The sequence below is a fragment of the Reichenbachiella sp. genome, from assembly GCF_039969095.1.
Taxonomy (GTDB): domain Bacteria; phylum Bacteroidota; class Bacteroidia; order Cytophagales; family Cyclobacteriaceae; genus Reichenbachiella.
The window spans coordinates 1-115343 of sequence record NZ_JBDVOL010000003.1 but is presented as its reverse complement, the minus strand read 5'-3'; the positions used below and the strand labels follow the sequence as shown (position 1 = coordinate 115343).

The 115343-nt window shown below is 38.7% G+C and carries 95 protein-coding genes and 1 pseudogene (1 of these 96 running past the window's edge); 50 read left to right on the top strand and 46 right to left on the bottom strand.

The window, feature by feature from the left end; genetic code table 11:
- Positions 1-804 carry the 5' portion of a 2-oxo acid dehydrogenase subunit E2 gene (locus ABJH98_RS00545; protein WP_348305669.1) on the bottom strand. Its footprint begins 822 nt before the window's first position, so the window shows 804 of its 1626 coding nt (coding positions 1-804); its start codon is at positions 802-804; its stop codon lies off the left edge, out of view.
- Positions 805-987: 183 nt separating this feature from the next.
- Between ABJH98_RS00545 and ABJH98_RS00540 the strand changes: the two genes are divergently transcribed.
- The 4 genes from ABJH98_RS00540 (at position 988) to ABJH98_RS00525 (ending at position 5121) form a co-directional block, all read left to right on the top strand.
- The gene (locus ABJH98_RS00540) at positions 988-1947 is read left to right on the top strand and encodes an alpha/beta fold hydrolase (RefSeq protein WP_348305668.1); all 960 of its coding nucleotides are present in this window, start codon (positions 988-990) and stop codon (positions 1945-1947) included.
- Between the two features lie 11 nt (positions 1948-1958).
- Positions 1959-2660: an SOS response-associated peptidase gene (locus tag ABJH98_RS00535; RefSeq protein ID WP_348305667.1), complete on the top strand. Its 702-nt coding sequence runs from the start codon at positions 1959-1961 to the stop codon at positions 2658-2660.
- 116 nt (positions 2661-2776) lie between these two features.
- On the top strand, positions 2777-3787 hold the full coding sequence (locus ABJH98_RS00530) for a beta-ketoacyl-ACP synthase III (RefSeq protein WP_348305666.1): 1011 nt from the start codon (positions 2777-2779) through the stop codon (positions 3785-3787).
- Positions 3788-3852: 65 nt separating this feature from the next.
- Positions 3853-5121, top strand: coding sequence for a toxin-antitoxin system YwqK family antitoxin (locus ABJH98_RS00525; protein WP_348305665.1), 1269 nt, complete (start codon positions 3853-3855; stop codon positions 5119-5121).
- On the opposite strand, the gene ABJH98_RS00520 is transcribed toward ABJH98_RS00525, so the two are convergent.
- Positions 5108-5479, bottom strand: coding sequence for a group III truncated hemoglobin (locus tag ABJH98_RS00520; RefSeq protein ID WP_348305664.1), 372 nt, complete (start codon positions 5477-5479; stop codon positions 5108-5110). The two genes, ABJH98_RS00525 and ABJH98_RS00520, sit on opposite strands and share 14 nt — an antisense overlap.
- Positions 5480-5537: 58 nt before the next feature.
- Positions 5538-5891 carry a MotA/TolQ/ExbB proton channel family protein gene (locus ABJH98_RS00515; protein WP_348305663.1) on the bottom strand — a complete coding sequence of 118 codons (354 nt, stop codon included), beginning with the start codon at positions 5889-5891 and terminating at the stop codon, positions 5538-5540.
- Positions 5892-6040: 149 nt separating this feature from the next.
- Here ABJH98_RS00515 and ABJH98_RS00510 point away from each other — a divergent pair, with 149 nt between their 5' ends.
- Positions 6041-6796 (top strand): LytTR family DNA-binding domain-containing protein, encoded by a 756-nt coding sequence (locus ABJH98_RS00510; protein ID WP_348305662.1) that lies wholly within the window; start codon positions 6041-6043, stop codon positions 6794-6796.
- Positions 6797-6800: 4 nt separating this feature from the next.
- Here the strand turns inward: ABJH98_RS00510 and ABJH98_RS00505 are convergent, their stop codons facing one another.
- The 3 genes from ABJH98_RS00505 to ABJH98_RS00495 form a co-directional block, all read right to left on the bottom strand.
- Complete coding sequence (locus ABJH98_RS00505) at positions 6801-8750, bottom strand: DUF3857 domain-containing protein (RefSeq protein WP_348305661.1); 1950 nt, start codon at positions 8748-8750, stop codon at positions 6801-6803.
- Positions 8747-10588: a DUF3857 domain-containing protein gene (locus tag ABJH98_RS00500; protein WP_348305660.1), complete on the bottom strand. Its 1842-nt coding sequence runs from the start codon at positions 10586-10588 to the stop codon at positions 8747-8749. The genes ABJH98_RS00505 and ABJH98_RS00500 overlap by 4 nt, the downstream gene beginning before the upstream one ends.
- Positions 10589-10680: 92 nt before the next feature.
- Positions 10681-11115: a DinB family protein gene (locus tag ABJH98_RS00495; RefSeq protein WP_348305659.1), complete on the bottom strand. Its 435-nt coding sequence runs from the start codon at positions 11113-11115 to the stop codon at positions 10681-10683.
- Between the two features lie 231 nt (positions 11116-11346).
- On the opposite strand from ABJH98_RS00495, the gene ABJH98_RS00490 reads away from it, so the two are divergent.
- On the top strand, positions 11347-11856 hold the full coding sequence (locus ABJH98_RS00490) for a hypothetical protein (protein WP_348305658.1): 510 nt from the start codon (positions 11347-11349) through the stop codon (positions 11854-11856).
- On the opposite strand, the gene ABJH98_RS00485 is transcribed toward ABJH98_RS00490, so the two are convergent.
- Both ABJH98_RS00485 and ade read right to left on the bottom strand, forming a co-directional pair.
- On the bottom strand, positions 11849-12451 hold the full coding sequence (locus tag ABJH98_RS00485) for a trimeric intracellular cation channel family protein (protein ID WP_348305657.1): 603 nt from the start codon (positions 12449-12451) through the stop codon (positions 11849-11851). The two genes, ABJH98_RS00490 and ABJH98_RS00485, sit on opposite strands and share 8 nt — an antisense overlap.
- Before the next feature lie 15 nt (positions 12452-12466).
- Positions 12467-14092, bottom strand: a complete 1626-nt coding sequence (ade, locus tag ABJH98_RS00480; protein ID WP_348305656.1) for an adenine deaminase — start codon at positions 14090-14092, stop codon at positions 12467-12469.
- A gap of 134 nt (positions 14093-14226) precedes the next feature.
- Between ade and nadC the strand changes: the two genes are divergently transcribed.
- The 4 genes from nadC to ABJH98_RS00460 all read left to right on the top strand — a co-directional run bounded on the left by nadC (position 14227) and on the right by ABJH98_RS00460 (position 17536).
- On the top strand, positions 14227-15087 hold the full coding sequence (gene nadC / locus ABJH98_RS00475; protein WP_348305655.1) for a carboxylating nicotinate-nucleotide diphosphorylase: 861 nt from the start codon (positions 14227-14229) through the stop codon (positions 15085-15087).
- A gap of 7 nt (positions 15088-15094) precedes the next feature.
- Positions 15095-15571, top strand: a complete 477-nt coding sequence (locus ABJH98_RS00470; RefSeq protein WP_348305654.1) for a YcxB family protein — start codon at positions 15095-15097, stop codon at positions 15569-15571.
- 139 nt (positions 15572-15710) lie between these two features.
- The gene (locus tag ABJH98_RS00465; protein ID WP_348305653.1) at positions 15711-16217 is read left to right on the top strand and encodes a TRAP transporter small permease subunit; all 507 of its coding nucleotides are present in this window, start codon (positions 15711-15713) and stop codon (positions 16215-16217) included.
- Positions 16214-17536, top strand: a complete 1323-nt coding sequence (locus ABJH98_RS00460) for a TRAP transporter large permease subunit (RefSeq protein WP_348305652.1) — start codon at positions 16214-16216, stop codon at positions 17534-17536. Before ABJH98_RS00465 ends, ABJH98_RS00460 begins: the two co-directional genes overlap by 4 nt.
- Here ABJH98_RS00460 and ABJH98_RS00455 read toward each other — a convergent pair.
- Positions 17533-18207, bottom strand: a complete 675-nt coding sequence (locus ABJH98_RS00455; protein WP_348305651.1) for a hypothetical protein — start codon at positions 18205-18207, stop codon at positions 17533-17535. The genes ABJH98_RS00460 and ABJH98_RS00455 overlap by 4 nt on opposite strands.
- A 100-nt stretch (positions 18208-18307) precedes the next feature.
- Between ABJH98_RS00455 and ABJH98_RS00450 the strand changes: the two genes are divergently transcribed.
- The 4 genes from ABJH98_RS00450 (at position 18308) to ABJH98_RS00435 (ending at position 21370) form a co-directional block, all read left to right on the top strand.
- Positions 18308-18541 (top strand): 4a-hydroxytetrahydrobiopterin dehydratase, encoded by a 234-nt coding sequence (locus ABJH98_RS00450; protein WP_348305769.1) that lies wholly within the window; start codon positions 18308-18310, stop codon positions 18539-18541.
- Entirely contained in the window at positions 18541-19218 is a 678-nt protein-coding gene (gene rsmI, locus ABJH98_RS00445; RefSeq protein ID WP_348305650.1) for a 16S rRNA (cytidine(1402)-2'-O)-methyltransferase, read from the top strand. The genes ABJH98_RS00450 and rsmI overlap by 1 nt, the downstream gene beginning before the upstream one ends.
- Positions 19215-20000 carry an inositol monophosphatase family protein gene (locus ABJH98_RS00440; protein ID WP_348305649.1) on the top strand — a complete coding sequence of 262 codons (786 nt, stop codon included), beginning with the start codon at positions 19215-19217 and terminating at the stop codon, positions 19998-20000. Before rsmI ends, ABJH98_RS00440 begins: the two co-directional genes overlap by 4 nt.
- A gap of 275 nt (positions 20001-20275) precedes the next feature.
- Positions 20276-21370 carry a ferredoxin--NADP reductase gene (locus tag ABJH98_RS00435; protein WP_348305648.1) on the top strand — a complete coding sequence of 365 codons (1095 nt, stop codon included), beginning with the start codon at positions 20276-20278 and terminating at the stop codon, positions 21368-21370.
- Here the strand turns inward: ABJH98_RS00435 and ABJH98_RS00430 are convergent.
- Positions 21367-22380, bottom strand: coding sequence for a tetratricopeptide repeat protein (locus ABJH98_RS00430; RefSeq protein WP_348305647.1), 1014 nt, complete (start codon positions 22378-22380; stop codon positions 21367-21369). The genes ABJH98_RS00435 and ABJH98_RS00430 overlap by 4 nt on opposite strands.
- A 521-nt stretch (positions 22381-22901) precedes the next feature.
- On the opposite strand from ABJH98_RS00430, the gene ABJH98_RS00425 reads away from it, so the two are divergent.
- Positions 22902-23717 (top strand): hypothetical protein, encoded by an 816-nt coding sequence (locus tag ABJH98_RS00425; protein ID WP_348305646.1) that lies wholly within the window; start codon positions 22902-22904, stop codon positions 23715-23717.
- Positions 23718-23792: 75 nt separating this feature from the next.
- Here ABJH98_RS00425 and rpmA read toward each other — a convergent pair whose 3' ends face one another.
- Complete coding sequence (gene rpmA / locus ABJH98_RS00420; protein WP_084373419.1) at positions 23793-24059, bottom strand: 50S ribosomal protein L27; 267 nt, start codon at positions 24057-24059, stop codon at positions 23793-23795.
- 9 nt (positions 24060-24068) lie between these two features.
- Complete coding sequence (gene rplU, locus ABJH98_RS00415) at positions 24069-24377, bottom strand: 50S ribosomal protein L21 (RefSeq protein ID WP_348305645.1); 309 nt, start codon at positions 24375-24377, stop codon at positions 24069-24071.
- Between the two features lie 466 nt (positions 24378-24843).
- Here rplU and ABJH98_RS00410 point away from each other — a divergent pair, with 466 nt between their 5' ends.
- Positions 24844-25821 (top strand): ribonucleoside-diphosphate reductase small subunit, encoded by a 978-nt coding sequence (locus tag ABJH98_RS00410; RefSeq protein WP_348305768.1) that lies wholly within the window; start codon positions 24844-24846, stop codon positions 25819-25821.
- A gap of 46 nt (positions 25822-25867) precedes the next feature.
- Complete coding sequence (locus tag ABJH98_RS00405) at positions 25868-28213, top strand: ribonucleoside-diphosphate reductase subunit alpha (RefSeq protein ID WP_348305644.1); 2346 nt, start codon at positions 25868-25870, stop codon at positions 28211-28213.
- A 55-nt stretch (positions 28214-28268) separates the two neighbouring features.
- Here the strand turns inward: ABJH98_RS00405 and ribD are convergent, their stop codons facing one another.
- The gene (gene ribD / locus ABJH98_RS00400) at positions 28269-29300 is read right to left on the bottom strand and encodes a bifunctional diaminohydroxyphosphoribosylaminopyrimidine deaminase/5-amino-6-(5-phosphoribosylamino)uracil reductase RibD (RefSeq protein WP_348305643.1); all 1032 of its coding nucleotides are present in this window, start codon (positions 29298-29300) and stop codon (positions 28269-28271) included.
- A 100-nt stretch (positions 29301-29400) separates the two neighbouring features.
- Here ribD and prmC point away from each other — a divergent pair, with 100 nt between their 5' ends.
- The gene (gene prmC / locus ABJH98_RS00395) at positions 29401-30255 is read left to right on the top strand and encodes a peptide chain release factor N(5)-glutamine methyltransferase (RefSeq protein ID WP_348305642.1); all 855 of its coding nucleotides are present in this window, start codon (positions 29401-29403) and stop codon (positions 30253-30255) included.
- Here prmC and ABJH98_RS00390 read toward each other — a convergent pair.
- Together ABJH98_RS00390 and ABJH98_RS00385 are read right to left on the bottom strand one after the other, a co-directional pair.
- The gene (locus tag ABJH98_RS00390; RefSeq protein WP_348305641.1) at positions 30247-31479 is read right to left on the bottom strand and encodes a lysophospholipid acyltransferase family protein; all 1233 of its coding nucleotides are present in this window, start codon (positions 31477-31479) and stop codon (positions 30247-30249) included. The genes prmC and ABJH98_RS00390 overlap by 9 nt on opposite strands.
- On the bottom strand, positions 31480-32499 hold the full coding sequence (locus ABJH98_RS00385; protein ID WP_348305640.1) for an RluA family pseudouridine synthase: 1020 nt from the start codon (positions 32497-32499) through the stop codon (positions 31480-31482).
- A gap of 81 nt (positions 32500-32580) precedes the next feature.
- Between ABJH98_RS00385 and ABJH98_RS00380 the strand changes: the two genes are divergently transcribed.
- From ABJH98_RS00380 to ABJH98_RS00370, 3 genes are read left to right on the top strand one after another with little or no spacing between them, the layout of a single operon-like run.
- Positions 32581-33123: a TerB family tellurite resistance protein gene (locus ABJH98_RS00380; protein WP_348305639.1), complete on the top strand. Its 543-nt coding sequence runs from the start codon at positions 32581-32583 to the stop codon at positions 33121-33123.
- Positions 33124-33147: 24 nt separating this feature from the next.
- Positions 33148-34092, top strand: a complete 945-nt coding sequence (locus ABJH98_RS00375) for a HAMP domain-containing sensor histidine kinase (RefSeq protein WP_348305638.1) — start codon at positions 33148-33150, stop codon at positions 34090-34092.
- A 6-nt stretch (positions 34093-34098) separates the two neighbouring features.
- Complete coding sequence (locus tag ABJH98_RS00370; RefSeq protein WP_348305637.1) at positions 34099-34545, top strand: response regulator; 447 nt, start codon at positions 34099-34101, stop codon at positions 34543-34545.
- 23 nt (positions 34546-34568) lie between these two features.
- On the opposite strand, the gene ABJH98_RS00365 is transcribed toward ABJH98_RS00370, so the two are convergent.
- A complete protein-coding gene (locus tag ABJH98_RS00365; protein WP_348305636.1) occupies positions 34569-35495 on the bottom strand; it encodes a TerB family tellurite resistance protein in 927 nt (308 codons plus the stop codon).
- Positions 35496-35645: 150 nt separating this feature from the next.
- Here ABJH98_RS00365 and ABJH98_RS00360 point away from each other — a divergent pair, with 150 nt between their 5' ends.
- Positions 35646-36551: a pyridoxal-phosphate dependent enzyme gene (locus ABJH98_RS00360; RefSeq protein ID WP_348305635.1), complete on the top strand. Its 906-nt coding sequence runs from the start codon at positions 35646-35648 to the stop codon at positions 36549-36551.
- Positions 36548-37651 (top strand): adenylate/guanylate cyclase domain-containing protein, encoded by a 1104-nt coding sequence (locus tag ABJH98_RS00355; RefSeq protein WP_348305634.1) that lies wholly within the window; start codon positions 36548-36550, stop codon positions 37649-37651. The genes ABJH98_RS00360 and ABJH98_RS00355 overlap by 4 nt, the downstream gene beginning before the upstream one ends.
- A gap of 47 nt (positions 37652-37698) precedes the next feature.
- On the opposite strand, the gene ABJH98_RS00350 is transcribed toward ABJH98_RS00355, so the two are convergent.
- The 6 genes from ABJH98_RS00350 to ABJH98_RS00325 all read right to left on the bottom strand — a co-directional run bounded on the left by ABJH98_RS00350 (position 37699) and on the right by ABJH98_RS00325 (position 43230).
- Positions 37699-38592 carry an anti-sigma factor gene (locus ABJH98_RS00350; RefSeq protein WP_348305633.1) on the bottom strand — a complete coding sequence of 298 codons (894 nt, stop codon included), beginning with the start codon at positions 38590-38592 and terminating at the stop codon, positions 37699-37701.
- A gap of 98 nt (positions 38593-38690) precedes the next feature.
- Positions 38691-40169 (bottom strand): ATP-binding protein, encoded by a 1479-nt coding sequence (locus ABJH98_RS00345; RefSeq protein WP_348305632.1) that lies wholly within the window; start codon positions 40167-40169, stop codon positions 38691-38693.
- Between the two features lie 3 nt (positions 40170-40172).
- Complete coding sequence (locus tag ABJH98_RS00340; protein WP_348305631.1) at positions 40173-40877, bottom strand: response regulator transcription factor; 705 nt, start codon at positions 40875-40877, stop codon at positions 40173-40175.
- 141 nt (positions 40878-41018) lie between these two features.
- Complete coding sequence (locus ABJH98_RS00335) at positions 41019-41603, bottom strand: HupE/UreJ family protein (protein WP_348305630.1); 585 nt, start codon at positions 41601-41603, stop codon at positions 41019-41021.
- 63 nt (positions 41604-41666) lie between these two features.
- Positions 41667-42212 (bottom strand): 2'-5' RNA ligase family protein, encoded by a 546-nt coding sequence (locus ABJH98_RS00330; protein WP_348305629.1) that lies wholly within the window; start codon positions 42210-42212, stop codon positions 41667-41669.
- On the bottom strand, positions 42205-43230 hold the full coding sequence (locus ABJH98_RS00325) for a radical SAM/SPASM domain-containing protein (RefSeq protein ID WP_348305628.1): 1026 nt from the start codon (positions 43228-43230) through the stop codon (positions 42205-42207). Before ABJH98_RS00325 ends, ABJH98_RS00330 begins: the two co-directional genes overlap by 8 nt.
- Positions 43231-43411: 181 nt before the next feature.
- Between ABJH98_RS00325 and ABJH98_RS00320 the strand changes: the two genes are divergently transcribed.
- Positions 43412-44611, top strand: coding sequence for a DUF4105 domain-containing protein (locus ABJH98_RS00320; RefSeq protein ID WP_348305627.1), 1200 nt, complete (start codon positions 43412-43414; stop codon positions 44609-44611).
- A gap of 12 nt (positions 44612-44623) precedes the next feature.
- Positions 44624-44995 (top strand): hypothetical protein, encoded by a 372-nt coding sequence (locus tag ABJH98_RS00315; protein ID WP_348305626.1) that lies wholly within the window; start codon positions 44624-44626, stop codon positions 44993-44995.
- Here the strand turns inward: ABJH98_RS00315 and ABJH98_RS00310 are convergent.
- The 3 genes from ABJH98_RS00310 to ABJH98_RS00300 all read right to left on the bottom strand — a co-directional run bounded on the left by ABJH98_RS00310 (position 44992) and on the right by ABJH98_RS00300 (position 48789).
- Positions 44992-45750, bottom strand: coding sequence for a DUF5995 family protein (locus ABJH98_RS00310; RefSeq protein ID WP_348305625.1), 759 nt, complete (start codon positions 45748-45750; stop codon positions 44992-44994). The genes ABJH98_RS00315 and ABJH98_RS00310 overlap by 4 nt on opposite strands.
- A gap of 67 nt (positions 45751-45817) precedes the next feature.
- Entirely contained in the window at positions 45818-48496 is a 2679-nt protein-coding gene (locus ABJH98_RS00305; RefSeq protein ID WP_348305624.1) for an ABC transporter permease, read from the bottom strand.
- Complete coding sequence (locus ABJH98_RS00300) at positions 48451-48789, bottom strand: helix-turn-helix transcriptional regulator (protein ID WP_348305623.1); 339 nt, start codon at positions 48787-48789, stop codon at positions 48451-48453. Before ABJH98_RS00300 ends, ABJH98_RS00305 begins: the two co-directional genes overlap by 46 nt.
- A 211-nt stretch (positions 48790-49000) precedes the next feature.
- Here ABJH98_RS00300 and dcm point away from each other — a divergent pair, with 211 nt between their 5' ends.
- On the top strand, positions 49001-50257 hold the full coding sequence (gene dcm / locus ABJH98_RS00295; protein WP_348305622.1) for a DNA (cytosine-5-)-methyltransferase: 1257 nt from the start codon (positions 49001-49003) through the stop codon (positions 50255-50257).
- On the opposite strand, the gene ABJH98_RS00290 is transcribed toward dcm, so the two are convergent.
- The 7 genes from ABJH98_RS00290 to ABJH98_RS00260 form a co-directional block, all read right to left on the bottom strand.
- The gene (locus ABJH98_RS00290) at positions 50248-50955 is read right to left on the bottom strand and encodes a PmeII family type II restriction endonuclease (RefSeq protein WP_348305621.1); all 708 of its coding nucleotides are present in this window, start codon (positions 50953-50955) and stop codon (positions 50248-50250) included. The genes dcm and ABJH98_RS00290 overlap by 10 nt on opposite strands.
- Before the next feature lie 120 nt (positions 50956-51075).
- Entirely contained in the window at positions 51076-51678 is a 603-nt protein-coding gene (locus tag ABJH98_RS00285; RefSeq protein WP_348305620.1) for a LysE family transporter, read from the bottom strand.
- Positions 51675-52784: a hypothetical protein gene (locus tag ABJH98_RS00280; protein WP_348305619.1), complete on the bottom strand. Its 1110-nt coding sequence runs from the start codon at positions 52782-52784 to the stop codon at positions 51675-51677. Before ABJH98_RS00280 ends, ABJH98_RS00285 begins: the two co-directional genes overlap by 4 nt.
- Positions 52785-52792: 8 nt before the next feature.
- Positions 52793-53311, bottom strand: coding sequence for a DinB family protein (locus tag ABJH98_RS00275; protein WP_348305618.1), 519 nt, complete (start codon positions 53309-53311; stop codon positions 52793-52795).
- 96 nt (positions 53312-53407) lie between these two features.
- A complete protein-coding gene (locus ABJH98_RS00270) occupies positions 53408-53890 on the bottom strand; it encodes a regulatory protein RecX (protein ID WP_348305617.1) in 483 nt (160 codons plus the stop codon).
- A gap of 15 nt (positions 53891-53905) precedes the next feature.
- Entirely contained in the window at positions 53906-55126 is a 1221-nt protein-coding gene (locus ABJH98_RS00265; RefSeq protein WP_348305616.1) for an FtsX-like permease family protein, read from the bottom strand.
- 3 nt (positions 55127-55129) lie between these two features.
- Positions 55130-55510 (bottom strand): ribosome-binding factor A, encoded by a 381-nt coding sequence (locus tag ABJH98_RS00260; RefSeq protein WP_348305615.1) that lies wholly within the window; start codon positions 55508-55510, stop codon positions 55130-55132.
- A 170-nt stretch (positions 55511-55680) separates the two neighbouring features.
- On the opposite strand from ABJH98_RS00260, the gene ABJH98_RS00255 reads away from it, so the two are divergent.
- A complete protein-coding gene (locus ABJH98_RS00255) occupies positions 55681-57096 on the top strand; it encodes a hypothetical protein (protein ID WP_348305614.1) in 1416 nt (471 codons plus the stop codon).
- A 7-nt stretch (positions 57097-57103) separates the two neighbouring features.
- Here ABJH98_RS00255 and rpiB read toward each other — a convergent pair whose 3' ends face one another.
- The 3 genes from rpiB to glyA are packed head-to-tail and all read right to left on the bottom strand — an operon-like array spanning position 57104 to position 59686.
- Positions 57104-57532: a ribose 5-phosphate isomerase B gene (gene rpiB, locus ABJH98_RS00250; protein WP_348305613.1), complete on the bottom strand. Its 429-nt coding sequence runs from the start codon at positions 57530-57532 to the stop codon at positions 57104-57106.
- Positions 57533-57555: 23 nt separating this feature from the next.
- Positions 57556-58392 (bottom strand): twin-arginine translocase subunit TatC, encoded by an 837-nt coding sequence (gene tatC, locus ABJH98_RS00245; RefSeq protein ID WP_348305612.1) that lies wholly within the window; start codon positions 58390-58392, stop codon positions 57556-57558.
- Between the two features lie 4 nt (positions 58393-58396).
- Entirely contained in the window at positions 58397-59686 is a 1290-nt protein-coding gene (glyA, locus tag ABJH98_RS00240) for a serine hydroxymethyltransferase (RefSeq protein ID WP_348305611.1), read from the bottom strand.
- Positions 59687-59966: 280 nt separating this feature from the next.
- On the opposite strand from glyA, the gene ABJH98_RS00235 reads away from it, so the two are divergent.
- The 4 genes from ABJH98_RS00235 to ABJH98_RS00220 all read left to right on the top strand — a co-directional run bounded on the left by ABJH98_RS00235 (position 59967) and on the right by ABJH98_RS00220 (position 67454).
- Positions 59967-62300 (top strand): PAS domain S-box protein, encoded by a 2334-nt coding sequence (locus ABJH98_RS00235; protein ID WP_348305610.1) that lies wholly within the window; start codon positions 59967-59969, stop codon positions 62298-62300.
- Between the two features lie 57 nt (positions 62301-62357).
- The gene (locus tag ABJH98_RS00230; protein WP_348305609.1) at positions 62358-62756 is read left to right on the top strand and encodes a response regulator; all 399 of its coding nucleotides are present in this window, start codon (positions 62358-62360) and stop codon (positions 62754-62756) included.
- 145 nt (positions 62757-62901) lie between these two features.
- On the top strand, positions 62902-63804 hold the full coding sequence (locus ABJH98_RS00225; RefSeq protein WP_348305608.1) for an ABC transporter ATP-binding protein: 903 nt from the start codon (positions 62902-62904) through the stop codon (positions 63802-63804).
- A 26-nt stretch (positions 63805-63830) separates the two neighbouring features.
- Positions 63831-67454 carry a M1 family aminopeptidase gene (locus tag ABJH98_RS00220; RefSeq protein ID WP_348305607.1) on the top strand — a complete coding sequence of 1208 codons (3624 nt, stop codon included), beginning with the start codon at positions 63831-63833 and terminating at the stop codon, positions 67452-67454.
- A gap of 31 nt (positions 67455-67485) precedes the next feature.
- Here ABJH98_RS00220 and ABJH98_RS00215 read toward each other — a convergent pair whose 3' ends face one another.
- The 4 genes from ABJH98_RS00215 to ABJH98_RS00200 all read right to left on the bottom strand — a co-directional run bounded on the left by ABJH98_RS00215 (position 67486) and on the right by ABJH98_RS00200 (position 71946).
- Positions 67486-68514, bottom strand: coding sequence for a nucleoid-associated protein (locus ABJH98_RS00215; protein ID WP_348305606.1), 1029 nt, complete (start codon positions 68512-68514; stop codon positions 67486-67488).
- Between the two features lie 71 nt (positions 68515-68585).
- Positions 68586-69614: a dTDP-glucose 4,6-dehydratase gene (gene rfbB, locus ABJH98_RS00210; protein WP_348305605.1), complete on the bottom strand. Its 1029-nt coding sequence runs from the start codon at positions 69612-69614 to the stop codon at positions 68586-68588.
- Positions 69614-70630, bottom strand: a complete 1017-nt coding sequence (gene galE / locus ABJH98_RS00205; protein ID WP_348305604.1) for a UDP-glucose 4-epimerase GalE — start codon at positions 70628-70630, stop codon at positions 69614-69616. The genes rfbB and galE overlap by 1 nt, the downstream gene beginning before the upstream one ends.
- Positions 70631-70632: 2 nt before the next feature.
- Entirely contained in the window at positions 70633-71946 is a 1314-nt protein-coding gene (locus ABJH98_RS00200; protein ID WP_348305603.1) for a UDP-glucose/GDP-mannose dehydrogenase family protein, read from the bottom strand.
- A 225-nt stretch (positions 71947-72171) separates the two neighbouring features.
- On the opposite strand from ABJH98_RS00200, the gene ABJH98_RS00195 reads away from it, so the two are divergent.
- The 6 genes from ABJH98_RS00195 to ABJH98_RS00170 all read left to right on the top strand — a co-directional run bounded on the left by ABJH98_RS00195 (position 72172) and on the right by ABJH98_RS00170 (position 78059).
- Positions 72172-73335 carry an acyl-CoA dehydrogenase gene (locus ABJH98_RS00195; protein WP_348305602.1) on the top strand — a complete coding sequence of 388 codons (1164 nt, stop codon included), beginning with the start codon at positions 72172-72174 and terminating at the stop codon, positions 73333-73335.
- 89 nt (positions 73336-73424) lie between these two features.
- Entirely contained in the window at positions 73425-73619 is a 195-nt protein-coding gene (gene rpsU / locus ABJH98_RS00190; RefSeq protein ID WP_084373465.1) for a 30S ribosomal protein S21, read from the top strand.
- Between the two features lie 63 nt (positions 73620-73682).
- Positions 73683-74558: a tyrosine-type recombinase/integrase gene (locus ABJH98_RS00185; protein ID WP_348305601.1), complete on the top strand. Its 876-nt coding sequence runs from the start codon at positions 73683-73685 to the stop codon at positions 74556-74558.
- Positions 74559-74587: 29 nt separating this feature from the next.
- A complete protein-coding gene (raiA, locus tag ABJH98_RS00180) occupies positions 74588-74887 on the top strand; it encodes a ribosome-associated translation inhibitor RaiA (RefSeq protein WP_348305600.1) in 300 nt (99 codons plus the stop codon).
- Between the two features lie 143 nt (positions 74888-75030).
- A complete protein-coding gene (locus tag ABJH98_RS00175) occupies positions 75031-75366 on the top strand; it encodes a PadR family transcriptional regulator (RefSeq protein ID WP_348305599.1) in 336 nt (111 codons plus the stop codon).
- Positions 75366-78059: an FtsX-like permease family protein gene (locus ABJH98_RS00170; RefSeq protein WP_348305598.1), complete on the top strand. Its 2694-nt coding sequence runs from the start codon at positions 75366-75368 to the stop codon at positions 78057-78059. Before ABJH98_RS00175 ends, ABJH98_RS00170 begins: the two co-directional genes overlap by 1 nt.
- 23 nt (positions 78060-78082) lie before the next feature.
- Here the strand turns inward: ABJH98_RS00170 and ABJH98_RS00165 are convergent, their stop codons facing one another.
- Positions 78083-80044, bottom strand: a complete 1962-nt coding sequence (locus ABJH98_RS00165) for a T9SS type A sorting domain-containing protein (RefSeq protein ID WP_348305597.1) — start codon at positions 80042-80044, stop codon at positions 78083-78085.
- Positions 80045-80086: 42 nt separating this feature from the next.
- Positions 80087-81742 (bottom strand): SUMF1/EgtB/PvdO family nonheme iron enzyme, encoded by a 1656-nt coding sequence (locus ABJH98_RS00160; protein ID WP_348305596.1) that lies wholly within the window; start codon positions 81740-81742, stop codon positions 80087-80089.
- A 250-nt stretch (positions 81743-81992) separates the two neighbouring features.
- On the opposite strand from ABJH98_RS00160, the gene ABJH98_RS00155 reads away from it, so the two are divergent.
- Complete coding sequence (locus ABJH98_RS00155) at positions 81993-82712, top strand: hypothetical protein (protein ID WP_348305595.1); 720 nt, start codon at positions 81993-81995, stop codon at positions 82710-82712.
- 24 nt (positions 82713-82736) lie between these two features.
- Positions 82737-82904 (top strand): annotated as a pseudogene (locus ABJH98_RS00150) (DnaJ domain-containing protein); the annotation flags it as partial.
- Between the two features lie 725 nt (positions 82905-83629).
- Here ABJH98_RS00150 and ABJH98_RS00145 read toward each other — a convergent pair.
- Positions 83630-84577, bottom strand: a complete 948-nt coding sequence (locus ABJH98_RS00145) for a c-type cytochrome (RefSeq protein ID WP_348305594.1) — start codon at positions 84575-84577, stop codon at positions 83630-83632.
- Positions 84578-84705: 128 nt separating this feature from the next.
- Between ABJH98_RS00145 and ABJH98_RS00140 the strand changes: the two genes are divergently transcribed.
- The 3 genes from ABJH98_RS00140 to ABJH98_RS00130 all read left to right on the top strand — a co-directional run bounded on the left by ABJH98_RS00140 (position 84706) and on the right by ABJH98_RS00130 (position 88788).
- Positions 84706-85038 (top strand): helix-turn-helix transcriptional regulator, encoded by a 333-nt coding sequence (locus ABJH98_RS00140; RefSeq protein ID WP_348305593.1) that lies wholly within the window; start codon positions 84706-84708, stop codon positions 85036-85038.
- A complete protein-coding gene (locus ABJH98_RS00135) occupies positions 85038-87641 on the top strand; it encodes an ABC transporter permease (protein WP_348305592.1) in 2604 nt (867 codons plus the stop codon). Before ABJH98_RS00140 ends, ABJH98_RS00135 begins: the two co-directional genes overlap by 1 nt.
- Positions 87642-87702: 61 nt before the next feature.
- Positions 87703-88788, top strand: coding sequence for a metallophosphoesterase (locus tag ABJH98_RS00130; RefSeq protein WP_348305591.1), 1086 nt, complete (start codon positions 87703-87705; stop codon positions 88786-88788).
- Between the two features lies 1 nt (position 88789).
- On the opposite strand, the gene ABJH98_RS00125 is transcribed toward ABJH98_RS00130, so the two are convergent.
- Both ABJH98_RS00125 and ABJH98_RS00120 read right to left on the bottom strand, forming a co-directional pair.
- Entirely contained in the window at positions 88790-89548 is a 759-nt protein-coding gene (locus ABJH98_RS00125) for an MBL fold metallo-hydrolase (RefSeq protein WP_348305590.1), read from the bottom strand.
- A gap of 71 nt (positions 89549-89619) precedes the next feature.
- The gene (locus tag ABJH98_RS00120) at positions 89620-90687 is read right to left on the bottom strand and encodes a PA0069 family radical SAM protein (RefSeq protein ID WP_348305589.1); all 1068 of its coding nucleotides are present in this window, start codon (positions 90685-90687) and stop codon (positions 89620-89622) included.
- Positions 90688-90860: 173 nt separating this feature from the next.
- Between ABJH98_RS00120 and ABJH98_RS00115 the strand changes: the two genes are divergently transcribed.
- Entirely contained in the window at positions 90861-91214 is a 354-nt protein-coding gene (locus ABJH98_RS00115) for a hypothetical protein (protein ID WP_348305588.1), read from the top strand.
- Between the two features lie 176 nt (positions 91215-91390).
- Complete coding sequence (locus ABJH98_RS00110; protein WP_348305587.1) at positions 91391-92041, top strand: peroxiredoxin-like family protein; 651 nt, start codon at positions 91391-91393, stop codon at positions 92039-92041.
- Positions 92042-92277: 236 nt separating this feature from the next.
- Here ABJH98_RS00110 and rmuC read toward each other — a convergent pair whose 3' ends face one another.
- Both rmuC and ABJH98_RS00100 read right to left on the bottom strand, forming a co-directional pair.
- Positions 92278-93615, bottom strand: coding sequence for a DNA recombination protein RmuC (gene rmuC, locus ABJH98_RS00105; protein WP_348305586.1), 1338 nt, complete (start codon positions 93613-93615; stop codon positions 92278-92280).
- Positions 93616-93669: 54 nt separating this feature from the next.
- Positions 93670-94626, bottom strand: a complete 957-nt coding sequence (locus ABJH98_RS00100) for a CPBP family intramembrane glutamic endopeptidase (RefSeq protein ID WP_348305585.1) — start codon at positions 94624-94626, stop codon at positions 93670-93672.
- A 222-nt stretch (positions 94627-94848) separates the two neighbouring features.
- Here ABJH98_RS00100 and ABJH98_RS00095 point away from each other — a divergent pair, with 222 nt between their 5' ends.
- From ABJH98_RS00095 to ABJH98_RS00070, 6 genes are all read left to right on the top strand, one after another.
- Positions 94849-97338 (top strand): 7TM diverse intracellular signaling domain-containing protein, encoded by a 2490-nt coding sequence (locus ABJH98_RS00095; protein WP_348305584.1) that lies wholly within the window; start codon positions 94849-94851, stop codon positions 97336-97338.
- Between the two features lie 49 nt (positions 97339-97387).
- Entirely contained in the window at positions 97388-98935 is a 1548-nt protein-coding gene (locus tag ABJH98_RS00090) for a LuxR C-terminal-related transcriptional regulator (RefSeq protein ID WP_348305583.1), read from the top strand.
- Between the two features lie 49 nt (positions 98936-98984).
- A complete protein-coding gene (locus ABJH98_RS00085; RefSeq protein ID WP_348305582.1) occupies positions 98985-100553 on the top strand; it encodes a tetratricopeptide repeat protein in 1569 nt (522 codons plus the stop codon).
- 78 nt (positions 100554-100631) lie between these two features.
- Positions 100632-102179 (top strand): tetratricopeptide repeat protein, encoded by a 1548-nt coding sequence (locus ABJH98_RS00080; protein WP_348305581.1) that lies wholly within the window; start codon positions 100632-100634, stop codon positions 102177-102179.
- A 120-nt stretch (positions 102180-102299) separates the two neighbouring features.
- On the top strand, positions 102300-107732 hold the full coding sequence (locus ABJH98_RS00075; protein ID WP_348305580.1) for a T9SS type A sorting domain-containing protein: 5433 nt from the start codon (positions 102300-102302) through the stop codon (positions 107730-107732).
- Positions 107733-108021: 289 nt separating this feature from the next.
- The coding region (locus ABJH98_RS00070; protein WP_348305579.1) for an MBG domain-containing protein at positions 108022-115343 on the top strand (7322 nt) is incomplete at its 3' end.

Here is a 115343-nt window from a genome sequence, read left to right as displayed (position 1 = left end):
TTTTGCTAAGCTCTTAGCCAATGGACTAGCGATCACTCTTCCATTTGAATTAGTAGCTGTAGCAGATGGTGCTGCAGGAGCAGGAGCCGAAGCTGCTTTTGGTGCTGCTACTGGAGCAGGAGCTGTTTCTTTCTTTTCTTCAACAGCCGGAGCTGCAGCATTGGCTTCCTCAGCTTTCAGTAAAGTTTCGAAATCTGCACCTTTTTCACCAATAATAGCGATTACGCCATCTACGGGGACGCCATTTCCGGCCTCTACCGCTCGATATAGTAAGACGCCATCATCATAGGACTCTAATTCCATGGTGGCTTTATCAGTTTCTACTTCTGCGAGGATATCGCCTGACTTTACATCGTCTCCAACATTTTTAATCCAAGAAGCGATTACACCTTCAGTCATGGTATCGCTCATTTTAGGCATTTTGATTACCTGTGCGTTGATTCCTGAAGTGTCAATTTTTTCAGCGCTTGCTGCTGGAGCAGGGGCTGCTGCTGGTGCCTCTTCTTTGGCGGCTGCTGGTGCAGCTGAGTCAGAAAGATCAGCTAATAAGTCGTCAATTTTTTCTCCTTTTTCACCAATGATGGCAATCACGCCATCTACTGGAACAGCGGATTTTTCTTCTACCCCGATGTGAAGTAATACCCCGTCATCGTAAGATTCCAATTCCATAGTGGCTTTGTCGGTTTCCACCTCTGCCAATATGTCTCCAGATTTCACTTCATCCCCTACTTTTTTTAGCCAAGATGCGATTACACCCTCTTCCATGGTGTCGCTCATCTTAGGCATCTTTATTACTTCCGCCATTGTTTTTGATTATTTATTAATCGAAAGGCTAAATTAGCTTGAAATCGGGTTTAATCAAATTTATCTATATTGAAAAATTTGATTCGTTTACGTTAACGGTGAAAAAATATAGTTTTCGAAAAGAATCGCTTAGAATATTTTAAAATTTTAAATTTGAGCAATTAAAACATGTAGTTAATTTCAATGCCGATAATCCATTCTTCCGACTACCAACGCCCTAAGCTGCTTTTTAATAGACACCTCGAAACTATCATTCCGGGAATTACTCGTAAAGTGAAAAATTTACCCTCATACGAGCGAATTAGGATAGATACGCCTGATCATGACTTTTTGGATCTGGACTGGTATAAATCGGATTCCGATAAATTACTGATTTTGTCGCATGGGCTAGAAGGTGATAGTCATAGACCATACATAGAAGGAATGGTAAGAAAATTTCACAGTGAAGGGTGGAACGTAATCGCATGGAATTATCGTGGCTGCAGTGGCGAAATGAACAACACCCCCAGATTCTATCACAGTGGTGCAACTCAGGACCTGAAAACTATGGTGGAATATGCACTGACTTTAGATATTCCTAATATCACCCTCGGAGGATTTAGTTTGGGAGGAAACCTTACGCTGAAGTATTTGGGGGAAGAAAAAAGAGACTCCAAAATCAAATCGGCATTTGCATTTTCTGTTCCGATCGATCTGAAAGGCTGTTGCCATGAAATTGATAAACCACATAATTTCCTGTACTGCAAACGGTTTTTGAAATCACTAAAAGTGAAAGGGAAGGCTAAAAATGATAAGTTACCTGGGTCGGTAGATGTAGGTCAACTGATGAAAGTAGCAAACATGTATCAGTTTGATAATGTGGTGACCGCTCCATTGCATGGGTTCGACTCAGCGGATGATTATTATGCCAAGTGCAGCGCCAGAAACTTTATTGAAGGGATCGAAGTTCCTACACTTTTGGTCAATGCATTGAATGACCCTTTTCTATCAGAATCTTGCTTTGATCAAACAAAATTCGAATCTTCGAAAAATGTTTATTTCGAGATGCCTAAATTTGGAGGTCATGTAGGTTTTTCATCTAACCAAAACAATGGCACATTTTGGTCAGAAGACCGAGCATTTAATTTCATCAATCAGCACTAGAGAATTAGTATATGTTAGATAGGTACGCGATTTATTCAGACTTTAAAGCCATCAATGCCCGCTATGGATTGAATGGCGAAGAGTTTACAGTGCCTAACTATAATGCTGCCCCAGCGCAGCAATTGCCTGTGGTGACCGACGCAGCTAAAGGACAAATTTCATTTGTGTTTTGGGGGACTAACAAAGAGTGGTCTAATAATAAGAGCATTTCTCCTAAGCTTTTGACTTGCGAAAGGGATCAGTTGATGTCAAAAACTACGCTGCGCAATGCACTAGAGAAACATCGCTGTTTGATTCCAGCCAATGGTTTTTACCTATGGAAGCAGTACAGTAAGAAAAGAAAAACGCCACATTACTTTTACAATCCTTCTGAGACCATGTTCAGTATTCCAGGCATCTGGGAAGTAAATGAAGATATGGACGGCAACGTTCATTATACTTTTAAAATCATTGAAATCCCTAACTATATTAACATGCCTGAGTTTGGATCAAGTATGCCTGGAATTATTCCAAAAGATTTGGAAAAAAAATGGTTGGATAGCTATTCTTCCTTGGATGAATTGATGGAGATTTTAAATAACACAGAGAGTCTAGGTCAAATCAGCTATCATTCTGTTTCACCATTGATCACTAACTTGTCGAACAACGGGGATCATCTCATTCAACCGCAGTCTTCTGTAGATCAGCTTGGTAATTATACTTTGTTCGATTGATAGCCTAGTCGCAATTCATACAATATCTTATTTAATATTGAAATTGACTTTGATAGTTCCGATATTGTAATTGCGGCAAAAGTTTTTGTAATTCGCAAACCCAAAAAATGATACATATGAAAAGTGCGAAAATTATAGGAATGGGACATTATGTTCCAGACAATGTAGTAACCAACCAACAGCTAGAGCCACTTATGGATACCAACGATGCTTGGATTCAAGAGCGTACAGGTATCAAAGAAAGAAGGCATATTGTACCAGGAGGAGAAGATACAACTTCTACGATGGCCACTAAGGCTTCTCGAATGGCCATAGAAAAAGCTGGTGTAGCGGTGGATGACATTGACTTCATAATATTTGCTACTTTAAGCCCTGATTATTACTTCCCTGGCCCAGGCGTAATGCTTCAACAGCAGCTAGGATTCAAGAAAGAAATTGGCGCACTGGATATCAGAAACCAATGTTCTGGTTTTGTTTATGGCATTTCAGTGGCAGATCAATTTATTAAAACTGGCATGTACAAAACGGTGCTAGTAGTCGGAAGTGAAGTGCATAGTGGTGGATTGGATTTCACCACGCGAGGTAGAGGTGTATCAGTCATTTTCGGAGATGGTGCAGGTGCCGCGATATTGCAAGCTACTGATGAAAAGGGAAAAGGGATACTCTCTACTCATTTGCATTCTGAAGGTCAACATGCAGAAGAACTTGCACTTATTGGCCCTGCTACAACTGATTGGGTGCCGAATTATATAGAAAGAAATAATCCGGAGGATATTAGATACTACCCGTATATGAATGGGAATTTTGTATTTAAGCATGCCGTAGTGAGATTTCAGCAAGTAATACAGGAAGCTCTTGAGCAAAACGGATATCAAGCTGATGATATTGATATGCTTATTCCACATCAAGCCAATTTGCGAATTAGTCAATTCATCCAGAACCAAATGAAGCTGACAGATGATAGAGTTTTCAACAATATTCAAAAATATGGTAATACCACAGCAGCCTCTATTCCACTTGCGCTTAGTGAAGCACTAGAAGAAGGAAAAATAAAAGAAGGGGATTTGATTTGCTTGGCTGCTTTCGGCAGTGGTTTTACCTGGGCGTCCGCATTAATTCGCTGGTAAAAATTATCCTAATTTTCATAGAACCTAGCACGTTAATTGTTTGCTTTGTGCCAAACGATTTTTTTATGCATTTGAAAAAATGTAACCTAATTATTTTGATGTTGGTGCTTCAGTCTTTGACTGCAGAAGCTCAAAATTTTTATAAAGAAGTGCCTTCTGATACTACCTTTAATGCAAAAGGCGAAGAGTATTTAGGTAAAAGAGTAGGTCAATGGCAATTTGAGCGTAGATGGGATGGAATGCTCGTAACAGGATATTTCAAAAATGGCGTGCCTGATAGTGTTTGGTTCAAATATTTCAACTTTGTCGTATCTGAAGCCATTTTGCTTGAAAACGGCAAAAAGCAGGGGCCTTATCACACCTATGACAAGTACGGTGAAATCATTTCTGCTTCAAATTTTGAAAATGACATACTAAACGGTGCCTATTATGAATATTATGATAATGGGCAAGTAGCACTATCAGGTTATTATGAAGAGGGCAAAAAAGACAGTGTTTGGATAGAGTTCTCACCGATCGGCAATAAAAATTTCGAACAATATTATCAGGATGATTTGCCCGTGGGCACATGGACATATTATCATGTCAATAAACGAGTCGCGCGAACTGAAGCTTATGAATCAGGCTTACTGAATGGTCTAGTTGAAGAATTTCATTACAATAAAAATAAAACCTTATCAGCTCATTATTCAAATGGCCTGCTGGACGGCAAGTATGCTGAATATTTCAAAGATGGGTCTCTTAGTGTAGAAGGGCAGTATGAGTCGAATATGAAGACGGGAACCTGGGTGAGCATGTCGCCAAATGGTATTATGTTTTCTATTGGAGAATATATAGCCAACCACAAACAAGGACTGTGGAAGTACTACTTTGAATCCGGGGCATTGTTGTCGGAAGGCAAGTACAAAAATGATTTGAAAGATGGGCAATGGATAGACTATTATGAATCAGGAAAACTGAACTCAATTGGCTCCTATAAATCGGATTTGAAGAATGGCCTTTGGGGTCATTTTTATGAAAACGAGCAGCTGATTCAGGATGAAAACTGGAAGCATGGATTGTTGTTCGATGTAAGTGATTATTTTTCAGAACAAGGCGAAATATTGCCAAAAGGGACACTTGCCAATGGAAACGGAAGTCGCAATTTATACTTTCTGGATGGCGAGTTACAAATCAAAGAATCCTATCAAAATGGATCACCACATGGAACTTGGATTTCCTATCATGACAATGGCAATATAGCATCGGAAGAAAAATACGATCAAGGTAAACCTACTGGCATCTGGAAATATTACAATCGAAAGGGCAAGCAAAAAGGGACTAGACGGCATTAATTTTTATAAACATGACCGTTGCAATCGAATGAGCTCTTTGTTTCGCCATTTCTGCTTTTGACCCTTCAAATATCTCATCAATAGTTTCACAAAATACTTTTACCCATCTGTCAAAATGGACCTTAGTCATAGGAGACTTTTCGTGCATGGCTACATGCGGGGTTATAGGATTTCCTTTATAATTGGCCTTGTGAAATAGGGTAGTTTCCCAAAAGTCAGCAATTTTAGGAAGGTGATGATCCAGATCGAGTTGAACCACCTCGGTAAAGAAGTATCCGATTTCCGAGTCACTCATAATTTTGCTATAAAATGCATGAATGAGTTGGTCAATGTCTGCCCTAGATTGAATGTCTGTCATGATTGTCCAAAGATACGGATGAACTTTGGACAATCTTATTAAAGCATTATGATCTATGTCACCGATTGGTGCCAGAGATCAACTTGAGTGCAAACCACATCAAATAGCTCAATACAAAAATGATCATGCCGTAAATACTCGTAATAGATGAAACTCGAATACCGGCTGCCAGCATAGCGGAAGGGACAGACTCTACCTGGCTGATGTGCTGTAAGGCACTATACAATCCAATAAACTGACCCAAAATGCCAAATACAAGAGCAAAGAGTCCAATAGACTTAATCAAAGCCATTTGATTTTCGTCCTGAGTTTTTTTGACTAAATGGAAAATGAATAGCCCACAACTGGCAGCCAATACGATGGTCAATATGCTCATAAATAGAATGCCTCCTTCAAATAATAAATCAATCATGATAAGTTCTTTTTTAGTTTAAAATTATTTGCTACAAAGCTAGATGGAGGTCTGTTTCGTAACTAGGTCGAATCCATGTCTAAAGCTGTAAGTCGTCGACTAATGATGCAACTGTGAATATATTTAGCGAATATTGAAAGAAAAAATCAATGACAACAAAGGGGCATATAGCATTTTGGTCGATCGTATATTTTGTATTGATTTTGATGTATGGAAATGCTTTTGATAGCTACTTGTACTCTATCTATTTTGTTACGATCCTCTATCCAGTTATTCTTGGCGTGGCCTATTTTTTCAACTTCTTTTTAGTACCAAAGTATTTACTGTATCACCGACGAACCAAATTTATTCTTTACTCCATTTATATGCTGATCGTGTCGGCACATTTGGAGATTATTTTGATTTTTCTTGCCTTTATTTATTTGGCCAATTATCAAGTTCGAGCCATGCACCCTTCTATACTAGATGTGTCTAAGTTGAGCATGACGCTTTATGCCATTGTATTTGCTCATGGCTTTTATCTGTTATATCGAAAGTTCTCAGACTCAAAATTTAAAATAGAAGCGCTTGAAGACGAAAAGAAAAAAACCGAAGAGGGGTTTGTCGTTGTTCGGTCGGAAAGGCAAAACCGAAAAATTCTTCACAAAGATATTCTCTATATAGAAAGTCTTTCAGATTATATAAAAATTCATGTTCTTGATTCTGATTCACCCATTATTTCAAAAGCTAAAATCAGTAAAATAGAACAAGAACTACCCCATGAGTTTATAAGAATCCATAGATCATTTCTGGTCAATCGGGGGCAGATCACTACTTTCAATGCTGAACAAGTCACCATTGGAAATGAGCAGTTACCAATTAGTAGGAGTTATAGAAAAGAATTCAAAATTAATTTGTTTAAATAAAGTACTAAAATTTATTTGTTTGAAGCACCAGCTGACTTTGAAGGGTATTGTGAAGAATTTCAAAGTTCTGCTTAAGAGTTTCATACTCATCTGATAAATAGGTACTTTTTTTCAGCTTATAGTTTACTTCAAAAATGACAGCATTATTTAATTTTTTAACTTGGTAGTTGAATGCTAAAAGGTCATTGTCAACCGTTACATTGTCTGGCAATGATTTAATTTCTGCCCCTTCAGGAAGGTAGACGGTAGAAACTAAGGTTCTATCTCTTTTATAGATAAAGTCTACTGGATAATCTCGTTTCCTTTGTTTCAATGGATTTTTGGAAAACTCAATATTCCGAAAAGGAGAGATATAGGTTTCAGAATCAAAAATTTCCTGATGGGCAGTTCTTGTATAATCAACTAAAAAAGATTGATTATAGTTTTCAAGATTAGTTATTTTGTGATCTTCGATCAACTGTTCAGTTTCATTGAGTTTAGATTGAATAAAATCATTCTCGCTAATTAAACAGGCTTTTCTCTGCACATAGGCATCATAACCTGTAGACTTTTCTTTTGATCTAATCTTTAAACTATCGTCGGCTAATTCAATAGTTGTTACCTGAGTTTGATGTGAATAAAAACTTGATTCCAGATCAATCCAATATGGATTTTCACTAACAACCAAACCGAAATCATTGAGACACTTCATTGGGAGTAAATAATACGGCAATTTGGGTTGAGTTACGTCTAGTAGTAAGATTTGATCACCTAGATTAACGAGAGCAACTACATAGTTGAATCTATTCGCCAATGGGTACTCCTTATAAACTTTCCCGTGCTGCCTAGTACTAAGTATTACTGGGTCGGCTTGGAGACCTGAAGCTCTCAAAAGACCAATAAAATACAAATTCAGATCAGCAGCACTTCCTAATTTTGTTTTTTCAAGCTCTTTAGTTTTTTGTGATGCATATTTTCCATAGTAGTCATTGAATCGATATTGGTTAGTCATATATCCACTTATTAATTCAAGTTTTTCTAGATCGGACTTCCCTTCTAATTTTAAAGATGGGATACTTGAAGCTGCAGATTTTTGAGCCGACTTTATATACCTACCGAACTTATCATTTTTTTTCATATCGTCGATCATTTTTTCCCATGTCGACATCACCTGAGTCTTGCCTCCGCTTGGTGAGTTAATTTGTGCTAACTGAAAATCAATTTTTTTTATGTAGTCATTTCTAGATGTGATGTACTCGTCGTCATAAAAGGCTGGAATGTCTTTCATTTCATATACATGAACCATTTCTTTGAAAGAAATACCTGCATAATGTCTTTCGAAGGATTTGTCTATATAAGAATCATAAGTAAGAGAATCTGTCCTTTGTTTTAAAACAACGTATTCGTAAAATGGCACCATTTTTACTTCGTAACGGCTTTTGAGTACTGGAATATCACTTTGAAATTCCCAATCTGGTAAGTTGAACATGAAAGGAGAAATATGCTCGTATTGATACTCGATGATTGAGCCGACCTTAACTCCTGGAATAGAAAATCGTTTAACTCTCCAGTATTCATTTACTTTTTCGTCAAATACTAGATCTTTTTCTAATTCAACTTTGGTCACTTCTTGGTCATTTGCAATATTGCTGCTTGCCTGAATTTTCTCTATGGATTCTGTTTTTCCGAATCCGTCTGCATAGTATTGAATAGCAATGTTGGCTTGATCAATGCCAGATTCCTTTAATATTTTAATTCTGATGTGTCTCTTGAATCGGATGTCTAATCCGCTCGCCCCTTTGACGAAATCTGTTTTGCCAATGTCAAAAAGTACTATGGCAGCTGCTTCAGGGTCATTGGTATATTCCTTTAGGTCAAATTCCGCCTGTGTGAATTTGCCGTAATCAGCATAGTCATTGGCCAAAACTGAAATGCATGTCAGAGTCAAAAAACTAAAATAAAATAACTTAATCATTGTCTTAGTTGTATATAAGTTTGCCTTTCTATGGCTTTAATATCTTCAATGAATTTGTAAATCTTTTTATAAGACTCTCCGGGAGTAAATGTGTTTGAATGAATTTTCAAAGACCTTATGCATTTAATAATGTTATCTTTTTTATCAAATTTGATTTTGTAATCTGCAAAGTCCGTCAGAAGCAGCTGAGTTTCTGGTAGTATTGTCTTGCTGTATCTTGCTGTATCTAACTCAAAAGTAATGGTATCAATATTGTACAAAGGAACTCTATATCGAAAATCATATTTTCTTTGACTAGGAGGTTCCAAATTTGGTAAATCAGAATCTGGAACAAATACAACTAGATTCGAACCATATTTTTTTGTTTGGTTAGAGAAGTCCAAACTTGCAGACATTTCAATGAACGGTTTATTTCGGTCTCGAGTACTGAAATCCCAACTGTACAATTCTGAAGATTTTGGTCGAAGATTTCTTTTCATCCAAGAATCTTGGTCAGATTTTTGCCAGTTTTGGTTGATATAACTAAACGTTTCAAATTTGTCTCCTCTATAGGTTGCATCTAATTTCCCTAACAAAACATCATCTTCTTGTAGCTTAAGTTCTAAAACCATGACTGATTTAACATCTTCTATTGACTGCTTAGGTAATGTGATCAGTCTGCTGGCTCCATTTTTAATTAAGAGTCCTTTTTCTCCTTGCTTATTTGTATCAATATAGTTGAAGGGTTGGGTTTGGCTTGTATTTTCTAACCAAACAGTATCACCATCAATCGGGACACAAAGGAATACGTGATTGAATTGTTGAGTATAGGCATTCTCATTAATTATCATTGGATTGCTAGACCAATAGACGTCTACAGGATAAGCTTGAATAGCGAATAGTTCTAGCAAAGACTTCATATAGTAAGTCAGGGCTTTGCAGTCGCCATATTTGTTTTGTTCGACAAAACTGGCAGGAAAAGGTTTCATTCCACCTATATCCATTGAAATATTCACATAACGCATTTCATCCTGCAAGTCATTGAACAGTATTTTTGCTATTTCTTTTTTATCATGGATACCAGCCACTTTGGCTTTTACCTTAGAAATTTGCTCTGGACTAAGATCATTATGTCCCATACTTAACGAATTGACCCAGTTGCCATAATCTTGCCAAGATGAAGAATGACCTTCAAAACCATAAAAGAAAGTCTCTGGAATGATAGAAATTGAAGGACTCAATTCTTTCCAGTTTGGCCCTTGATTTTCTTCCTCTATTCTATTGATATCACTGAAGCTCCAAATTTGTTTTATTGTTTCAGATTTTGACATTTTGGGATTTATCGAATCCGCTGCATCACTTATAATCTGGATTTGGAACTCATGAGGATATTCGATGATAAGCTCTGCTTCTTTGGTGTACAGGTTTTTATAATTAGGGTACCACTTCTCAAAAATAAATTGATCGTATTCTATGTCATAACTGTATTCTAATAAATAAGGGTACTCGTTGTGAATCAAGTCAAATTCTTTGATACGGTAGTCAGAATACGAATTATAGCCTGAGATGTAGTTCCTATCTCTTATGTTTTTATTTTTTAATGATCTAATTTTTTGCCCAGATATATTCAGGATGGATGCGCTTAGGTTTGAGATGCTGTTAGTTTCAGAATAACCAATTTGTATCTCTGCAAAAGAATTGCCCTCAGCATTATTGATTTGAGCTAATAATCGCTTGGAAACAATCATTTTGCCCTTAACAAATGATACATGTGTCTGATAATTCTTTATAAATCCATCCGGAGACTCACTTAAAAGAATAGATAACCAACTACTAATAAGCAATACAATTGAATACAATATACTGTTGTTAGAAACCTAAATGATTTACTTACCCACTATAAAATAGTAAGAGCTGCAAGTTATTATCTTAAAATATAAATACAAAGGGCTTAAAGTATCTGCTTCAAATGATGATTGAGGTGATCGATATAATCTTCCATCAAAAATTGAAGGGTTGGAGTTTCATCTTTCACAGGAATGGTTTTCTGCAGATCAACGTCATTTATTTTTTTCCATACTCGGGCAATTTGAACGTTCAAGGATTTCCAAAGTGTTTTGACTGCTTGCAAATTCTGATGTTCGTAGTCACTGGTTTTCACCCAGAAATTTTGATCGTACCAAATGTTCGTTTGGTCACCTTGTTTGATGCGGATAAAGCGGTGGATGTTGTTCATCGCGGAATCGGCCAGATGTCCTAAAATTTCTTTTTTACTCCATTTTTCAGGAGTGGGTTTATTATTCCAATCTTCTGCTGATATCGATTCAAATTGCTTTAGTGAGTGCGCTACGATTTGAGTGAGTTGTTTGGCTAATGCTTCGGTCATGATTATTTGGTTTTGTGTGTCCAAAGATGACCTAATGTGAAATTAAAAAAGTATATAGTTCATGAAAGGATCGAATATTCACTAACAATATAATTCAAGCTTTGCTTGCCTTCAAGGATGTTTTGTTTTGCCTAATAAGTATCTAATTGATAACCTTTAAATAGGATTCTTGCCAAAGCATGTTTATGATTTACCTTAAATTTCCAAAATATTATAATCGAATATTAAATTATGGAGCCACAAGAATATTTTGCCATTTTACCGCTGTTGGTTTATGGTATTGCCATAGCTGAATTAGTATCCCCCTGGAGAATATTTTTTGAAGACAAAAAACCTTTCATCCCTTTTATCTTAACGGGGATAATGATGCTTGAAGTAGCCTTCTACAACTTCTATCAGTTTTTCTCGCAGTTGGAAAATACTTATCAGTCGTATTTTATTTTTTTGACCTACCTCTTCTCTCCTCTAATATTTCTAATGGCCGCCCATGTATATACTCCTGAAAGTAAGGCGGACTTGGATATTCGAGACTACTTCAATAAAAGATTCAAGTTGCTGATGATATTACTTTCCATATTTGTAGCTTCTCATTTTGTAGTGGATTTCGAATTCGGCTTAAAATTGATAGTTCGATTAGTATTTATAGCAGTTATGCTTACTGCAGCATTTACGCGATGGGTTTGGTTGGTATATGTACTTTTGTTTTTTAGATTAACCTACACCATTATACATGCTATCTAATTCCAGGCAAACCCCAACCCCTCTTTACTGCGAGAATCCTAATACCCATCACTACTACCATAGCAATCCATAATGAGGCATTTTCCGGCAAAGAAGTAAAAGTTAATCCATAGTATAAAGTAGCACCAGCGAGACAGGCGGTGGCATAAATTTCTTTCCTGAATATAAGCGGGACACGATTGGAGAGTACATCGCGAAGTACACCACCGAAGACGGCCGAAACAGCGCCCATCATAATCGCAATGGCAGGGGAAAGGCCAAAAGAAAGTGTCTTTTGCATACCCAATACAGCAAAGAGCCCGATACCAATGGTGTCAAATAGAAACATGGTTCGTGTCAACTTCATTATCCATTTTTTGAAAAAGTAGCTAAAAGCTAACGCCGCCAAAACCGTATATAGATAATTGGGGTCTAGCAACCAACCGACGGGTTGGCTACCAATTAAAATATCACGCAAAGTTCCACCGCCCAAGGCTGTAATGAGTGCAATGACAGCCGAACCAAACGCGTCCATTTTTTTCTCCGAAGCGGTAAGTGCCCCAGATATCGCAAAAACGAATGTTCCAATAATATTGAGTGTGTATATCAGGTCCATAACGCGAATATATGTTTAGTCAGTAAATACATCGATAAACTTAAACGCCTCTCCGTCAAAAAATCCAAGGTCGCTCATCTTGGCTTTTGGGATCACGAGCAGTGCCATGAATGACAAGGTCATAAAGGGTGAATTTAGCGGAGAGCCCAAGGACTTGGCAAAAGCATCAATTTGGCTGTAGGCACGAGCTAACTCATAACCATCTTTTTCAGACATGATGCCTGCGACTGGAAGTTCAAGGAGATGTTCTTCTCCTTTGCCCACTGCGGATACACCTCCTTTAGCTGCGATGATCAAATTCACGGCCTTGGCGATAGAGTCATCGTCTACTCCCACGGCTATGATATTATGCGAATCATGACCGACTGAGGAGGCAATTGCCCCTTCCTTCAATCCAATATTCTTGATGTATCCGATGGCTGGAGGGGCTTCTTTGTAGCGATTGACTACTGTTACTTTGAGAATATCTTCATCCGTATTGGTCTGATTGGGATTGTTGATTAGAGAATTATCGAACGACAATAAATTCGTTATCAATTGGCCGTCTAAGGCTTCCATTACTTGCACTTTACTGCCTTTGATTTCTACTTTGAATTGCTCGGTAGTCTTCGGTTGACATTCAAAATTGTTGATGACTTTGTTTTCCACTTTTGGGATGTTGGATTTACCAGATTCTGCTACAAGCTCTCCATTGATCCAGGTCTGCTGGATATTGAAATCGTCAGGATTGTCGATCACAATAAAGTCCGCAGGATCATTCTCTTGCAGCAAGCCTACATTCATGTTGTAGTGCTTGACAGGATTGATGCAAGCCGCTTGCAATGTTTTATACAAATCATTGCCTTTGGCTAAAGCTCTTTTCACCAATAGATTGACATGACCTTCTACCAGATTGTCTGGATGCTTGTCATCAGAACAGAACATGATTTGCTCGTAGTTCTTGTCCAGAAGGGGAATCAACGCTTCAAAATTCTTGGCCGCACTCCCTTCACGGATCAAAATTTTCATACCGCAGTCTAGTTTGTCCTGTGCTTCTTCTATCGTAAAACATTCGTGATCCGTGCTGATGCCAGCTGCGGCGTAAGTTTTGGCTTGTTCGCCTTGCACACCAGGAGCATGCCCATCAACAGGTTTACCTAAGGCTTTGGCTTTAGCGATTTTGGCAAATACAGTTTCATCATTGAACAGCACGCCAGGCCAATTCATCATTTCCGCTAGGTAATTGATTTCTGGTTTTTTGAGTAGATATTCTACGTCATCTACTGAGATTTCTGCTCCTGCCGTTTCGAAAGTGGTGGCCGGTACGCAAGAAGGTGCACCAAAATGAAATTTGAAATTGATCTTCTTTCCATTTTCGATCATGTATTCCACCCCTTCTACACCAAGTACGTTGCCGATTTCGTGAGGGTCTGAAATGGTGCCGACTGTGCCATGCACCACCGCCAGCCGACCAAATTCCGAAGGAACCAACATAGAACTTTCTACATGCACATGGGCGTCTACAAATCCTGGTAAAATGTATTGATTTGGTGCTTGGTTGGTCTTTTCTATTTTCTGAATGACGCCATTTTCAAAATAAACAATGGCAGGGAAGATCGATCGGTTTGTGATGTCAATAAGTTGGCCGGATACCTGATTCATATAGCTTTTTGTTATTTAGGAATGAAGTTAATGACTAATTGATTGATTGGGTCAATAAACCATTAATTCATTGTTTCAATAAGTATCAGTTGTATATTTTTGCCGATCACAGCAGCCGAAAACTCAAGTCAACAATGAAAATTAAGTATCTGACCAAAAAGGCCATATTTAAGTTTATTGACTCCGCCCTCAAAGAGGACATTGGAGATGGTGATCACAGCACCTTGTCTTCCATACCAGAGGACTTGGAGCAAGAAGCACGATTGTTGATTAAAGGTGATGGTGTGATAGCTGGTATTCAGTTGGCTGAATGGATTTTTAAGCGATTTGATCCTGAACTTGAAGTCACTGTACTGAAGCAAGATGGTGATGTGGTTTCAGAAGGAGAAGTAGGCTTAACAGTAAAAGGAAAGGCAAGGTCAATTCTTTCTACAGAAAGATTAGTATTGAATTGCATGCAACGCATGAGTGGGATTGCTACGTATACACGCGAACTTACCGACATGATTAAGCATACACACGCTCAATTGCTCGATACGCGAAAAACGGCACCTAATTTCAGAATTTGTGAAAAGTGGGCAGTGAAGATCGGTGGAGGAGAGAACCACAGGTTCGGTTTGTACGATATGGTGATGTTGAAGGATAACCATGTTGATTATGCAGGAGGTATAAAAGCAGCTGTTGCCAGTACAAAAAAATATTTGGCCGACAACGACAAAGATTTAAGGATAGAAGTAGAAACCAGAAACCTTGATGAAGTTCGAGATGCCATTGAGGTGGGCGGTGTAGATGTGATAATGCTGGACAACATGTTGCCGTCTGCTATGCGAGAAGCCATCCAAATCATAGGAGGTAAATGCAAGACGGAAGCATCTGGAGGAATTACAGAAAAAAATATTAAAGAGATGGCGGAGACTGGTGTAGATTATATTTCTATTGGGGCTCTGACACACTCTTATACAAGTTTAGATATTAGTTTGAAAGCAGTAAAGTAGAACAAGAATGAATGTAAAGACTAAAAAATATCAAATGACCACAGGGACGTATGTGAAGTTGGCATTTGGCAATTTGATTAAAGACCAATGGTGGGTACTGTTGATTTATTTGGCGATTTGTGCCGGGTATTTCTGGATTCCAAACCACTGGTGGATTACTGGTGCAAGTATCGCACTGACCTTGTATATCTTGTTTTGGTTGATCCAGTTTGCCGGAATCTCACAGTTGGAGCAAGGCAAGTTTATGTTTGAAAAACTGAGCTATGAAATCAATAGTCAGCAGATTTTAATCAAACTAAACAGCAAACAAGGTATGCCCATGAAATGGGAAAACATCAAAAGAGCCGTAGCTGGCAAGGATCACTTTCTTTTGACGATCAACAAAGCACAACATGTGCACTTACCACACAGAATTTTCAATTCTAACAACGAGATCAAATTCGTAGAGACTATCTTGAAAAGAAAAGGATATATAAAAGAGTAATTTTTGAGAAAAGTTAATGTGAAAACCACTTCAAGCGATTGAAGTGGTTTTTTTGTGCCTGAACTTTGGAGTGTTTTACCCAAAATCATTAAGTACTTGCTATCATGAAAAATCTACCTATTTTGCGGACTGAATTATTATGAATAAGCTTATTCAATATATCAATCAGTTCACTGAAAAAACAGGACAATGGGTCTCTTGGATCAGTCTAGTTTTGGTGGTCTTAATTGGGATGGATGTATTATTAAGGTATGTATTCAATTGGAGCAGCTCGGCTAATCAAGAACTGGAATGGCACTTGTTTGCCACCTTGTTTTTATTGGGATCGGCCTATGCACTCAAGCATGACAAACACGTTCGTGTCGACGTCTTCTATTCTAGATTTAGCGATAATAAAAAAGCGTGGGTCAATCTAATTGGCACTTTGATTTTCCTGATTCCATTTTGTCTAGTCGTCATTCAAACATCTATTCCATTTGCCCTTGATGCTTGGGAAATTTCAGAATCGAGCCCAGAGCCCGGAGGATTGCCACATCGATTTATCATTAAATCTACTATTCCTATTGGCGCTTTTTTGTTATTCATTCAAGCTATTTCAGAAGGACTTTCTTCGCTATTAACTATACTTAATCGACCAGCCGAATGATTTCCGAATATCTGCCTCTCTTACTTTTTGCGCTGGTTTTTTTGCTGATTTTGTTTGGTTATCCTGTAGCTTTTACTCTGGGTGGACTTTCTATTTTGGCAGGTGTATTGATCTACGACATTGACTTTTTCTACCTGCTTTCACTCCGTATTTATGGAACGATGCACAATTTTGTGTTGATTGCCGTGCCATTGTTTGTCTTCATGGGTATTATGCTAGAGAAATCTGGTTTGGCTGAAAGCCTGCTTGATACGATGGCCAGCCTTTTTGGCAGAATGAAAGGGGGACTAGCGGTGTCAGTTGTAATTGTGGGTGGTATGTTAGCAGCTTCGACTGGCATTGTGGGAGCTACAGTTATCACCATGGGAATGATCAGCTTGCCTACGATGCTTAAGCGAGGTTATTCGCCAACATTAGCCACAGGTACTATTGCTTCTTCGGGAACTTTGGGTCAAATTATTCCGCCCTCTGTGGTGTTGGTTCTTTTAGGTACCGTGCTGAATGTGTCAGTAGGGGATTTGTTTACCGCTGCCATAGTGCCTGGGGTAATTTTGGTTGGATTGTATATCATTTACATTATTGCCGTATCATATCTGAAGCCTGATGCAGCTCCAAGTATTTCAAAAGAGGAGCGCGAAAATTTTTGGTCTGAAGGGGCGTGGAAGAAAATCATAGTAGCCTTTGTACTGCCTTTCCTGTTGATCTTGCTTGTGTTGGGTTCTATTTTCGCGGGAATTGCATCACCTACAGAAGCGGCTGCAGTAGGAGCTATTGGTTCAATTGCGCTCACAGTCGTTCAAAAGAAATTTAGCTTGACCATTCTCAAAGAAGTGATGCGCGACACAACATTTTTGACCTGTATGGTTTTTATGATTTTGGTTGGAGCCACTTCATTTTCATTGGTATTCAGAGCGATGGGTGGAGATCGTTTGCTATCTGATTTGATAACACAGGGAGGATTGTCGCCTCACCTCTTTCTTGCAGTTGTTTTACTTGTTGTATTAGTAGCTGGTTTTTTTATTGATTTTATCGAAATCATCTTCATCATCGTACCAGTGGCAGCACCTATCTTTTCGGCTATGGGTGTGGACTTGATTTGGATTGGCATATTGATCGCGCTCAATTTGCAGACTAGTTTCCTCACTCCACCATTTGGGTTTTCCCTATTTTATCTCAAGGGTGTGGCTCCACCAGAAATTAAGACTAGTCATCTTTACCGGGGAATTGTGCCATTTGTAATTATTCAAATAGTACTACTCATTGCAGTAATTATATTTCCAGAAATAGTGAGTTGGCTACCTGATCTACTAGCCCATTAATTAACACTGACCATAGCATGAGATGCTGATGTATTGGCCTTTGCAGCTTTAAACATTACATAAAAGCAGCCAATCATCACGACATGACTGATATCATTAAAATTGAACCATTCATTGATGGAAAATTTCAATAAGTGGATAAAGGCAGGGATAAGATTTGTAAGAATGCCTACGATAACCAATATTGATCTTTTGTCCTTATATCGGGCGAAATGTGCGATTGAAACAGGAATAACAATCCCTATAAGTCCAACAATCGAATCTATCAAAACACTAGAAAAATGCTGAAATATTAGAACTGAGGCAGACATGATCATCAGCTGAGCATAACAGAATATTCTTACAAAAGATCTGACTTTTGCATGTTCAATGAAAGGCAGTACAGCTAATTGAGCACAAAAAATACCAATACCGCTCAAGAGCCAAGCCACATGATGAAATTTATGTCCCACATATTGGATAAATCCGTGTGCGATACCCCCAGTAAATGACGCAAGCCCCATAAATAGAAAAAACAACGCCCAGAATTTTTGAGAAATGTCTGCTTGCTCGTCGTAAAAGAGCTTATGACCAAAGACTAAACAGGCGGTGGCCACCATCCAATTGGTGATCCAGGTCATTGGTTCTGTCACCTGAAGGCCGAGCAATTCTATAGAAGGTGTTTCTAACATCGCGCAATGATAATAAAGCCAGAATGACATTTGGTAACCAAATCCATGAACTTTCTTAAAGTTTATAACTTTGGTGAAGTATCTACCTATTTTTACGATTATGTGGCAAGAAGAAAACGACACCCTTTCAAAAACATTCAAATTCAAGAATTTCACAGAGGCCTTTGGGTTTATGACTAAAGTGGCCATTGAAGCTGAAAAAATGAACCATCATCCCAATTGGTCCAATGTGTATAATCAAGTGACAATTACCCTTTCCACTCATGATGCCGGTAATATCGTGACCGAAAAGGATAGAAAATTGGCTCAGGTGATAGACTCTTTGACAGACTAATGGAATTCAACGCATCCCTCTACCTAGTTCCAACTCCTATTGGCAATTTGGCTGATATTACTTTACGTGCGTTGGAAGTGCTGAAGACTGTGGATATAATACTCGCTGAAGACACGCGTACAACTGGTACGTTGCTGAAACATTATGATATCAAGAGTCAACTTAAAAGCTATCATATCTTCAATGAGCATAAACAAGTTGAGAATCTAATTGAAGAGTTCAAAGCAGGTAAAACTATGGCATTGGTTTCTGATGCAGGTACACCCGCCATCAGCGACCCTGGCTTTTTGTTGGTTCGTGAATGTTTGAAAGCTGAGGTGAAACTGGAGTGTTTGCCTGGTGCTACTGCGTTTGTTCCAGCTTTGGTAGCTTCTGGGCTTCCTAGCGATCGTTTTGTATTCGAAGGGTTTTTACCACAAAAAAAAGGTAGACAAACTCGGTTACAATCCTTAGTAGAAGAATCGAGAACTATGATATTCTATGAGTCACCACACCGTTTGGTTAAGGCACTCAAACAATTCGGCGAGACTTTAGGTTTTGACCGACAGGCGTCTGTGTCTCGAGAATTAACTAAATTATATGAAGAAACTGTGAACGGTAGCCTTCAGGAAATTGTTGACCACTTTGGAGAGCAAAAAATAAAAGGAGAAATAGTAGTGATAATTGCAGGAAAATGAATCTCAAAGACATCACACAACAAGTAGTAGACCTTTCATTATCATGTGGAGCATTCATAAAAAAGGAAGCAGAAACATTTGATTATGATGACGTAGAACTCAAAGGAAAAAATGACTTGGTTTCCTACGTAGATAAAGAAGCTGAAAAAATGATGGTGGAGCAGCTTAAAAAAATTCTTCCAGAAGCTGGATTCATCACCGAAGAGGGGACTGAGAAAGAATCCAACGCAGAGTTCAAATGGATTATAGACCCATTAGACGGCACTACTAATTTCATTCATGGATTGCCTATTTATTCTACGAGCATAGCTTTGGTCAAAGGAAAGGAAATTTTATCAGGAGTAGTCTTTGATATTGGGCGAAACGATTGCTTTCATGCTTATCAAAATGGCGGGACTTTTTGCAATGGCAAACCAATCCAAGTGTCCAAATTACCAACTTTGGGGGATAGTCTTTTGGCGACTGGATTTCCGTATTATGACTTTGAAAGAATGCCACAATATCAGCTCATTTTGAACGAACTGATGCAGAATGCTCACGGCCTTCGTCGTTTAGGTAGCGCTGCTATTGATTTGGTGTATGTAGGACTCGGTAGATACGAAGGTTACTTCGAATATAATTTGAATCCTTGGGATATTGCAGCAGGTGCTTTGATTGTGCAAGAGGCGGGTGGAACTGTCACCGATTTTTCTGGTGGAGACGACTATCTTTTTGGACGTGAAATTCTAGCTGCCAATACGATACATGCGGAAATGCTAGCGATTATCAAAAAGCACTGGTAATTTTGCTTTGAAATGATACAAGAGATATTGATTTGGATGATGTTCAGTCTGGCTACTTTGTTTGTGGCTAAAAAAATTTACTTGGAATTTACCGCAAAGGACGGTTGTCCAAAAGGATGTGGAAACTGCGAACTGTCCGAATCAAGAACAATTCAAATTGGCTCATCAATTAAGTCTATTAAATGATTTTGGCGACAGCCAATTAGCGTTTAAATTTGCACTCCTAAATTACTAGTTCGAAACATAGAGCGAAAACTTTTTTAGCATAAATCACAATGGCATTTAGTTTTTTTAAGAAAAAGAAGAAGGAAAATACTGACTCAAGGTATATCAGCTTGACAGTAAAAGAGGTGGTTAAAGAGACTAACGACGCTGTAACTCTTGTTTTTGAGCAGCCAGAAAATGGTGAGCTCAATTACCAACCAGGACAGTTTATTACGTTGATTCTGACCATCAATGGTAAAAAAGTGAGAAGAGCCTATTCATTGTGTAGCGCACCTTCTTTGGGTGAGTTGCCAGCTGTAACTGTGAAGGCAGTAGATGGAGGTATCATGTCGAATTACATCAACAATGAAGTTAAAGCTGGTGACACGATCCAAATCATGGAACCTATGGGTTCTTTTGTTTTGGATATTAATGAATCCAACAAAAAACAAGTATTTCTGTTTGGAGGAGGAAGCGGGGTGACCCCATTGATGTCAATCGCCAAGTCCTTGTTGAAAAACGAACCAGAAAGTAAAGTGTCTTTGGTTTACGCCAACAGAGATATTGATTCGATTATATTTAAAAATGTTATAGAAGGATTGCAAGAGCAGTACAATGGACGTTTGGATGTTGTGCATTTCCTAGAAACACCTCCAGCCGAATGGAATGGGCATGTTGGATACATGACCAAAGAAAAATTGATGGCTATCATTACCGAATTAAAAAGTGAAGAATATTCAGATCTCTCATTTATGACTTGTGGTCCAGAGCCGTTGATGAATATTGTTTGGGAAACACTGGAAGAACTCAAAATCCCTGAAGATAAAAAATTCAAAGAGAGTTTTGTGGCAGGTAATACATCTCCTAGCGCTATTATAGCGGATGCAAATGGGACAAAGGAAGTTACCATCATATTAGAAGGTGAGGAGTACACTTATGAGGTACCAGCTAACAAAACCATATTAGAAGCGGGGCTAGATCGTAATATCGACATGCCCTACTCTTGTCAAAGTGGGTTGTGTACGGCCTGTAGAGGCAAATGTCTAGAAGGCACCATCAAAATGGACGAAGATGATGGTCTCTCAGATGAAGAAAAAGCTGAAGGATACGTTTTGTTGTGTGTGGGTCACCCAGAAAGTGATGACGTCAAAGTGGAAATCGGTTAAGACCCACTTACATTCGCATTGCTAAGTTCTACTTCGGCTGCAATGTACCCAAAGGCTTGCCAATAAGGGCTGTCCATCATAAGGTTGAAAATTTCTAAGGCTTGTTCGGTTTTGCCATTGTAGTAATACCAATTGCCCACTCCATAACCTAAAGTCATATCGTCAATCGCGTTTTGACCTTCTTCATCTAATTTGAATAGTTGTTCAGGTTTTTTAATGCCTTTATATAAGAGTAACCTATTGTGATATCCGTAGTTCTCAATCACGTTCATTTTTGGTTTGATTGGTTCCAGCAGTAGCTCAGCGGCATCGTTATTCCCTAATTTTCTATAGGTCATATACAACCAATCAGACGCTGCCACAAGCATATCATCATTATTCGAAATAGAAAGACATTTTTTAAAAGCAGACACACTTTTATCATAGTTACCTTTCATATAGTAGGCAAGCCCAAGGTGATACCAGATGTTGTACTGAACCGAATTTCGTGGAATATTCCTTCTGTTAGGCAAACCATCCACTTCCATCTCAATGGGAGTATTTCTGGAATAGAACACTGCTTTTTCTAAATCTTGAATGGCCTTGTCAAACTGGCGAATTGTTAAATATCGATGTCCTCTGTGTCTATATAGTTTATAGGATTCAGGAAATTTGTTAAGCCCTAGAGTGTAAATTTGGATGGCATATTTGTATTGATATAGATAAGCCAATCTTCGCCCATACCATATTATATTGTTGAGGCTGTCTGGATTGTTATTGAAACTCTCTTCAGTTGTTTCAAGTTCTTTTTGCCTCTTGGCTAGAATCTTGTCTGGCAGTGGTGGAGGAAATAATTTCTTGCCAAGTAGCGAAACTGCTTCGTGCTCTGTTTCTCCCACTACCTCAGCGCCTAAATTAGAAACGTCAGACACAATGGATTTTTTGACTTGTGTGTCTGAAGTGTTTTCTATTTGAATGCAGCTGCTCAAATAAAAGATAACCAGTACAATACCAATAATTTTTTGCTTCACTGTATGCTATTGATTTTGTAATCTTTAAATAATCCAATAAAAACCATTTAAGGTTCTAATCGAATCTATTTCGAACTTTTCATTATCAAATCTAATGTATCATTATCATAATGCTAATAATTACATTGTCGATTTCTAATAAAAATAAATTTTTAGTGGTTGGTTCTTACTTATTTAACTTGTTTTAATCCTTTTTTATTGAACAATTGAAAATCTTGTTTCCATCATTCGACAAAATATTTTTTTGTCTACCTACAGGTTCAACGTTTTATTGGTGTTAAAATCATGTAATCAGAACGACTGCGATATTTTATTTTTTTTAACTTTAGCTTTTTCAGTGGGACAGATTGTTTGTAGCATCTAATATTGAAGAAAGTGAATTTCTAGAATCAACTAATACAATAATAATGAGTGAATCAACCATAAATTTTTTGACAACCTGGAACAATGCCATGATTATTCTTTCCCCTGCATTTCTGGGTCTTGGCATTTTTATATTTGTTTTTTATAAAATTAAGCTGATGAGTACCAAGGTACTCAAGGATAAATATGACCTGGTAAGTAAAAGGGAATATGGATTTTTGCTTAGTGCTCACATAGCAGTAGCAATTTCCATATTTTTTATATGTAATACTTATGAGGCGGATGGGCTAACACATTCATTTATGTGGTTTTGGATTAGACTGTTTATTGCACTTTGTATTGGCGTACTATACGGTTATGTAGCACTGTTGATGTTGAAGTTTTATTACCCGTCTCAACAAGCGAAACGTTTGAAAATTTACAGATATCAGCCACGAATCAATCCTAAAACTGGCAATACCATGAAATTGCTAAGCGAAGAGGATGAGGATGCCTATTTGGACGAAGGAATGCAGGCGGAAGAAGATGTGTTTTCTGTAGATTATGACGTCTGGATAGATGTAGATTCTGGAGATTCTCATATCGAAAAGTATGAAGGTAGGTTGCATGCAATGGAGTGTGATCGATGCGGATTCCAAACTTTAAGACTTGAAAAAGAGGAAATCACTCAAGAGGCATCCCACTATGAAGAGGGTGAACTAATCAAACATTACAAATGCTCGTATTGCAAAAGAATAAAAAGACGAACAGTAAAATTATCTATGCAGAAATCTGCTAGTGATTTCAAAATTACTGAAGCTACACGATTCGTCGAAGACCCATTGAGTGAAGGCCCTAGAGTGGTGATGGTTAAGGTGGACATACATACCACGGGTGGCCAAGTCAAAAATTTCGAATTCCAAAACCTGAATGAAGCTCAAAAATTTCTCAAAGAATTTGACTTGAGCAAACTGGAAGAAGAGGAAGCATCTTAGCAAGAAAGTGTTGAAACAAGAAAAGCCATCTCGATAGCTATCGGGATGGCTTTTTTTATGTCTTAAGTAGACTAATTAAGCTTTTGCTTCAGGTGTTACTACTGAAACGAAAGATCTGTTTTGTCTTCCTTTTTTGAACTCAACTACACCGTCAGTCAAAGCAAACAAAGTGTGGTCTTTACCCATTCCAACATTTTCTCCTGGATGATGAGTGGTTCCTCTTTGTCTTACAATGATGTTTCCAGCAATGATGTCTTGCCCACCAAATATCTTCACTCCCAATCGTTTACTATGGGATTCTCTTCCGTTTTTCGAACTACCTGCTCCTTTCTTATGTGCCATGGTATTATATTATTTAATATTTTCGATTAAAACTTTAGTTAATGACTGTCTATGGCCATTTTTCACCTTGTATCCTTTTCTTCTCTTCTTCTTAAAGACAATCACTTTGTCGTCTTTCTCCTGAGCAAGGATTTTACCTGAAACTTTGGCACCCTTCACTGTTGGGGCACCTACTTTGACTTTTCCATCGTTGTCAATCAACAACACACGGTCAAACTCTACGGAAGCGCCAGCTTCACCCTCCAAACGAGGAGTGTAAACATACTGATCTTGCGTTACTTTGAACTGCTTACCGGCTATATCAACTATTGCGTACATAATTTGTAATAAATCCAGTTTTAAAAATTGGTTTGCAAAAGTAAAATTAATATGACAGAAATCAAACCCTTTTACTAGCAATTTAGATGACATAAAAAAATAAAAAAAAAATCAACTTTTTTCTATCCCCGATTCAAGCGCAAATGAATACAAGTTATGGTTTAAAATAGGTCATTACAACTTGCTATTTTTCAAGCGTTTAAATGTTTTTTTTAGACTACTGAAAATCAAGTTTTAGACCTGATTCTACCCTTGTCTTTTCGCCTTCTTTTTTTCATATTTGTAATGCTTGTTCAAAGGACTCGACGCACTAAAGAGCAAGTACCCCAATAGAAAAATGAACACCACCGTTTTGCCTTGTGCAAAACACGAGAAAGGCGAGTAATGACTGACATCAGCATCATTAGTCACAGCTATTATTTGTCCTTTTCAAAAAGAAATGAAGTAAAGAAAAATGGCAAAAGACATTGTACAGGACGAACCTATCTTAAAGGAAAATAAGGACAGGTTTGTACTATTCCCTATTGAAAAAGATGACATCTGGCAATTTTATAAAAAAGCTGAAGCTAGCTTTTGGACAGCCGAAGAAATTGATCTTAGTCAAGATTTGAAAGACTGGGAGAACCTTAACGATGGCGAACGCCACTTTATCACCCACGTTTTAGCCTTCTTTGCTGCCAGCGATGGAATCGTAAATGAAAACCTTGCTGAAAATTTCGTATCAGAAGTTCAATACACAGAAGCTAAATTTTTCTACGGCTTCCAAATAGCTATTGAAAACATTCACTCAGAAACTTATTCTTTATTGATCGATACTTATGTAAAAGACAATAAGGAAAAAGATAAACTATTTCATGCGGTAGAAACCATTCCTTGCGTTAAAAAGAAAGCGGATTGGGCTTTGAGATGGATTGATAATGGATCTTTTGCAGAAAGACTGATTGCATTTGCTGCTGTTGAAGGCATTTTCTTTTCAGGTAGCTTCTGTTCAATCTTTTGGTTGAAGAAAAGAGGTCTGATGCCAGGCCTTACATTCTCAAATGAATTAATCTCACGAGATGAAGGGTTACACTGTGATTTTGCGTGTTTATTATACAACGATCACTTAGTAAATAAACTACCGACAGATACAGTAGAGAAGATCATTATTGATGCGGTCGAGATAGAAAAGGAATTTGTGACTGATGCCATTCCAGTGAAGTTGATTGGAATGAATGCAGAGTTGATGTGTCAGTATATTGAGTTTGTTGCAGATCGATTGTTGTTGGAACTTGGTTGCTCTAAACAGTACAACGCAACGAACCCATTTGATTTCATGGAAATGATTTCCCTGCAAGGGAAAACAAATTTCTTTGAAAAGAGAGTTGCAGAATACCAAAAAGCGGGAGTCATGAAAGATGCCAGTGACGATTCGCTTAAATTTAGTTTAGACGAAGATTTTTAAAATATTGCTTACGTATATCCCATATTACTTATAACCTGTTTGCCCTATGTTAGTACTTAAAAGAGACGGAAGGAGAGAGACCGTCAAATTCGATAAAGTCACAGCCAGAATTGAGAAACTCTGCTACGGACTGAATACAAAATTCATTGAGCCAGTAGACATCGCTAAAAAAGTGATTTCTGGTATTTATGACGGTGTGACGACTGTTGAGTTGGATAACCTTGCTGCTGAGACTGCTGCTTCACTTACGACAGTCCACCCTGACTTCGCACAATTAGCAGCTAGAATTGCTATTTCTAATTTGCACAAAACTACAAGTAAGTCCTTTTCTAACACGATGAAAAGGATGTACACATATATAGATCCAAAGACAGGTGAAAATGCCTCTTTATTGGCTACGGATGTATATGGTATCATCAAGAAAAACGCAGCATTATTAGATTCATCAATTATTTATGATAGGGATTTCAGTTACGACTACTTTGGTTTCAAAACCTTAGAACGTTCGTACTTGATGAAATTGGATGGGCAAATCGTGGAAAGACCACAGCACATGTTGATGCGTGTGGCCATTGGTATTCACAAAGAAGATATAGAAGCAGCGATAGAAACTTATAACCTACTCTCAGAAAAATGGTTTACGCATGCTACTCCAACTTTATTTAATGCAGGTACTCCAAAACCACAACTGTCTTCATGTTTCCTTCTAACCATGAAGGATGACAGTATCGACGGGATATACGATACTTTGAAACAGACAGCTAAAATCTCTCAATCAGCTGGTGGTATAGGGCTAAGCATTCACAATGTAAGAGCAACAGGATCTTACATCAAAGGAACTAATGGCGTATCAAATGGGATCGTCCCCATGTTGAGAAACTTCGACATGACCGCAAGATACGTGGATCAAGGTGGTGGAAAACGTAAGGGTAGCTTCGCTATCTACTTGGAACCTTGGCATGCTGATATTTTTGAATTCCTTGATTTGAAAAAGAATCATGGTAAAGAAGAAATGAGAGCGAGAGACTTGTTCTATGCGCTTTGGGTGCCGGATTTGTTTATGAAGCGAGTGAAAGAAAATGGGGATTGGACGCTCATGTGCCCTAACGAATGCCCAGGATTGGCTGATGCCTATGGGGACGAATTCGAGAAGCTATATGAAAGATACGAGTCTGAAGGCAAGGGTAGAAAAACCATCAAAGCACAAGACTTATGGTTTGAAGTACTAGAATCTCAAATTGAGACAGGTACACCTTATATGCTCTTCAAAGATGCGGCTAACAAGAAGTCAAATCAGAAAAACTTAGGTACAATCAAGTCAAGTAACTTGTGTACTGAGATCATGGAGTATACTTCTCCAGACGAAGTTGCGGTATGTAACTTGGCTTCGATTGCTTTACCGATGTATATCACGGAAGATGGGTTATTTGATCATCAGAAATTATACGACATCACTTATGTGATCACCAAGAACTTGAACAAAGTAATTGACGTCAATTACTACCCAGTTCCTGAAGCTAGAAATTCAAATATGAAGCACCGTCCTATTGGAATTGGTGTACAAGGATTGGCGGATACGTTCATTAAAATGAAAATGCCTTTCGATTCTAAAGAGTCAAGACAGTTGAATAGCGAAATATTCGAAACGATCTACTTCGCTTCTATGACTGCTTCTAAAGATTTAGCTAAAGTGGATGGCGCTTACGAAACCTTCAAAGGTTCGCCTGTATCAAAAGGAATATTCCAATATGATATGTGGAATGTCACTCCTTCTGAAAGATGGGATTGGACAAGCCTGAAGCAGGAAGTGAAGAAACATGGCGTGAGAAACTCACTACTATTGGCTCCAATGCCAACAGCTTCTACTTCTCAGATCCTAGGAAACAACGAATGTTTCGAGCCTTATACTTCAAATATTTATACCAGAAGAGTATTGTCTGGTGAGTTCATTGTAGTGAACAAACACTTGATGAAGGATTTGATTGCTTTGAATCTTTGGGATGATAGCATGAAAAATAGAATCATGCAGGCGAATGGATCTATCCAGAACATTCCTGAAATTCCTCAAAATATCAAGGATCTTTATAAAACTGTCTGGGAAATTTCTCAAAAGTCGATCATCGACATGTCTGCTGACAGAGGAGCTTATATTTGCCAAAGCCAGAGTTTAAATATTCACTTGCAAGAGCCTAACTTCGGTAAAATGACTTCTATGCACTTCTATGCTTGGGAAAAAGGTTTGAAGACAGGTATGTATTATTTGAGAACTAAAGCGGCTGCTGATGCGATCAAGTTTACGGTTTCAAAAGAAGAGAATAAGAATTTCATTCCTGCAAACGACAAAGAAGGCGAAGCTAATTCACAATTCGAATGTGTAGGGTGCGGAAGCTAATTTGATGAAATAAGAATTAATTAAAAACCCTTCTGATGAAAATTAGAAGGGTTTTTTATGAATTATAGAAGATATCCAATTGATCTTTTTCAACTTTCATTGATTCGGATGCTTCCGATAGCAATTTTGGTGCGGGAATGCCTTTTTCAAATTTAGTCTCACTTGAGAATACTCGAGCTTCATCCCAAAGCCCTTGGTCAATAAGTGTTTGCAGTAAATGAGCACCACCCTCGACAAAGACTGATTGTACACCTCGTTGTCTCATGTCAAGAAAAATGTCATCAAGTAATTGATTTTCTAGAACTTTGACCCATTCTAGGTTTTCTTCTTTTCCATCTTTTTTTAGATTATAACAAATAGTTGGAATCTCTTGATTGAACAAATGCAGCTCACTACTCAACGAAAGCTGTTTATCGATGACCAACCTAATTGGATGGTTTCCTTGCCAATCTCTAACATTTAGATTTGGATTGTCATATTTGGCCGTGTTGGTCCCGACCCAGATGGCATCTTCTTCTGACCGCCATTTATGAACTAATTTTCTGGACTGCTCACCACTAATCCACTTGGAATCATAATTTTCTCGCGCTATAAATCTATCAGAGGTTTGTGCCCACTTCAGAATTACGTAAGGTCTTTGTTTTTCAATACGAGTAAAGAATCTTTTATTCAGTCTTCTGGCTTCGTCCGAACATACTCCTATCTCCACTTCAATTCCAGCTTCTCTAAGCTTTTGAATTCCCACTCCGTTTACCAATGAATGACTGTCTTGATTAGCAATTACCACTCTTTTTAGTTGATATTTGATCAGTAAATCAGCACAAGGAGGGGTTTTTCCAAAGTGTGCACATGGCTCCAAAGTAACATAAGCAGTAGAATGTTTTAAAAGTGATTTGTGCTTCACATTTTTAATCGCATTCACTTCGGCATGAGCCTCACCATATTTTTCATGCCATCCTTCGCCGATGATCTTATCTTCATGTACGATCACACAACCCACCATAGGATTTGGACTAACAACTCCAAGGCCAATAGCAGCTAGTTCAAGCGCACGACGCATGTATTTTTCATCGATCGAAAGACTCATTTTTTGTTAATTTTGATGTTTGGCATGCCAATATCTAACCGCTTATTAGTTCACATTTTAGGGTAGTATCAAATTTACACTGTTTAATTATTTTTGCCCCATGGAGGAATATTTTCCTAGGAACACATTTCAAGATACTGTTGCATTACTCAATCCAGAATTAGGCCTCCAAGAAGGGCAGGCACTGGCTTATATTGTGCTTGATAAAATATTCAGAATTTCAAAAACGGATATCATTGTCAACAGACAGTTTTTCCCTGATAGTTTACAAAAGAAAAAATATGATCTTCTTGTCAGTAGATTGATAAATAATGAGCCCATTCAATACATATTCAGGGAGTCTGAATTTTATGGCTATCGTTTTTATGTAGATAAAAACGTATTGATTCCCAGACAAGAAACAGAGCTTCTCATTCAAATAATAGCCAACTATAAAAAATGGGATAAGCCAAAAATGGCTGATATTGGTACAGGATCAGGATGCATCGCCTGTTCTCTCGCATTGACTATAAGTGACTCAAAACTGGTAGGATATGATGTAAGTACCGAAGCACTGAAAGTAGCTCAGTACAATGCTGCTCGACTTGGAGCTGATGCTGTATTCTCGCCTCTTGATATATTGAAAGATGAGATTCCACATAAGGATTTAGACTTGATTGTTAGTAATCCACCATACGTCATGGATCAGGAGAAACAACAGATGCAAAAGAATGTACTTGAGTTTGAACCTGCTTTAGCACTATTTGTATCAGACCATGATCCCCTGATCTTCTACAAAACCATTATGGAAAAGGCAAAATTCGCTCTAAAAAAAGGAGGAGTTCTATTCTTTGAAATAAATGAGCAATTTGGAAAACAGACCCTATTGCTTTTTCAACATTATGGGTATAGTAAACCTAAAATCTACAAGGATTTGAATGATAAGCAGCGATTTGCTTCGGCAGTTTTAGAATAGCTCGCTTCTAATTTTTGTGATCTTTTCTTTAAAGTCGTTGTATTTTGATTGTAGGGTTTTATCTGATGATAAGACCCGAGTCATCTGGAATCTTTTCCACTTTCTGATAAATCCATTCAAGGCAATGAGCACAACGAAAGAAAAAACGACCCCAATCAGTCCCAAGTGCCACTGATTCGTATAGTTACTTATTGATATTCCTATATAGCGCCACCAAAAGATGAAACCAAGTAACGAAAACCCAAATTTCAATGAAGCCACAAACTCAGCTTCTTTTACTCTGGTTTTGATGAATATATAAACTGGAAGTAACACGGGTAGATTCAAAAGTAGACCAATGAATGCAAAAGGCGCAAGTGCGAATAATATCAAGGTATCTATTGTACTTATAGGTCGAAAAGGAAAAGATAATCCAGCTGCTTCCAATGCTGATTTTTGATCTGCAATGGCATTAATTTCAGCAGTTCTACCTTCTAATTTTTTTGCTGCTGCGTTGATTTTGTCAGGATCTATTAGTTGATGCGAGTCCTGGTTATGGAAGAAGATGGCATCTAATCCAATATATTCTTTTCGATCCAAAGAGACATGAACCTTACTCAGTGCTTCGGTAATTTCAGTTGTCAGTTTGTTGTAGTTTTCCGCTTTTTCTTCTTGCTTTTCTACTTTGATAGGCTGACCGAATACAATATGAACTGTGGATCTAAAACCTGTATGATCTGAATAATTGACTCCCACTGGGACAATAGCCACTTCTGTGGCTCCTCCTTCAAAATTCACAGCGCCAAGAGCAATCCTTGTAATTCCTTTTTTGAGAATCCTACGGTGTCGCCTCATATTGTGCTCTCCTTCTGGAAATAGCATCACTGCATATTTTTTGGCGAGTGCTTCAAAGCAGGCACGGAATATTTGTTTATTAGCTTCCAGAGGGTTTACGCCATCTTGAGCTCTATAGACCGGCATGAGATTGAGTGAATTAAAAAATGCTTTGGCCACGGGATTTTTGAAAACACCTGACCGCACCAAATAATGATCGAAGCGAGTATTACTAGTTGTAATTAAAAGTGCATCGATAAAGGCATTTTCATGGTTAGAACCAAAAATAATCGGCGTGTCTTTTGGAATGTTCTCTAAGCCACTGACTTTGACTTTACTATAATATAAGCGCAGGCCTATCCTAACGATTAACCAAAATGAATAATACCAGAGATATTTGAATACAATCATTTAATCAATGTGATTGACATAGTGCTCCCACTTCTTGATGACCTCTTGGAGGTCTTGGGGCAACTCAGAGTCGAATTGAACAAATTTATTAGTGGTTGGATGAGTAAATCCTAAAGACTTAGCATGAAGTGCTTGTCTGGGAATTATCTTAAAACAGTTTTCGACAAACTGTTTATATTTTGTGAACGTCGTGCCTTTGAGAATTTTATCACCGCCATAAGTTACATCGTTGAATAGTGGATGTCCAATATGCTTCATGTGCGCGCGGATCTGATGTGTTCTGCCTGTTTCCAGATTACATTGAATCAAAGAAACATATCGCAGCCTTTTGATCACTTTATAATGTGAAATGGCTTTTCGTCCATGGTCTCCTTCTGGGAAAGCAGCGGTAATTCTCCGATCCTTTAGACTTCTTCCTAAATTCACATCAATGGTGCCTTTATCTTCTTCAGGTTCTCCCCAGACTAAGGCATAGTAAGTTCTTTCAATACTATGATCAAAAAACTGTTTGGCCAGACTAGTCATGGCTTTTTCGCTTTTTGCAATAACTAAAAGTCCTGAAGTGTCTTTATCGATGCGATGAACAAGTCCTGGTCTACCATCATTGTTGGGCATGGTAGGCAAATTTTTAAAATGATAGGCGAGGGCATTTACCAAAGTACCAGACCAATTCTGATAAGCGGGATGAACCACCATTCCGGGCTCTTTATTCACGACAAGCAAATCATCATCTTCATAGACAATATTAAGATCGATGTTTTCAGGTACCAAGTCCGTGACTTTGGGAGGTTCTGGCAATTCTACCACAATCACATCACCTGGATGAACTTTGTAATTGGGCTTTATTTCTTGATCATTTACTTTGATGAATCCATCTTTTATTCCAGCTTGCAGCTTGTTTCGGGTGACATTGGGTAGTCGGTCCATCAGAAACTTATCTAGCCTTAAAACTTCCTGCCCAGAATCAGCTACAATTTTGTGATGTTCGTATAATTCTTCTTCCAATGATTCCTCTTGCATAGTCGGCAAAGGTAAGTATTAGTTTTAGATTTTTTGATTATCTTAAAGCTGCAAAGGCAGCAATAAACAAACGTGATTCAAATGACAAATCAATCGGATTTCGCCAAACTATTAATAAAGACAGTTTTCTCCTTCATGACTTGTGATGGACACATCGCTCCTAAGGAAGTAGAGTTTCTTAAGCAACTTGCAAAAGAGAAGGTAGACCTTTCAGGAATAGATTTAGATGCAGAACTGAAAATGCTAATAGAGCTTATAAACCTGAAAGGATTGGATTTTTTCGATGATTATTTCAAAAAATTAAACAATTCTACGCTAAACGAAGAGCAAGAAATGCTTTTGTTGGAATCGGCTATTCAGACGATTACTGCTGATGATAAGGTGAAGCGCGAAGAAATAAACTTTCTTAAAATTCTAAGGACAGCGCTCAAATCTCCTGATCAGAAGATTTTGGATAAATTTCCTAAAATTGGAAAGAACTTTATTCACAAAGATGCTTTTACAGACATCTATATCAAGGAGTTGTATAGCAATTATTTCAAAGAAAATACCTTACCTATGTTTGATTTATCTCAGGTAAAGGACATTTCAGATTCTGTCGATTTCGGATCAGAATCTGTGTAAAATGGGCTAGCAATCAGCAAGAATATGGAAAAGAAAGGCCTTACTGTACGCGCCAAATATACACTTGGTGGAATTGTATTTGGCCTGAGTTTCCCCATTTTTTCGCAGTTTATGGATTGCTGGCTAAATGGCCTTGAATTTTCTTTGGAGAGTATTGTAAGTATTCATCAAAATAATGTGATTCATTTTGTAGTGGATACCGCTCCATTAGTCCTAGGCTTGGCGGGATTTTTATTAGGTGTAACACACCAAAAAAAGAATGACATCAACCAAAGACTAAGTGGTATTAATAATTCTTTAGATACGCTCACTTACAAAATCACGCACGATCTTCGAGGTCCAGCACTTAATATCAAAAATCTTTCTGAACTATTGAACTCTTCTTCTTTGGCTGAAGCTAAAAAAGAAGAAGTAATTGTTAAAATCCATGAGTCTGTTAATACTTGGTTGCAGACCTTTGAAGACTTTATGTCTTTGCTGCAACACGAAAAATCAGGTGATCTAGAGAAAAAAGAATGCTCATTGGAAGAAACAATTGAGCACCTGAAACAGGTATTGGCCTTAGAAATTGAGAAATCAAGTGTGGAAATCAAGACTGATTTCAGCCAAATTTCATCTGTGTATGCTTCGGAAATGTACCTCAATAGTATACTTAAGAATTTGATGACCAATGCGATAAAATATGCCCATCCGGATCGAAGTCCAGAAATAACGATTTCTGCTGTCCCAATTGGCAAGCAAGTGCAATTGGTATTTTCTGATAATGGGTCTGGTATAGATTTGAAAGCTCATGGAGATAAGCTATTCACTTTGTTTGAACGATTTAGTGATAATTCCAAAATTTCGGGTTCAGGAGTTGGGCTTTATTTGGTCAAAGAACAAGTTGAAAAAAACGATGGGACCATCGAAGTCTACAGTAATCCAAATGAAGGCACTATATTTACTATCCTCTTACCTATATCATCTTAATAAATAATGATTGACATCAACGTAATATCGAATATCCTTTTAGTAGACGATGATCCTACTTCACTTTTTCTACAGCAACATTTGTTGACTGATGTTTGCAAATTTAATGGCCAGATTCATGAATGCCACAATGGTAAAATGGCTTTAGATTATATTGAAAATAAAGGCGAGTTCATTTCAAATGGTAAAACATACCCAAAGCCTGAATTAATCCTATTGGATATCAATATGCCAGTGATGAATGGATTTGAATTTTTGGATGCGTATAAGGTGTTGCCTCAGGAGTTGAGAGGGGGAATAGTCATTTCTATGTTGACTAGTTCTCTGAATAAACTGGATAAAGATAAGGCTCAGAATTATAAAGACGTTTCGGATTTTATTACAAAACCAATCACTAAAGAACAATTGCTTGATATAGTGAACAAACACTTTGGTCAACACAAAAAGTCTTAAATCAAGTAGGAGATTTAGGCTGTTTATTGCTTGTATTTTTCAGGATCAACATAATCCGTCCTTTTTTGCTCAGATAGTTTTTCAAAAGTAGGAATATCGACCTTTTCGAAATAGTCATCAAACAATTGGCCTAAATACTCATGACTAAAGATGTCACTCTCTAGAAACTGATCCGATAGGTTAGGATTTAGATCAAATATCTGTTTATCCGTCACGCTTAATAAAGAACGAAAGATTCTGAAAAATTTCACTTCATTGTAATCGACTCTTCCATCCGCATAGAGCGTTTTGATCGCCATTTCAATAAGCTTGAGCTCCTGTTCTTGCTTGAGTTGGGCATTTTTAAGCACTTTGAAATAGTCTTTGAGAAAACCCATGCCCATGGTGTTTATCACTTCTATGAGGAAGTCTAATTCTGTATCGATGTCAATATCACCGAAAGCCTTGTCTTCTTCGGCCATTTTACGAATGAGTGCTACCTCGTTGGGTGCGATGTGACCATCACAAGTCATGAAGGAAAAGGCAGTCTTCAACAAAATTTTATTGAAGTCATAAATATTGTTTTGGCTGTCCCTCAAGGACTGATTGCTTACCCAATCACCAATGCCTTTGATATTATCCTCTATTCTTTTCTGAATTTGAGGATCTGATGATAATTCTTTAGCACTGTTTAGTATTTCGAGTGAACTGGCCTCCGAAAAATCGGAGTTATCCTTCATAGCCTTAAAATAGTCAATACCACATTGAAGAATCTCTGTAGATAAAAGGTCGGCCACAGATTGGTAGCGGACGTCATCTGCACCTATCGTTTTTTTAAGCTCATCAAGATCCTTCTTCGTTTTGAACAACAGCTCAGTACCTAGTTCATAGGCGTTTAATCTATTTTTTCTTCGCTCACTTTTGGTGTGCTCGATGTGAGAAGTAATTGACCGTGTCAGATTTTCTGCCATTTTAGAATTTCAATGCGTATAAAAACTAAACTTTTCTAAGTTTTTCAAATCCAGATCGAAGTGTATGATTTGGTTCTACAAATTAATAAAAAAAATTATCCCTTGTTCATTTAGAAGAGCTCTTTCCTGATTGCATATTAGATTTGATACATGTTTGAACTGGAAAAAGTCTCACCCATGGTACAATTACCTTCTCCATTGTTTTTGGAAAGAAGCGTAGAAGTATATATGAAGCGAGATGACTTGATAGATTCGGATATTTCTGGTAATAAATGGAGGAAGTTGAAATACAATCTGATAGAGGCTAGAAAACAAGGATACGAAACCATAGTAACATTCGGAGGTGCTTATTCTAACCACATTGCTGCTACTGCTGCAGCATGTAAAAGATTTGGGTTTCAATCTATAGGCATTATTCGTGGAGAAGAGTTGAACTCAAGTTCTAACCCAACGTTGGTGAAAGCCTCTGAAGATGGAATGAAATTACAATTCATCTCCAGAATTGATTATCAAAATAGAAACGATCAAGTTTGGGTTAATGCGCTCAGTGAAAAATATCAGGCATTTGTAGTGCCCGAAGGTGGTTCTAATGCATTAGCTCTTCAGGGAGTGAAAGAATTGGTGAAAGAAATTGAGATAGACTTTGATTATATCCTTTGTCCGATTGGGACAGGTGGTACTTTGGCCGGAATTATTGAAGGATTGAATGCGAGGCAAAAAGCATTGGGAATTAGTTGTTTGAAAGGGGAGAAGTATCTTAAGGAATCCATTTCGGAATTGACTAAAAAAAGATCAAATTGGGAGTTGTCACACGATTATCATTTCGGGGGATATGCTAAGTATAACAATGATTTGATTACGTTTATTAATCAATTTCATGTAGACTATAGAATTGCACTAGACCCGATTTATACAGGGAAAATGATGTTTGGCCTTTTTGATTTATTTAAAAAAGGTAAATTCCGTAGTGGAAGTCGTGTGGTTTGCGTACATACTGGAGGACTTCAAGGCATTGCTGGATTCAATGCGCAACATAACCATTTGATCAAAACATGAACGGGAATAAGAATTTAATAAATTGGCTATTTGTTGTCTCTTCATGGATATTGGCGTGTTTGTGTATCACTGCCGTAGGGATATTTTTTCAAGACCTTCTTTTGCGATTCCTTGAAATATTTCCAACTCAGGAAAATCAAAAATTTATTGACTACTTCTCTTCTGGGGTTCAATATATTGAAGGCATATTATTCGGGTTTCTGTTTGGTACTGTTTTTTATTTTGTATTCTGGTTGACCGAAAATACTAACCTTCGAAACAAATCTTTTGGCAAGTTGATGGTCATCAAAACTTTCCTTTATCTCATAGGATTTGTCTTTGCTTTTTCTATTGTTTTTGTTGTGTTGTTAGCGCTGGATGTTTCACCGCTACGAGGGGTCAAGGACGTGATCAGCACTTTATCGAGTTGGACATTTTATGCTGCATTTGGCATTTTTCTTACTTTATTTTCTATTATCATCAATTTCGTTTTGGAAGTGAGTAAGAAGTATGGACCTGGAAATCTCTGGCACATGTTTATGGGTAAGTACCATAAACCTGTGATAGAAAATAGAATATTTATGTTTTTGGATTTGAAAGATTCTACTGCTTATGCGGAAAAACTTGGTCATATTAAATATTCAAATTTGATTCAGAAATGCTTTTTATATCTCAATGAAATTGTCTTTGACCACAAAGCGCAGATTTATCAATATGTAGGTGATGAAGTGGTACTCACTTGGGATTCAAGAGTTAAAGATGCTCCTAGACTAAGTGTAGAATTGTTTTTTGCCTTTCGGGAAAAATTGGCTTCCAAATCGACCAAATTTGAGAAGGACTTTGGGTTTATTCCTGAGTTTAAAGCAGGAATGAATGTTGGCCCTGTCACTGCCGCGGAAGTTGGTTATATCAAAAGAGACATCGCCTACCATGGAGATGTACTCAATACTGGAGCTCGCATACAATCCAAATGCAACGAACTTGGTAAAAATCTTTTGGTTTCAGAAGTATTTGCCAAAGAAGTGGAAAAGGTGATCGCATACAGACAGGAATTGATGGGTGAGATAGCATTGAAAGGCAAAGAGAAAGCGGTTAATATATACGCTTTAGAAATAGCATAAAAAAAGACCTACCGGCTGCAGGTCTTTTTCTACGTAGATTGTGTGTTTTATCTTGCAATAGTACCAGAAGGATATGTGCTGCTGGCTATGTTGTCCATGGTTTGGTATGTATGATTATCCAAGGTGGTTGGCACTTCTCCAGCAAGAGGTTTTAGCGTAAATGGAGCTGCACTATTGTCTGGTACAGGTTCAATACTGATCACTATGGTAGCCCCTTTCAGATCAGTAGGAAAGGATAATCCGCTTGGTGCATTCTGAACAAAGTCTTCTCCTGGAAAAGCTGGTCCATCTCCATCGTCACCTTTGAAAACCGTCGAAGTTGCGTTGTCATCAAAACCACTGGCCATATCGAAAGTACCTGTAGAAACTGGGGTTCCGCCTAATACGGCCCAGCCTTCATAAGTCCATCCAGTTTGACTACTTAAGTCTGGCAAATCATTTAATCCTATAGCAGGAGACCCTGAGGAGTTGTCTAAAAACCATACACCGCTAGCCTCGTCTGAATCGTCTGTTGTGGTAGGAGTGGCTAAAATATAGCCTCCAGTTACATCGCTGAAACCCATGCCAAAAGCTGCTGCATGCATGATAGTAGCTGAGGCTGACGAGCCAGAAAAATCTCCACCTAACAATTTTGTAGCGCTAGGTTCAGGGTCTGAATCTGGGTTTGGTTCTATTGTTAATACGAATGTGGTTGCAGCGTCTAGCATGGCTCCATCTAAATTGAAGCTTGACGCAGATAGATCTCCATCATCATCTACTGAGAAAGTCCCCGTGGATATAGGAGCTCCGTCTACTATGACCCAACCTTCATATAAAAAACCATCTCCAAGATTGTCTAAACCTGAGATATCTATAGTTAAGTTTCCAGTGTTATCGTCGTCGTCATCACATGAATAAAATGTGATAGAAATGGCTAATAATGCGAGTAGTATTTTTTTCATGTCTCAAAACCTTTAGTTAAAATTTATAATTCAAAGGTTGTTAGAGAGTATCACGAGAATGTCACAGCCAGATAAAAGAATTGTATCGTTTTAGCCAGTCATACCGTGTGCTGTGGTAAACTAAAGGAGAAGGTTGTTCCTTTTCCAATTTGACTTTGCAGATTGATAGAAGTATTATGAATTTCTAATATCCTTTTTACAATGGCTAGGCCAAGGCCTGTACTGTTGGTATCCAGTGAAATTCGTTTATCGCCAATGTGATAACGATCAAAGACAAAAGGCACTTGATCCTGTGGAATGCCATCGCCTGTATCAGTCACTTGGATTTCCACCTCCTGTGCTTTTTCGTTGATCTGGAGTCTTATTTCGCCATTCTCTGGAGTGAATTTAATGGCGTTGTCGATTAGATTTTGAAGTACACGTTCGATCAGACTGATATCGGCGAAGACCATAAAAGGCTTATCATGCCCGTCAGCAGATATTTTGATTTTCTTTTCCGCTACCAGGATGGTATACTTCTGCGCAATGTCATCCATGAGTTCGTTGATGAAAAAAGCTTCCTTAGTTGGTTTGATTTGTTTGGCTTCTAGCTTAGACAATTCAAATAATTCTTCGACTAATTTTTTGAGACGTTCGGTGCCGGTAAGTGCTCGTGATAAATACTTCTTTTTCTCTTCTTCAGTTAAGTGATCTTGTTTTATAATGAGTGTTTCAATAAAACCATGGATAACGGCCAAAGGTGTACGAAGGTCGTGAGAGACATTGCCAACTAATTCACGTCGAAGATTCTCCATAGATTTTAGGTTCTCAATATTACCTACAATCGTATCAGCCATTTCATTGAAGGCCTCAGCCAATCGACTGATTTCTCCACCGCTGCTGATTTTGATTCTGGCACTCATTTCGCCTTGCTGGAATCTCTTTACTGTTTGAATGGTCGCACTTAGATTTTTTGTAATGAGCCAAATGGCCAATACTCCAATGAGCATGGCCGCCAAAATGGTAACCAGTCCGTACACTGATCCTAGCTTCAATATGTAACTACCAAATAACTGCTCATTAGTGGAATCGTACTCTTCACTAGCCAAAATCACATAAATGTATCCCAGGGTCTTCCCCTCTTTTTCTACCTTCTTCGCCGAAAACACTTTTTGCCTGCCTTCTTTTCTAGGGTCATCTCCCAAAATAGCCTCATTCTGATAATTGACAATAAAATCTTCTATTGGTTCCAGGCTTACTTTGTCCAAGACCACTTTTTTATATGGAGCCACATAGTTCAATATTACTCCATCAGGGTCCAGGAGGTAAACTTCTATTGAGGGATTGACTGCCATCATGCTGTGCATAATTTCATCAGCAGCCTCCTCTTTCAATGTGCCATTTAGAAATGGTTTGAGTTCAGAGGCAATGTGTTCTGCGATGTCTGCATTTAACTTTTGATTCTTTTCTTCAAAATGTTTTTCGGCAATTTGAAAGGAAGCATAGAAATAGATGCCTGATACAGAAAGCAATAGCGCTAAAAAGATCAGAGAAAGTTTTAGAAATAGATTGCTGGAATTGAGAATAGAGTCTTTCATGTTTTAGTTGATTTCATCATTGAATCTGTAGCCTACACCCCAAGTGGTCAGAATGTAAGTGGGTTGATTGAGATCGTCTTCTATTTTGGCTCGAAGCCGATTGATATGAGAATTGACAGTATGTTCATAGCCACTAAATTCATAACCCCAAATCAATGAAAGCAGCCGCTCTCGAGTATAACTTCTTCCAGGGTTCTTGGCAAGTAAATTGAGAAGATCATACTCCTTTGGAGTCAGTTCTACACGTTCACCAGCCTTAAGCACTTTTCTTTTCTTCTGATCTATTTCAATGCTTCCAGTCGTGATCAGTTCGACAGCATTTTCATTTGGAGATTTGAGCATTTCTACTCGTCTGAATATGGCCTTTACTCTTGCTGTAAATTCTCTAACGCTGAAAGGCTTGGTAAGGTAATCATCGGCTCCTGTCTCTAGTCCCAGGATTTTGTCAATCTCTTCAGATCTCGCCGTAAGCATCAAAATAGGGGTGTTGATCTTATGTGCCCTTAAATCCCTACAAATATCTAAACCATCTTTATGGGGTAGATTGATGTCTAAGATTATCAAGTCAAATATGCCTTTCGAAGCGCTTTCATAGCCCTCTTGTCCATCTTTTTCACTTTCAATTTGGCAGTCCATATCCTTTAAGTGAATACTTAAAAGCTCTGAAATGCTTTCATCGTCTTCTATGATCAGAACGCTTTTACTCATTAAGGTTTTAGGTTTGTTTGCACCACAACACAAATCAAGTCGAAAAAGATCACAAAAAGATCACAAAAAAAGTTTACGTCTAATCGTACAACTAAACCTTTAAAACCTCAAAATATTTCTGTTCAGAGCTTTTTATCTTTTTCACCAAAAGATAGTATCAATCATAAGCGTGATAGCTACTCCAGCCACGGCTGACGAAATCGACAAAATCCAGTCTTTTCTGGATACATTGATGTATTTGTTCATCAGATAGCCTAGACCCATAAATGCTATGACTATGATGATTTGCCCAACTTCTAAGCCTAAATTGAAGGCAAATAGTTGTGTAATAATGGAAGTCTCACCGCCTAATAGTCCTTTCAAATAATTGGAAAAACCCATGCCGTGAATCAAACCAAAAAACAAAGCAAAATAATAGTTGAGGCGACTCATCTCCGAAGAAATATATTGCTCTCGTCTCCAAATGTTACTAGCCGCTGTGATGAAAATGGTAACTGGGATTAAGAACTCCACAACATCAGAATTGATGCTAAAAATATCCATAGACACTAAAGCTAAAGTGATAGAATGGCCGACGGTAAAAGCGGTAACCAATATCAATACTCTTTTCCAATCTGTAGATAGATAGACCGTAGCCAATGTGATTACAAATAGAATATGATCATAACCATTAATATCCAAAATGTGCTCTCGCCCTATAGAAAAAAACAGTTGAAATTCTGACATACTAATTGAAGTTTGTACAAATATATAAACACTTGAGAGTTGGTCTTGATTAATTATTTTCGATTATAACGACTTGAATTCCTCCCATTTTTCGCCGTTGTGTTTGAGCAAGCAAAAGCCTGAAACATCAAATGTTCGTTTATAAGATTGATTTTGGTAATGAGCTTTTACTTCTGGGAAAACTGACTTTTTCAAATCCCGAAACCCGATGGTCATGTGAGGATGAAAGCCCCGGTCTTTATAATCAGCATTGAAGAATTTCAATTCCCGTCTAACAAAATCTGAAAGTTGCTTTTGCAATTGTGTCAATAGCTCTGATTTATCTACATCCACAAACACGACTCTGGGCTCAAAGAAATCAAAACCATCAAGCGTCACCTGAAAAGGGTACTGATCAAACTCAAATCTTGAGAGCGTTTCAATGAGTTGCAATTCCCTGTCCACCCGCCATTTGAATGGCATGTGCAAAGTGATATGAGGAGGAGACCTTAAAGCGCCCTTAGAGTTGAATTTATCCTTCACTTCTTGTTTGAATGCCATCACTTCTGACCGAATAGGTTCATCGGGAATTAGTGCTAAAAAGTATAAATTTTGTTCGGGCTTAGCCATCGGTCAATGATACATTGAGCCCTTCTGAGCAGTTTTTACAAATATCTATGGAAGCCCGTGAGGTAAGGATACTTCTTCTGAATTTTTCGTAAGGCTCACTGTACCAAATGTCTTGAAAGGAGGCCTTATTCCAATCACCCATCACATACTTGGCATCTTTGTCAAAACAGCAAGGCACCACTTTACCATCCCAGGTTACCACACAGCTTTGCCACATTTTCCAGCATTGATTATGTAGTGGGTTTTTGAGTTTGAATTTGCCATCACTTCCCTTTGTATATCTGGCGTATTTCTCATTCTCGGGAATCAATTCTGATCCATTTTCGAAATCATAAATCTGAGCTGTTTTGAACTGGATTTCATCAACGCCAATTTCTTTGGCTAGCTTTTGAGCTTCTTCTATCTGATGTTCGTTTGGAGCAACTACCAAAAACTGAAAAATTAAATGTGGGGTTTTGGCCTTGAGTTGTTTTTTCCATCGTACCATATTTCGAGTACCGTCGAGCACTTTTTCGAGTTGCCCGCCGACTCGATATTGTTCGTACGTTTCTTGGCTAGTTCCATCAATTGAGATGATTAAACGATCCAAACCAGACTTGACCGTTGCCTCAGCTTTTTCATCGTCGAGATAATGGGCGTTGGTGCTGGTAGCCGTATAGATTTTGTTTTTTGTGGCGTGATGAACCATATCCAGAAAGCCCGGATGTAAATAAGGTTCCCCTTGGAAGTAGAAAGTGAGATAGGTCAAATGCGATTTGACTTCCATGATTTTCTCTTTGAAAAAATCAACATCTAACATGCCCGTAGGCCGAGTGAATGATCGCAAGCCACTGGGGCATTCCGGACAGCGTAAGTTGCAGGAGGTAGTTGGCTCGAAGGCCATACTCAAGGGCAAAGAGGGATTGACATAACGCCCCAAATGTTTGGATTGATAATAGCTGGAAAAAACCTTGCTCGCATTTAGCACCTTGGCTGGAGAGAGTTTGTTCAGTATGTTGAGGCTATCGTGAAAATGCACCTTTAGATTATTTTGATCTGATCGAATTTCGCATGGAGTCCATGAAACATTTGCACAAATTACTGCATTTATGAATCAGTAGTAATAGTTTTGGAGCAGACTATAAATCAAGCTTGACTAAATCAATTTTGAATCAAAGTAAAGACAGCCTCGCTGTACCACAAATTAAACCGTCCAATTTATGACAAGAAAATTTAGGATTGCCTTCCTACTAGCCTTGAGTCTATTATTAGTTAGTAAGGAATCAATGGCTTCTGATATTCAGCTTTCAGATGAAGCCGAAATTATTGTCCTTATTTTGGATCCTACGCAAGTGGAGCTGTATTCTGCTTTTGGGCATAGTGCTTTTAGGGTGAGTGATCCAACGAATCGAGTGGACATGATTTTCAATTATGGCATTTTCGATTTCGATCAGCCCAATTTCTACCTCAATTTCACAAAAGGGAAGCTTTATTATAAGTTAGGTACTGGTTCATACGAAGCTTACAAAAGATATTATTTTAGAGAAGATCGGTCTTGGCGTGAGCATGTTTTAAATATAGAACAAGCTGATAAGCAGGCTATTTTTGATTTTTTGATCAACAATGCCAAACCAGAAAATGCCAACTATTACTACAACTACTGCTATGACAACTGTGCCACTCGTATGCGCGATGTAGTGGATATGGTGTTTGAAGACCGCATCAAGTACAATTATACTTTTGCCAGTGACTCGATGAGTTTTCGAGACCTGATGGACAAATATTTGACTTATCAGCCTTGGGGAGATTTGGGTATTGATATCTGTTTGGGCTCGCAAATAGATGAAACAGCGAATGGTTTTCATTATCAATATATGCCGCTCTATCTGGAGGAAGCACTTCTTACGGCAGTGCTTCAAACAGATAGTACGACTGTTCCAGTAGTGGCTTCTTCCACGACCATGAATGTAAGTGCTGAACAACCCACTGAGAGTGGCTTTAGACCCATTCATTTGTTTGTCATTTTGTTTTTTATTGTTGGACTGACTATCCATCGGGGACTGAAGTACACGGTCAATTATAGATTCGTTGATGTGATTCTGTTTGGTGTCACTGGATTATTAGGTTGTTTTTTGTTATTTCTATGGTTTGGAACCGATCACATGTCCAAATACAACTACAATTTGCTGTGGGCCATGCCGTTCAATTTGGTAGGTCTAATTTTTTTGCTCAAAAAAACTAAATCTGATTGGCTACGGTACTACTTTTTGGGATTTGGTGGAATTCAGGTTCTACTCCTATTTTTTAGAGAGTTATTACCTCAGGTAATTCATTTCGCTTTGATCCCCTTGGTACTCGCTTTAGCGATGCGTTCTTTCTTTTTAGCTTATACTTTAAAAAAGGAGAGAGACAATCATTAGCTTTTGGCTTTGGTGGAAATCAGCCGAAAGACACCTGAAATCGAAGTAGGCAATAATCTAATTTTGAATGAAATGATTGTATGGTCTGGACGCGGCATCTTGACTCCGCTTATTTTATTAGTTGCCCTTTTTTTATCAATTTCACTTTCGTCGGATGCAGTCGCTGTTTATACTTTTCCATTCTCACTAATATTCGCAGGAGTGGCTAATTGGTATCTTGGTAAAAAGTGGAATAACAAGGAAGGACGCATAATGGTAGATGAAGCGACTGGTGAACGAGTAGAATTCAAGTCAAATCACACGTTATTCTGGATCAAGATGGAATATTGGGGTGTGATATTCTCCGCGATAGGAGTGATACAATTGATCACGATATTCGTCTAATCTCTGAGGTCTTCAATTTTCTTAGCAATTGATCCATGTTCACTTACTCGGATCAATTTGAATATGGTGCTGATCAAAAAACCTGGGCTGGTCACTAAACTAGCCTTTTTAGCTACTTTTTGATCACGAGTGTCAATCATTTGATCTTTCAGTTGATCAGGTGTGTTGAATAATTCTTTGGCAAACTTCCAAGCTCCATTTCGAGCCAGTTTCATACTGAAGTCGACTAGGAAATCATCTACTTTTCCCAAAACTTTTACGATGACTCTGAAGGTTGGCCAGATCTCCCCCAGATCGCGATCTACTTCATGCACCAATGAAGAGAGGATTTTATTGATTTTGTTAAAATCATTTTGCAGGTCGTCAATATCTTCTCCTTCCGAAATTTCTGCTGCAGCTATACCTAAATCCAGATTGATATGGGCATTCATCCCGATCAACAAATGCTGCAAAACAATGGGCCAATAATGGGAGGTAAGATCAAAAGCTACTTGCCAGGAATTCGTGATGGGTTCGTTGCTCTTATGGGCATGATAAGCATTAAGATATCGAGTAGCGAATACCACATCCAGGCGCTCCATTCTTGGCCCGTTATCAAAATAGTTTTGTTCAATTCCTTCTTTGACTTTGAGGGTTACTTTTCTGTACAAAGCCGCGAAGTAGCCTGCACAGTTTTCTTCCTCAATGGACGCTTGAATGATCTGATCCAGCTCGGAAATGACCTGATCTATGGTTTCAATTTGTATGGCTTTCATTAGGTTGGTCTTAATTATTCATTTAAGATACCTGAAAATTGAGATTCAAAATGAAAGCGTCCGAATTTTATTCGTATTTCAAAGTCTCACTTGGGTTTTTAATAGCCACTCGAATGGTTTGATACCCAATAGTTAATAAGGCCGAGGCGATAACGAGCAAAATGGCCACCCCAACAAAAACCCATGGGAAGTCCACGCGATAAGCGTAATTATTGAGCCAATTGTCCATGGTGTAGTACACGAGAGGAATGCCAACCACGGCAGACAATCCGATCAAGACAACAAATTCGCGGTAGAAGATCATTAGGATCTGAGAGATGGAAGCACCCAACACTTTTCTGATGCCCACTTCTTTTGCCCGGTTGAAGGCCATGAAGGCGGATAACCCAAATAATCCCAGGGAGGCGACAATAATGGCTAAAATCGAAAAGGTAGCAATCACTCTGCCAAACTGCTGGTCTTCTTGGAATAGGGTATTGAATCGTTCGTCTAAAAAGGTATAAGACAAAGGTGTGTTAGGAAAGTAACTTTCATAAGTTTCCTCCAAATAGGCAATACCATCCTGATAGTTAGTAATATCCAAACGAGCCACCATGTTACTACTGTCATCCCAATACAAACTGGCTGTGGGCTCCACTTTATTTTTCAGTGAAGTACGATTGTAGTCTTTCATGATCCCTATGAGTCTATACTTACGATCATCTTCAGCTTCGCCATACTGAATGTATTCATCGAGCATAGCTTCGTAATCATGTACACCAAGTCGTTGGAGGTAAGTCTCATTCACTATTATGGCTGCTGTATCCGTAGCCATGGTGGCATCAAAATTTCGTCCTGCCAGTAATCGAATGCCTACCGCATCAAAATATTTGTCATCACAATATTGAATATAAGTAGTGCCTTCTATGACATTAGTCTTGCCTACGATTTGAATTTCTCCTGTAGTAGAACTTATATCAGACAGACTACCTCCTGGAATGGAATTAGATGTACCTACATTTTTGATAGCATGGTGATTTAGGAGACTTTGTGTGAACTGTTTCACTTTTTCTGTCATTTCTTTCTCATTTTCTCTTGTAAATCTTGGCTTCTTAAATTCAACAACATAATTAATATCAATCCCCTTGTCGGCCGACTGCATGTAGCTCACCTGCTGGTTGACAATAAACGTGGAAGCTATCAACATCAAGGAAACGGTGAATTGAACCACAACCAAACTCTTTCGTAAAAAAGTGCCTTTAGTAGAATTTCTAAATTTCCCTTTGAGCACCGTGACCGTACGGAAATTGGAAAGGACTAAAGCTGGGTATATGCCTGAAACAATCGCCCCAACAAATGCAAACGCGAACACCTTGGCTAGGAATAACTCATTGAGCCAAATGCTGCCAATAACATCTTTACCAACCAATTGGTTGAAATTTGGATAGAGTAACTGCGCGATCAATACCGCGAATATGGCGGCCATCATATTAAGCATAAAGGACTCAAACAAAAACTGAGTAACAAGTTGTGATTTGTGTGCTCCTATCGCTTTTCGTACGCCCACTTCTCTGGCTCGGTCTATGGCCTTGGCGGTTGATAGGTTGATATAATTAACCCAAGCAATGAGAATGATGAGAATGGAAATGATATTTAAGAAAACGACAGTAGTGGCGCTACCATGAGTTTCGGGCTCGTAAGTATAGTCCGAATACAAATGAATGTTTTCTACAGCTTGTAAGTTGAATTCGAGATTAGTATCAGACTCATCTTCGCCTGATATTTCGTACATCCTTGGCATTTTAGCTCTCAACTCATTGATATCCGTATTTGGCGCAAGTTTCAAATAAGTGTAGTAATTGAAAGATCTCCAGGCGTCGTCGTCCAAACTTTCCTGAAATGTGACAATAGAGACCAATAGGTTGAATTTGTAATGTGTGTTTTCAGGTATGTCCTGTATCACCCCGGTCACCTTGAAATTCTTATGAAAACCACTTAGCACCATGATGGACTGTCCTATAGGATTGATATCACCAAAATAAGCCTTGGCTCGCGATTCCGTTAATACAATGGAGTTAGGTTCTGAAAGCATGGTTTTTGGATCGCCACTGATAATTTTATAGTCGAAAAGCTCAAAATAATTGGAGTCCGCAGCAACAATCTTCTTTGCTGTGAAGGATCGATCGTCTTTTCGCATGATCATTTCGTCAAATTTGTATGTCAGTGTTGAATTGACGATTTCAGGCATTTTATCTACTAAAGCTTGTCCCGAAGGCGCGAACGACATAGCGTCTCTGGTACCAATGACTCCGTCTAAAACCTGATCTGTGGTGAGTCTATATAGTTGGTCGGAATCAGAGAAAAACCGGTCATAACTTTCTTCAAACTGTACATATTGATTAATAAGCAAGAAGGCAGAAAGACCAATAGCGAGGCCTATAATGTTGATGGCTGAAAATACTTTTTGTTTCACTAGCTTTCTGAAGCTGATTTTGAAATAGTTTTTGAACATGCCTGTGGAGTTGAATAATGAGTTTTTAAATAAAGGTCTGATGAGCGAGGGCCTGCATAGTTTGATTACCTCTTTCAGGTATTTGAGATTGGCTGACTTGGGTGATTCATCCAGTTGATCTTGATAGAGTTCTTCCAAGTCACCCTTGATATCAGGATAATAATCTGGGTGACAATACCACCGAAATAGCCGATCTGCTACTTTCTTGATCATGCGAATTTGGCCTCTAGCACCATATCGGGAAGTGCCTTCCATAGTTCTGCACGCACATCGCGATTGTACTCTAGGGCGCTACGACCAAAGCTGGTCATTTTGAAAAATCGTTTGGGTTTGCCCCCACGCTTTTCGGTAGTCTCACCAGTTTCGGATTCCAGAAAACCTTTGGTTTCCATTCTTCGAAGTGCAGACTGCAAAGCACCCAAACTCACCTTTCGTTCGAGCCGGTTTTCAATTTCGTTTTTTATCGCCACGCCGTAGGCATTGTCGTACAAGACACCCACAGTGAGCAACACGATCTCTTCAAATTCACCTAATTGATACTTCTTCATAATAGCAATATCTAAATGTAGTATTGCAATTATAGCGAATTTTTATGAATACCTAAATGTAGTATTGGATATTTTGATCTCGATTGCAATGCTAATATTTAGTTGCAATTAAATATTTGTAAGGCTTGTTATAAAAATTAGACAGATAGTTTTTAATTACGAAACATGCACTTATATTTGTAACCATTGTATAAGGTTTGATAACTTGGTTATGAGTGAATATCTATCACTAGCAGAAACGTCTGAATTAATAGGAAAAAGCAAAGAGACACTTCGTAGATGGGATCGGGAAGGGATTTTGGAAGCAGTCAGGGAGCCTGTGTCTAATTATCGTGTATATAGAAAAAATGATGTCCAATTATTGTTGGGGAATTTATTTGAAGAGGTACAAGAGGATGAAGTTTCAAATTTTATTGAACCTGAAAATGATTATTCTGTTCTAGAGTTGTTTGCTGGAGCAGGAGGATTAGCAGTCGGTCTTGAAAAGGCTGGATTGAAATGTGTAGCATTAAACGAGATTGATAAATGGGCTTGCCAGACACTCAGAACAAATCGCCCCACATGGAATGTACTTGAGGGCGACATTAAAAATTTTAATTTTCATAAATTTAGAAATCAAGTTGATATTGTTACTGGTGGTTTTCCATGTCAAGCATTTAGTTATGCAGGAAAAAAATTAGGTTTGAAAGATGCTAGAGGAACATTGTTTTATGAATTCGCAAGAGTGGTTCAAGAGGTTAATCCTTTGATGTGTATTGGCGAAAATGTTCGTGGTTTGTTGAGCCATGAAAAAGGAAAAACGCTTGAAGGCATGTGCTCGATTTTGGATGAAATAGGATATGATGTAGTTCCAGTTCAAGTGTTGAAAGCCATCAATTATAGGGTGCCTCAAAAAAGAGAGAGGTTAATATTAGTAGGGGTTAGAAAAGATATTGATCTCGATTATTCTTATCCAAAGCCTCATAAAAAGATATATAATCTTAAGGATGCTTTAAAAAAAGGAGAACTGTTTGAACGGAATGTACCTAAATCGAAAGGAGCGACTTATCCTGAATACAAAAAAGAGGTTTTGGATATGATTCCACCAAAAGGTTACTGGAGAGATCTACCATTAGATATTCAAAAAGAATATATGGGTGGCAGTTTTTATTTGGGAGGAGGAAAAACAGGTATGGCAAGACGAATCGGTTGGGATGAACCCTCTCTAACACTAACCTGTAGTCCAGCACAGAAACAAACTGAAAGATGTCATCCTGATGAGACAAGACCGTTTACTGTTCGCGAATATGCGAGAATACAAACATTTCCAGATGATTGGAAATTTGAAGGTTCGGTAGCTCAGCAATACAAGCAAATTGGGAATGCAGTACCGGTAAATCTTGGTCAAGAAATTGGGTATTCAATAATTATGGCGTTAAATAAATACTATGAGCAAAGCGTTAAAATCTTGGCTCAAAATCAATTGTAATGTTCTGCAATTTCAATTGTTAACGTTTTAATAGTTTTATCAACAATATGACTTGCATCAACTTCTAAAGCAACTTCACCAAATGCTTCGATAAGTTCAAAATAAAAATCTTCTTTATTTGTAAGCCTATACCAAAAGTCTCTTCCTACTATTACTGGGTATGACTTTTCAATATTTTTATAATGGGAGCTTAATTCTGAGGAGTCTCCATAGACTACCCCTACGATCATATCATTTATGCCAACATTGAGATTGTTTGTTCGTGCAAGATTTCTTACACCATTAAAATGATTGATTATAGTAGTTACATCATCTTTATTAATTGTGTTTGGTCCTGCTTTTAGCTGGCAATACTTCTTCCTACCATCAACAGCATCTGTAAATTCTATATCAATACCCTGTGTCGTAGACCCAAGACCCGCGAATAATGAACTTATTAGATTTTGAATTTTCATACCAAAAGAAGTATTTATTGAAGAACCCAAAATTCTAGGTAGAACTAATGCTTTTGCGATACTTTCAGGCTTGTCATTTCCAGTTAAGAAATTTGCTAAGTATTTGAATAAAAAAGGATTGATGTTATATTCCGAAAGCTTGCTAGCTCTTTCACAGGCTCCATTAATGTGATTATGAACAATTTCACTTCTAAAGAAATTTTTAGCATTTTCAATTATTTGTTTTCTCTGGAGTTCATTCATTTTCCTGCTCTTTGTGCTAAGGTAATAAAATGACTTAAAAACGTGTAAATAACATGAGAGAACGGTATTCTTAAAAGTTGTATACTGAATAATTCATTTCAATAAATTATTCACACAAGCTCACCCAACAAAACTCCATACCCCCATCACAATAAAGATCAAACCGGGCACTTTGTAAATCAAAAAGGTATTGCCCTGAATGGATGTAAATCTGGTGCCTAAGTTGATCACAGTAGCCAGTAAACAAAAAGTACCAACTGAAATACCGGCAACATAAACCCAAAAATTTTGATGGGTGAGTGAGACCCAGCCCATACTTTGCAAGTAAGCGGTTACCATTAGCCAAAAAGGAATGGCGAGCGGATTGGTGAGACTGAGTAGTATGCCTTTTTTGAAGGCATTTCTTTTTTCTCCGATTGTTGTGAGTTTGGCTTGGCTTGGTTTCTTGAGCAAATTCAAAATGCCCAAGAGAATCAATACAGATCCCGTGATGATTTGAAAATATTGGGAGATGTTGGCATTTTCCGTCAAATAAATTTGAAAACGTACAGCAAGGGCAGCATACAGATATTCAGTTAATGCAGCTGCTATCGCAAATGCATAAGCAGCTTTGATGCGTTTTTCTAGGGCGTATTGCAAGGTGGTAATGTTGATACTACCAGGGGGAATGGAGCCTATGAAACTGAAGAAAAATCCCATACCAAAAAGAATCAATAAGCTCATGAAACTTTCTGTTGATTATATTTCCTGATTTTCATGATCTCTTTCATGCCTTTGCGAAAACTATAAAAGGGTATTCCATTTTTCTTGTTTAGGATGCTGATATCGGCAAGCACCTGGAGATGATGGATAATGTCCTTGTATGCCTGAATCAAAGAGAATCCGGGATGGTAGATGTGAGCGGGTTCGGCTCCCGCACCATTCAGTTCCAAAATTTTGAAATGCGCTCCATTGTACAAATCCTCCACTGACCTGCATCTCAAATCGTACCGTCCAAAGTAGAATCCATCTATCTGACTACTCACATCGTTAAAAACTTTAATTAATCTTTCATTGATCAGATGGTTGCCGTTGAGGAAAGTGGTGCCTCGAGAATGATTTCCTATCGAATTGATTTCTACTTTTTCGCCTTTAAATGGTATCTGATTGAGCAATTCGGCTTTTTTATTTCTGAGGGTTTCTATATGCATTTTAGATCTGGCATCGTCTTCCATCAGTGATGCTACATTCCGCTGACCGTCGCCAATCACACTGAGCATATCTTTCATCACAATGGAACTGACAGTACCATGATCACAGTTTGGGTATTGGTAATAAAAAACGCCCAATTCCACATCGTAGGATACGTATTCCTGCACTAGAAAATCTACTTGTATGTGATTTAGATAGTCGGTTAGGTCTTTTTCAGTTTTAATTAGTCCCACCATCCAGCCTCTTTCTCCAATATCCGGTTTGAGAATGAAAGGATAACTTATTTCTTCTATTTGTAGTCTTTCAAGAAAACTTTTCAGATCTACAGAGGCATCCAGTTTATAAGTTTTAGGAATGTATTGCTTCGGTATGAGTTTGAATATTTCATCCTTCGATTCGCCTAGCATGCCACCAAATGTAATAGAGGGATTGGAAGCAGTAAAAAAGAAAAACGATCGGGCTTTAAACGAAAGCCAAACCCAATAAAATAGGACAGGAAAGTAGAAGACAGAAAAAGGCCAAAATTCCCATCTGAATATTTTCGCCCAAACTACACTAGTACTTAGTTTGTAGTAAAGTGTTTTTTTCTGACTTGGCTGCTCTTGAGTTTCATGTCTCGTTTCGACCGCAATATTCATGGTTGAAATTAGGCACTAGCCTGCTGGGATTGTCGAAATTTGATTGTCGAACTGGCCACTCCGAAATCTTTTGGTAGTTCTAAATCTGATTTGATTTCTTTCAGACCTATCTTCATTAAAGCCATGTGATGAACGGCATGTTCGATGTTGTAAATCAGCTCGCGATACAAATTGCTTTCTACTTCATGTTTTTCATTAGAAGATAGATCGTAGCCTTGGCGGACAAGTATGAGTGGTTGGTTGTCTACAATTTTCTCAATGTCTCCCATTAGATTTGAAATAGTACTTAAGGCTTCAAGCGTATTGCTTTCTAGAAAAATGTCTCGTTCTCTTTCATCATAATTGACTGACCCAATTGTTTTTCCTGTCATCAGGCAAGTGAAAAACTCTAAGGTATGTCGCATGTGCTGACCGATAGAATTGTCATGCAACACCGTGAGTGGTTTGCTATACTCATCGTTCGTAAGGTTTTCTAAAAGGTGGGTCAATTGTTCTAGAATCCTTTGTGATGCTGGTTTTATATCCATTGAGTTCAGACGTCAGTAATTGGATTGTTAAGATAGTAAAATGTCCTCATTTTGAGTGGCAGGTTTTAGGTTAAACCACTATAGATGGGCAAAAGTTCATTCTACCAATCGCTTCACGGCTTCCCATACTAAATCAGATTCGAAACCCTTATAAATGGCATGAGTGGCTACTTTGTTTCTTTTTTTGAATGATTCAGACTCCTTAATTGAATTCGCTTTCTTTTGGATCAATTCCTCAAGCGTTTGGATATAGTCCTCCTCATCAATTTCTTCCAGCCCTTTTTTGATGCAATAGGGAGAGATTTTGTGTGGGGCAAGTCCCATAAGAATTTTCTTTCGTCCCCATTTTTTGACTCTAAATTTTCCTCCAATATATGCTTTGGCAAATCGCTCTTCATTGACAAAGTTGTCCATGATCAAATCAGTAAGCACGTCTTCTACTTCATCCGGATACAGCCCCAAGTCATATAGTTTGTTCCGAACTTCTTTTTGTGATCGCTCCTGATAGGCGCAAAAATTGGCGGCTTTAAGTTTAGCTTCTTTTGGTGTGTGGCGTTTGGGTTTCTTTTTATCCTCCACGGTAATGGGTTGTTTTTATGCTCGTTGTATGCCTTGGCGGGAAGCCATGATCGCTGGCTGTATGGAAGCAACAAAGGTAATAAAAATGATCGTGAAGGCTGTAAATAGGAAATCTGTGCCGATGATTTCGACTGGATAGGCTTGAGTGACAGATGATGCTACGCCCATAGATACCAATCCATACGATTGCTGGAGCCAAGAAATCGTAAATCCCAAAATGAGACCGCTGCCTGCTCCAATAAATGCGATAATGGCGCCTTCCATTAAGAATATCTTTCGGATCAGTTTTTTGGAAGCACCCATGGCAAATAGACTGCTGATATCAGGTTTTTTCTCAATGACCAGCATGGATAGGGAAAAAAAGATATTGATAGAAGCAATGCCTACAATCATTGAAAATATGATAAATACAAACAACTTTTCAATTTTCAGAACCTTATACAAATCAGCGTGTTGCTGATCGCTGTTCAGGATTTTGAAAGAGTCTCCAAGTTTTTTTGATAGTTTGGATTGGATGGATAATAAATCTAATGCTGGATCTACCATTAGCTCCAAAGAAGTTCTTTTGCCTTTATAGTCAAATAGTCTTTCAGTAAAACTGATGGGAACGAATACATAGTTGTCGTCGTATTGCTGCTCTAGTGCGAAAACACCTCCCGGCATGATGTTCGCGCGATTGTAATGTTTGTAAGGGTCTAGTGTGCCAGGTTTTGCATTTTTTGGATAGAAGAATTGCAGCGCCAAAAAGTCATTTCTCAACGAAACTCCCAGATTGAATTGAATGCCTCTGCCAATAATTGCATAGGAGGTATTTCCATCCTGAAACTTAAGTTCGCCTTGACGAATCGCATTTTCCATGCGACCTTGTTCGATAAAGTTGTCGCTCACACCTTTGATTTTTACAATCATTTGCGCATCGCTATAGCGAATTAATGCATTATCTTCAATGACTTCGGTAATGTCGAGTATGCCATCAATTGCTAAGATTTCTTCTTTAAGTTCGTCAGTATAATAAAAAGACTTGCCCTCACTTGGAAGTACTTGCAGCGGAGCATCGAAAGTGCCATATATGGAGCGTAACAGGCCTTCCATGCCATTGAATACGGACAACACAATGATCAAAGCCGCCGTGCCAATAGACACCACCAGCATAGAAATGATGGCTATGATATTAATGAAATTTTTCTTCTTCTTAGAGAAGAAATAGCGCTTCGATATAAATAATGGGAGATTCAAATGTTAGTCTTCGCTTTCGTCTTCTTCTGGTGCTGGTGGAATCTTCAGACCCGACAATAGGTCTTCCATCTTTTGGGCATTTTCTTGAGTGTTATCTATATAGAAATTGAGGTCAGGCACGACCCTGACTTGTTTCCCAATCTTCAGCCCCAAAGCCTTCCTGATTTCGCTCTTCTTGGATTTTATTAATTCAAGAAAGGCTGGCTCGTCATCTACCATCATCAAGCTTATGAATATCTTGGCAAAACTAAGATCAGGACTGACCTCTACATCCGTGATTGTAATGAAAGCTTTGCCAAACCAATGTCTGGTATCTCTTTGGAATAATTCGCTCAGGTCTTTTTGAATTAACCCTGCGTACTTCAGTTGTCTTGTGCTACTCATATCTCTCGGCAAATATCCCGATTAATTTATATTATATTTTAATAAAACCTTATTTTCGTCGCCATTGAGTCTTTCAAATTTTTATAAATGAGGTATCTGCATCTTAGACTGCTCATAAAATTTAACTTTGCGGGCTCATAGGAATTATATCAAGACAAATGCAATAAGCCTTGCTCACATTTTTCAAAACCAATGATCCTTACCGCTTAGTCGGTGTATTTCTCTTGCTCTTAGTAATTCGAGTGCCACTATTTATTTCAGGTGTACCTATGATATTACCTGAATTGAATTGGCTATTGATAGGGGAAAGACTTTCTTCTGGAGATTTTACTATGTATCAAGATGTGTGGGATTATACAGCACCTCTGTCCGTATTTGTTTACAAATGGCTATTTTTCTTATTCGGTAAAACTAGAATACCATATTTTACTCTCTCTGTTTTTCTTGTAGTCATTCAAGCAGGTATTTTCAATAATGTGATGCTTCGCAATAAGGCATATAACAGTAGCACCTATGTGCCCGCTCTGATCTATATGATCTTTATGAATGCGTTTTTTGATTTTCTGACGCTGTCTCCTGTTTTGCTCAGTATGACATTTGTACTGTTGGCTATGAACAACTTATTCAAGCGTATGGACAATCAGACCAAAGATGAGCTTTTTATATTTACAGGTGTTTATTTAGGGGTTGCAACCTTGTTTTTCCTTCCTTCTTTTTGGTTTTTTGTTGTCACCATTCTTTCCTTGGTACTCTACACGGGCTCTATCTTGAGGCGAATGATGCTTCTAATTTATGGATACGTTTTAGTCCTTGGTTTAGCAGGAATGTATTTTTTCTGGTTTGATGATTTCTCCATTTTCCTCCATCATGTGTTCAAATCGTTATGGGTTATAGAAACCATAAAATATTTGAATTGGACTGAATTGACTATTACCACCTCGATCCCTTTATTGATATTTATAGCTTCCATTTATAAAGTGCGTCAACTCGGGAAATACATTAATTTTCAAGAGAAAATTCAGCAGGTGATGTTGATGTTTTTTCTTTCAGGGTTTTTAGCCTTGATGATGGCTAGGGAGGTGTCCACCTATCAATTGATCTTTTTTGTACCTACTGTGGCATTTTTTGTTACGCACTATTTACTACTTATTAAACATTGGATTTTCGCAGAATTGAGTGTAGGAATTGTGGTGATATTGATCATGTTCAATCATTTACTTTTTTCTAATAAATGGTTTCATGTGGATCAGTTTGTGAGCTACGAAAGCATAATGATCCAGGACAGCAATTATGAAAAATTGGTGAAAAACAAAAAAATATTGGTTTTAGGGGATGAACTACATCACTATAAAAATGCATCACTAGCTACTCCATATCTCAATTGGCGATTAAGCCAGATACAATTACAACAATTGAACTATTACGACAATAGCGCTGAAGTATTTGTGAATTTCAATAAAGATTTACCTGAAGTCATCATAGACAAAGAACAATCCATGATGGAGTTGTTGAAAATCATGCCAACTATTGCCTCGCAGTATATTCACCACGAGGGCTATCCGGAAATCTATTTACTCAAAGAGTAGCGGGAGGTTAACAAGAAATCTTGTTCACTCTGTTTTGATGTCTGCCACCTTCAAAATCGGTAGTTACAAAAGCTGATGCCATTTCTTTTGCTACATCTAGAGAAACGAATCTTGCAGGAATTGCTATCACATTAGCATTGTTGTGTTGTTTAGCCAATTCGGCCAAATCTTTATTCCAACACAATGCTGCTCGAATGTCTTGGTGCTTATTGGCAGTCATAGCCACACCATTACCACTGCCGCAAATTAAAATACCAAGGTCATTTTCTGATTTTTCGATAGAGATAGCCAAAGGATGCACATGATCAGGGTAATCTACAGAATCAGTGGAGTTTGGGCCGAAATCCTGAACGGTATGTCCTTCCGATTCTAGCATGGATATAAGTTCTTTTTTGTATTCGAATCCGGCGTGATCTCCTCCTATGGCTATTTTCATGATTTTGGGTTTTGATTATAAATTTAATCTAAATCTCTTATTATTTTCTTGTAGGTCCTATTGGAAATCGCAATGCTAAATTGGTACAATCCAATCAATGGAATGGCGATCAAAATCTGACTAAAAGGATCTGGCGGAGTAAGCATAGCACCTAATAAGAAGATGGCTACGATCCCATGCTTTCTATAGCTTTTCATGATATCTGGCGTAAGCAATCCCGCTTTTGTTAAAAAGTAAACCACCATGGGAAGCTGAAAAAGCAATCCACAGGCCAATACCAGCGTGGTAACAGTGGACACGTAAGAAACGATATCAAACTCATTCAAAATCGATGGATCCAATTGGTAGTTGGCCAGAAAATTTACTGAAAGCGGAGTCAGAATAAGGTATCCAAAAAGCACTCCAATGGTAAACAACAGGCTCACATAGAATACGGCACCACGAGCCACTCGTTTTTCTTTGATGTATAGCCCAGGGCTAATGAATCTCCATATTTCCCAAAAGGCATAAGGAAATGCAGCGATGATACCTACCGCAAAAGAAGAGGTGATGTGCATAGTAAACTGACCAGTCATCTGCCTGCTTTGGATGATAAAAGGGAGTTTGTCAATGCAAAGTGCCTCTATTTGAATAAGATCGCCGATAGCGCAAAGTTGCTGATAAGTCCAAAAGTCTACTCTTGAAGGCCCAAGGATCAACGTCCCAAAGACAAATTCTTTTGAAACAAATGCTGCAATTGTAAATACACTAATAGCTATGAAAGCACGTATGATGTGCCATCTCAATTCTTCAAGATGATCCAAAAAGGACATCTCATTTTGTTCTACCAAGTGCTGTTGATCCGGGGGCAGTTGCTGCATGAATTTATACTAGAGAATCTAAATGCTTGTATAACGGAAAGTCAGCCATCCAGTTATTGACTTGTCCTCTCACTGCGGTTAGGTTCTCATCGTTTTCAGGATCCATCAAAACGGTATCGATCAAATCCACGATTTTACTCATGTCTGCTTCTTTCATGCCACGAGTGGTGACTGCCGCAGAGCCTATTCTGATGCCCGAAGTTACAAATGGAGATTTGTCATCGAATGGCACCATGTTTTTGTTCACCGTGATATCAGCTTTAACTAAAGCATTTTCAGCCAATTTACCAGTCAAGTCTTTAGACCTTAAGTCAATCAATGCACAGTGGTTGTCTGTACCACCTGAGATTACGTGATACCCTTTGCTCATGAAAGCTTCAGCCAATGCACTACCGTTTTTCTGTACTTGAACGATGTAGTTCATATAATCGTCTGATAGGGCTTCTCCAAAAGCGATAGCTTTAGCCGCAATAATATGTTCTAATGGGCCACCTTGAGTGCCTGGAAATACACCAGAGTCCAACAAAGCAGTCATTTTTCTTAATTCACCTTTTGGATTTTTTAGTCCAAACGGATTTTCAAAATCTTCTCTCATCAAGATCATACCACCTCTTGGTCCTCTTAGGGTCTTGTGAGTGGTGGTGGTAATGATGTGACAGTATTCTAATGGATCGTTTAGCAATCCTCTTGCGATCAAACCTGCTGGGTGAGAAACGTCTGCCAACAGAATAGCACCGACTTCGTCAGCCACTTCTCTGAATTTCGCGTAGTCCCAATCCCTGCTGTAAGCAGAAGCACCACAAATGATCATTTTTGGTTTCTCCTTCTTAGCCACTTCTTCGAGTTGATCGTAATCGATTAGACCTGTTTCTTTATTTACACCATAGAAATGTGGTTCATACAGTTTTCCTGAAAAGTTCACATGAGAACCATGCGTCAGGTGACCTCCATGCGAAAGGTCAAATCCTAATATTTTATCTCCAGGTTTTAAGCAAGCTAGCATTACCGCAGCATTGGCTTGTGCTCCAGAATGAGGCTGAACGTTGGCCCATGTAGCTCCAAACAGTTCTTTGGCTCTTTCGATGGCAATGTTTTCGGTCTGGTCAACCACCTCACATCCACCGTAATATCTTTTGGCTGGCAATCCTTCGGCATATTTATTGGTCAATACACTTCCAGCGGCTTCCATCACTTGAGCGGAAACGAAATTTTCCGATGCAATCAATTCTAAGCCATTTTCTTGGCGTTGTCTTTCCTTTTCGATTAAGTCAAAAACTTGTTGGTCTCTCTGCATGATTTATGAATTTCTTTGAGGCGCAAAAATACGAGAAGGCACCATTTAAACAAAGAAAACCCATACGGTGAAGAAGAAAATTATAAGATTGGGAAAATATGAATTGAAAAATGGAAATATCGTATGATTCTTATGATTTGAACAACCAAAATTGTGATATATTCCTTATATTTTCGGACTATTTGAAAGGTCTTACTTGTATTTTTCCATAAACTAGCGCGGTTTCGAATAATATAAAACTTAACCTGATCAGGCAAAATGACCTGAAGTGCACAAGTCAATGAGTGAGATAGATATTCACAAAAGCTTACTTAGCGTAGTTAAACACCCAATTTTCAGAATTGACAAACTTGGGGTGATATTGGAATGTCATATTCACAAAGATTTTGACGCATTACCATTTTCAGGAGATTTGAAAGGTAGAAACATCAACGAATTTGAATTTTTACCTAACGGTATAGATGTAGTCAAGTATTGTTTGGATAATCAAAAATCTGAAGTAACCTATTTTTCGGTTCCGGCATCTGAGGGTGATGGGAAATATTTTGAAGTAGAAATAGAACCTTCCTCAGCCAATGAAGTTTTGGCTGTAGTCAAAGAAATCACGAATAGAAAAAAGAGAGAAGCCGAACTCATCCAGTATTACAACTTGATACAAGACATTTATCAAGGTACAGCTTCTTCGACAGGCCATGCCTTTTTAGATCATCTGACACGCCAGTTTTGCAAGGCTTTTAATGGAGACTTTTCTTTCATTGCTTTGTTTGGAAAGGAAGGGTTGAGCACCGTTTCATTTTCTACCCACAGCGAGATGCTTGAACAAGAAACATTTGATGTCAAAGGGTCTCCTTTTGAGCATTTGCATCAACAAGAAATCATAAGTATCCCAGCAGATTGTCAACTGGTGTATCCAGCGTTTAAGCCCTTTAAAAAATATGATGTTCAAGGACTGATTGGGATACCATTGTATGATCCAGATCATCTGGAACGACCCGCTGGATTGATGTGTGTCTTTTTTCAAAAGTACTATCATACGTTTCAGCATTATGATAAAATATTACGAATATTCTCAACACGAGCCTCTACAGAGCTTGATAGAATAAAACGAACGAAACAACTCGAAAGCAGCGAAGAAAAATTCAAAGCATTGTATCACAATACGCCCGCCTTATTCAATTCTGTAGATGCAGAAGGAAAAATCACAGATGTAGGGGATTACTTTTTAGAAGTGACAGGTTATACGAGGGAAGAAGTGATTGGCAAAATGGCGATTGATTTTTTGACACCGGAGTCCATGAATTTTGGCATATCAAAAGTATTCCCTGAATATGTTAAAACTGGGTACTGTAAAGATGTGCCTTTTCAGTTTGTAAAGAAAAATGGGGAAATCATGGATGTGTTGTTTTCATCTGTGGTGGTAAAGAATAAAGAGGGTCATTTTGAAAAATCACTAACCAGTCTTCAGGATGTCACAGAAATAAATAAAAGGCGAAGGGATATTATTAGGAGTGAGTCTCGGGTTTCGGATGACGCTCAACGACTACAGTCATTATTTGACCATTCGCCAGTTGGTATCATCATTCATTCAAAAGGTGTTATAAAAAAAGTGAATGCTGAAGCCATCAGGCTAACTAAAGCTAAATCTGCTAATCAGATTTTGGGGAAAAGTCCGATGGATTTTATTCATCCAGATTCTCATGAAGTGGCAAGCCAACGTATTCACAACATTTACACGAAGAAAACTGCACATAAAAATGAGCAAAAGTTTATTTGTTTGGACGGGAGTGTCATTTGGATTGAAGCGATGGGAACATTGATTTCCTTTGAGGGCGAACCAGCAGTGCAAATTGCCATTTATGATATAACGGAAAGAAAACAAGCCCAGCAGAAAGTGTTAGAAAATGAAAAAAACCTTAAGCAGCTCAATGCACATCTGACCCGGCAAAATCAACAATTAGAAGAGTTTGCACACATTGCATCGCACAATCTGAGAGCTCCTATTACCAACATGATGTCACTCATTCAAATCAAGGAAGGAGATCAAGATGCAGCAACCGAAAAGTTTGTTTGGGAAAATTTAAAAAAAGGAGTAGCGAACCTTGATGAAACCATCGTTGAGCTCAATGAAGTAGTCAAAACCTCTTGGGAGTTAGATAAAAGGAAAAGAAAAATTCGATTGTCTGGAGTTCTGAATAAAATTACGGCAAGTATAAAAAATGATTTAATAGAATCAGGGGGTGTGATTGAAAGTGACTTTTCAGCATTTGATGAGATTACATACCCAAAAGTCTATATTGAAAGTATTTTGATTAACTTGATTACTAATGGATTGAAATATGCTGATCCAAAAAGGCAGCCCGTGATTCAAATTAAAACTACTTTACTGAACGGGATAAAAAGTCTTGAGGTAAAGGACAATGGTTTAGGTATTGATTTGAATAAATTTGGAGCCAAAATATTTGGCCTTAGAAAAACCTTTCATAATCATCCTGAAGCAAGAGGTGTAGGGCTCTTTATTACTAAGGCGCAAGTGGAGTCCATGGGAGGAAATATTAGAGTTGAGAGCGAAATGGGTGAAGGATCAAATTTTATTATTAATTTTGGAGAAGCTTAAACCCAAACCATACATAACCAGCTAAAAAGTAGCGCTTGATTTTAGGAATTGTTGTAAATGAGCGAGAAAAAGAAAATTGCCGTAATAGATGATGATGAAGTTTTTCAACTGATCATCAAAAAGCAAATCGAGATGAAAAATATCGAATGCGATATCCTGAACTTTTATAACGGTCAGGAGGCTATCGATTTTTTCAAAAAATTGGAGGCAGAAGGAACCAATGGCAACGCACCAGATTTGGTGATGCTAGACGTAAATATGCCTGTCAAAGATGGCTGGGGCTTCTTAGAAGACTATGCCCATATCTCCCAAGACATTAAAAGTAAGATTAGTTTGTATATGGTGACTTCTTCTGTCATTCAGTCTGATATAGATCGTGCAGGAGATAATCAGGACATCGTAGGATTTGTGAGTAAGCCACTTACCAATGAAAAGCTAGAGGAGATCTTCTCATAAGCTTAATCATACATTTTTTTCCTTTTGTAATAATTGTCATGAGACGAACACTAATGAATGTTCGGTTGAATTTCTGTGCCCAGCTCAGAGTAGTTATTTTTAGACTAACAAATCAACAATCTCTAAACGGAAACCTTTACTCTTTATGAAACTCGAAATTAAAAACCTATCAAAAACCTATTCTAATGGTGTTCAGGCGCTCAAGAATGTGAATCTTGAAATTAACACTGGAATGTTTGGTCTTTTAGGACCAAATGGAGCTGGTAAATCTAGCCTGATGAGAACATTGGCCACTTTACAAGAACCAGATACAGGTTCGATCACCTTTGGTGACATTGATGTACTCAAACAAAAGGAAGACGTTAGGAAAATTTTAGGCTACTTACCACAAGAGTTTGGGGTCTATCCAAAAATATCCGCTGAAGTACTATTGGATCACCTTGCAGTCTTAAAAGGAGTTACTAATAGAAGCGAAAGAAAAGAACTGGTCAACTCCTTATTGCATAAAACTAATTTGTACGATGCTCGAAAGAAAAATCTGGGCGGTTATTCTGGAGGAATGAAGCAGCGATTTGGCATTGCCCAAGCCTTGCTTTGTGACCCTAAGTTGATCATTGTTGATGAACCAACCGCTGGACTAGATCCTGCAGAACGTAATAGGTTTCATAATCTCCTGAGCGAACTAGGAGAAAATACAGTTGTGATTCTGTCCACACACATAGTGGATGATGTGAAGGAACTGTGCACTGATATGGCGATTATCAATAAAGGAGAAGTGCTCTTGAAAGGCAATCCAATAGCGTCAATAGATACTATAAAAGGTAAAATCTGGAGAAAGGTGATTGAAAAAGTCGAGCTAGAAGATTACAAAGCAAACTACAAGGTTGTATCAGAAAAACTAATTTCAGGAAAACCAATCATTCATGTGTTTGCAGATAGCATACCTGATGCCTCTTTTGAAAACGTAGCTGCTGATTTAGAAGATGTGTACTTCGCTCAGATCTTTGGCAACGAACAAGAAGTGGTTCAAGAAGTAGCTGCGGTTTAATTATTTCGGGTTTAAACTTTAAAGAGATGTTTTTTGAAATATTCAAATTCGAATTAAAGTACCGGTCGAAGCGACCAGCTACTTATATCTATTTCGGTATCCTATTTCTGATGGGCTTTTTAGCCATGACCACTGACATTGTTCAAGCAGGAGGAGCCAATGCTATGGTAAAAGAAAATGCGCCAGCAGTTCTAGCTACCATGACGATGAATATGTTTCTAATCGTCATGTTCATGGCTTCTGCTGTGATGGGCGTAGCTGTATTGAGAGATTTTGAGCACAAAACAGAATCGCTCATGTTTAGTAATCCCATAAAGAAACGCGATTATCTATTTGGAAGATTTGCTGGATCATTTGTAGTAATGATTTTTATAGCCAGTGGCTTATCCATTGGGTTTATGTTGGGCGAATTTTGGCCTGGAATAGGCACTTGGTGGCCAGGTCGTGAAGTTGATAAACTTTTACCCTTTGATGCTTGGTACTACTGGCAGCCATTTTTTGTGGTGATTGTTCCAAATATATTTTTTACAGGAGTACTATTTTTTGCGAGTGGAACGCTGTCAAGAAATATGCTTGCGGTTTATACACAAGGTATTGGCTTCTTTGTACTCTACAGAATCGCTCGAAACTTTACTGGTGATTTGGATAATAAACTAACAGCTGCCATAGTAGATCCAATGGCGTCGAGTACCGTTCGGTACATGACACAGTATTGGACGGTTTCTGAACAAAATTCATTATTACTCCCACTTGAAGGTGCATTTTTATGGAATCGAATCCTATGGATTTCATTGGGTATCATTGGGTTGATAGTGACTTATTATGGCTTTAATTTCAATGTGGTTAGAACGCCATGGTTTAGCCGAAAGAAAAAAGAAAGTGTCCAAAGAGAGGAGAAAGCAGTACAAGTAGAGATTCCCAAAGTATCTCGTCAATTTGGGTTTGGTGCAGTTTTAAAACAGCTCTTCAAGCAAACCATATTCTATTTCAAGGTGGTAACTAAAGAAGTTACTTTTTTAGGGATTGTTCTTAGTGGGTTAGCCTTAATATTTATCAGTTCGACAAACATGAATCGGATGTACGGGGCTAATACGTATGCGAGCACCTACGCAGTATTAGAATTGATCAGCGGGTCGTTTAATATCTTTTTCGTGATCATCGTAGTTTTCTTTTCTGGAGAACTGATTTGGAAGGAGCGAGCAGTCAAGATGGACTTGATTTATGACTCTATGCCTGTTACTGATGCCACGAATTTACTTAGTAAGTTTTTTGCTATGCTAATGGTGTACGCTGTACTGATCGTGACTCTGATATTTTCTGGACTCGTCGTTCAGACCGCCAAAGGGTATTATGATTATGAGATAGGGTTGTATTTTACTGATCTATTTTCGTCCACATTTACATTTTTAGCAATATTTACTATGCTTTCCTTTTTTATTCACGTCATGGTGAATAATAAATTCTTAGGACACGCGGTCATTATTTTATTCTTTATCACAATAGGCATTTTATCTTCTATAGGACTAGAGCACAGCTTATTTCAGTTTGGTTCTGCTGATCTAGGGACTTATTCTGACATGAATGGATATGGTCATTATGTGACATCATTTTCATGGATGGACTTGTATTGGTTTGGTTTTTCGTGTTTGCTGATGGCTATGGCTATGTTTTTTGCGGTTAGAGGTTCGGAATCTCTTTTGAGTACAAGATTCAAAATCGGTAAGCTGAGACTTACAAAACCAGTAGTGACATTCATTATTAGTTCTTTGATGATTTTTGGTTTGTCTGGCTGCTATATTTATTATAACACCAATGTGTTGAATGAATATCAGAATAGTGATGAGCAAGAAGAGCAGCAGGCGGCATATGAAAAAACTTTGAAGCAGTATGTCACTCTGACTCAACCGAAGATTGTGGATATCAATTTGAACGTTGATATCTATCCTGAATCAAGGGATTTTATTGCCAAAGGCTATTATATCATCACCAATAAGTCTAAGGAAGTGATATCAGATGTACATATTCAAGCTGGTGCTGATCAAAGTCTAAAAATAGCTGCCTTAGATTTTGAAGGAGGAGCAGAGGTTAAGGAGTCGTTTGACGATTTTAAGTACACTATATATTCATTGAATAACCCCATGAATCCAGGAGATTCCATAAAGATGGATTGGACAGTAGAATTCAAGACTGTAGGTTTTGTGGAGAGTGGTTCCAATACCAATGTGGTCTACAATGGTACCTTTTTCAACAATACCATGCTTCCGTCTTTTGGATACAACGAGCGATATGAGTTGACGGATATTGACAAGAGAAAAGAACAGGATTTGCCAGAGAAGGAGAAAATGCTTGAAAGAGACGATCCGAGAGGACTGGCTATGTCATTGCTTACGGACGATGCTGATCGCGTCAATTTTGAAATTATAATGAGTACGACTCCTGATCAAATCGCTATTGCTCCTGGTTATCTGCAAGACCAATGGACTAAAGATGGAAGAAGGTATTTCCATTATAAAATGGATAAGCCTATTCTACCTTTCTTTTCCATGATCTCGGCGCGCTACGAGGTGATGAGAGATATTTGGGTGAGCGCAGAAGGTGACTCGGTTGATTTAGAAATCTACTATCACAAAGGCCACGAATACAATTTGGATCGAATGATGAGATCGATGAAAAAATCGTTTGATTACTTCAGTACTCATTATAGCCCGTACCAATACGACCAAATGCGGATTATGGAGTTTCCGAGATATTCTTCGTTTGCTCAATCTTTTGCTAATACGGTTCCATTTTCTGAAGGAATTGGATTTAATCTGAAAATAGAGGAGGATGATGTGGACATGGCATACTACGTTACGGCACACGAATTGGCACACCAGTGGTGGGCGCATCAGGTCACTGAGGCCAGAGTACAGGGCAATGCCATGCTTTCCGAGACGATGTCGCAGTATTCTGCCCTGATGGTGATGAAGCAGGAGTATTCTCCAGAGATGATGCAAAAGTTTCTAAAGCATGAATTGGATAGATATTTAAGAGGAAGAAGATCAGAAACCTTGCAAGAACGACCATTGGATTTGGTAGAAGGACAGGGATACATTCATTATCGAAAGGGTTCTGTGATTATGTATGCTTTTCAAGACTATATTTCTGAGGACAGTGTGAACGCTGCGTTGAAGAGATTCATTGCAGATTATGCCTATCAGGAGAATCCTTATGTGACTTCAAATATGCTAGTCAACTATTTCAGAGAAGTAACACCTGACAGCCTTCAGTACATCATTGATGATATGTTTGAAAACATCACGTTGTTCGAAAACAAAGCCAAAACAGTGAATTTCAAAAAAGTTAGTGATGACAAATTCGAATTGAATCTAACTTATGAGGCTAAAAAGCTCAGAGCAGACAGCTTAGGCAATACGTCCGAGATCGAGATGCAAGACTGGGTGGATATTGGTGTTTTTGGGAAACCAACGGATGGCGAAAAAGACCGATTGATTTACTTGCAAAAACACAAAATAACAGCAGGAGAAACGACGATTCAAATTCTGTTGGATGAAGAACCTGTGAAAGCAGGAATAGACCCAATCAATAAATTGATTGACCGAAACCCAGACGATAATGTGAAATCAGCCAACGAAATGGTTGATAGTTAGAAAAGATTAAAGGAGCTGAAAGGCTCCTTTTTTATTCCTCCCTTTCAAAGTATAAAGTATAGAAATTCTGCTTTCGGTTTTCATCAAAGCCTCGCTCAATATTATTCCGATTGCCATGCACATAGACATGAAAACTCTTGTCAAGTTTGATCACAGAACGGATAAAACGCTTCGTGTTTTTGATGGCGGGTTTAGAGATGTCGAAATGCTCTAGATTGAGTTCTGGTTGTTCGACTTGTTTCTTTTCTTGGAAGTTTTCAAAATGCTCTATTAATTCAGGCGCTTGCAGCACGGTTTCTTGATAGTCAGATTGGTCAAATTGATCATTGGCTTTTATATAGTCGATGGACTCATTGACAAAGGCTATTTTTTCCGTTTTAGTCTGACCTGCAAAGGCTTCCTGAGCAAACTCTTGCATATTGTTGATGATATTTTGCGTATGGAAATATTCATCATTAAACGGCTCAACACCTAAAAAGTCCTTTTGCCAATATTGAGCATTGCCTGACTTATTAGTTTTGTCCACCATCATGGTTTGATAGCCATTCTCTTCATCTGTATTGAAAATGATAAGCCCTTTGTCCAGTTTATTGATACTAATACCTTCCTCACTACTAATATCAAATACACCGCCATGACCCATGATTTTGATATAAGTGTCTTTATTTTCTACTTTGAAAATGCCAACGGCATCTGTCACTTCATCTCCCAGCACACAGTCCTCAAAATATGTGACCATGACATCACCGTCTTTGATGTTTTGATTTCTGGAATGCGCATAAAGGTGTTTGGCTATTTCAATGGACTTTTCATGCAGGTGATTGGGCGAATCAAATATGGCCTTCACAAAGCTATAAACTTCATTGTATTCAAGTGAAGTCTCATGCGCAAATCGAAATCGTTCTTCAGCTTTGAATGACTTGAAAAAATACTTGACCAAAAGTTGATTGAGATCTTTATCTGGAATATTTAGTGATTGGGTGGAACTGATCAAACCATCATCTTCTGTGATTTTATGAATCGCCAATGACTTGAGTACAACTTCTGAAGAAATGTCCATAGAATTATTAAAATTAAAAGCAAACTCAAAATACTACGTATTCAAGTTTAATTCCAAATTGGAAATTGGGATTACTTTAAATAGGCGCCTGACTTGATATCTGCCAACCATTGTCGATTCTCCAAATACCAGTCTACCGTTTTTTCTAAACCTTCTTCGAATTGCAGGGATGGTTTCCAGTGAAGTTCTTTGGATATTTTGGTGGAATCGATGGCGTACCTGTGGTCATGACCTGCACGATCTGTAACGAAAGTTATGAGTGATTCACAGCTTCCAGATTTACGATCCAGTTTCTTGTCCATGATTTGACAAAGTAACCGTACAAGGTCTATGTTTTTCCATTCATTAAACCCGCCAATGTTGTACGTCTCTCCAGCAATACCTTTATGAAAAACGACATCTATGGCAGTTACATGATCATGTACAAACAGCCAGTCTCGAATATTTTCACCTTTCCCATAAACTGGCAAAGGTTTTTTGTCGATTATATTTTGGATACAAAGAGGAATCAGCTTTTCAGGAAATTGATTCGGACCATAGTTGTTCGAGCAATTAGAAATTACAATGGGCAATTTATAAGTATTGCTGTAGGCTCTTACAAAATGATCGGAACTGGCTTTGGATGCAGAATAAGGTGATTGGGGATCGTATGCTGTGGTCTCATAGAAAAAGGCTCCGTCATCAAGCGAACCATATACCTCATCTGTTGAGATATGATAGAAGAGCCTGTTAGAAAAATCATCAGCCCAATATTCACGACATACATTAAGAAGATTAACAGTTCCTATAATATTTGTGTGGACAAATGCCAAAGGGTCTTCGATCGATCGATCGACATGCGATTCGGCAGCCAGATGAATGACACTGTCAAATTGGTGTTTTTTGAAGAGTTTTTGAATTAAATCTTGACTACAAATATCTCCTTTGACAAAGCTGTAATTTTTGGCGCCTTTAATCTCAGAAAGATTGTTGGGGTTGCCAGCATAAGTGAGTTTGTCCAGATTGACAATCTCATAATTTGGGTATTGGCGAACAAAATATTTTACCACATGTGAACCTATGAATCCAGCACCGCCAGTGATTAATATTTTTCTCTTCATCAATTAACTTCTAATGATTGTTGCCAGTTCCAGGCATCTAAAAGTGCCTGTTCTAAGCTTATAACTGCCTCCCAGCCGAGCAATTCTTTTGATTTGGAGGCATCAGCATATACTGCCTCTACATCTCCACTTCTTCGATCTCCAATTGAATAGTTAAGTTTTTTACCGCTCACCTTTTCGAATGCATTAATTAGTTCTAATACAGTGTTGCCATTTCCAGTTCCAATGTTTACGGTTTCACAGATGCCTTCGTTTTTATTCAACAAAAACTCTAATGCTTTGATATGGGCTTTAGCCAAATCTGTTACGTGAATGAAGTCTCTTACACAACTACCATCTTTGGTATTGTAATCATCACCAAATACAGTTAGACTATTTCTGTGACCTGCTGCGGTTTGTGTGATAAATGGAACCAAATTACTTGGTACTCCCAAAGGAAGTTCTCCAATCAACGATGTCTCATGTGCTCCAATAGGGTTGAAATATCTAAGTAATATGGATTTGAATGTAGAATCAGCTATTGATAAATCTTGTATGATTCTTTCACAAACAATTTTTGTAGTACCATATGGAGATTCAGCCGTCTTTATTTTAGCAGATTCATCAACAGGCAATGAATCAGGCGTGCCATATACTGTACAGGAAGATGAAAAAACGAGATTCAAGCAATTGTGTTTTTTCGACGCCTCTAGAATTGAGGTTAATCCACCTAGGTTGTTGTTGTAATATTTTAGAGGTTCTAAAACTGACTCTCCAACAGCTTTGCTTGCTGCGAAATGAATAATCCCATGAATTGATTCATTCGAAAATATAGTATCTAGAAGCTGTTCATCACGGCAATCTCCATTGTAGAAGGATACAGTTTGATTAGCAATTTTCTCTATTCTATCTTTTATCCAAATTTCTGAATTACTAAGATTGTCAAGTATCACAGGATTGAAACCTGAATTCATTAATTCCACACATGTATGTGAACCAATAAATCCAAGCCCTCCTGTTACAAGAATATTTTTCATTATTAACTTTTGATTGTAGCTCGTCCTATGCTGTGATAGGTGTAACCTAATTCTTTCATGGTTTCTGTGTTGTATAGATTTCTACCATCAAAAATAAGTTTACTCTTAAGCGTATTGTCCAATTTGCTAAAGTCAGGCGTTCGAAATACTGGCCACTCTGTCATAATAAGTAATGCATCGGCACCATTGGCTGCGTCGTATTCGTCGTCACAAAACTCAATTTGATCCCCGAAGACCTCTTTTACATTTTCCATAGCTTCTGGGTCATAAGTTTTAATCTTAGCTCCAGCAGCTAACAATTCTTTGATGTTCAACAAAGAAGGAGCCTCTCTTATGTCATCCGTATATGGTTTGAATGCTAATCCCCAAACAGCAAAAGTTTTTCCAGATAAATCTCCATTGTAATGAGTTTTGATCCTTTCGATCAATTTCATTTTCTGAGATTCATTTTTATTCATGACTGCTGTAAGAATTTCGAAGTCATAATTCACTTCTTTGGCAGATTTAGCAAGAGCTTGTACATCTTTAGGGAAGCAACTTCCACCATAACCGATTCCAGCAAACAAGAATCGCTTGCCAATTCGAGAATCAGTTCCTACTCCTTTTCTCACTGCATCTACATCCGCGCCAACTAATTCGCACATGTTGGCGATTTCATTCATGAATGTAATTTTGGTGGCTAGAAATGAATTTGCAGCGTATTTGGTTAATTCAGCTGACTTCTCATCCATAACAATGATTGGATTTCCTTGTCTTACTAATGGAGCGTACAAATCATCCATGATTTTTTTGGCTCTATCAGAAGAGGTACCTATGACCACTCGGTCGGGCTTCATGAAATCATCCAATGCAACACCTTCCCTTAAAAATTCTGGGTTAGATACTACATCGAAATCCACTTTGGCGCCTTTTTGGATGTTGGCGGCTACTTTTTCAGCAGTACCTACAGGTACAGTACTTTTATCGACGATTACTGCATAATCCTTTAGTAAAGGCCCAAGATCTTTAGCAACACCTAAAATGTATTTTAAATCTGCTGATCCATCTTCACCAGGAGGTGTTGGAAGTGCTAAGAAAATGATCTTAGCTCCTTCAATTCCTTCGGCTAGGTTTGTAGTAAATTCTAGTCTTCCTTGTTTGATATTTCTTTCGAAAAGTAAATCAAGACCTGGTTCATAAATAGGCATGATTTTATTCTTAAGTTTTTCAACTTTTTTCTCATCAATATCTATACAAGTGACATGATTTCCTGTTTCTGCGAAACATGTTCCTGTTACCAAACCAACATAACCAGTTCCAACTACAGCAATCTTCATATTCTAAGTAATTTTTTTAAAGGCGCAAATCTAAAGTGAATGAGATTAAAATCCAGAGCCATTTTGATAATTATATGTAAAAGAAAAGCTAATTATTCTTTCACCTAGATATATAATCTTAGAGATGAAAATAAAATTTCGCACAACTTTATTCCTTCCTGGAAGTATAAATAGCGAAAAAATATTTTAATATTGCCTTTAATTATTGATAACCAACGAGATAAGATGAAAAATATTAGCGAAAATACGCCAGAACTAGTAGCTGAAAACTGCCAAATGATCAAGGATATGGTAAATGATTTCTGTGAAAAGGAAATTAAGCCAAATATTATGAAGTGGGATGAAAGTCAGGAGTTTCCAGTTCCTCTTTTCAAGAAACTAGGTGAACTTGGATTGATGGGAGTGCTAGTCCCTCAAGAGTACGGTGGATCAGGGTTTGGTTATCATGAATACGTTACGGTTGTTTCTGAGATAGCCAAAGTATGTGGGTCAATTGGATTGTCAGTAGCTGCACACAATTCATTATGTACCGGTCATATTATGCAATTCGGAAATGAAGAGCAAAAACAAAGATGGTTACCAAAATTGGCTACTGGTGAATGGATTGGGGCTTGGGGATTGACCGAACCAAATACAGGATCTGATGCAGGCAACATGAAAACTACAGCAATAAAAGATGGAGATCATTGGGTGATTAATGGAACGAAGAATTTCATAACTCATGGAATCTCAGGAGATGTAGCTGTGGTAATGACTAGAACTGGAGAGCCAGGCGATTCTCACGGCATGACAGCTTTTGTAGTAGAAAGAGGAACCCCTGGATTTACTGGCGGCAAGAAAGAAGATAAATTAGGGATGCGTGCATCTGAAACTGCTGAAATGATATTTGATGATTGTAGAGTGCCAGCGGAAAATTTGTTGGGTAAAGTGGGAGAAGGGTTTGTTCAGGCATTGAAAATATTGGATGGTGGAAGAATTTCAATCGCAGCTCTTGGATTAGGAATTGCTCAAGGAGCTTTAGATGCTGCAGTGGCTTATTCGCAAGAAAGACAGCAATTCAATCAATCAATATCGAAATTTCAAGGCATCTCATTTAAGATAGCTGACATGGCCACTCAAGTAATGGCCTCTAGGTTATTAATTAAAGAAGCTGCCGAATTGAAAAATCAAGGTAAAAGTGTGAATAGAGAATCTGCTATGGCTAAGTTGCATTCGTCAGAAACGGCTGTCAGTGTGTCTAACGACGCAGTTCAAGTATTCGGTGGATATGGGTATGTAAAAGACTTTCCAGTAGAGAAATTTTATCGGGATTCTAAGCTTTGCACGATTGGAGAAGGTACTTCTGAAATACAAAAACTGGTGATCGCAAGAACCTTGTTTGATAAGTAGAATAAATAATTTAAGATAATTATAGAATGGGGTTGTGAATTAAAGACAAGTGTCATAAATTTGCAGCCCGTTTAAAAAAATAGAAGATAATGTTAATTATTAACGTAAAGGAAAACGAGTCGGTTGATAGAGCACTTAAAAGGTTCAAAAAGAAGTTTGAAAAAACTGGTGTTTTGAAGCAATTGAGATCAAGAACAGCCTTCAAAAAACCTTCTGTAGCCAGAAGAGAAGAGTTGATCAAAGCGGCTTACAAGCAAAAAATGTACGCTAAAGAAAACTACTAATATCAGTAGTTTTTGTGCTTGGTTTTTTATAAGTTAGTATAGCCTTATACCAAGGTTATACTAATGATAAAACCATTTCTAAAATACCTCCTGCAAGAAAAAAGATACAGTTCTCACACTGTAAAGGCCTATGAAACTGATCTTCTTCAGTTTCAAGATTACTTGGAATGTATTGATTTAGAACTTACTCCTCAAGAAGCAAATCACAAAATGCTCCGTGCTTGGGTAGTTTCATTAATTGAGGCAGACGTTAACCCCCGATCTGTCAATAGAAAGATTGCGTCCCTTCGATCTTATTTCAAATTTCTACTCAAGCGAGAAGTAATAGCTGAAAATCCAGCAACCAAACTTCGTCCATTGAAAACAGCTAAGGCCTTGCCAGAGTTTGTGCTCAAAGACGAAATGGACAACCTATTAGATCGAGTGGAATTCACAAACGATTTTGAAGGTACACGAGATAAATTGATCATAGAATTACTCTATGGCACAGGCATTCGGTTGTCAGAATTGATCCATCTTAAAGACCAAGACGTCGATCATTTTAATCAAAGCATTAAAGTATTAGGTAAAAGAAATAAAGAAAGAATTATTCCTTTGACTTTAGACAACATACAGCTCATTGAAGCGTATGGAAAAATAAAGGATCAGGTGGGATCAAGCGAGGACTGGTTGCTCACTACTGACAAAGGAAAAAAGTGCTACCCAATGATGGTGTATAGAATCGTACAGAAATATTTGGGATACATTTCTAAAGTGTATAAGAAGAGTCCTCATGTGCTTAGGCATACCTATGCCACACATTTATTGAACAATGGTGCAGATCTCAATGCGGTTAAAGATTTACTGGGTCATTCCAGTTTGGCTGCCACTCAGGTTTATACGCACAATTCTTTGGATAAGCTGAAGTCAGTTTTTGATCAGGCGCACCCAAAGGCTTAAATTATTTTTTAACATTAAATATTAATCTTATGAAGTTACAGTTTCATTCCCTTCATTTTGACGTAGATCAAAAATTAGTTGATTTCATTCAGAAGAAAGTTGACAAATTAGAGACGTTTTATGATAGGATCATTGACGGAGAGGTAATCTTGAAAGTTGAAAAGGACGATTCAAGAGATAATAAGATCGTAGAGATTAAATTGAATATACCTGGTGGTCAGGTGTTTTCTAAGGAGCAGGCAAAGTCATTTGAAGCTGGAACTGATGAGGCAGTAGAGTCCCTCAGAAGACAACTCAAAAAGAGAAAAGAAAAATTGATGGCTCATTAGTGGAGCTCATTAAATTCATTAAAACCCGATTCATCGAATCGGGTTTTTTTATGCCCAAAATAAAACCCTTTTATATTGTTTACGTTTAGGAATTTTATTATTTAATTTACATTTAGTAATTAAATACAAATTATATTCAAAAAATGAAAAAGTATCAACTGGGAGAGTTTGAAGAAATCGTTTTGTTGACAGTAGCGGTTTTGTTTGATGACGCTTATGGTGTGTCTATTCGGAAAGAAATAGAACAAAAAATGAATAGAAAAGTGAGTGTGAGTGCATTGCAAACTGCCTTAAGACGCATGGAATCAAAAGGATTTTTAAATTCAAGATTTGGTGAGGCCACAGCTGTACGAGGAGGAAAAAGAAAGCGGCTATTCTTGGTGACACCTTTTGGCAAGGAAGCTTTGGAGCATGCAAAAGATACTAGAATAAAACTTTGGGAGTCAATTCCTTCTATTGCATTTGACTTTGGTAAATAATGGCTGGAGCACGCAATGACACTCCCCCAATTCGTGCGACGAAATTCTTAAGATGGTTTTGTAAACATGAATATTACGAAGACATTCAAGGTGACTTGGAAGAAGAATTTCATTATTTGGCAGCGGACTCGACGATTGCAAGAGCCAAAAAGTGGTATCGATGGCAGATAATAAAATTATTCAAACCATCGATGATGAAAAAAGTAAAAGGTCAACAAGAATTAGAAACTCAAAATACTATGTTTAAAAATCATCTAAAAATTGGGGTTAGAAATTTGTGGAAATACAAATCTGGCACCATCATCAACACACTCGGATTGGCGCTTGGCCTAGCCGCATTTTTTCTCATAGCGTTATTTGTGAAAGATGAGTTGAGTTATGATAAACACCATGAATTTGCTAATCAGATCCATCGAGTAACCGTAGAAAACTTTAGCATGGATGGTGAACTCAGTAGGCATTGGGCATTTGCTTCTGCTGGTCATGCTGAGCGCCTGAAAGAGGATTATTCAGCCATTTCTCATGCGGTAAGGTTCTTTCTCTGGGCTTTTCCGGATATAGATTATCAAGAAAAGAAACTACCTAGCCAGCAAGTAGTTTTTGCGGATGACGACGTATTCGATGTATTTAGCTTTCCTTTTATCCAAGGAAACAAAGAAGAGGCATTTCGAGAAGTATTTTCGCTGGTATTGACAGAATCTACGGCCGTAAGAATTTTTGGTGAGGACTGGGAAAAACAAAATATCATCGGAGAGACTGTAAAACTTACAGCGGAAGGAAATGAAGCACCATTTAAAGTGAGTGGAGTGATTGAAGATATGCCACAGCAGCAACATTTCCAATTTGAATACCTGGCTCCAATGCGTTTTTTGGAAGGTTTTTTCGATGAAGATGCGATGAATAATGTAGGGGGAAATTATAACTGGCTCACTTACGTGCGATTAGAACCTGGGACAGATGTTCAAGCCCTTGAGTTTCAATCAAAAGAGTTTTTCAATAAGTATATGGGAGAAATAAGAGGTCGAGATGCCAGTGAATTTTATGGATTCAAATTTCAACCGCTATTGAGCATTCATCTAAATTCTAACCTAGAGGGAGAAATACAACCAAACGGAAGTTTACAGCAAGTCTACATTTTTAGCATTGTAGGACTGCTGCTGCTATTGGTTGCGTGTGTGAACTATATGAATTTAGCTACTTCACATTTCTCAAGAAGAATGAAAGAAGTTGGGGTACGCAAAGTGATCGGTGCTGGGCAGTCTTCTTTATTGGCACAATTCCTTACTGAATCTACTTTGATTACAGTTTTATCAATTCCTCTGGCAATTGGTTGTGTATATATGGGACTTCCATATATCAACTCCTTTATGAACAAAGAACTGATTTTTTCTCTCACGAGTAATTTTGAGTTGATTCTATCAGTTTGCGGACTGGCCATAGGAGTAGGTTTGATTTCTGGATTGTATCCCGCTCTATTTCTCTCACGAGTAAAGTTGTTAAAAGCGCTAAAGGGTGAATCTACTATCAAATCATCCCGTTGGAATTTCAGAAATTGGCTAGTTACTTTCCAATATGTCGTAACCATTTCGTTGATTTTTGCACTACTTGTCATTGATGGTCAAATGAAATTTATTCAATCATCTGACCCTGGATATACCCGTAGCCAAGTGTTGGATCTGGGTCTATCAAGAAAGGTGAGTAATCTTGATAGATTAAAAAGAGAACTGCTTGAACATCCTAACATTGAGAGAGGCTCATATTCTTCGAGGATACCAACAGGACGATTAGCGGACAATTGGGGCTCTCAATTTTATAAAGCAGATTCTTTGGTGCCAACCGATTTTAGAATGCCCTGTATTATGGTTGATGAAGATTTTATCCCTACCTATGACATCACTCTAATAGCTGGAAAAAATTTCGAAGAAGGAATGGACATGCAAAAAGATTCAACAGGCTACTACATTATCAATCGAAGCGCAGCTGCAGCTATGGGTTATCCTGATCCCGTTGAAATTATAGGAGAAAAGCTGGCATATGGCCCATATAATGGTAAAAATTTGGGCATGGGAAGAATTCTTGGAGTGGTGGAAGACTTTCATTTTGAATCGTTGCATAGCGAAATTGTGCCGATGGTTATGCTCAAAACCAACGATAATCTTAGAGAGTTGTCTTTGAAGATTAAAGCAGAAGACATACAAACTACCTTGGAGTTTATTGAAGGTGTATGGACCCAGCATGATGCTGAAAACCCAGCTCGATATCAATTTGTAGATGAGTTGTTTGATCAGCAGTATCAACAAGAGGAAAGGTTGGCAACTATGATCAAAGTATTTGCTGTGATTGCCATTTTTATAGGTTGTCTTGGGCTCATCGGAATGGTCGGTTTTATTATCGAAACAAAAACGAAAGAAATTGGAATCAGAAAAGCATTAGGGGCATCAATAACTAATATTTTATACATCATCAGCAATCAATTTTTCATCCTTATTGGGCTGGCATTTTTGTTAGCACTCCCAGTATCATATTGGCTAATGAATGATTGGCTCTTGGGTTTTGAATATCGAATGACAATTTCAATTGTACTGATTTTGATGCCATTGTTCCTGACGTGCTTGTTTACCATGATCACATTGGGTATGCAAACCATGAAAGCCGCCATGTCGAATCCAGTCGATAGTCTGAAGGATGAATGATAGCTATGTAACGAAAATTGGACCTATTGAATTATTTCTACTTTCCTGATTTCTGAATTACTCGGATTTTGAATATGCAAAAAGTAGATGCCTGAATTCAATTTTGACACATCTATGGTTATATATTGTGCCGTTGTTTCCTCGGTTTGTAATACAACTGTGCCAGACAAACTGGTCAAAGAAAACACGGTGGGTTGGCTAGTTTTAAGATGTATAAAGATCTCGTTTTGTGCCGGGTTTGGATATACATTTAAGCTTTGACCATATCTATTTATTGAAATCCTATCCGAATAAGTGTCACTTCCGTCAAAATCGATTTGTTTGAGGCGGTAATAAGAAAAACCTAAATAGGGAGATTTGTCATGTGTCTCATATTCTAAATAATTTCTACTATTACCTGCTCCCTGAATTCTACTTATACTTTCCCATATACTAAGATCTTTAGATCGTTGGACTTCGTAATAATCATTATTTATCTCACTCGCAGTAGCCCAATTCAATTTGACAAATCTATTATCCAACGATGCTTGAAAATAAATTAACTCCACAGGAAGAGGGATAGACATCGCTGATGTACCTAAAACAAACCCATCTCCAATGCCTCCAAAATATTCCTGACATGTGCTATTAGAAACGACTAAATTGGCTGAAGCGGTGGCGCAAGCATTGCTCACTTCAACGGTCACGTTGCCTGGGGTATTACCAAAAAAAAGATTGGCGTATCCGTCGATCTGTTGCGAAGCAATAGTAGTTCCTGTGGGTCCAGTCCACAAGAAATTGTCAGCACTTCCTGCCGTAATGTTGATAGAATATGTCTCGCTACTATTGACACAAAAAGTAGAAGGCCCTGAAATAGATCCGATCGTGAGTCCAGTCCCCACACCATCTAAAGTGGTACTGCAAGAAGCGTCATGATCATGCCCATCATTGTTTCCACCAAAAAATTGCTGACAGGTACTGTTTGAGACAGGCAAGTTAGTAGATGTAGTGGCACAAGCATTACTCACCTCTACTGTTACATTGCCTGAAGTATTTCCAAAAAGTAGATTGGCGTATCCATCAATTTGTTGAGAAGCAATAGTTGTTCCTGTGGGGCCAGTCCATAAAAAATTGTCTGCACTTCCTGCCGTAATGTTGATAGAATATGTCTCGCTACTATTGTCACAAAAAGTAGAAGGCCCTGAAATAGATCCGATCGTGAGTCCAGTCCCCACACCATCTAAAGTAGTGCTGCAAGAAGCATCGTGATCATGTCCATCATTGTTTCCGCCAAAAAATTGCTGACAAGCACTGTTTGAGACGGCCAAGTTAGTAGATGTAGTGGCACAAGCATTGCTCACTTCTACTGTTACATTGCCTGAAGTATTTCCAAAAAGTAGATTGGCGTATCCATCAATTTGTTGAGAAGCAATAGTTGTTCCTGTGGGGCCAGTCCATAAAAAATTGTCGGCGCTGCCAGCCGTAATGTTGATGGAATATGTCTCGCTACTATTGTCACAAAAAGTAGAAGATCCTGAAATAGATCCAATCGTTAGTCCTGTCCCCACACCATCTAAAGTAGTGCTGCAAGAAGCATCGTGATCATGTCCATCATTGTTTCCACCAAAAAATTGCTGACAAGCACTGTTTGAGACGGCCAAGTTAGTAGATGTAGTGGCACAAGCATTACTCACTTCTACTGTTATATTGCCTGAAGTGTTTCCAAAAAGTATACTAGCGTAGCCTTCAATTTGTTGAGCGCTAATAATCGATCCAGAAGGCCCCGTCCAGTGATAACTGTCTGCTGTGCCAGAGCTGACGGAAACGCTATAAGTTTCAGAACCATTGTCACAAAACTGAGTTGAACCACTTATACTGCCAATAGTAAGACTAGTCGATGTGCCATTAAGATCTGTGGTGCAGGCTGCATCTACATTAAATCCATCACCCGTTCCTCCAGCATATTGTGCAAAGCCAATGGAATTCATACTGGAAAGTATAAACATGCTTAATGCTATGTAGTAAAGGATTTTCAATGGTAGTTGAATTTATGGAGCTGTACGAACCCCTCTTCCTCCGTTTCGCACATCTCTATTTGTGAGTCCTGTCCAAACAGAGTATTGCCTGTTGGCTACTCTCAACCAAGCCGTACTATTATATGTCCCTCCTGTAAACCCAGCACCAGCTCTTCCTGTTACACCAGTTGTGCCTCCGTAAACTAGATTGGCAGTACTGGCGTTATTATTTCCATTGATGCCTGGCCAATAATCTTCATCCGCATGCCCTAATGAATTTAGAGAGCCATCTCCATGTATTCCTGTATAAGAACGTCCAGCAACCGTACCAAGACCTACTGCATCTTCCCAGACATTTCCTGTTAACTCCATAATTCCATAATAACTAGCTCCTGCAATTACTCTTGTGGACGAAGCAGTGGCAAAAATCCCTACACGTAATGGCCCTGAAGAATGCGTTGTACCGTATACTGCGTTTCCGGCTGATGCACTCGCGCTAGGTGAGTTGGGTAATTCACTTTCACCGCCACTATTTGTAAGTGCAGTGTAAGTAGTAGCGTGTACAGAAGATGTTCCCCATGCATATTCATTTACGACTGGCAACTGGTTACCTCGGCATGCCTTTTCGAATTCTGTTTCAGAAAAGGGCCTCAAGCCCGCCCAATCTAAATATCCAGTGAGATCAGGCCAACTAATAGCACATAGCGCAATGCCCAAACCATCACTTCCAACTTCATTGTAAGTATCATCTTCATCTAAGTCACAACCATATACACCAGCGACAGATCCACTTGGAGCTATTTGGCACTTGAGTCCAGCTCTTGCGACTGGTGTGGCTGAATTTCCATGATAATTTCCAGCAGTAGTAGTACTTGCTCTCACAGCTTGTTGTGCCGCAGTTAGTGTATTAAGAAATTCAGCATATTGCTCGTTTGTGATTTCATATTTCATACAATAAAAAGCATCCCATCCTAATGGGTACGCTGCAGGAAGTGTTTGGCTACTCGCATCATTAAAATCATCAGCTCCACCAGACTGGCCAGTAGCATTGTTATTTCCTAAAGACCCAGCACCACCTCCACCTAGGGTAAGTGAACCATCGCTGGAGATCAAAATCGGACTTCCAGAAGTCGCATCTTCAAACTCCCCGGGTTCAGTGCCACCAGCGCCTAAGAAGAAGTCAGACTGTGGTACGTAGACCATTTCAATAGCAAAAACCTTGATGGTTACTTCACAAGCATCTAAAAGACCATCAGCTCCATAATTCCATCTTAGCCTGATTTGATCCCAATCTATTGAACCATTTCCATCTGCATTTCTATAAATAAAAACACCTGTTCCGTCAGCTGCAGCTGCAAAATCGGGAACAACTCCGTTGTCTGTTTGTACACTGTGATGTGCATCTGTAGCGCTCAAAGTAGCATGTTGCCAATCTCCGGCTGTACAGCCTGTACCTCCTTCAATTTTGTATTTGACAAATACCCATGCTGCATCCCAATTGCTTGACCCAGTGGATGACCTCCAAGAGTTATCCCAATTAATATCAAATTCTACATGCGTAAAATTTGCAGGGTTATCTGTCCCAGCAGAAGCATCAATGCCTTGCGTAGAAACAGCAGATACATCTATGTTATTGCTTATAAGTTTAAATGGGGCTACAAGGGCTAAAACTATAATTAGATTTTTCATAATTACATTATTGCTGCTTAGTAAAAATAGTGCTGTCAGGCATTAAAATCCGAAATAGTTCGATGAATTCATGTATAAGAAGGATAAGATGATATCGAAATTCTATTCAAATAAGGATTTGTCTTGTTTACAGCGCAATTTGATAACATCAAAGAGTTTTCTATCGGTAGCAAGTGGCTGTTTATTTTTAGTATTTGGCTCATATAAGCAGAAAAGGGTAATATGCAATATGAAAATATGTTCTAGTATAATGTTACTATTCACTTTATTTGAAGCTTTGGCTCAACCATTAAGTGAAATTCAATTCCAAACCGAAGATGATATTACAATCTTTGGGGATCTCTACTATGAAAATGACGATAAGCCAATAGTTATGCTTTTTCATCAGGCCAGTTCATGTGCGCAAGGGGAGTATGAAAACATCATTCCAGTATTGCTTAAAAATGGCTATAATGTATTAGCCATAGATCAACGAAGTGGGGGCAATAAGCTAGGAGGAGTAAATCGTACCATAGAAAAGTTGGAAGGCAAAACTTATGAGTATTGCGAAACTTATCCTGATTTTGAGGCAGCATTGTATTATGTGAAAAACGATTTGAATTTTACTGGAAAGGTTATAGCCTGGGGAAGTAGTTATAGTGCCGCTATGGTTATTCACCTGATGGCAGGTCATATGGATGAATTGGCAGGAGTTTTGGCCTTTTCTCCAGCTTCAGGAGGGCCTATGAAACCATGTAGTCCAAACGACAAGTTTCAAGAGTTGGGAGGCAAGGCGCTGGTACTTCGACCAAAAAGGGAAATGGAAGTTCCGTCTGTAAAATTTCAAATGGAGCTAGCCAATGCTGCTGGATTATCTACGTATATATCTAATAATGGAATTCACGGAGCTTCCATGTTAAACTCAGAAAGAGTTGAAGGGTCAACAGACGAAACATGGAAAGTCGTCTTAGATTTTATGGCTAATCTTTAATGCATCTGTTTTACATTTGGGTTAATGAATAACCAGTACCTTGGAGTGCTAGGCTTGATGCCAGGCGCATCTAAAAGCGAAATAAAAACAGCATATCGACAACTTTCAAAGGTTTATCATCCAGATGTTAGTAAGGATGACAACGCCAGAGAAAAATTCATCGAAATCAACGAGGCCTACAAATTTCTAACAGCTGTGGGTCCAAGGCCAGCTACCATTGAGTCTAATGCTCCAGCTTATGATTATAATGCTCAAGATCATCACTATGATGAGTGGAGAAGAAGGGCTAAGCAATTTGCAAAGAGACGAGCTAAGGACGCCCTACGGCGTCAGCAAGTATTGATTAAATCATTATTGAGTGGCTTTGAAATAGTTCTATTATTAATGGTGGTTTTCAATATTTTCTTGATCATTGATAGCCACCTACCTCTTGTAGCCGTCAATGATGATGATAATCTAGGACAGACTATTTTTAAGTCATCTTCTTCGTATTATGACATCGTAGAAGTGAACGGGTACACAATCCAATTGAAAAGAGGAGCCATGGATGATATTAAAAGTGCAGAATACCGCAGTGCCGTGGTTTTTGCTACTCAGTGGCTCAATAGACCTTTGTTTCTTGATTTGAACATTCATGGAGTTCAATATCGGTTCGAGCAATATGCAGGCATATATGGATTTTTTTCATTCTTAATTAAGGTTATTTTGTTGATTGCGTTGATATATAAAGTGGCTGTCAGATCATTAGATACTCAACTAGGATTGGCAATTTTCCTTTTATTTCTTTCTTCTTTTCAAGTGCTTGTTTTTTTGAGTTTTTGATAAATTCTTTTCCGTATCACAAGAATCAAAAAACAGTAAAAAAACTGGCCACGGATTTCGTGACCAGTATACGGTATTCTCTGAACTTTTTGCCGTTATTCATAAAATTGTCTTTCTACCTTATTGTCAATAGGAGTTAGAGTTTGAAGATACTTATATATGGCGCTTGCTTCATCATTGGTGAGATGCGTATAGGGGAGCATAGGATATCTGAGTGGCGCTTCATTGGACTTCAAGCCAAATCTTAGCATGCGCACAAACTCTGCTTCACTATAATTAGTAATGCCTGTTTCGTGCGGTGTGAGATTTGCCGTAAGGATCACTTGCCCCTTTCTATTGAGTGGTTGATTGCCGCCACCGAAATAGCCTTCACTGAGCTCCGGTTCAAGAAAATTATTGGTTTTGAAGTCTGCTGAGTGACAGGAGAAACAGTCCAGGTTTTGCGCATAATACCTACCTACAGCAATCTGATCCGAACTATCTGGAAGGGGTATTTCTTGCGTTGGCATTGGGAGGGGTTTCCAGGCAATATTGCATAATAGCTTGGTGAGGAAAGAAGGCTCTACTGGATGATCTGGTGTTGCGTCTGCTGCTATCATTTGATCATCTGACCTTAGGTAAGCCACAATCGATTCAATATCTTCGTCGGCCATTTTGGGTAGTTTGGCCATGTACGGCGGCGCATAACTCCCATCTTTTTTGATACCCGTACGTAATAGATAAATCAATTCGCCGTCCGTCCAATTGCCGATTCCATATTGTTTGTCTTGGGTGATATTTTGTGAATACACTTTGCCAAATTCAGGTGGAGCATCGAGCATCAGAGTTCCAGTCAGTTTCTCGGTTTTGGGGTCTATATGACAATTTGCGCAAAGCATAAGTGTCAATTTTTTACCTCTTTCAATTTTAGTTGAATCCAATTGCACTTCGAATTGCAGTTGAGGAGGGTCATAAGAAGGAATACCAAGCACAGCTACTTTTAGGATGAAAATAATGACAATGCTGAAAATTGCTAAGGCGACGATTTTTAGAATTTTTTTCATGAGAGCTATAGGTTTGAATGAGTTGAAGAAATTTAATAAAAAATCAACTTTATTTTATTTCCTTTCATTTTGCAGAACTAATAATGTTCTTGTGCGTATATTACCTCTGCAAAGTAAAATAATATGCAATGAAAAGAAGTACAATAGGCGAATTTGAAGAAATGGTCTTATTAATGGTTTTGATCCTACAGGACGAAGCCTATATGATCAGTTTGCAAAATGAGTTACTTGAAAAAGCGAATCGTACCATTACAATGGGCGCTCTACATACCACACTTTCCAGATTAGAAAAGAAGGGTTTTCTGACGTCAGAAATGGGAGAACCAACCAAAGAAAGAGGTGGCAGAAGAAAACGCATCTATCAGGTATCGGCTGCAGGAAAAACGGAACTTAATACCATCAAAGAAATGCGTAAATCCCTTTGGGATCAAGTGCCTCAATTCGCCCTGAAATTTGGTTGATGTCGGGCGGTCACCACGATATTCCGAAATGGGCTCAACATCTAATTCATAGATGCTGTAGAGAAGATTTGCATGAGGAGATCGAAGGCAATTTGATAGAGTACAAGGAAAGACTCAATCCCAATTCTCGACTAGCAAAGTGGCAGTTTTTCTATCAGGTGCTGACCTACCTCCGGCCATCTACCATGAAATCAATAAGTCAAAACTCAAAATTTTATATTATGTTCAATTTCAATATTACCCAAACCATCAGGGGACTATGGATGCACCGTTCCACTACGATTTTAAATATTAGCGGGTATGCACTAGGTATGTTGTGTGTATCTGTTTTGTTTTTCTATATCAAAGGTGAATTAGCTTATGACAAATTTCATGAAAACAAAGATGAGATCTATCGGGTGATTCGTCTGAGCGAAATGAATGGAGAGCCATATAAAATTGGCGTAACGTCTGGGCCATATGCATCACATTTAGCACTGGATTTTCCTGCTGATATTCAAAGTACATTGAGAATTTATTCCACAGAAGCCTTGTTTGAGTATGGAGATAAAACTTTTAAGGAAGATAAACTCTTCTTTGCGGATCCGAATTTTTTCGAATTTTTCTCCTTCCCTTTAGCCGTAGGCGATCCTGCTACTGTACTTAATCAAACCAATGCCATTGTACTAACTCAAGAAGCTGCTAAGAAATATTTCGGAAACGAAAACCCACTGGGTAAGACCTTGATCTTGGACAAAGAAGAGCCTTTTGTAGTCAGTGGGATCATGGATAAATGGCCTGCTGATTCTCATTTAGACTTTGACTTTATGGCTTCTATGAAATACATAGAGGACTTCAGTTTTATGAAAGGCTGGTGGAATAATGGCCTGTTTACCTATGTTCGGGTTGAGTCACCCGTGATAGCCGAAGGGATGAATGCAAAATTTCCCCAGTTTATGGATAAGTATTTTGGTAAAGATTTCGAAAGGTCTGGTAAACGTATAGATATTGAACTGGAGAGGTTAAATGATATTTACTTCGATAAGGTAAGATATGACTGGGCGGAGCATGGCAACAAAGACGCAGTCATTTTGTTAGCTGGAGTGGCTATTGCCATTTTATTCATTGCTTGTTTTAACTATCTCAATTTGGCTATCGCATTGTCTTTTAGGAGGGCCAAGGAGATCGGTATGCGGAAAGTTTTGGGTGGAAATAAGCTGAGACTCATCTTACAATTTTTGGGGGAATCTACTGTGGTTTGTCTAGTAGCAATCAGTTTGGCTATTGGGCTGACTGAGGTGGTACTTCCTACCTTCAATCGCATGTTTGATTTGTCGATAGTTACCTCTTGGCTTGACCCTTTGGTCTTATCGTTCTTTGCTGTTTTGATGATAGTTACCGTTTTGCTTTCGGGTCTCTATCCCGCCATTTTACTATCCAATTTAAAGCCTTTGGAAGTGTTTAAAGGACAGACTCATCTCAGAAAAAACAATTTGTGGTTGAGAAAAGGGTTGGTTGTTGCCCAGTTTTCTATATCCATATTTATGATTATTTCTACATTAATAATCAAAGAGCAGTTGGACTATGTGAACAATAAAAGTCTTGGTTTTGACAGAGAGGCCATTGTCATGGTTGATTTTGACAATGAAGAGATCAGAGAGCATCGTGATGCTTTTAAGGAAAGACTCAAACAAAGCTCAAAAATTGTAAGAGTAACTTCAATGTCGGGAGAACCTGGAGGTTTTCATGATGGCACCACAGTAGATTTTTTAGGTGATGTGGAGGATATTAGAACCCGTACGGCATTTGTGGATGAAAACTATTTGAATGTATTCAACATCGAATTAGCGGCTGGACGAAATTTTTCAACTGAATACAGACTCAACGATGCCCACGCTGCCATGATCAACGAAAAAGCTGTACAGGATTTGGGACTCTCTTTAGAGGAGGCCGTGGGTATCAAATTTAAAATACCGATGTGGGATACGCTGGAGCATGTAGTTGTGGGAGTTACCAAAGATTACCATTTCAATTCCCTTCGGAATGAAATGGAACCATTGATTATCGTTCCAGGTCTTTATCATCGTAGAATGGGTATTAAATTAGATCCCAACCACATTTTTGATGGCTTAAGGGAAATAGAAAGCATTTATGCCAACCTAGCGCCGAATTATCCGATCACCTATGAGTTTATGGATGACTCATTAGAACAGCTATATGCGGAAGAGAAACAGCAAAGTCAAATCTTTCAGATGTTTTCTGGAGTTTCTATTTTTCTTGCCTGCTTGGGCATATTTGGATTGGTCTCTTTTGTAGTAGAACGCAGAAGGAAAGAATTCGGAATTCGGAAAGCACTCGGAGCAAGTGTTGTTTCTTTGTTGCAGATTATCTCTAAAGAATTTGTATTTATGATCGTTTTGGCAAGCCTGATTTCAATTCCATTGGCATGGTACGCCATACAGCTATGGCTGGAGAATTTTGCCTATCGAATCGAGTTGATAGACGCTTGGTCAATATTCTTATTGGGTGCTGTGTTAGCTTTACTTTTAGCATTGGTGACTATTTTTATTCGTTCAGTGCGCTCCGCCAATGCCAACCCCACAGAGAGTTTGAGGTATGAGTGATTAGGTCGAGAAAACGATGTATTGTTTCCTTCGTTGAAAAAGGAATGAATATATTTATTTCATGAAAAAAATATTCTCCCTGCTCTTAATGGGCGGCTTTTTAATCATGTTTGGCGCATTTGTATCTGAAGAACCTATGAATGACGGACCCTATGTTTTTGAACAGGGAAAGAAGTTGCTTGTAAGGTGGGTAGAAGATAGTGTAGCCAAAAAGAAATCACTGTCGCAAAAAAATTACTCCAAGTTCAAAAGTAAGGACGAGACATATTTTAATCCAAAGTATCTTTTTTCGGATTATAAAAACGAGGATTTAAAGACGTTTGATTTTCAAGGCGTTGAGAAAATTGCAGCACTGAGTGATATCCATGGGCAGTATGGTCTTTTTATAAAAATCCTTCGAAACAATGGTATCATTGATGATCAAAATCAATGGATTTTTGGAGAAGGACATTTTGTGATTGTCGGAGATGTTTTTGATCGAGGTGACAAGGTGCAAGAATGCCTCTGGTTCATTTATCAACTAGAACAGCAGGCAGCTGCTGCGGGAGGCAAAGTGCACTATCTACTAGGCAACCACGAAGTGATGGTACTCACTGGCGATTTGCGTTATATTCATGATAAATACCGTGCGACCGAACAGCTTTTTCAGATGCCTTATTGGCAAATTTTTGGACCAGAGTCTGTGCTTGGGGCTTGGATCAGAACCAAACCAATCACTATGAGCATCAACGATATTCAATTTGTGCATGGTGGTTTGTCGCCGGCACTTGCAGCTAGTAAGATTGATGCCACAGAGATTAATAGCATTTTTAAGGATCAAATTATAGATGCAGTACCTGCTGATTCCATTTATAATAATCCCAAAATCAAATTTCTTGATGGTTCTCAGGGGCCTATTTGGTACAGGGGATATTTTAGAGATTCCACTTTTACAGAGTCCCAGTTAGATGCGATACTCAGTTATTTTGATAAAAACCATATTGTAGTGGGTCACACCTCACAATATCGCGTGGAGTCTCATTTCAACAGCAAAGTTATCCTTGTGGATTCGAGTATAAAAGTTGGACAATCTGGTGAGATTCTCCTTATAGAAAACGGGGAGTATTTTATTGGCAATGCAGATGGAGACCGTCGTCCGCTAGAGTAGACTAGTCTTTAGGTGGATACCAATTGAGCAATCTAACCTCAATTTGATCGGAGCTCACATTGATTAATCGTCTAAAAGCATGCACATCGCTAAAACCACCTTTCCCACGATAATGAAAAGGGTAGACCACTTTGGGTGTGAATTCTAACACAGCATCAGCTGCAGCATCGATAGTCATGGTATAAGGCAAATTCATGCAAACGAAAGCGATATCTATGTTTTTCAAAGCCCTCATTTCTGCAATGTCTTCGGTATCTCCAGAGATATAAATGCGTTTTCCACCCATCGTTAATACATAACCATTGCCTCTGCCTTTTGGATGTCTGGAGGTTGAGTCTTCTGGTAAGTTATACATGGGCACGGCTTCAATGGTAATGTTTTGGATGGTTGTGTTTTCACCATTGGCCAATGATGTCAAGTTTGTAAAATTTGGTGTTAACTGATCAACCACAGCTTGTGGAGCAATGATTTGAGTGGATTGTGCTTCAAGTTCAGTGAGCGTTTCCAAATTCATGTGATCACCATGAATATCTGTGACTAAAATAAGATTAGCTTCTGGCACTCCTTCAAATGCTTTTTTTCCACCATAGGGATCTAGATAGATCGTTACCTCTTGATATTGAATCGCTAGGGTAGCATGTAGCACAGGATAAATTTTAATATCTCCTTCAGCTGCAGGAATGATTTCTGGTTTTGCAGATTGACCAAATGCTTGTTGGATGAAAATAAATAGAATGAAAGTGCAGATAAGATGCTTCATGAATTGTGATTTACGGGTGCGTCTACAATTTAACTTTTTCAATCAATTTGAAAAAGCCCAAGATGAAATCATTAAAACAATTCCATCTGATTATCATCTTTGATTCTCCTGAATAGCGTTAAATCAAAAGGGTGTTTTTCTAAGCCTAGTTTGTACTTGCGCTTAGCTAGTGCAAACATTTGATGAATTTGATTAGACAGTTCGCCTTCGCCACGCATTCTGGTTTTGAAACGACTGTCGCTGAGCGAACCGCCATGCAATTCTTTGATTTGGTTCAGTACTTTCTCCGCCCGGTCTGGAAAATTCTTTTCTATCCAATCACTAAAAATTTCTGGAATGATGCCATTGAGTCGGACGATGGTGTAGGCCAGGTCAGTGGCACCATTTTCGGCTACTTTCCCTGCCAACTGCATGATTTCCATGCTATTGATGGATGGGATGATAGGTGCCATCATGACCATCGTGGGAATGCCAGCTTCGGACAAACTCCGAATGGCGTTGAGCCGGACGCCCACCGCACTGGTTCGGGGTTCGAGCAAGCTTCTGGTTTTGTCTTTTAAGGAAGTCAAGGAAATCACTACTTTCACCAATTTCATTTTAGCCAATTCGCGTAGAATGTCAATGTCTCTAGTGACCATGGCATTCTTGGTGATGATGCCAACTGGATGTCGATATTTCAGACAAACCTCCAGTATCGATCTGGTGATTTTCAGCTTTCTCTCAATGGGTTGATAGCAGTCGGTGTTACCCGAAAGCATAATTGGGACGGGCTTCCAGGATTTGGATTTGAATTTCTCTTTGAGCAATGCAGCTGCATTCTCTTTTATCAGAATTTTGGTTTCAAAGTCGGTACCAGCACTATAGCCCCAGTACTCATGGCTGTTTCGTGCGTAGCAGTAGATACATCCATGTTCACAGCCCTGATAGGGATTTAGTGAATAGGAAAACCCAATGTCAGGACTGTCTACTTTGTTGATGATGGTTTTCGGGAGGACGGTGATGTATTCAGTTTTAGGTTTTCGCTCTTTTTCTCCGGCCTGATGCAAGTGCTGCAAAAAGGATAAATCCTTTTCGTAGCCGTGCTCCAAAAAACGATTGTCAGGGTTGATTTGCGCACCCCTGCCTTTGATATATTCCATAAATCCTTAACCCGAATATTTACCTGAAAATGGGACTACTAAATTACTAAAATAATTAGTAAAACGATTCTAAAAGTGGCTATTTCATTTCTAGTTATTTGGTAAAAAGCAATTCGTAATTCACTTTGCCATACAATCAAAATTTATCATCTTGCCAATCAAAATTTTAATAAATGGCAGGATACAGTATCATCAATCACAAAGGAAAAGACATACTCTATGTCGATTATACGGGCATGAGCAAAGAAGAAATTCTAAAGGTGATGGATGACGCCACTGATTTTGCATTGGAGCTCAACAAACCCATGCTTCGCCTTTCCAATATGACTGGTGTCTTCGCTGTGAAGGAAGTTGTAGACAAAGCCAAAGAGAGCGGCAAAACCACCAATCATCTTACGATCAAAAGAGCAGCAGTTGGCATCACCGGCGCTAAGAAAGTGCTATTCAATGCCTTCAATAGATTCTCAGGCAACAACACCAGAGCCTTTGATACGGTAGAAGATGCCAAGAATTGGTTGGTGATATAATTCTTTTTATTTGATCATAATGCAGTGCGGATATAGTGCATTGCATTTTTTTAAGCTTTATAATTTATTCTCTAAACATTAGAATTTGAGCCGAATCACAACAATTTAGTAGAAGAGACATCAAGGAATTCGGAATTAAATAACTTAAAGTACTACTAATTCATAATAAGAAAACAATGAAAAAATTAAAGGAACAAACTGATGCTAAAATTGCAGCGGGGCGAAAAGCTAATCCTGAGTTTATGAAAGGTGTTGATGATATTATAAATAAAGCAAAGTCATTCAAACAAGGTGATGATGCACTTAAAGTTGGAGAGAAAGCGCCATTTTTCGAGCTTCCTAATGCAGAAGGAAAATCTGTGTCGTTGGATACGTTACTCGAAAAAGGGCCTCTTGTTATCACATTCTATCGAGGAGATTGGTGTCCTTATTGCAACTTACAACTTAGGGCATTGCAGGCCCGGTTAGTCGAGATACGTGCCTTAGGTGCTACATTAATAGCCATCAGCCCACAAATGCCGGATGGGTCAATGACAAAGAATGAAATTAATGAATTGGAATTTATGGTAATGTCAGACCAAAATGCTAAAGTTGCTTCAAAATTTGGAGTTGCCTGGGAAGTTCCTGATTTTTTAATAGAGCATATGCACGTAGATCGCAGTTTAGATCTAGAAAAAATAAATAATGGTAATGGAAAGATATTACCTATTCCTGCAACCTTTGTATTAGGACAAGACGGAATAGTTAAATGGAACTATGTAAATGTTGATTATAGAACACGTTCTGAGCCTGATGAGGTCATACAGGCATTGAAAAATTTGTCTTAAGAATAGATTTTTTATGATCACAAAAACGATTTTTTTTAAGCGTATTGAGAACGATCTACATAGTCGTTTTTAAAGAAAAGAGGCATGTTGTTATATACTAAAAAAGCTAAACGCGTGCCATGGGAAGTCTATATCCCATGGTCGTTCAGAAGTGAGGCAGATTTTCATGCTTTGAATCTGACGATTTAAATTATACCAACGTCATAGAAAATATATAGGATTTGAAATGGATTTACTCAATCCTCTTCCGATCTCTCCAGTAGTTTCTGATCCATATTCTTGGTGGCCTTGGCGCCTAGTTTCTTCATCTTCTCTGCACGATTGATGAGATTGCCTTTGCCCTCATAGAGCTTTTTGGCGGCTTCTTGATAGGTGTTTTGTGTGGTGGCCAGTTGTACGCCTACTTTTTTAATGTCCTCGGTAAAAGACACAAATTTGTCATAGAGATTTCCACCTTCTTTGGCGATTTCAATAGCGTTTTTGCTTTGGGCATCTTGCTTCCAGATGTACGACACAGTTCTCAAGGTGGCCATGAGTGTACTGGTAGAAACAAGCACGATATTTTTCTCAAGCGCTTTTTCATACAAAGCAGGATCTTCTTGCAAAGCAATCGTCAAAGCTGGTTCATTCGCCACGAAAAGCATGATGTAATCGGGCTGATTAATATCATAGAGCTTTTGATAATTCTTTTCTCCTAATAATTTGATGTGAGTATTTACACTTTCCAAATGAGCTTTTAGGAAAGTTTGTTTCCTTGTCTCATCCTCTTCTTCAAAATATCTAGCATACGCCGTTAGAGAAACTTTTGAATCTATGACCAGGCTTTTTGCATCAGGAAGATTAACAATAAAATCTAGCCTCTGATTATTTCCGTCTTCCGTTTTAAAGTTTTGCTCCCGTGTATAATGAACGTCTTTTAAGAGTCCTACTTTTTCAAGAATGCCTTCGAGCTGGCGTTCGCCCCAATTACCCTGCGCTTTAGAATCACCTTTTAATGCTTTTACTAAATTTTCAGCCTCTTTAGTCATTTTAATATTAGCCCCTTTGAGGTCTTCTACTTGCTGTTTCAAGGCAGCATTCCATTTCATGCTTTCGTTGTTGGTCAGCACGACTTTCTTTTCGAATTCAACAATTTTCTCACCAAGAGGTTTGAGGAGTTGGTCTACTTGTTCTTTGTTGTGTGTGGTAAATTTCTTACTGTTTTCTTCAAGGATTTCATTGGCCATATTCTTGAACTCAGCTGAGAATTTTTCTCGAATTTGATTCAATTCTTCTTTTTGGGTTTTGAGAGTTTCTTGAAGGTTGCGATAGTCGGATTCTAGTCTGGTATGCTGATTATTCAGCTGGACATTCATCTCACGCTCACCCTGCAGTTTGTCTTCGTTCTCTTTGTTTTTCTCGTTTAAAGATTGAACTTTTTCCAGTTCATTTTGAAGTCTAATTTCCAATTCTTTGGCTTTGAGCTGTTCATCAGCACTCTGAGGATTCTGATATTTTGATTTGGCCACGAGCCAAGCAGCCCCAGCTCCTAAAAAGAGACCTGTAAAAAGGTAAACGAAATGATAAACTTCCATGAAACAAATCTATGAAGTGTCAATAGATTTTGCAGTCTACACGAACCGAATTTTCTAATAATCTCCATATAGCCTTTGCAACCATGCAAAAAATTCCATGCTCCAAGCCAGCGCAATATGAAGTATCACGCCACCCCAGATCCTTTTGGAATAAAAAGCAAGAATGCCAAGGAGATATCCACCAAAAACAGAGCTAATGGATTCTGCCATTGGTTTGCCATAATGCAAAAACATATATGCCCCAACCATGGCCAATACCGCATGACCTCCAAGCACACGAGTGAAACCTATCACCAGAAATCCTCTAAAGAAAAGCTCTACATTAAGAAAATTGGCCCCATAAACCCCTTCATAAATAAGCATTGGAATCCAACTCGCTAGATCATGCTCTAGGGCGAATTTATCCCCGCCACTTGGGATATAACGAGGGTAATAGCTCGTAAGGTCAGATAAAAACGAAGCCAGTCCGATTCCAACGACTACTAGCAATAAAAGTATGCCATAAGGTTTGAAATCGGTATCGCGAATCGTCAACCCATACCAGTTCTGGGATTCATCTTTTTTTCGTTCGTACCAATAGTAAAAAAGCAACAATGGAATGAGAAGGGTGAAAAAGGTCTTTCCACGCCACAGCACTTTTCTGGCAAAGCGATAATCTATCACGTCCAGATGTTCAATTAATGGATAGTGAAAATAGAGCGTTCTACTGAAGCCTAGGAGTACAAAACCGAAAATAAAAAGGAGCCAAAATTCTCCAGATCGAACCCAAGTTTTGTTGATTTTGAATACATACAAAAGGCCACAAATAGCTAAAAATGGGAATCCCATGAAGAGCGTCATGTACAGCCAGTGCCACAGCGTTCTTTGATAAGAGTCTACAATACTGTCTTCAATATCAAAAGTATAATTGAAATACGTACAGGCAGAAAGAAAGAGAGCAACACTTAAATAGAGCCCCAAATGAAAATGATCCTGAAGATATTTATTCAGGTAATTCCAGATTTGTTTCATAGCGTTTTGAAAGTAGCTGCGATTGATTTTTCAATATTGACCTCACAAACTTCTAGTAAAATGACAAAGAATGCGTGTCTATGCTTGAAAGAACCAAATATTTTTGCATTGGATGAACTTCACTAAGTTGATAAATATAAAAACAATATCGCTCAATAGTCAATGAAAATTGCCGTTGAGAACAATAATAAATTGATTAACTTTTAGAAAATTTTTCTGATTGTGGTAAGCATCAAATCTTGTTTGAGTTTCTTAATCCTGCTATGCGGAATACAGGCTTTTTGTTCTGATCAACCAGTTGTGCATCCAGAAGAGTTTCTGAATAATGTAAAATCTTTGAAGCCTTACCTTCGAGTCTATACGGATCCTACCAGAGAAATTACAGTCAAACAACTCTTGTCTTACGATCCAGTCTTTTCAAAACTAAATGATGAGCTCTCAAAAGAAAATGTTTATTGGGGACGCTTAGTGGTGGAAAACAAGCTAGATGCCATACAACTGTACATGCTGTACGTAGGTAAAAATGATTTCATTGATTGCTATTTTGTACAAAATGATTCTATTGTCCAGCATGAACAAACAGGGTACATGTATCCTCAACATCTGAAATCAGTACCCAAAGGCAGTTATTATATTCCATTGCTGATGAGTGCCAATTCCACTCAGGAACTATACATCCGAATTGAAGAAAACATTCATAACGATCCTGAGTTTGACCTTCGACTGACTAGTGGTACCAACTGGGTATATGAAATTTTAGATAAGCATATAGTTGATTTTATTTTTCAAGGACTGTTTTGGGTTATAATGCTCTACAACCTTTTCTTGTTTGCAACTACCAAAACAAGAGCTTATCTGTACTATGCATTTTACCTTGGAGCTGTCGCGGTAAACTATCTTTTTCTTACTGATATTCTGAGAGAATATATCTTGAAAGAAGTGCCATGGTTTACCATTTATTTTATCCCAACTACTATTCTATCAGTAGGTGCTTATTGGATTTTTGTTAATGATTTCATCAGTGCCAAAAAACACTTTTTCCTCTATTATAAATGGATCAGAACAGTCGCTTTTATTGATATAGGGATATTTTTTGTTTGTATACCAGTCATTCATTTTACTAAGGAAATATATATTGTCACAGATGTTCTTCGCGTTGTAACACTACTCAACATCCTATTGGTATTTGGATTGATCTATCGTATTTATGATTCAAAATATGAGATGGTCAAATATTACATGTATGGCACCGGAGCCATGGTAATAATGGGTGTGATAGACACCATACTTTGGGATCCATCTACCTCCCAGGCCAACTTGATGAAGTATGGCTTGCTGGCAGAAATTGTAGTCTTTTCTATTGGATTGGCACAAAGAAAAAAGATACAAGAAAAGGAAAGAAGAAAGGCGCTCAATAAACAAATAGATCAACTGAGAGTCAATGAAAGTTTAGCCCAATGGCAAAAAGAAGAACTCGAAAAAATCATTGACCACAGAACTAAAAAAATCAAGAAAAAGAACAAAAAGCTTAAAAGAGCCATCAAAAAGGCAGAAACTGCGGCTAGAGTTAAATCGGATTTTTTATCTGTGATGAGCCATGAAATCCGAACACCGATGAATGCCGTTATCGGAACCATACATTTACTATTGGATGAAAATCCGAAAAAAGCACAATTGGAACATCTCAAGACTCTGAAGTTTTCCTCAGAAAACCTCTTGATCTTGATCAATGACATTTTGGATTATAGCAAAGTAGAATCGGGCAATGTTCAATTGGAGCATATTGATTTTCATCTAAGGGAATTGACCAAAGGATTAGGTAATACCTACGAACAAAAAGCAGCAGAAAATGGTGTGAAATTCAATATTCTGATAGATCATAATATTCCGTCTATGCTCAAGGGCGACCCGGCAAGGCTTACTCAAATCCTGAATAACCTAATAAGTAATGCGCTGAAATTTACGACCAGTGGAGAAATCAAATTGTTGATTCATTTGCTGGCAAGAAGCAACGGAAGAGTGAAACTTGAGTTTGCCGTAGAAGATACTGGCATTGGTATTTCAAAAGATAAATTGAAATTGATATTTGAGAGCTTTACACAAGCTCATGCAGACACTACCAGAAAATATGGAGGTACTGGTCTTGGTCTGGCCATTACCAAAAAATTGATCAAGCTTTTCGACAGTCAAATCTTTGTAAAGAGTAAAGTAAATAAAGGCTCAAAATTTTTCTTCTCCTTGTTTATGGAAGAAGCAGCTCATGCCAATGCAGCCATCGAATTGGATGATGTCATGATGAAAGAGGAGGTAAAAGGAAAACGGGTATTAGTGGTGGATGATAATGAAATAAACCTTATGATGGCTAAAAAATTTCTAGACAAATGGGGATTAATTTGCGAAGTAGTTACTTCAGGTCAAGATGCATTGATTAAGGTATTTGATACAGACTATGATCTCATACTTATGGATTTGCAAATGCCCGAAATGGATGGTTATGAAGTCACTTCCACCATTAGATCTCTCGACAACACAGATCTAAAAAACATTCCTATTGTAGCTGTATCTGCCGATACTTATGATAACGTGAAAATCAAGATTGCTAAAGTCGGTATGAATGATTTTCTATCGAAGCCTTTTAACCCCATGGAGTTATTGACCATGGTATATGAATATACAAGAGGTGCACCAGAATCTGCTCATAGTGAGAGGTAATCAAATTTGTTTTTGTATCTTAATTATTATTGAATAATTAGATTCGTGCATGAGACCAATTTTTTTAATCCATTTATTGCTTCTGTGGTTTTTTAGTCAAAATATTCAAGCTCAAAATTTTGAAATAGCTCCTAAAGACACCATTTTTTCTAATGCTTTAATAAAGATTCAAGCAAATCGAAATCCTGTTCGGGTGATGGAATTGCTCAATACTTTACCTAGCATTGAAACTTGCGGAAATGATAGTTTAATGGCTGATTTATACTATTTCTATGGATCAGCCTTTGGGCAAATGGGTCAGTTTGATTCTTCTCATTTCTATTTAGATAAAGCGTTATCCATTTCTGCCAGCGCTCCTTTACCATTGAACCAGGTAGGATCTTTAATTGCCCAGGGTAATGTTTATTGGGGAATGGAGTTTTATCATTTGGCTCTTGAAAAATATCAAGAAGCACTTGTGATTGCAGAACAACAAGAAGGTCAGGAATTTGACACATTTCTTGTGATGATTTTAGGAAATATAGGAGGTATTTATTCTCAGTTAAAAGAGTTAGATAAGGCATTTGAATACGTAATCAAGAGTAATGAGATTGGAGTTCAAACAAACAATTTACGTCCAAGAAGCCATATGAAAATTGGTCGGTATTTACTGGACTTAAATAAACCGGAACAGGCTCGAGATAGTCTACATCGTTCGATGAAATTGATCATTTCACACAATGATTCTATTGCATTGGTTCATTGTTTTGAATATTTAAGCCAAGCGCATCTTCAATTGAATAATTTTGACTCTGCAAACTATTACCTCCAACTCTGTACAAAGACTGGAGAAAAGTTAGGATACTTTTTGGATGACATTCATTTAAATATGGGTATTCTGGAATTCGAAAAAGGAAATTTCTCCTCTGCTAAAGCCCACTATTTAAAAGGATTGGATTTATATATAAAAAAGGGCAAATTAAAAGGTCAGGCAGAAGCTTATGAATTGCTAAGTCAATTGGCCAAACGGCAAAATCAGAACGAATTATCACTGAGTTATTTTGAATTATTCAAGGCGCTGAGTGATTCTATTTATATCAAAGACAGGGCAGTAAGAGTTCATGAGTTGGAAACCAAATTCGAAGTAAAGAAAAAGGAGGATCAAATCGTGCGCCTTGAGTTAGAAAATGAATTGAATGAGACTCAATTATCTGAAGCTAAATGGCAAACGCTAATGATTGGATCAGGTGCATTGTTTCTCTTGTTGTTAGGAGCCATATTCTTTTTCTTCTACAAGAAAAAACAAAGGTCTGATCAGTTGGCTCAACAATTACAATATGATGCTTTATATAAGCGATATATCGATTTTATCAATGGACCTTCTAGTTTTGAATTGACATTGAGTATTTCGGCCTTGAATGAACGGTTACACAATCCATTGACTGAACGCGAATACGAAATTCTACAAGCTGGACTGAATGGGATGACCAATCAGCAAATAGCCGACAAATTCTTCGTGTCATTGAGTACTGTAAAGTTTCATTTGGGGAATGTGTACAATAAATTTGGAGTGACGAACAAAAAAGAAGCTTTGGAATATGTGGTTAAAACTACCTAGCACAACCCTCTTTCTCTTATTGTCTTTTCATTTGTTGAAGGCTCAAAATATGGCGCTCATTGAGGCTGAATTTGCAGCCGAAAATTATGAAAAGGTGATTCAATTTGCAGACTCGATCCTTATGGACGAATTGGTCTCTAATCAGCCCAGATTGCATCAACTTCGTGCAGATTCCTATTATTACCTCGGTGACATAGAAAAATCATTGGAAAGCTATTTTCAAGCCATTCATGCTGGAGAGCAAGCCGAAGTTCGTGACGAATTACTTCTAACCGAATGCTATAGTCATGCTGGATTTTGTTATCGAGAAATGGGGCTGTATCAGCATGCTTTCCCACATTACGAACGTTCCCTAGCGATAGCCAAAAGTATCAATACAGATATCGAGATTGCAGAGCAATATTACAACTTAGGTACACTTTATCAATATATCGGCGACTATGAAAATTCCATCAAAATGCTGGACAGTGCTTATCAAATAGACTTGGCTAGAAAGGATAACGTGGCTATTGGTTTTGATTTGTCTCTCCTCAGCGAACTTAAGGCACAAACCGGTGACTATCAGGAAGCCCTATATTATGCCAAAGAATCGCTGGATTTGTATGAATCAGGAACTGGAAATGCCAACTCTTTTGGAACCAGACTAAACTTAGTGAGTGATAGGTTTATGCAACTTGATCAATTGGATAGTACCACATATTATCTGGATCAAGCAACCAAGGAATTCATGAAACTGGATGATCAATGGAGATTGGCTAGTTGCTGGCTTGATCGAGCCAGGTTAAACATGAAAAAGAAACAATTCACTCAAGCCATAGTTTGGAGTCAGCGAGCCAATGATTTCTATTCTGCTCGTAGCAATAGTCAGTTTTTTATTCTATCAAATAATATCATTGCTGAAGCCTATATGGAAATGCAACTCACCGATGAAGCCATCGCCATATTAGAAGAAAATCAAAAGCAATGTGAGCAACTAGGACAAATAAAGAACCTTAGGAAAAACTACCAACTTCAAGCTAAAGTCTTTGCACTCAGTGGAGATCAAGAACAAGCAGATCGATGGACTAAAAAACATCAAGTGCTAGAGGATTCAATTCAGTCTCTAAATAATCTTGAACAACTAAATAGGCTGGCTCTTCAAGTAAAATTCGACAAGCTCGAGCAGGAAAATATGATATTAACTGAGCGCAATGAATTGGCTGAATCTGATTTATCAGAAAAAACCAACAGGCTTAATTTGTTGACCATAGGAGGTTTTGTCACCTTCGTGCTATTGCTGTCAGTCTTTTTTGCGATTAGAAATAGGCTCAAAAGAAAAAATCAATTACTCGAAGAGGAGCTCGCCGTGCTTAGAACCCAAATCAAAGGTCTATTAGAGGGTGATGCCAGCGATTTGGAAGTTGACCTTAGTAAACTCAACCACTGCCTCACCACACCATTGACAGATAGAGAATTTGAGATTTTAAGACATGCGATTGGTGATATGAACAACTCTCAAATTGCAGAAAAAGTGTTTGTATCAGTGAATACTGTCAAATATCATTTAAAAAATATCTACGAAAAATTAGGTGTCTCAAATCGAAAGCAAGCACTCGAATATGTCGTTCGCACGAATTAATTCATTCTTCTGTATAACATACTTGCTTTCGCAAATTATAATTAGTTTCAACCACCTAAAGAATCAGATTACACATCAATGAAATCCATTTTCAAGCACATTTCCGCATCATCAGCTCTCTTGATTATAGTCTCTTCTGTATGTGCCCAGTCCAATCACAGTTGGTTGTCACAATTAGAAAAAGTTGAGCAAAGTCAAAATCCACCTGAAAATTTGAACCTATTAGCTGAATTGAAACCTACAGTACAGGATCAGGTTGACTCTTTACAAGTTAGATTTTACCTTCAATTAGGTATTACTTTTGGCCAATTAGGACAAGCAGATTCGTCTATTCTTTTTTTGACTAAAAGCCAAAACTTAGCTAAAACGGTAGGAGACCGGCCTCGATTGATGAGATCCTATAGTTCTTTGGGTGTCCTGCACCGAATTCAAGGTAAGCATGAAGCTTCATTGGCATACTTTCAGCAGGCATTGGACATTGCAGAGCAAGGAGAGGGACGTGATTTCGAGCTGGCTCAAGCCGAAATACTAGGAAATTCGGGTGGTATTTTTTATCAATTGAAAGATTATAGTTCTGCTAGTGAATATACCAAGAGAGCGCTTGAGAAGGCGCTACAGCTAGAAGATACTTCTGAAATTGCATACGATTATCTTCGCCTGGCGATTGTATATCAAGCCATGGACAGTTTGGATTTGAGCTTGAATTACAATCAGGAGGCAAGCAGGTTTATGGAAATGTTGCAAGACACAACTACATTAATCTACATTGAAAATACGTTGGGAAGTATATATAAAAAGAAAAACCAACTCGATTCGGCACTATATCACAACGAAAAAGCAGCAGAATTTGCCAAATTATTAGGAGATGCAGCCAATCAAGCACATACATTATTGGGCGTGGCAGAAATATATTTTGAACAAGGAAAATTGGCAGCTGCCGAAAAAAGAGTGTACGAATCGCTATCCATTTCAGAAAATCAGAATTTCCCTATTCATTCTAAAAACGCACATTATCTGTTGTTTCAAATTGCAGAACAAAGGGCACTTCCAGTTGTAGCGCTGAGAGAGCACAAAAGCTATGTAGCGATCAATGATTCTTTGAATGCTGTGGAAACCCGAGAGAGAATTGCAGAATTGGAAACCAAATATGAGACGGAAAAGAAGGAAGCAGAAATAGTGAAATTAAAATTAGAGAATGAATTACAAGAGGCAAACTTGGCCCGGAGCCGAAATGCGCAGTTAGCAATAGTTGTCGGCAGTGTGCTGACGATTCTACTTCTCGTCGTGTTCTTTATTTTCAAATACAAAAAACAAAAAGCCGAAAGAGAGGCTCAGGAACTCCAATTGGAAGCACTTAAAAAGCGATTTATTGAATTGCATGCGAGCCCAGCTGACTTGGCTGTTGCCCTAGACTTCAAAGAACTCAATAGTAAACTTCATAACCCATTGACCGAACGTGAGTTTGAAGCTCTGAAACTGAGCTTAGAAGGTAAGACTAACCCAGAAATTGCTGATCAAATCTTCGTTTCTGTGAGTACAGTGAAGTACCATTTGCGAAATACCTATGCAAAAATGGGTGTGACCAACAGAAAAGAAGCTTTTCAATACATGCTTAAAACTAATTGATTGTCAGTTAGTTAGTAAATACTACCCACTAGGGTAGTGAAGGATTGACCCATAGGGTCAGGTAAAAAACTTTGTATTTCCGCGTATTTCGTTGGCATAAAACATTCAAAACTTTATGCCATGAAAAATCTAGTACTTATTCTACTTGCTTGGTCTCTGGGAGGACTCGTACAAGCGCAAAATGTGAACATTCCAGATGCTAATATGAAGGCGGCATTGCTCGCTCATAGCCCAGTGATTGACACCAATGGAGATACAGAAATACAAGAGAGTGAAGCCGCCGCCGTGATGTCGTCTTTGAGCCTTGCCTCAAAAGGAATATCCGACATGACAGGTATCGAAGCCTTCGTCAATATCACTACACTCTATGCCTCTGGTAATTCAATAGGTAGTATTGATTTGAGTGATAACACGAAATTGACCTATCTATATATCAATGCTAACAGTCTCTCGACCCTTGACCTCAGTAGCAATGATGATATTAGCCAAGTGTACTGCTATAGCAATAATATCTCAAATTTTACTTTACCTGCTGACCCTTCAAATTTGCTCATCTTGAATATTGGAAATAATCCATTTACCGGTTCATTCGATTTCAGTTCTTATACCACTCTTACTTATTTGGGATTGTTCACTGGTGGTATCAGCACTTTGGATGTGAGTATGATGTCGAATTTAACCACACTGTCAGTCGGTAATAATAGTCTTACTTCTTTAGATGTAAGTATGTTGCCTGACTTGCATACTTTGTATGCGAATAACAATAGCCTGACATCGCTCAATGCCAATAATGGCATGCAGTTGAGGTCTATAAATGTAGAAAACAATGCGGGACTAGAGTGCATCTCCGTTTTTGATACGGAAAATCCAACTACTAATCAATTGGATATTGATGAGGGAGTTTCATTCGAAGAAGATTGTGACAACCCAACATTGGCTTTCCCAGATCATAATTTTGCAGCAGCACTTTTGGCTCATTCGCCGAGTATTGATACCGATGACAATGGAAAAATTGGAACCATGGAGGCGGCAGATTTCACTGGTACGCTCGATGTGAGCAACAAAGGAATCCTCTCCGCTGCTGGGATTGAAGCTTTTACAGGAATGACGGGAGTGAATGTGAGCAACAATCAGATCATCACGTTAGACCTTAGTGCCAGTGCATCCTTGACATCAGTAGATGTTTCAGACAATAGTCTGACGGTATTCAAATTTGACAATGGAGCCAATACTTCGGTGACCATATTCGATGCTACTGGCAATGAGGATTTGACTTGCCTGACCGTGGACAATGCTACCTATTCACAATCGAACTGGACCAACATTCCTGCTGGTGCTGGATTTAGCACGGACTGTGCTATAGACATTCCCAACGCAGCTTTCAAAACGAAACTCACCACTCACTCGCCAGATATTGATTTGAATGATGACGGAGAAATTCAAGTAAGCGAGGCCTTTGCTTTTGCAGGTGATATGAACGTGAGCAACAGCACGAGCATCACAGATCTCATTGGGATAGAAGCATTTGTGAATATTTCGTATCTCCAGGCCGTCAACAATGACCTGCAAAGTATTGATGTCACACAAAACACTAAACTGGAAGAGCTAAGATTATTCAACAATGCTGACCTTGCAGAAGTGAATATGACCACGCTAAATAGTCTTTCTATTGCCTATATTTCTGGTCTTAATTTATCAATTGTGGATGTCACCAATTGCCCCGAGCTGACCCGACTATACACTTCAGGTAGTGACCTTGCCGAACTAGATCTTTCTAATAATCTTAAGCTTGATTTCTTAAGTGCTGGTAACTCTGGACTAACATCGGTAGACCTAAGCAATAACACACTGCTGGATGAAGTGTATTTGCATCAGAATAACCTACTTAGCTTGGATCTATCGGCAACCACATCCTATAGCAGCATCAATATCACTAGCAATTCAAACCTGACATGTGTCAGAGTGCATGATCTCAACTATGCCAACTCAAATATCAGTTTTGATGGGAGTACCTACTTTTCACTAGAAACCTGTCCTCCTGCCATTCCAGACCCTAAGCTGCGAGCAGCATTGCTAGCACATGACCCTGTGATAGATACCAACGATGATGATATTTTACAACTCTCAGAAAGACTGGCTTTTACTGGCACGTTATCATTAGGTTCCAAATTAATTACAGATTTGACTGGTCTTGATAGTTTTGAAAACATTACTGGACTTGAAGTCAATAACAATTCGATAAGCGAAGCCGATGTGAGTGCATTTACACAGCTGAAAGATCTCAATTTACAGGGTTTATTTGGTGGTGGCATTTCAGAATTGGATTTAAGCGCGAATACAGTCCTCGAAACCTTAGAATTGAATGGTAGTGGACTCACTGCTGTGGATGTCTCCAGCCTAGCCAATCTAAAAGAACTGAATTGTAGTTATATGCAATTGACCGCATTGGATTTAAGTAACAATCCAGAGCTATTGATTTTGGACATAGAGAATAATGACTTTTCTACTATTGACCTTTCGACCAATATCAAGCTTGTCGAACTCAACACTCGAGAAACGCCACTTACCGCTCTTAATCTCAACCAAAACACCTTGTTGGAAACCTTAAATATCCAATCTATTCCAACACTGTTGACGATAGACCTGAGTGCAAACACAGCCTTAAAATCGCTCACAGCGGATGATGGAGCATTTACGTCTCTAGACTTGAGTCAGAATGTGGCGCTTGAATATGTGAATTGTGGTAAAAACGATTTGACCTCATTGACTTTTGGCAATAGCCCAAGCCTTACAGAATTGCTAGCCAATCAGACCACTCTTGAAAATATTGATTTAAGCACATTGACAGGGCTAGAAGAATTGAAAATGAACGAAGGACAACTTGCGACGCTAGACCTTTCGCAAAATACACAGCTGATTGAAGTCCTGGTTTCCAATCATTCGCTCACTTCTATCGATGTAACGAATAGCCCAAATCTTGAGGTTCTCAATGCCAATGAAAACTTACTACCTTCTATAGACTTAAGCGGGAATCCGCTATTGGAATACCTTGATTTGTTCGAGAATGAGTTGACGGAACTTGATGTTTCGAACAACCCAATACTGAATTCTGTAGATTTTGATGGTAATCAAGTGGTATATCTTGACTTCAGTCAGAACCCGCTACTAGAATATGTATATGCATCTGATAATGAGAATTTACATGGGTTCAACATCGCCAATGGCGCTAATGAACTGATAGAGGGATTGGAACTCAACAACAATCCCAAACTAGTATGTGTGACCGTGGACGATGTCATCTATGCGGAAAGCAATTTTACGGACACTGATTCAGAGGTATCATTCAGCACAGCATGCGGCAATTACGAAACGGATATACTCACATTCGAATTTTCTTCCCAGTCGGAGACAGCTTCTATCAACTACGAAGATCATACTGTAGTTATCGAAGTGGTGGCGGGTACTGATATTGGAGCATTGACACCAGCACTTACTGTATCTGCTGATGCATCGTATTCACCAGAGGGCGAGCAAGATTTCAATACGACTGTGACTTATGAGGTCACAGCTGGTGATGGCAGAATAGAAGAGTGGGACGTCACCGTATCGGAAGCATTGGCCAGTCCTACAGATATTGAAGTGTCCCCTGGTGTCATAGATGAAAATAGTGTTCCTGGTTCTTTGGTGGGTGATCTATCGTCTGTAGACGAAAGCTTCAATGATAGCTTTGTGTATGATTTGGTGTCAGGCGATGGAGACGCAGACAATAGCGATTTTGAGGTGTCAGGAGATCAACTCCTAAGCGTTTCAAATTTTGATTTTGAAACCAAGAGCAGTTACAATATCAGAATCCAAACGGATGATCAAAACGGTGGGGTTTACGAAAAGGCCATTGAAATCACCATCGGTGATGTAAATGAAGCGCCAACTGGCCTTCAACTCTCCAATAGTACCATAGATGAAAGCAATCCTATTGGAAGCTTCATTGGAGAGCTGAGCACGGATGATGTGGATTTGACTGACACCTTCACCTACACCTTCAAAGATGGAAATACTGACAATGATTCATTTGCGATTGAAGAAGATCAACTCGTGACAGCCGAAGTATTAGATTTCGAAACTAAAACATCTTATACGATAGATCTCATAGTGACAGATCAAGGTGGTTTTACTTACGAAGAATCTTTTTCCATTTCGGTCAATGACTTGCCAGCTTCTGTTACAGCTATTACGCTTGACAATGACAACATAGGTGAAAATGAAGAAGCAGGAACCTTAGTAGGAAGTTTGCTGACTTCGGGAGAAGACTTGTCCGGCAGTTTTACTTATGCTTTGGTAGCAGGGGAAGGCGATGATGATAATGAGTCATTCGCACTTTCTGTGGATCAAATATCGACAGCAGCGAGTTTCAATTATGAACTAAAAACTAGCTATACGATACGTGTAAGTACGGATGATGGCAATGGATATACGCTAGAAGAGGAATTGATAATTTCTATAAACGATGTTTCAGAATCTACAGATGCTAATATTCTAACCTTCGTTTTGGCAGAAGAAACTGGAGATGCGGTGATTGATAACGAAAATCATACGATAGCTGTGGAAGTCGCCTATGGCACAGACGTAACGAGTCTAAATCCGGCCATAACGGTTTCAGCAGGAGCAAATATTTCTCTGTCTGGTGCTCAAGATTTTACTAATGCTGTGACCTATACAGTGACTGCAGAAGAGCCCACAGTTGCGGTAGATTGGATCGTCACTGTGATGGAAGCAGCTAGCAATGAGACGGATATTCTAAGTTTTGAATTGGCTGACCAAACGGGTAGCGCTATTATTGATGCTACTAATCATACAGTATCCTTAGAAGTTGTTTATGGCACAGATGTCACTAGTTTGGAACCTACAGTGTCACTATCCACAGGTGCATCTATTTCTCCTACTGGAGCACAAGATTTTACAGAGACCGTAAGCTATACCGTGACCGCCGAAAATTCATCAGACACTCAGGTATGGCTGATTACAGTTTCAATAGCACCCAATTCAGCAACTGATATTTTAGAATTTTCAATGGCAGGGCAGACAGATCCTGCCACGCTAGATCAAACCAATCATACCATAATGATCGAGGTGACTTCGGAAACAGATATAACTAATCTCACGCCAACTATTACTCTTTCAGATGGTGCTTCTATTTCTCCATCTGGAGCGCAGGATTTCTCTTCAGCGTTCACTTATACAGTGACTGCAGAAGATGGCACGAACCAGGACTGGATTGTAACTGTAACTGTTGAAGTTAGCCAGGTAACTAGTGTAGCAAAGCCAGCGGTAAAGATTTCGCTCTACCCTAATCCTGTGACCCATTCTTTTACTATAGAGAGTGATATCTTGGAGGAGGGAGAACTTCAGATTTTTAATCAGCAAGGGCGCGTGGTCAAATCACAGAAAATTTCCAATGGAGACCATGTGATTGTATCCGAATTGCCAAAAGGCATGTACTATGTCAATGTCTTGGTTCAAGAAAAACTCACAACAACAAAGATTCTTATCCACTAATAAGCTAGGCATAAAAGTTTAGGGTAAGTAATTAAGGGCAGCTTCGGCTGCCCTTTTACTTTAATTTTCTGCCACGTGAATCTCATTACAATGTGCTCTCAAACAGTCCAAGTTGAATTAGCTCATTTTTTTATGTGAATTAAATAAAAAATAATCATGCTCCAGTGGCTCTAATCGCAATATTTTGAAAAACCACCCACCTGGGTAGGGATAGAACTAGACCTAAGGTATAGGCTTATACATTTAATGAAAGGCGAATTTCGGTGTAGAAACTTAAACTTTTTATGCCATGAATTTAATCTCAACGAAGCAAATAGAAAAAATTAAAGAGCACTGGACGTACATAGATAAAGTACTCCTAAGTCTGCTGGTGTTCATAATATGTCTAGCCATGACATTCGTCGCACAAGCTCAGGATACTACTCCTCCTACAATCACCAGTTTGTCACCTGCCAATCTAAGCAACCATATTGATCCAGATGTTGGAGCTTTAACCATGCAGTTAAGTGAAACTGTTGTGGTAGGAGATTTGGCAGAATCTTATGATCAGTTCGAATTGAGGGTGCTATACTCTAATCCAGTAGTTCAGGCTTTTGAGGTGGATGACCCTACACAGGTTACTATATCGGGATCAACCATTACATTAAAAAATGTAGCAACATTACAATATGGTACTTCTTACTATATTTCAATGTCGAGATCCGGTATTGTTGAAGATCTTAGTGGCAATCCTCTTGCGGCCATTACCAACAATGGTATCTGGAGATTCACTACGCAAAAATCCGATTTGGTGGTGACTTCCACTTTTCCATCCAACGGTGCTCAGTTTGTGGAGCCAGATGCTACAACTGATTTTACCATTACGTTCAACCAACAAGTATTTTCTGGCGGAGGACTAAAATATGCTTATTTGCGAGAAGTGGATGGTAGTTCTGTTCAGTCTTGGACTCTCACTTCTACGAACGATGTAACTTTAGATGGAAATACAGTTACCCTTCACCGTTCATTTCATACGATGGATCCTGGAAAGGAATATTATATCTATACTTCAGCAGATGCTTTTAGAGATGCAGAGAGTAGGTACTTTGAAGGGATCAACAATAATGAAACTGATTTCTGGCATTTTTCCACAAAAACGGAAACTACCCCACCCCAAATCAGCAGCCTCGACCCCGCCCATGGAGAAGAGGGAGTCGATCCTAGCAAAAGCGTATTCACCATTAAGTTCGACGAAACGGTGTCGATAGACCGAGCAGGTTATATCGAACTCTATCTCAAAACAAAATCAGGCGCCACCCTCGTTGACCAAACAGATCCGAATGACATTGTGTATAATAAGGGGAATTATCAAATCCCATTCGATGGACATGGAGGATTGATAGCGGGTGGATTATACTATGTCAGTATCGCAGACAATATTTTTCACGATAGCCAAGAAAATTATTTTGACGGTACAAATGTTGAAAACTGGAGTTTTCTTGCCAATAGAAACCCTACAAGTATTTCTTTGAGCAACAGTTCTGTGGATGAAAATCAATCAGCAGGAACAGTAGTTGGTACCATTTCAGCTATAGACCCAGATGAGGGAGACAATGCAACAGTCACGTTAGTCAGTGGTACAGGATCTACGCACAATGCTTCATTTCAGATTGTTGGAAATCAGTTGCAAACTGCCGTAGAACTCGATTACGAAGCTGGTACTACGAGAAGTATTCGAGTTCGTGCTACGGATAATGTAGGAGGTTCTCGCGAACAGGTATTGACCATCAACGTAAGCGACGTGGATGATACGCCACCTAATATCTTAGCAATTGACCCTAGTGACGGATCAACTGGAGTTGATTTATCACCGAGTATTACTTTCACTTTTGATGAAGATGTCCAACTGGCTCCAAGTGGTGTGGCAACATTCCACCTTAGAAGATCTTCTAATGGACAGTCAGCGTTTACTTGGCAATCAGTAGATGGAGTGGCTGACTATATCACTGTATCAGGTAATCAAATGATTTTTGAAGTACCTAATTCGCTCAGTCATAGCACCGAATATTATTTTTCCGGCCAATCTATTTCAGATCTGAATGGAAATACTGGAAATCCTTTTGGTAATAATTCATTTACCACTCGAGCACTGTCCTACGAAACTCAAGTTTTAGCCGCCAGCATCCCTGGCGTAGTGGGTGATCCAGTAATTGACAACGAGAATAATACAATTACAGCCACGGTTCAGGCAACCAGTCCATCCAGAATTGATATTGATCTGGATCTTTCGCTTGGAGCCACTTTTAGTTTTTCATCAAATCCTCAATATTATCAAAACGGAGTGCCCTTTCCCATGACGGTTCGTGCTGAGGCTAACAATTTTGAATCGTGGACTATCACATTGAATTGGGAAGAATTGCAAGGCTCCTATAACGTAGGTGATAATGGCACGTTCACAACTATATCGGATGCAATTGGCCAATTATGGCTAGCCGGAATGTCAGGTGATGTAGTATTTGAAATCGAAGAAGGGTATAATGTAACCAAAACTGTATTCCTAGCGAATCCAGAACCAGATCACAACGTCACCATAAGACCACAGGCTGATGCCACGCAGATAGATCTATATCCAGAGTCTAATTACGGTTCAGTGTTTCGAGTCAATAATGTTATTTCTAATATGATTATAGATGGAGCGGATCCTTCCTCTGGAAATATTGTTATGAATATCAATGCAAATATTGAAGATATAGAGGGTGTTATGTTTTTCGGCAGTGGGGCGTATGATTTTACACTCCAAAATCTCAGATTTAACATCACAGATGGAACTGGCGTGAGCACGAATAGCAACACAGTTGAGATTAGCGGCATTGATGTGATTGGCTGTGAATTTGTAGCAGTTAATACAGAAGCATCGCAAAATGTCAGAGGGATTTGGATGCAAAGATCAAACCTCTCTGATATCAACATTATTGGAAATAAGTTTTATAATCTTCCCAATTCTCCTGATCCGAACTTATTTATGGCTATTGGTGCCAGCGATGACCTTACTGATGTGATTAACAACTCGATAGCTATCAGAGGAAATTCTACCTCAGGGATAATCCGTGCGATCAATGTTTTGCACAATTCTATTCACCTGTATGGAACAGGAGCTGAAACGAATAGCTATCATTATGCCATAGGTTATGGCACTAACATCCAAAACAATAATGTTAGCATAGAAAGAACCTCTGGTACAGGCACGACCAGACGATTTGTACACTATTCCAACATGCAAGCAGAAGATGCTGGGAATAATGTACATATCTTGGAAGACGGTGTGAGTGTGACGCGATATGCGCTAAATGCAGCTGATCTGACAGAAATGTCGTCAATAGCTGCAACTACTACATTTGTTGACGCTGAATTTACAGATGCGTCTGTTGCTGATTTGTCTTTGTCCGGCGGCTCCTATAGCGATAGCGATCTCAGAACGTCTCCCGTAGATGGAGTAGATACAGATATACTAGGCAATTCTAGAAGTGCATCTTGGCCCTCCAAAGGCGCCTACGAAGTGCCCAACAGAGCCTCAGATTTCCTTACGTTCAGCATTCCACAACAAGTCAGCGCACCTACGATCAACACAGACAATCATACCGTGGTAGTGGCCGTCAATGGCGGTACTGCACTGACCAATCTAGTCCCAACTTTTACCATCTCTCCTGGAGCCAGCATCGACAAGGCAAGTGGCGACGAACAGGATTTTACTAATCCCGTTTCTTACTTCATCACCGATGAGCAAGAGTATGCTCAGCAAGAATGGGTAGTCACTGTTTCCGAGCAAAACTTAGCGCCGACGGATATAGCACTTGCCCCATCCAGCATCGATGAAAATGAAGTGGCAGGAACAATAGTAGGAGAATTGAGCGGCACCGATCCGAATGGTGACGAGTTAGTATTTTCTATTGTAGGAGGAGAAAATAGCCAACATGGGTACCTGTTCGAAATAGATGCAGAGACTAATGAACTCAAATCAAAAGCACCATTCGATTTTGAGCAAAACGAAGAATTATACATTAGGATCGAAGCCGATGATCAGGCCGGAGAGACTTACGAGGAAGCTTTGGTCATTTCGGTCATTGACGTAGACGAGGTGGCGCCTGCAGTATCCAGTACTTCTCCAGAAGCCGAAGACAGAGACGTTGCGCTTAATGCCAATCTTACGATCACGTACGACGAGCCTATTCAGGAAGGCTCAGGTACGTACTTACTCAAAACCTTAGATGGTCAACTAGTTGAATCATTGGATGTGTCCGGAGGACAAGTGAGTGTGAGCGGGTCTACAGTCACCATCAACCCCACAAACAATCTTTTGTATAATCAATCCTACTATGTGGAGGCATTTGCAGGAGTAGTGGAAGATATGTTGGGTAACCCCGCACCTGCAATAGCAGAACAGACTTGGTATTTCAACACAGAGACCATAATATCATCATTCAGCCCTGCCGACGAAGCCACAGATGTCAGTCCATTCGCAGATTTGGTGATTACATTCGATGAGCCAGTGGCCTTACAGACAGGTGGCGTATTCCGTATGTTTAGAAAAGCAGATGACGTACAAGTAGGAGTGGATTGGAGTTTTAATGGTGCTACGGCAGATGGGAGTACAGTCACGTTTGATATACCTGAAAATCTGGAGCCAGATGTTGAGATTTACATCAATATTTTGGGTGGCATAGAAGATGCGGGTGGAAATCCCATAGACATTGCGGGTAAGGATACATGGAATTTTACACCAGTGATTCAGTCGCAGACCGTTACGCTTAATCCGATCGCAGAAAAAACCTATGGATCAGGACCTTTTGCATTTACACCTGCTACTTCTACTTCAGGCCAAGCCATTGATTACACCAGCTCTGAAGAATCTGTAGCTACAGTGAGTGGGTCTGTTATTACCATTCACGGGGCAGGAACTACTACAATTCGTGCGACGCAACCAGGCAATACCTATTATGAACCGGCCTTTGTAGAACAGGAATTTACGGTGAATAAAGCTCCGCAGTCAATCACTTTCTTGGGGCCAGCTAATATGACATATGGCGACGCTAATCACGTGCTCAACGGAAGCATAGAGCCGTCAGATAATGATGTTGCCTATGAAATTATCTCTGGAGATGCTGTATTGATTGATCAGGAAGAATTGGAGCTAGTTATAGTCGGAACTGGCGACGTTACTATTAGAGCCACAGGTGAAGAGACCGATAACTATCTGGCACCTAATCATGTAGATAGATCATTTTCAGTCTATAAAAAGACGATTACAGCCATAGCAAATGACGACACTAAAGTATATGGAGAAGATAATCCAACTTTTTCTATCTCTTATGAGGGATTGGCTTATGAGGAGACGAAGGATGTAATAGATACAGAGCCAACAGCAAATTCAGTAGCTGTTTCCAATTCTGGTGTTGGTAATTATGATATTACACTAAGTGGGGGCACAGATGATAATTATGCATTTGAATTCAATAGCGGAAATCTGGAGATTACTAAAAAAATCTTGACAGCAAGTGCCGATGACCAGTCTCGAGAGTATGGAGAATCTAATCCTGGATTTACCTTATCATTCGATGGATTTATTGACGGTGATAACGCAACTGATTTGGTCGGTACGTTGCCATCTAGGATTACATCAGCCGATGAAGACAGCCATACAGGCGAATATGCCATCGAGGTAAGCGGTGGGTCAGATCAGAATTATGAATTCCAATATGAAGATGGAATACTTACTATTACCAAAGCAGAGTTAGAAGTTTTTGCCTATGGTGGAGTCAAAAATTATGGTGATGACAATCCAGAATTTGATATGGAAATTGAAGGGTTCAAGAATGGAGAAACTTCTTCAGTTTTGACAAGCATACCTGTAATAAGCACGGTCGCAACTAAGTATAGCCCTGCTGGCACCTACGATGTAATCGCTAGTGGAGGGGTCTCGGACAACTACACTTTTGATTATGACAATGCGACTTTGACAATTAACAAAGTTGATCTAAGCGCTGAAGTTCAAGATGCAGAACGGATCTATGGAGAAGCAAATCCTGATTTTGAGATTGTATATGATGGCTTTGTAGAAGGTGAAAATGCTAATGATTTAGATAGCCCGTTGGAAGCAATGACCGAGGCCGATGAAAACAGTAACGTGGGTACATACAATATCACTTTGCCAGAAACTGTTGATACCAATTATAATATTTCAACTAGCAGCGGAACGCTTACCATTACAAAAGCCGAGCAAATAGTGATTATCGAAGAGATAACTGACAAAGTGAAAAATGCTCCATCTTTCGATGTAATGGCCAGTGTGAATAGTGGTGCAGAGCTCAACTATTCCGTGTCAGGTCCTGCAACAAATGAAGGTAGTATGATCACCCTAACTGGCGCATTGGGCGTTGTCACCGTTACCGTGTCTGTTGAAGAAAGCATGAATTACACGGCAGACTCAGAGCAGGTGCTTTTTGAAGTGAATGACAAACAGGCACAATCCATCAGTTTTTCTATTGAAGATCAAACCTATGGAAATAGTGTAGAACTAAATGGGGAGTCTTCAAGTGATTTGGAGGTGTCTTATGTTGCATTATCTGGCCCTATTACCTTGTCAGGAAATACTTTGATATTAACAGGTGCAGGAGAAGCAAGTATTACGGCGGTTCAATCTGGTGATGAAGTGTACAATGAAGCCGAACCAGAAACAGTAAACTTCATAATAAGTCCAGCCGCCTTAACAGCCACCGCCCACGATCAAAGTATGATTTATGGAGAAGAGCTGCCGACACTGACATTTGAGTACGACGGTTTCGTAAACGAAGAAGACGAGTCGGATTTGAACGAAGAGCCAACAATCAGCACCGTAGATGCTGCAAGCGATGCAGGCACCTATGAGATAGCTTTAGAGGGCGGAGATGCGGATAATTATTCGATTACCTTGGTAAATGCCACACTCACTATCCAAAAAACAACAGCAACATTAGCAGTCACAGCGATAGCTGATAAATCAACCGTTGACGATCCATTCTCTGTAGAAGCCGAGATAGATTCTGATCAGGATTTGAGTTATAGTGTGACTGGTCCGGCGACAGTTTCTGAAGCAGGTTTGATTACGCTTGACGGTAATGAAGGAGATGTTGAGGTGACCGTATTAGCAGTGGCAAATACTAATTATGAAGAAGCCTCTACGTCCGTATCCTTTAGTGTAATAGACAACAGTCTCAAAACGCAAACGATCACCATCACAGCAATCGAAGACAAGTTGACCACAGACGAAGCGTTCGAAGTGACGGCTTCTTCAACTTCTGAACTGGAAGTAGCCTTGACCGTGACAGGCCCAGCCTCGATAGATGGAACCACGATCACCCTTGATGGTACGGCGGGTACAGTAACCGTATTTGCAAATCAATCCGGCAATGAGGAGTTCGAAGCAGCTGACGAAGTGAGTATCAGTTTTGAGGTGAGCGAGCCAGCAGTAGAGAAGCAAGACCAAACCATCACAATAGCAGATATAGCTGATAAATTGACAACAGATGATGCTTTCGAAGTGGAAGCCTCATCAACGTCTGAGCTTGAAGTTACTTTGACAGTTACCGGTCCAGCCAC

Excerpts from the sequence above, each read along its gene's own strand:
- ABJH98_RS00540 (WP_348305668.1), top strand. The coding sequence starts at position 988 with ATGCCGATAATCCATTCTTCCGACTACCAACGCCCTAAGCTGCTTTTT.
- ABJH98_RS00535 (WP_348305667.1), top strand. The coding sequence starts at position 1,959 with ATGTTAGATAGGTACGCGATTTATTCAGACTTTAAAGCCATCAATGCC.
- ABJH98_RS00530 (WP_348305666.1), top strand. The coding sequence starts at position 2,777 with ATGAAAAGTGCGAAAATTATAGGAATGGGACATTATGTTCCAGACAAT.
- ABJH98_RS00525 (WP_348305665.1), top strand. The coding sequence starts at position 3,853 with ATGCATTTGAAAAAATGTAACCTAATTATTTTGATGTTGGTGCTTCAG.
- ABJH98_RS00520 (WP_348305664.1), bottom strand. The coding sequence starts at position 5,479 with ATGACAGACATTCAATCTAGGGCAGACATTGACCAACTCATTCATGCA.
- ABJH98_RS00515 (WP_348305663.1), bottom strand. The coding sequence starts at position 5,891 with ATGATTGATTTATTATTTGAAGGAGGCATTCTATTTATGAGCATATTG.
- ABJH98_RS00510 (WP_348305662.1), top strand. The coding sequence starts at position 6,041 with ATGACAACAAAGGGGCATATAGCATTTTGGTCGATCGTATATTTTGTA.
- ABJH98_RS00505 (WP_348305661.1), bottom strand. The coding sequence starts at position 8,750 with ATGATTAAGTTATTTTATTTTAGTTTTTTGACTCTGACATGCATTTCA.
- ABJH98_RS00495 (WP_348305659.1), bottom strand. The coding sequence starts at position 11,115 with ATGACCGAAGCATTAGCCAAACAACTCACTCAAATCGTAGCGCACTCA.
- ABJH98_RS00490 (WP_348305658.1), top strand. The coding sequence starts at position 11,347 with ATGGAGCCACAAGAATATTTTGCCATTTTACCGCTGTTGGTTTATGGT.
- ABJH98_RS00485 (WP_348305657.1), bottom strand. The coding sequence starts at position 12,451 with ATGGACCTGATATACACACTCAATATTATTGGAACATTCGTTTTTGCG.
- ade (WP_348305656.1), bottom strand. The coding sequence starts at position 14,092 with ATGAATCAGGTATCCGGCCAACTTATTGACATCACAAACCGATCGATC.
- nadC (WP_348305655.1), top strand. The coding sequence starts at position 14,227 with ATGAAAATTAAGTATCTGACCAAAAAGGCCATATTTAAGTTTATTGAC.
- ABJH98_RS00470 (WP_348305654.1), top strand. The coding sequence starts at position 15,095 with ATGAATGTAAAGACTAAAAAATATCAAATGACCACAGGGACGTATGTG.
- ABJH98_RS00465 (WP_348305653.1), top strand. The coding sequence starts at position 15,711 with ATGAATAAGCTTATTCAATATATCAATCAGTTCACTGAAAAAACAGGA.
- ABJH98_RS00460 (WP_348305652.1), top strand. The coding sequence starts at position 16,214 with ATGATTTCCGAATATCTGCCTCTCTTACTTTTTGCGCTGGTTTTTTTG.
- ABJH98_RS00455 (WP_348305651.1), bottom strand. The coding sequence starts at position 18,207 with ATGTTAGAAACACCTTCTATAGAATTGCTCGGCCTTCAGGTGACAGAA.
- ABJH98_RS00450 (WP_348305769.1), top strand. The coding sequence starts at position 18,308 with ATGTGGCAAGAAGAAAACGACACCCTTTCAAAAACATTCAAATTCAAG.
- rsmI (WP_348305650.1), top strand. The coding sequence starts at position 18,541 with ATGGAATTCAACGCATCCCTCTACCTAGTTCCAACTCCTATTGGCAAT.
- ABJH98_RS00440 (WP_348305649.1), top strand. The coding sequence starts at position 19,215 with ATGAATCTCAAAGACATCACACAACAAGTAGTAGACCTTTCATTATCA.
- ABJH98_RS00435 (WP_348305648.1), top strand. The coding sequence starts at position 20,276 with ATGGCATTTAGTTTTTTTAAGAAAAAGAAGAAGGAAAATACTGACTCA.
- ABJH98_RS00425 (WP_348305646.1), top strand. The coding sequence starts at position 22,902 with ATGAGTACCAAGGTACTCAAGGATAAATATGACCTGGTAAGTAAAAGG.
- rpmA (WP_084373419.1), bottom strand. The coding sequence starts at position 24,059 with ATGGCACATAAGAAAGGAGCAGGTAGTTCGAAAAACGGAAGAGAATCC.
- rplU (WP_348305645.1), bottom strand. The coding sequence starts at position 24,377 with ATGTACGCAATAGTTGATATAGCCGGTAAGCAGTTCAAAGTAACGCAA.
- ABJH98_RS00405 (WP_348305644.1), top strand. The coding sequence starts at position 25,868 with ATGTTAGTACTTAAAAGAGACGGAAGGAGAGAGACCGTCAAATTCGAT.
- ribD (WP_348305643.1), bottom strand. The coding sequence starts at position 29,300 with ATGAGTCTTTCGATCGATGAAAAATACATGCGTCGTGCGCTTGAACTA.
- prmC (WP_348305642.1), top strand. The coding sequence starts at position 29,401 with ATGGAGGAATATTTTCCTAGGAACACATTTCAAGATACTGTTGCATTA.
- ABJH98_RS00390 (WP_348305641.1), bottom strand. The coding sequence starts at position 31,479 with ATGATTGTATTCAAATATCTCTGGTATTATTCATTTTGGTTAATCGTT.
- ABJH98_RS00385 (WP_348305640.1), bottom strand. The coding sequence starts at position 32,499 with ATGCAAGAGGAATCATTGGAAGAAGAATTATACGAACATCACAAAATT.
- ABJH98_RS00380 (WP_348305639.1), top strand. The coding sequence starts at position 32,581 with ATGACAAATCAATCGGATTTCGCCAAACTATTAATAAAGACAGTTTTC.
- ABJH98_RS00375 (WP_348305638.1), top strand. The coding sequence starts at position 33,148 with ATGGAAAAGAAAGGCCTTACTGTACGCGCCAAATATACACTTGGTGGA.
- ABJH98_RS00370 (WP_348305637.1), top strand. The coding sequence starts at position 34,099 with ATGATTGACATCAACGTAATATCGAATATCCTTTTAGTAGACGATGAT.
- ABJH98_RS00365 (WP_348305636.1), bottom strand. The coding sequence starts at position 35,495 with ATGGCAGAAAATCTGACACGGTCAATTACTTCTCACATCGAGCACACC.
- ABJH98_RS00360 (WP_348305635.1), top strand. The coding sequence starts at position 35,646 with ATGTTTGAACTGGAAAAAGTCTCACCCATGGTACAATTACCTTCTCCA.
- ABJH98_RS00355 (WP_348305634.1), top strand. The coding sequence starts at position 36,548 with ATGAACGGGAATAAGAATTTAATAAATTGGCTATTTGTTGTCTCTTCA.
- ABJH98_RS00350 (WP_348305633.1), bottom strand. The coding sequence starts at position 38,592 with ATGAAAAAAATACTACTCGCATTATTAGCCATTTCTATCACATTTTAT.
- ABJH98_RS00345 (WP_348305632.1), bottom strand. The coding sequence starts at position 40,169 with ATGAAAGACTCTATTCTCAATTCCAGCAATCTATTTCTAAAACTTTCT.
- ABJH98_RS00340 (WP_348305631.1), bottom strand. The coding sequence starts at position 40,877 with ATGAGTAAAAGCGTTCTGATCATAGAAGACGATGAAAGCATTTCAGAG.
- ABJH98_RS00335 (WP_348305630.1), bottom strand. The coding sequence starts at position 41,603 with ATGTCAGAATTTCAACTGTTTTTTTCTATAGGGCGAGAGCACATTTTG.
- ABJH98_RS00330 (WP_348305629.1), bottom strand. The coding sequence starts at position 42,212 with ATGGCTAAGCCCGAACAAAATTTATACTTTTTAGCACTAATTCCCGAT.
- ABJH98_RS00320 (WP_348305627.1), top strand. The coding sequence starts at position 43,412 with ATGACAAGAAAATTTAGGATTGCCTTCCTACTAGCCTTGAGTCTATTA.
- ABJH98_RS00310 (WP_348305625.1), bottom strand. The coding sequence starts at position 45,750 with ATGAAAGCCATACAAATTGAAACCATAGATCAGGTCATTTCCGAGCTG.
- ABJH98_RS00305 (WP_348305624.1), bottom strand. The coding sequence starts at position 48,496 with ATGGAAGGCACTTCCCGATATGGTGCTAGAGGCCAAATTCGCATGATC.
- ABJH98_RS00300 (WP_348305623.1), bottom strand. The coding sequence starts at position 48,789 with ATGAAGAAGTATCAATTAGGTGAATTTGAAGAGATCGTGTTGCTCACT.
- dcm (WP_348305622.1), top strand. The coding sequence starts at position 49,001 with ATGAGTGAATATCTATCACTAGCAGAAACGTCTGAATTAATAGGAAAA.
- ABJH98_RS00290 (WP_348305621.1), bottom strand. The coding sequence starts at position 50,955 with ATGAATGAACTCCAGAGAAAACAAATAATTGAAAATGCTAAAAATTTC.
- ABJH98_RS00285 (WP_348305620.1), bottom strand. The coding sequence starts at position 51,678 with ATGAGCTTATTGATTCTTTTTGGTATGGGATTTTTCTTCAGTTTCATA.
- ABJH98_RS00280 (WP_348305619.1), bottom strand. The coding sequence starts at position 52,784 with ATGAATATTGCGGTCGAAACGAGACATGAAACTCAAGAGCAGCCAAGT.
- ABJH98_RS00275 (WP_348305618.1), bottom strand. The coding sequence starts at position 53,311 with ATGGATATAAAACCAGCATCACAAAGGATTCTAGAACAATTGACCCAC.
- ABJH98_RS00260 (WP_348305615.1), bottom strand. The coding sequence starts at position 55,510 with ATGAGTAGCACAAGACAACTGAAGTACGCAGGGTTAATTCAAAAAGAC.
- rpiB (WP_348305613.1), bottom strand. The coding sequence starts at position 57,532 with ATGAAAATAGCCATAGGAGGAGATCACGCCGGATTCGAATACAAAAAA.
- tatC (WP_348305612.1), bottom strand. The coding sequence starts at position 58,392 with ATGCAGCAACTGCCCCCGGATCAACAGCACTTGGTAGAACAAAATGAG.
- glyA (WP_348305611.1), bottom strand. The coding sequence starts at position 59,686 with ATGCAGAGAGACCAACAAGTTTTTGACTTAATCGAAAAGGAAAGACAA.
- ABJH98_RS00235 (WP_348305610.1), top strand. The coding sequence starts at position 59,967 with ATGAGTGAGATAGATATTCACAAAAGCTTACTTAGCGTAGTTAAACAC.
- ABJH98_RS00230 (WP_348305609.1), top strand. The coding sequence starts at position 62,358 with ATGAGCGAGAAAAAGAAAATTGCCGTAATAGATGATGATGAAGTTTTT.
- ABJH98_RS00225 (WP_348305608.1), top strand. The coding sequence starts at position 62,902 with ATGAAACTCGAAATTAAAAACCTATCAAAAACCTATTCTAATGGTGTT.
- ABJH98_RS00220 (WP_348305607.1), top strand. The coding sequence starts at position 63,831 with ATGTTTTTTGAAATATTCAAATTCGAATTAAAGTACCGGTCGAAGCGA.
- ABJH98_RS00215 (WP_348305606.1), bottom strand. The coding sequence starts at position 68,514 with ATGGACATTTCTTCAGAAGTTGTACTCAAGTCATTGGCGATTCATAAA.
- rfbB (WP_348305605.1), bottom strand. The coding sequence starts at position 69,614 with ATGAAGAGAAAAATATTAATCACTGGCGGTGCTGGATTCATAGGTTCA.
- galE (WP_348305604.1), bottom strand. The coding sequence starts at position 70,630 with ATGAAAAATATTCTTGTAACAGGAGGGCTTGGATTTATTGGTTCACAT.
- ABJH98_RS00200 (WP_348305603.1), bottom strand. The coding sequence starts at position 71,946 with ATGAAGATTGCTGTAGTTGGAACTGGTTATGTTGGTTTGGTAACAGGA.
- ABJH98_RS00195 (WP_348305602.1), top strand. The coding sequence starts at position 72,172 with ATGAAAAATATTAGCGAAAATACGCCAGAACTAGTAGCTGAAAACTGC.
- rpsU (WP_084373465.1), top strand. The coding sequence starts at position 73,425 with ATGTTAATTATTAACGTAAAGGAAAACGAGTCGGTTGATAGAGCACTT.
- ABJH98_RS00185 (WP_348305601.1), top strand. The coding sequence starts at position 73,683 with ATGATAAAACCATTTCTAAAATACCTCCTGCAAGAAAAAAGATACAGT.
- raiA (WP_348305600.1), top strand. The coding sequence starts at position 74,588 with ATGAAGTTACAGTTTCATTCCCTTCATTTTGACGTAGATCAAAAATTA.
- ABJH98_RS00175 (WP_348305599.1), top strand. The coding sequence starts at position 75,031 with ATGAAAAAGTATCAACTGGGAGAGTTTGAAGAAATCGTTTTGTTGACA.
- ABJH98_RS00170 (WP_348305598.1), top strand. The coding sequence starts at position 75,366 with ATGGCTGGAGCACGCAATGACACTCCCCCAATTCGTGCGACGAAATTC.
- ABJH98_RS00165 (WP_348305597.1), bottom strand. The coding sequence starts at position 80,044 with ATGTTTATACTTTCCAGTATGAATTCCATTGGCTTTGCACAATATGCT.
- ABJH98_RS00160 (WP_348305596.1), bottom strand. The coding sequence starts at position 81,742 with ATGAAAAATCTAATTATAGTTTTAGCCCTTGTAGCCCCATTTAAACTT.
- ABJH98_RS00155 (WP_348305595.1), top strand. The coding sequence starts at position 81,993 with ATGTTACTATTCACTTTATTTGAAGCTTTGGCTCAACCATTAAGTGAA.
- ABJH98_RS00145 (WP_348305594.1), bottom strand. The coding sequence starts at position 84,577 with ATGAAAAAAATTCTAAAAATCGTCGCCTTAGCAATTTTCAGCATTGTC.
- ABJH98_RS00140 (WP_348305593.1), top strand. The coding sequence starts at position 84,706 with ATGAAAAGAAGTACAATAGGCGAATTTGAAGAAATGGTCTTATTAATG.
- ABJH98_RS00135 (WP_348305592.1), top strand. The coding sequence starts at position 85,038 with ATGTCGGGCGGTCACCACGATATTCCGAAATGGGCTCAACATCTAATT.
- ABJH98_RS00130 (WP_348305591.1), top strand. The coding sequence starts at position 87,703 with ATGAAAAAAATATTCTCCCTGCTCTTAATGGGCGGCTTTTTAATCATG.
- ABJH98_RS00125 (WP_348305590.1), bottom strand. The coding sequence starts at position 89,548 with ATGAAGCATCTTATCTGCACTTTCATTCTATTTATTTTCATCCAACAA.
- ABJH98_RS00120 (WP_348305589.1), bottom strand. The coding sequence starts at position 90,687 with ATGGAATATATCAAAGGCAGGGGTGCGCAAATCAACCCTGACAATCGT.
- ABJH98_RS00115 (WP_348305588.1), top strand. The coding sequence starts at position 90,861 with ATGGCAGGATACAGTATCATCAATCACAAAGGAAAAGACATACTCTAT.
- ABJH98_RS00110 (WP_348305587.1), top strand. The coding sequence starts at position 91,391 with ATGAAAAAATTAAAGGAACAAACTGATGCTAAAATTGCAGCGGGGCGA.
- rmuC (WP_348305586.1), bottom strand. The coding sequence starts at position 93,615 with ATGGAAGTTTATCATTTCGTTTACCTTTTTACAGGTCTCTTTTTAGGA.
- ABJH98_RS00100 (WP_348305585.1), bottom strand. The coding sequence starts at position 94,626 with ATGAAACAAATCTGGAATTACCTGAATAAATATCTTCAGGATCATTTT.
- ABJH98_RS00090 (WP_348305583.1), top strand. The coding sequence starts at position 97,388 with ATGAGACCAATTTTTTTAATCCATTTATTGCTTCTGTGGTTTTTTAGT.
- ABJH98_RS00085 (WP_348305582.1), top strand. The coding sequence starts at position 98,985 with ATGGCGCTCATTGAGGCTGAATTTGCAGCCGAAAATTATGAAAAGGTG.
- ABJH98_RS00080 (WP_348305581.1), top strand. The coding sequence starts at position 100,632 with ATGAAATCCATTTTCAAGCACATTTCCGCATCATCAGCTCTCTTGATT.
- ABJH98_RS00075 (WP_348305580.1), top strand. The coding sequence starts at position 102,300 with ATGAAAAATCTAGTACTTATTCTACTTGCTTGGTCTCTGGGAGGACTC.